99 protein-coding genes and 2 pseudogenes (1 of these 101 running past the window's edge) are annotated in these 115,343 nt (G+C 57.7%); 39 read left to right on the top strand and 62 right to left on the bottom strand.

Annotated features, from left to right (window positions below):
• From CKW16_RS19760 to CKW16_RS19720, 8 genes are all read right to left on the bottom strand, one after another.
• Positions 1-23: the 5' portion of a hypothetical protein gene (locus CKW16_RS19760; protein ID WP_095129941.1), read on the bottom strand. The gene continues 718 nt to the left of window position 1, outside the view; the window shows 23 of its 741 coding nt (coding positions 1-23); its start codon is at positions 21-23; its stop codon lies off the left edge, out of view.
• Between the two features lie 34 nt (positions 24-57).
• Positions 58-738: a C39 family peptidase gene (locus CKW16_RS19755; RefSeq protein ID WP_095129939.1), complete on the bottom strand. Its 681-nt coding sequence runs from the start codon at positions 736-738 to the stop codon at positions 58-60.
• Positions 739-800: 62 nt separating this feature from the next.
• Entirely contained in the window at positions 801-2,126 is a 1,326-nt protein-coding gene (locus CKW16_RS19750) for a heme utilization protein (RefSeq protein WP_095129937.1), read from the bottom strand.
• A gap of 51 nt (positions 2,127-2,177) precedes the next feature.
• A complete protein-coding gene (locus tag CKW16_RS32340) occupies positions 2,178-2,750 on the bottom strand; it encodes an adhesin (RefSeq protein WP_095129935.1) in 573 nt (190 codons plus the stop codon).
• A 1-nt stretch (position 2,751) separates the two neighbouring features.
• On the bottom strand, positions 2,752-3,189 hold the full coding sequence (locus CKW16_RS19740; protein ID WP_095129933.1) for a hypothetical protein: 438 nt from the start codon (positions 3,187-3,189) through the stop codon (positions 2,752-2,754).
• A 333-nt stretch (positions 3,190-3,522) separates the two neighbouring features.
• Positions 3,523-4,047 (bottom strand): AAA family ATPase, encoded by a 525-nt coding sequence (locus CKW16_RS19735; RefSeq protein ID WP_095129931.1) that lies wholly within the window; start codon positions 4,045-4,047, stop codon positions 3,523-3,525.
• Positions 4,044-4,607 carry a nicotinamide riboside transporter PnuC gene (gene pnuC, locus CKW16_RS19730; protein WP_095129929.1) on the bottom strand — a complete coding sequence of 188 codons (564 nt, stop codon included), beginning with the start codon at positions 4,605-4,607 and terminating at the stop codon, positions 4,044-4,046. The genes CKW16_RS19735 and pnuC overlap by 4 nt, the downstream gene beginning before the upstream one ends.
• 239 nt (positions 4,608-4,846) lie before the next feature.
• Positions 4,847-6,481, bottom strand: a complete 1,635-nt coding sequence (locus tag CKW16_RS19720) for a methyl-accepting chemotaxis protein (RefSeq protein WP_095129927.1) — start codon at positions 6,479-6,481, stop codon at positions 4,847-4,849.
• Positions 6,482-6,621: 140 nt separating this feature from the next.
• Here CKW16_RS19720 and CKW16_RS32335 point away from each other — a divergent pair, with 140 nt between their 5' ends.
• Genes CKW16_RS32335 through CKW16_RS19710 form a run of 3 tightly spaced genes read left to right on the top strand, consistent with a single transcriptional unit; the run spans position 6,622 to position 8,032 of the window.
• Positions 6,622-6,777 (top strand): hypothetical protein, encoded by a 156-nt coding sequence (locus tag CKW16_RS32335; RefSeq protein ID WP_176471576.1) that lies wholly within the window; start codon positions 6,622-6,624, stop codon positions 6,775-6,777.
• Complete coding sequence (locus tag CKW16_RS19715) at positions 6,777-7,607, top strand: undecaprenyl-diphosphate phosphatase (protein ID WP_095129925.1); 831 nt, start codon at positions 6,777-6,779, stop codon at positions 7,605-7,607. The genes CKW16_RS32335 and CKW16_RS19715 overlap by 1 nt, the downstream gene beginning before the upstream one ends.
• Positions 7,604-8,032 carry a DUF1294 domain-containing protein gene (locus CKW16_RS19710; RefSeq protein ID WP_095129923.1) on the top strand — a complete coding sequence of 143 codons (429 nt, stop codon included), beginning with the start codon at positions 7,604-7,606 and terminating at the stop codon, positions 8,030-8,032. The genes CKW16_RS19715 and CKW16_RS19710 overlap by 4 nt, the downstream gene beginning before the upstream one ends.
• On the opposite strand, the gene CKW16_RS19705 is transcribed toward CKW16_RS19710, so the two are convergent.
• On the bottom strand, positions 8,029-8,388 hold the full coding sequence (locus CKW16_RS19705; protein WP_008149946.1) for an MmcQ/YjbR family DNA-binding protein: 360 nt from the start codon (positions 8,386-8,388) through the stop codon (positions 8,029-8,031). The genes CKW16_RS19710 and CKW16_RS19705 overlap by 4 nt on opposite strands.
• Complete coding sequence (locus CKW16_RS19700) at positions 8,385-9,293, bottom strand: LysR substrate-binding domain-containing protein (protein ID WP_095129921.1); 909 nt, start codon at positions 9,291-9,293, stop codon at positions 8,385-8,387. Before CKW16_RS19700 ends, CKW16_RS19705 begins: the two co-directional genes overlap by 4 nt.
• A 129-nt stretch (positions 9,294-9,422) precedes the next feature.
• Here CKW16_RS19700 and CKW16_RS19695 point away from each other — a divergent pair, with 129 nt between their 5' ends.
• Together CKW16_RS19695 and CKW16_RS19690 are read left to right on the top strand one after the other, a co-directional pair.
• On the top strand, positions 9,423-10,034 hold the full coding sequence (locus tag CKW16_RS19695; protein WP_095129919.1) for an FMN-dependent NADH-azoreductase: 612 nt from the start codon (positions 9,423-9,425) through the stop codon (positions 10,032-10,034).
• Between the two features lie 179 nt (positions 10,035-10,213).
• On the top strand, positions 10,214-11,251 hold the full coding sequence (locus tag CKW16_RS19690) for a dienelactone hydrolase (RefSeq protein ID WP_095129917.1): 1,038 nt from the start codon (positions 10,214-10,216) through the stop codon (positions 11,249-11,251).
• A 111-nt stretch (positions 11,252-11,362) separates the two neighbouring features.
• Here CKW16_RS19690 and CKW16_RS19685 read toward each other — a convergent pair whose 3' ends face one another.
• Together CKW16_RS19685 and CKW16_RS19680 are read right to left on the bottom strand one after the other, a co-directional pair.
• A complete protein-coding gene (locus tag CKW16_RS19685) occupies positions 11,363-12,550 on the bottom strand; it encodes an MFS transporter (RefSeq protein ID WP_095129915.1) in 1,188 nt (395 codons plus the stop codon).
• 261 nt (positions 12,551-12,811) lie between these two features.
• A complete protein-coding gene (locus tag CKW16_RS19680) occupies positions 12,812-14,401 on the bottom strand; it encodes an ABC-F family ATPase (protein ID WP_008149954.1) in 1,590 nt (529 codons plus the stop codon).
• Between the two features lie 496 nt (positions 14,402-14,897).
• On the opposite strand from CKW16_RS19680, the gene lpxO reads away from it, so the two are divergent.
• On the top strand, positions 14,898-15,797 hold the full coding sequence (lpxO, locus tag CKW16_RS19675) for a lipid A hydroxylase LpxO (RefSeq protein ID WP_095130063.1): 900 nt from the start codon (positions 14,898-14,900) through the stop codon (positions 15,795-15,797).
• A 119-nt stretch (positions 15,798-15,916) separates the two neighbouring features.
• On the opposite strand, the gene CKW16_RS19670 is transcribed toward lpxO, so the two are convergent.
• Positions 15,917-16,777 (bottom strand): Ku protein, encoded by an 861-nt coding sequence (locus CKW16_RS19670; protein ID WP_095130061.1) that lies wholly within the window; start codon positions 16,775-16,777, stop codon positions 15,917-15,919.
• A 203-nt stretch (positions 16,778-16,980) separates the two neighbouring features.
• Between CKW16_RS19670 and CKW16_RS19665 the strand changes: the two genes are divergently transcribed.
• Together CKW16_RS19665 and CKW16_RS19660 are read left to right on the top strand one after the other, a co-directional pair.
• On the top strand, positions 16,981-17,337 hold the full coding sequence (locus tag CKW16_RS19665) for a hypothetical protein (RefSeq protein ID WP_095129913.1): 357 nt from the start codon (positions 16,981-16,983) through the stop codon (positions 17,335-17,337).
• 51 nt (positions 17,338-17,388) lie between these two features.
• Positions 17,389-18,540: a PQQ-dependent sugar dehydrogenase gene (locus CKW16_RS19660; RefSeq protein ID WP_095129911.1), complete on the top strand. Its 1,152-nt coding sequence runs from the start codon at positions 17,389-17,391 to the stop codon at positions 18,538-18,540.
• Between the two features lie 156 nt (positions 18,541-18,696).
• On the opposite strand, the gene rimI is transcribed toward CKW16_RS19660, so the two are convergent.
• Positions 18,697-19,794, bottom strand: coding sequence for a ribosomal protein S18-alanine N-acetyltransferase (rimI, locus tag CKW16_RS19655; protein ID WP_095129909.1), 1,098 nt, complete (start codon positions 19,792-19,794; stop codon positions 18,697-18,699).
• Between the two features lie 92 nt (positions 19,795-19,886).
• On the opposite strand from rimI, the gene CKW16_RS19650 reads away from it, so the two are divergent.
• Both CKW16_RS19650 and CKW16_RS19645 read left to right on the top strand, forming a co-directional pair.
• Complete coding sequence (locus CKW16_RS19650; protein ID WP_095129907.1) at positions 19,887-21,461, top strand: RimK family protein; 1,575 nt, start codon at positions 19,887-19,889, stop codon at positions 21,459-21,461.
• A 7-nt stretch (positions 21,462-21,468) separates the two neighbouring features.
• Positions 21,469-22,392 carry a magnesium transporter CorA family protein gene (locus CKW16_RS19645; protein ID WP_095129905.1) on the top strand — a complete coding sequence of 308 codons (924 nt, stop codon included), beginning with the start codon at positions 21,469-21,471 and terminating at the stop codon, positions 22,390-22,392.
• Here CKW16_RS19645 and CKW16_RS19640 read toward each other — a convergent pair.
• Positions 22,373-22,705, bottom strand: coding sequence for a DUF2834 domain-containing protein (locus CKW16_RS19640; protein ID WP_095129903.1), 333 nt, complete (start codon positions 22,703-22,705; stop codon positions 22,373-22,375). The two genes, CKW16_RS19645 and CKW16_RS19640, sit on opposite strands and share 20 nt — an antisense overlap.
• Before the next feature lie 248 nt (positions 22,706-22,953).
• Here CKW16_RS19640 and ilvA point away from each other — a divergent pair.
• Positions 22,954-23,949 (top strand): annotated as a pseudogene (gene ilvA, locus CKW16_RS19635) (threonine ammonia-lyase, biosynthetic); the annotation flags it as partial.
• Positions 23,950-23,973: 24 nt separating this feature from the next.
• Here ilvA and CKW16_RS19630 read toward each other — a convergent pair.
• Both CKW16_RS19630 and eco read right to left on the bottom strand, forming a co-directional pair.
• The gene (locus CKW16_RS19630; RefSeq protein ID WP_074876451.1) at positions 23,974-24,279 is read right to left on the bottom strand and encodes an NIPSNAP family protein; all 306 of its coding nucleotides are present in this window, start codon (positions 24,277-24,279) and stop codon (positions 23,974-23,976) included.
• Between the two features lie 29 nt (positions 24,280-24,308).
• Positions 24,309-24,791, bottom strand: a complete 483-nt coding sequence (gene eco, locus CKW16_RS19625; protein WP_095129899.1) for a serine protease inhibitor ecotin — start codon at positions 24,789-24,791, stop codon at positions 24,309-24,311.
• Positions 24,792-25,097: 306 nt separating this feature from the next.
• On the opposite strand from eco, the gene CKW16_RS19620 reads away from it, so the two are divergent.
• Positions 25,098-25,367, top strand: a complete 270-nt coding sequence (locus CKW16_RS19620; RefSeq protein ID WP_095129897.1) for a DUF1652 domain-containing protein — start codon at positions 25,098-25,100, stop codon at positions 25,365-25,367.
• Here CKW16_RS19620 and CKW16_RS19615 read toward each other — a convergent pair.
• Together CKW16_RS19615 and CKW16_RS19610 are read right to left on the bottom strand one after the other, a co-directional pair.
• On the bottom strand, positions 25,364-25,759 hold the full coding sequence (locus tag CKW16_RS19615; protein WP_095129895.1) for a hypothetical protein: 396 nt from the start codon (positions 25,757-25,759) through the stop codon (positions 25,364-25,366). The genes CKW16_RS19620 and CKW16_RS19615 overlap by 4 nt on opposite strands.
• A 91-nt stretch (positions 25,760-25,850) precedes the next feature.
• Positions 25,851-26,120, bottom strand: coding sequence for a DUF2790 domain-containing protein (locus CKW16_RS19610; protein WP_046047138.1), 270 nt, complete (start codon positions 26,118-26,120; stop codon positions 25,851-25,853).
• 508 nt (positions 26,121-26,628) lie between these two features.
• On the opposite strand from CKW16_RS19610, the gene CKW16_RS19605 reads away from it, so the two are divergent.
• The gene (locus CKW16_RS19605) at positions 26,629-26,925 is read left to right on the top strand and encodes a hypothetical protein (RefSeq protein ID WP_095129893.1); all 297 of its coding nucleotides are present in this window, start codon (positions 26,629-26,631) and stop codon (positions 26,923-26,925) included.
• A 118-nt stretch (positions 26,926-27,043) separates the two neighbouring features.
• Here the strand turns inward: CKW16_RS19605 and CKW16_RS19600 are convergent, their stop codons facing one another.
• The 5 genes from CKW16_RS19600 to CKW16_RS19580 are packed head-to-tail and all read right to left on the bottom strand — an operon-like array spanning position 27,044 to position 35,202.
• Positions 27,044-28,015, bottom strand: a complete 972-nt coding sequence (locus CKW16_RS19600; RefSeq protein ID WP_095130059.1) for a sel1 repeat family protein — start codon at positions 28,013-28,015, stop codon at positions 27,044-27,046.
• Between the two features lie 5 nt (positions 28,016-28,020).
• Positions 28,021-29,001 carry a tetratricopeptide repeat protein gene (locus CKW16_RS19595; protein WP_095129891.1) on the bottom strand — a complete coding sequence of 327 codons (981 nt, stop codon included), beginning with the start codon at positions 28,999-29,001 and terminating at the stop codon, positions 28,021-28,023.
• A 16-nt stretch (positions 29,002-29,017) separates the two neighbouring features.
• The gene (locus CKW16_RS19590; protein WP_095129889.1) at positions 29,018-32,257 is read right to left on the bottom strand and encodes a hypothetical protein; all 3,240 of its coding nucleotides are present in this window, start codon (positions 32,255-32,257) and stop codon (positions 29,018-29,020) included.
• A 36-nt stretch (positions 32,258-32,293) separates the two neighbouring features.
• Positions 32,294-33,157: a DUF4123 domain-containing protein gene (locus CKW16_RS19585; RefSeq protein WP_095129888.1), complete on the bottom strand. Its 864-nt coding sequence runs from the start codon at positions 33,155-33,157 to the stop codon at positions 32,294-32,296.
• Positions 33,148-35,202, bottom strand: a complete 2,055-nt coding sequence (locus tag CKW16_RS19580) for a type VI secretion system tip protein VgrG (RefSeq protein ID WP_095129886.1) — start codon at positions 35,200-35,202, stop codon at positions 33,148-33,150. The genes CKW16_RS19585 and CKW16_RS19580 overlap by 10 nt, the downstream gene beginning before the upstream one ends.
• A gap of 240 nt (positions 35,203-35,442) precedes the next feature.
• On the opposite strand from CKW16_RS19580, the pseudogene CKW16_RS19575 reads away from it, so the two are divergent.
• Positions 35,443-35,577: pseudogene (locus tag CKW16_RS19575) on the top strand (OprD family outer membrane porin); the annotation flags it as partial.
• Between the two features lie 117 nt (positions 35,578-35,694).
• Here CKW16_RS19575 and CKW16_RS19570 read toward each other — a convergent pair.
• The 11 genes from CKW16_RS19570 to CKW16_RS19520 all read right to left on the bottom strand — a co-directional run bounded on the left by CKW16_RS19570 (position 35,695) and on the right by CKW16_RS19520 (position 48,665).
• The gene (locus CKW16_RS19570; protein ID WP_095129884.1) at positions 35,695-36,633 is read right to left on the bottom strand and encodes a carbohydrate kinase; all 939 of its coding nucleotides are present in this window, start codon (positions 36,631-36,633) and stop codon (positions 35,695-35,697) included.
• 13 nt (positions 36,634-36,646) lie between these two features.
• Positions 36,647-38,143, bottom strand: coding sequence for a xylulokinase (xylB, locus tag CKW16_RS19565; protein ID WP_095129882.1), 1,497 nt, complete (start codon positions 38,141-38,143; stop codon positions 36,647-36,649).
• 126 nt (positions 38,144-38,269) lie between these two features.
• Positions 38,270-39,745 (bottom strand): mannitol dehydrogenase family protein, encoded by a 1,476-nt coding sequence (locus CKW16_RS19560; protein ID WP_095129880.1) that lies wholly within the window; start codon positions 39,743-39,745, stop codon positions 38,270-38,272.
• Positions 39,746-39,761: 16 nt separating this feature from the next.
• Positions 39,762-40,865 (bottom strand): ABC transporter ATP-binding protein, encoded by a 1,104-nt coding sequence (locus CKW16_RS19555; RefSeq protein WP_095129878.1) that lies wholly within the window; start codon positions 40,863-40,865, stop codon positions 39,762-39,764.
• A 33-nt stretch (positions 40,866-40,898) separates the two neighbouring features.
• Positions 40,899-41,729, bottom strand: a complete 831-nt coding sequence (locus tag CKW16_RS19550) for a carbohydrate ABC transporter permease (protein WP_046047128.1) — start codon at positions 41,727-41,729, stop codon at positions 40,899-40,901.
• Positions 41,730-41,739: 10 nt separating this feature from the next.
• The gene (locus tag CKW16_RS19545; RefSeq protein ID WP_046047221.1) at positions 41,740-42,666 is read right to left on the bottom strand and encodes a carbohydrate ABC transporter permease; all 927 of its coding nucleotides are present in this window, start codon (positions 42,664-42,666) and stop codon (positions 41,740-41,742) included.
• Between the two features lie 146 nt (positions 42,667-42,812).
• Positions 42,813-44,123, bottom strand: coding sequence for a sugar ABC transporter substrate-binding protein (locus CKW16_RS19540; RefSeq protein WP_095129876.1), 1,311 nt, complete (start codon positions 44,121-44,123; stop codon positions 42,813-42,815).
• A 227-nt stretch (positions 44,124-44,350) separates the two neighbouring features.
• Positions 44,351-45,256 carry an AraC family transcriptional regulator gene (locus tag CKW16_RS19535; RefSeq protein WP_095129874.1) on the bottom strand — a complete coding sequence of 302 codons (906 nt, stop codon included), beginning with the start codon at positions 45,254-45,256 and terminating at the stop codon, positions 44,351-44,353.
• Positions 45,257-45,335: 79 nt separating this feature from the next.
• On the bottom strand, positions 45,336-46,217 hold the full coding sequence (locus tag CKW16_RS19530) for a phospholipase (RefSeq protein ID WP_095129872.1): 882 nt from the start codon (positions 46,215-46,217) through the stop codon (positions 45,336-45,338).
• A 146-nt stretch (positions 46,218-46,363) separates the two neighbouring features.
• Entirely contained in the window at positions 46,364-47,221 is an 858-nt protein-coding gene (locus CKW16_RS19525) for a phospholipase (RefSeq protein WP_095129870.1), read from the bottom strand.
• A gap of 148 nt (positions 47,222-47,369) precedes the next feature.
• Entirely contained in the window at positions 47,370-48,665 is a 1,296-nt protein-coding gene (locus tag CKW16_RS19520) for a glycosyltransferase (protein WP_095129868.1), read from the bottom strand.
• A 281-nt stretch (positions 48,666-48,946) separates the two neighbouring features.
• Between CKW16_RS19520 and CKW16_RS19515 the strand changes: the two genes are divergently transcribed.
• The gene (locus CKW16_RS19515; protein WP_256580523.1) at positions 48,947-51,331 is read left to right on the top strand and encodes a hypothetical protein; all 2,385 of its coding nucleotides are present in this window, start codon (positions 48,947-48,949) and stop codon (positions 51,329-51,331) included.
• Between the two features lie 136 nt (positions 51,332-51,467).
• Here the strand turns inward: CKW16_RS19515 and CKW16_RS19510 are convergent, their stop codons facing one another.
• On the bottom strand, positions 51,468-52,973 hold the full coding sequence (locus CKW16_RS19510; RefSeq protein WP_095129864.1) for a PhoPQ-activated protein PqaA family protein: 1,506 nt from the start codon (positions 52,971-52,973) through the stop codon (positions 51,468-51,470).
• A gap of 165 nt (positions 52,974-53,138) precedes the next feature.
• Positions 53,139-53,498, bottom strand: coding sequence for a response regulator (locus CKW16_RS19505; RefSeq protein ID WP_095129862.1), 360 nt, complete (start codon positions 53,496-53,498; stop codon positions 53,139-53,141).
• A gap of 262 nt (positions 53,499-53,760) precedes the next feature.
• Here CKW16_RS19505 and CKW16_RS19500 point away from each other — a divergent pair, with 262 nt between their 5' ends.
• From CKW16_RS19500 to CKW16_RS19480, 5 genes are all read left to right on the top strand, one after another.
• Positions 53,761-57,252, top strand: coding sequence for a response regulator (locus CKW16_RS19500; RefSeq protein WP_095130057.1), 3,492 nt, complete (start codon positions 53,761-53,763; stop codon positions 57,250-57,252).
• A complete protein-coding gene (locus CKW16_RS19495; RefSeq protein WP_095129860.1) occupies positions 57,252-58,085 on the top strand; it encodes a protein-glutamate O-methyltransferase CheR in 834 nt (277 codons plus the stop codon). The genes CKW16_RS19500 and CKW16_RS19495 overlap by 1 nt, the downstream gene beginning before the upstream one ends.
• Positions 58,082-58,675, top strand: coding sequence for a chemotaxis protein CheB (locus tag CKW16_RS19490; RefSeq protein WP_095129858.1), 594 nt, complete (start codon positions 58,082-58,084; stop codon positions 58,673-58,675). The genes CKW16_RS19495 and CKW16_RS19490 overlap by 4 nt, the downstream gene beginning before the upstream one ends.
• Entirely contained in the window at positions 58,669-59,850 is a 1,182-nt protein-coding gene (locus CKW16_RS19485) for a hybrid sensor histidine kinase/response regulator (RefSeq protein ID WP_095129856.1), read from the top strand. Before CKW16_RS19490 ends, CKW16_RS19485 begins: the two co-directional genes overlap by 7 nt.
• Before the next feature lie 77 nt (positions 59,851-59,927).
• On the top strand, positions 59,928-60,305 hold the full coding sequence (locus tag CKW16_RS19480) for a response regulator (protein WP_008146959.1): 378 nt from the start codon (positions 59,928-59,930) through the stop codon (positions 60,303-60,305).
• Positions 60,306-61,136: 831 nt separating this feature from the next.
• Here CKW16_RS19480 and CKW16_RS19470 read toward each other — a convergent pair.
• The 4 genes from CKW16_RS19470 to CKW16_RS19455 form a co-directional block, all read right to left on the bottom strand.
• Entirely contained in the window at positions 61,137-62,789 is a 1,653-nt protein-coding gene (locus CKW16_RS19470; protein WP_371918042.1) for an ATP-binding protein, read from the bottom strand.
• Between the two features lie 14 nt (positions 62,790-62,803).
• Positions 62,804-64,306 (bottom strand): ATPase domain-containing protein, encoded by a 1,503-nt coding sequence (locus CKW16_RS19465; protein ID WP_095129852.1) that lies wholly within the window; start codon positions 64,304-64,306, stop codon positions 62,804-62,806.
• A gap of 116 nt (positions 64,307-64,422) precedes the next feature.
• Positions 64,423-65,478 (bottom strand): tetratricopeptide repeat protein, encoded by a 1,056-nt coding sequence (locus CKW16_RS19460; protein ID WP_095129850.1) that lies wholly within the window; start codon positions 65,476-65,478, stop codon positions 64,423-64,425.
• 461 nt (positions 65,479-65,939) lie between these two features.
• Entirely contained in the window at positions 65,940-66,494 is a 555-nt protein-coding gene (locus CKW16_RS19455) for a TetR/AcrR family transcriptional regulator (protein WP_095129848.1), read from the bottom strand.
• Between the two features lie 126 nt (positions 66,495-66,620).
• Here CKW16_RS19455 and CKW16_RS19450 point away from each other — a divergent pair, with 126 nt between their 5' ends.
• Together CKW16_RS19450 and CKW16_RS19445 are read left to right on the top strand one after the other, a co-directional pair.
• Positions 66,621-67,241 carry a DJ-1/PfpI family protein gene (locus CKW16_RS19450; protein ID WP_095130055.1) on the top strand — a complete coding sequence of 207 codons (621 nt, stop codon included), beginning with the start codon at positions 66,621-66,623 and terminating at the stop codon, positions 67,239-67,241.
• 415 nt (positions 67,242-67,656) lie between these two features.
• A complete protein-coding gene (locus CKW16_RS19445; protein ID WP_095129846.1) occupies positions 67,657-68,187 on the top strand; it encodes a DUF2867 domain-containing protein in 531 nt (176 codons plus the stop codon).
• A 139-nt stretch (positions 68,188-68,326) separates the two neighbouring features.
• Here the strand turns inward: CKW16_RS19445 and tnpB are convergent, their stop codons facing one another.
• The gene (gene tnpB, locus CKW16_RS19440) at positions 68,327-68,578 is read right to left on the bottom strand and encodes an IS66 family insertion sequence element accessory protein TnpB (RefSeq protein ID WP_256580522.1); all 252 of its coding nucleotides are present in this window, start codon (positions 68,576-68,578) and stop codon (positions 68,327-68,329) included.
• A complete protein-coding gene (locus tag CKW16_RS32900; RefSeq protein ID WP_141232756.1) occupies positions 68,475-68,816 on the bottom strand; it encodes a transposase in 342 nt (113 codons plus the stop codon). The genes tnpB and CKW16_RS32900 overlap by 104 nt, the downstream gene beginning before the upstream one ends.
• 168 nt (positions 68,817-68,984) lie before the next feature.
• Here CKW16_RS32900 and CKW16_RS19430 point away from each other — a divergent pair, with 168 nt between their 5' ends.
• Genes CKW16_RS19430 through CKW16_RS19420 form a run of 3 tightly spaced genes read left to right on the top strand, consistent with a single transcriptional unit; the run spans position 68,985 to position 72,292 of the window.
• Positions 68,985-71,132 carry an FUSC family protein gene (locus CKW16_RS19430; protein ID WP_095129842.1) on the top strand — a complete coding sequence of 716 codons (2,148 nt, stop codon included), beginning with the start codon at positions 68,985-68,987 and terminating at the stop codon, positions 71,130-71,132.
• Positions 71,122-71,322 (top strand): DUF1656 domain-containing protein, encoded by a 201-nt coding sequence (locus CKW16_RS19425; RefSeq protein ID WP_046048365.1) that lies wholly within the window; start codon positions 71,122-71,124, stop codon positions 71,320-71,322. Before CKW16_RS19430 ends, CKW16_RS19425 begins: the two co-directional genes overlap by 11 nt.
• A gap of 4 nt (positions 71,323-71,326) precedes the next feature.
• Positions 71,327-72,292, top strand: coding sequence for an HlyD family secretion protein (locus CKW16_RS19420; protein ID WP_095129840.1), 966 nt, complete (start codon positions 71,327-71,329; stop codon positions 72,290-72,292).
• A 214-nt stretch (positions 72,293-72,506) separates the two neighbouring features.
• Here CKW16_RS19420 and CKW16_RS19415 read toward each other — a convergent pair whose 3' ends face one another.
• The 16 genes from CKW16_RS19415 to CKW16_RS31965 all read right to left on the bottom strand — a co-directional run bounded on the left by CKW16_RS19415 (position 72,507) and on the right by CKW16_RS31965 (position 94,522).
• The gene (locus CKW16_RS19415) at positions 72,507-73,928 is read right to left on the bottom strand and encodes an efflux transporter outer membrane subunit (protein ID WP_095129838.1); all 1,422 of its coding nucleotides are present in this window, start codon (positions 73,926-73,928) and stop codon (positions 72,507-72,509) included.
• Positions 73,925-77,107, bottom strand: a complete 3,183-nt coding sequence (locus tag CKW16_RS19410) for an efflux RND transporter permease subunit (protein ID WP_095129836.1) — start codon at positions 77,105-77,107, stop codon at positions 73,925-73,927. Before CKW16_RS19410 ends, CKW16_RS19415 begins: the two co-directional genes overlap by 4 nt.
• A gap of 12 nt (positions 77,108-77,119) precedes the next feature.
• Positions 77,120-78,373: a multidrug efflux RND transporter periplasmic adaptor subunit MexE gene (gene mexE / locus CKW16_RS19405; RefSeq protein ID WP_095129834.1), complete on the bottom strand. Its 1,254-nt coding sequence runs from the start codon at positions 78,371-78,373 to the stop codon at positions 77,120-77,122.
• A gap of 434 nt (positions 78,374-78,807) precedes the next feature.
• A complete protein-coding gene (locus CKW16_RS19400; RefSeq protein ID WP_095129832.1) occupies positions 78,808-79,563 on the bottom strand; it encodes an ABC transporter ATP-binding protein in 756 nt (251 codons plus the stop codon).
• Positions 79,557-80,618 carry an iron ABC transporter permease gene (locus tag CKW16_RS19395; RefSeq protein WP_095129830.1) on the bottom strand — a complete coding sequence of 354 codons (1,062 nt, stop codon included), beginning with the start codon at positions 80,616-80,618 and terminating at the stop codon, positions 79,557-79,559. The genes CKW16_RS19400 and CKW16_RS19395 overlap by 7 nt, the downstream gene beginning before the upstream one ends.
• A complete protein-coding gene (locus CKW16_RS19390; protein ID WP_095130053.1) occupies positions 80,615-81,796 on the bottom strand; it encodes an ABC transporter substrate-binding protein in 1,182 nt (393 codons plus the stop codon). Before CKW16_RS19390 ends, CKW16_RS19395 begins: the two co-directional genes overlap by 4 nt.
• 62 nt (positions 81,797-81,858) lie before the next feature.
• The gene (locus CKW16_RS19385; RefSeq protein ID WP_095129828.1) at positions 81,859-84,273 is read right to left on the bottom strand and encodes a TonB-dependent receptor; all 2,415 of its coding nucleotides are present in this window, start codon (positions 84,271-84,273) and stop codon (positions 81,859-81,861) included.
• 99 nt (positions 84,274-84,372) lie between these two features.
• Positions 84,373-85,350 (bottom strand): FecR domain-containing protein, encoded by a 978-nt coding sequence (locus CKW16_RS19380; protein WP_095129826.1) that lies wholly within the window; start codon positions 85,348-85,350, stop codon positions 84,373-84,375.
• Positions 85,351-85,866, bottom strand: a complete 516-nt coding sequence (locus CKW16_RS19375) for a sigma-70 family RNA polymerase sigma factor (RefSeq protein ID WP_095129824.1) — start codon at positions 85,864-85,866, stop codon at positions 85,351-85,353.
• 85 nt (positions 85,867-85,951) lie between these two features.
• The gene (locus CKW16_RS19370; protein ID WP_095129822.1) at positions 85,952-87,136 is read right to left on the bottom strand and encodes an aminotransferase class V-fold PLP-dependent enzyme; all 1,185 of its coding nucleotides are present in this window, start codon (positions 87,134-87,136) and stop codon (positions 85,952-85,954) included.
• A 15-nt stretch (positions 87,137-87,151) separates the two neighbouring features.
• On the bottom strand, positions 87,152-88,396 hold the full coding sequence (locus CKW16_RS19365) for an MFS transporter (RefSeq protein WP_095129820.1): 1,245 nt from the start codon (positions 88,394-88,396) through the stop codon (positions 87,152-87,154).
• Between the two features lie 13 nt (positions 88,397-88,409).
• Positions 88,410-90,260 (bottom strand): IucA/IucC family siderophore biosynthesis protein, encoded by a 1,851-nt coding sequence (locus CKW16_RS19360; RefSeq protein WP_095129818.1) that lies wholly within the window; start codon positions 90,258-90,260, stop codon positions 88,410-88,412.
• A 36-nt stretch (positions 90,261-90,296) separates the two neighbouring features.
• Positions 90,297-91,457 (bottom strand): NAD/NADP-dependent octopine/nopaline dehydrogenase family protein, encoded by a 1,161-nt coding sequence (locus CKW16_RS19355; RefSeq protein ID WP_095129817.1) that lies wholly within the window; start codon positions 91,455-91,457, stop codon positions 90,297-90,299.
• A 28-nt stretch (positions 91,458-91,485) separates the two neighbouring features.
• On the bottom strand, positions 91,486-92,529 hold the full coding sequence (locus CKW16_RS19350) for a PLP-dependent cysteine synthase family protein (protein ID WP_095129815.1): 1,044 nt from the start codon (positions 92,527-92,529) through the stop codon (positions 91,486-91,488).
• Positions 92,530-92,543: 14 nt separating this feature from the next.
• Positions 92,544-93,938: a Y4yA family PLP-dependent enzyme gene (locus CKW16_RS19345; protein WP_095129813.1), complete on the bottom strand. Its 1,395-nt coding sequence runs from the start codon at positions 93,936-93,938 to the stop codon at positions 92,544-92,546.
• A gap of 272 nt (positions 93,939-94,210) precedes the next feature.
• Positions 94,211-94,522: a hypothetical protein gene (locus CKW16_RS31965; protein WP_141232755.1), complete on the bottom strand. Its 312-nt coding sequence runs from the start codon at positions 94,520-94,522 to the stop codon at positions 94,211-94,213.
• A gap of 27 nt (positions 94,523-94,549) precedes the next feature.
• Between CKW16_RS31965 and CKW16_RS19340 the strand changes: the two genes are divergently transcribed.
• The 4 genes from CKW16_RS19340 to CKW16_RS19325 all read left to right on the top strand — a co-directional run bounded on the left by CKW16_RS19340 (position 94,550) and on the right by CKW16_RS19325 (position 98,667).
• Entirely contained in the window at positions 94,550-95,440 is an 891-nt protein-coding gene (locus CKW16_RS19340) for a CoA ester lyase (protein ID WP_095129811.1), read from the top strand.
• 26 nt (positions 95,441-95,466) lie between these two features.
• The gene (locus CKW16_RS19335) at positions 95,467-95,868 is read left to right on the top strand and encodes a ParB N-terminal domain-containing protein (protein ID WP_095129809.1); all 402 of its coding nucleotides are present in this window, start codon (positions 95,467-95,469) and stop codon (positions 95,866-95,868) included.
• Between the two features lie 110 nt (positions 95,869-95,978).
• Positions 95,979-98,219: a TonB-dependent siderophore receptor gene (locus CKW16_RS19330; protein ID WP_095129807.1), complete on the top strand. Its 2,241-nt coding sequence runs from the start codon at positions 95,979-95,981 to the stop codon at positions 98,217-98,219.
• Between the two features lie 70 nt (positions 98,220-98,289).
• Entirely contained in the window at positions 98,290-98,667 is a 378-nt protein-coding gene (locus tag CKW16_RS19325) for a fe2+ zn2+ uptake regulation protein (protein ID WP_095129805.1), read from the top strand.
• 183 nt (positions 98,668-98,850) lie between these two features.
• Here the strand turns inward: CKW16_RS19325 and CKW16_RS19320 are convergent, their stop codons facing one another.
• Positions 98,851-99,765 (bottom strand): LysR family transcriptional regulator, encoded by a 915-nt coding sequence (locus tag CKW16_RS19320; RefSeq protein ID WP_095129803.1) that lies wholly within the window; start codon positions 99,763-99,765, stop codon positions 98,851-98,853.
• 268 nt (positions 99,766-100,033) lie between these two features.
• Between CKW16_RS19320 and CKW16_RS19315 the strand changes: the two genes are divergently transcribed.
• From CKW16_RS19315 to pgm, 4 genes are all read left to right on the top strand, one after another.
• Positions 100,034-101,056, top strand: coding sequence for a zinc-dependent alcohol dehydrogenase family protein (locus tag CKW16_RS19315; RefSeq protein ID WP_056743735.1), 1,023 nt, complete (start codon positions 100,034-100,036; stop codon positions 101,054-101,056).
• A gap of 578 nt (positions 101,057-101,634) precedes the next feature.
• Complete coding sequence (locus CKW16_RS19310; RefSeq protein ID WP_095129801.1) at positions 101,635-103,125, top strand: hypothetical protein; 1,491 nt, start codon at positions 101,635-101,637, stop codon at positions 103,123-103,125.
• 67 nt (positions 103,126-103,192) lie between these two features.
• Positions 103,193-104,593, top strand: a complete 1,401-nt coding sequence (locus CKW16_RS19305) for a PLP-dependent aminotransferase family protein (RefSeq protein ID WP_095129799.1) — start codon at positions 103,193-103,195, stop codon at positions 104,591-104,593.
• 110 nt (positions 104,594-104,703) lie between these two features.
• The gene (gene pgm / locus CKW16_RS19300) at positions 104,704-106,350 is read left to right on the top strand and encodes a phosphoglucomutase (alpha-D-glucose-1,6-bisphosphate-dependent) (RefSeq protein ID WP_095129797.1); all 1,647 of its coding nucleotides are present in this window, start codon (positions 104,704-104,706) and stop codon (positions 106,348-106,350) included.
• A gap of 183 nt (positions 106,351-106,533) precedes the next feature.
• Here pgm and CKW16_RS19295 read toward each other — a convergent pair whose 3' ends face one another.
• Positions 106,534-107,229, bottom strand: coding sequence for a pirin family protein (locus CKW16_RS19295; RefSeq protein WP_095130051.1), 696 nt, complete (start codon positions 107,227-107,229; stop codon positions 106,534-106,536).
• 279 nt (positions 107,230-107,508) lie between these two features.
• On the opposite strand from CKW16_RS19295, the gene CKW16_RS19290 reads away from it, so the two are divergent.
• Positions 107,509-109,983, top strand: coding sequence for a UvrD-helicase domain-containing protein (locus CKW16_RS19290; protein WP_095129795.1), 2,475 nt, complete (start codon positions 107,509-107,511; stop codon positions 109,981-109,983).
• 66 nt (positions 109,984-110,049) lie between these two features.
• Here CKW16_RS19290 and CKW16_RS19285 read toward each other — a convergent pair whose 3' ends face one another.
• Positions 110,050-110,322, bottom strand: a complete 273-nt coding sequence (locus tag CKW16_RS19285) for a DUF1652 domain-containing protein (protein ID WP_008156356.1) — start codon at positions 110,320-110,322, stop codon at positions 110,050-110,052.
• Between the two features lie 263 nt (positions 110,323-110,585).
• Between CKW16_RS19285 and CKW16_RS19280 the strand changes: the two genes are divergently transcribed.
• The 5 genes from CKW16_RS19280 (at position 110,586) to CKW16_RS19260 (ending at position 115,143) form a co-directional block, all read left to right on the top strand.
• The gene (locus tag CKW16_RS19280) at positions 110,586-111,401 is read left to right on the top strand and encodes an AraC family transcriptional regulator (protein ID WP_095129793.1); all 816 of its coding nucleotides are present in this window, start codon (positions 110,586-110,588) and stop codon (positions 111,399-111,401) included.
• Positions 111,402-111,451: 50 nt separating this feature from the next.
• A complete protein-coding gene (locus tag CKW16_RS19275; protein ID WP_095129791.1) occupies positions 111,452-112,855 on the top strand; it encodes an FAD-binding oxidoreductase in 1,404 nt (467 codons plus the stop codon).
• A gap of 43 nt (positions 112,856-112,898) precedes the next feature.
• Entirely contained in the window at positions 112,899-113,240 is a 342-nt protein-coding gene (locus CKW16_RS19270) for a cupin domain-containing protein (RefSeq protein ID WP_095129789.1), read from the top strand.
• A gap of 47 nt (positions 113,241-113,287) precedes the next feature.
• Positions 113,288-114,373, top strand: a complete 1,086-nt coding sequence (locus tag CKW16_RS19265) for a polyamine ABC transporter substrate-binding protein (RefSeq protein WP_095129787.1) — start codon at positions 113,288-113,290, stop codon at positions 114,371-114,373.
• Between the two features lie 311 nt (positions 114,374-114,684).
• On the top strand, positions 114,685-115,143 hold the full coding sequence (locus CKW16_RS19260) for a transposase (protein ID WP_095129785.1): 459 nt from the start codon (positions 114,685-114,687) through the stop codon (positions 115,141-115,143).
• Positions 115,144-115,343: the final 200 nt, after the last annotated feature.

The following is a 115,343-nucleotide window of genomic DNA, read 5'->3' as shown; positions in this document are numbered from 1 at the left end:
GCCAGCCAGATTGGAGTCTTCATTGGAATGCTCCCGGAGCCTCGTGCTCCCTTGTTATTAGAAGAAGTCGCTTTGGATGAATCCGAAATCCATCAACTCTGTGTCTTGCACCGGGTTGAAGGTGTTGATGCGGTTTTTGGCGGTCAGTGGCAGGGGTGGGTCGAGCAACGCATTGGTTTTGTCGTAGCCCTGGCCGATGACGGCAAAGATGATGCCGTTCCAGCCTTTTACAAAGTCTTCGACTTTGTAACGTTTATGACCGAGTACCGGATCTCCGATATATACCCAGCCCTTATGAACTCTTTGCATGACCACAAAATGTTTGTAGCCACGGATATCCATGAGTACCACCACCGGAATTCTGATTTCGCTCAAGGTTTCCGTCGCGACCCGATAGCCACGGGCCCGCATGCCGATACTCTCCACGTAACGCTTCATGTCGAGCATGGAGAAGCCCTGGACGCGGACAAGATCCTGGTCGGAGTGTGCCAGCATGCCTTCGATGATTTGTTCTTCGTCCACGTCCAGCCAATAGGCCTGGCGCAATATCGTCGCCAGCGCAGCGGCGCCGCAACTGAAGTCGGTTTTCTGTTGGACCAGGTCGGCAAACTTGCGCTCACGCACGCTTTGGATCGGCTTGAACACCACCGCGCCGCCCGGCAGGACGGAAAGCGGTATTTGTGCAGCCTCGCTCACACTGGCCACGCAAAGCAAAAATGCCAAGGCGATAATGCGCATAGTGGGACGCCTTCTGGTTTTGTTGAAAAAGGCCCCCGGAAGGGGGCCTCAAGAGACAACAATTAGAACGACTGGTTGGCAATGGACAGCGAGTTGCTTTGTTGGTTACCCACACCGGCAGCCACGTTGACGCCCAAGTTGCCACTGCCACCATTCACCGAACCGCTCAGGGTTGCAGTGTTGGTCACAGGGTTAGCCCAGCCAGTTGGAGTCAGCACTTGATAGGAGTAGGTGTTGCTCAAATCAAATGAACTGCTCTCACTGTAGCTTTTCGCTTTTGCGTACTCAGATTCGGACGACTTGCTGCCCGATTTTTCGTACGAGGAGGCGGACGATTTTTCCCACGATTTATCGAAGGATTTTTCGAACGAGGAGTCGGTGGAATGTGATTTCGATTTATCGATCGATACATCGAGCGATGCGTCAAGCGATGCGTCAAGCGATGCTTCGACACTCACACTGCGGCTGTGCTCGCGACGACCGTGATCCCAAGTAACAGTCTTGGACGCATCAAAATCAGCGGTCACATCAGCGTTCACATCAACGTTCAAATCAAAACTGCTGCTAGAGCTCCTGTCCGTGCTCCTGGAGCCGCTCACATCTACGCTTTTGGAACCGCTGGCCTCAGAGCTCCTGGATCCGGCCGCTTCCCAGCTCGAAGAAGCGCTTTGACTGCCGCTAGCCTCGAATGACTTCTCTTTAGAGAAACTACCGCTGGCCGTTTTGGTAAACGTCAGCGTATCCACGGTGTACGTCCGATCAGCGTTGTTATTCACTATCAGGCCAGGACCGCTTTGATTGGCAGAGGCGCTGGCTGATGCGTTACCCAGCGGGGAGTTGGAGTTGGCAATTGCCATGGTGTTTTTCTGTTGGTTGAGGTCGCCGCCAGCAATATTGATCCCCATATTGCCGCTGCTACCATCGGCCGATCCGCTCATCACGGCAGAGTTTTGGGTGCCGTAGTTGTAGACCTTGTTGTTGTTGCTGTATTGCGTGACTCGAGCGCTGGCGTCGGCATTGCCGAACACGAAGCTGTTATCGAGGCTGGAGGTGGAACCAGCGTTTGCGATGGCGGCCGCGTTGTCTTGTTGGTTGCCGGCGCCTGCTGCCACGTTGACGCCGACGTTGCCGCTCGCGCCTGAGGCAGAGCTGCTCATCTCGGCGGAGTTCTCAGTCCCTTCGTTGAGGATGCGGTTGCCGGTACTGCTCTGCCTGTCGTGCGCAGTGGCGGTCGCGTCGGTATAGATCCTTGTTGGAGGAGGATTGTGGTGACCGTTGTGATGACCATTATGGTGACCACGCCGATCGTTCTGTCCAGCTTGTGCAGCAACAGCCAAGACCGCAGCGATTGCAAAAACCAGAGGTTTTATTGCCATCGAAGGTTTCATGGTGGTTCTCCGTACTTATTTTAGGTTAAGTGTTGTACCTACCTGTTTGGGTCAATCCATGACCCGTACGCTCAGGGTGTTGGCCGTTCGGTTTCCCACCCCGGCGCTCTGATTCAACTGGATCACCCCACGGCTACCGGTGAAGGCCTGATCGCTGGTAGCGACCTGGCGATAGCCTGGTGCAGAGTCAGTTGGATCGGAGTTGTTGATCAGCGCCACGTTCTGTTGCCTGAGGACGCTGTCGTCGATACTTTGCGGCTGTGTGCCAATGCTTATCCGCAGGGCATTGGCTTGCTGGTTGCTGGCGCCCGCGCTCTGGTTGACGCCCAGTACGCCGTTGCCGTGGCTGAAGGAATCGCCTTGAATGCTGGATCGAGCATCGATCCTGGGGTCGACCACCGTGTGCAGCCGTTGGCGAATCTGTGTGGTCGCGCTGGCTCCATGACCAACGGCGATGGCCCGGGCGTTAGCCTGTTGCTGTAGATCGCCGGCAGCCTGGTTGACGGCGAGATTGCCCTGGTACTGCGTGCCCGAACCGTCGATGTCGGCGTTGTTGATGACGGGAGGTTGGGCAAAGGTCGATGCACTGCAAAACATGGCGATAATCAGCAGCGTACGATTCATCTTAACGGTCTCCCGTTATGACTCTCAGAGCACCCAGGCCTTGCTGGACGCTTGAATTGACCATGTTGGCAATACCGTTGCCGGCATTTCCCGAACGTCCAGCAGGGAGGTTGGAAAGCTGGGTCTGGTTGCTGACATTGCCGCCCAGGTTGTTGGTGTTTTGAGTGACCAGGCGGGAGATGCCTGCACCACTGGCGACACCGGCAAAGTCGCCGTCGCTCAACTCTTTCGTTTGACTGATGATTTGTTTGGACGGGTTGGCATTGGCGGTCGTGGGGCTGGGGTCGGGCATCACCGGCGCACGCGTTGCCATGCGCGGTTGGACATCACGTTTGATAATGATGATGCCGTTGTCAGCTTGTACAGGCAGGCAGACACTTGAGCCCAGTGCGCATCCGATCAGCAGGAGGCTATAGATGTTGTTTTCAAGTTTCCACACGACGGCAATTCCTTCTGTAAGTGGAACGCTGGCCCTTATCAGCGTTGCGAGGTAGAGAGCAGAAGGTGTGCCGGTTTTTGTTTATCTTTTAAAAACAGTTGGTTGGCTTTAATTGTCGAGATGGTCAAAAAATTTTGTAACGCCATTGAGACAGAGCCACGCAAAAACGCCGTCCAAGCTGGCGGTATTGCTCGCTAAGAGCGCTGAAGGCGGGTTGTATCAGTGGTTTAACATTTTCTTGCTGAGGTGCCAGAGCCGCTTTAGCTCGCGGGTTTGCGCAGGGGATGGTGTTTCAGGAACGGACATTGGCGGCAGGGCGGGGTATTCCGCTGGTCAGGCCTTGAGCAAGCGCGTCACAGCCTCGAATGCCGCGTCCTTGCGTTGTTGCCAATCACCTTGCAGCACTTGGCAAGGCTGGTGGTGCAGGTCAAGCCATTGGCGGCTGGCCTGGAAAAACGCCTGGCGTTCTGCCAGTTGCGGTTGGCAACGCTGCCCGTCGTCATGCCAGGCCACGGTTTCAGGGCTCAGCAATAAATGCAGGTCGTAGTGCCGTGCCAGCAATGCTTGCTCGATCCACGTCGGGCAATCGCCAAACAAAGTTCGACTCCAAAGGATATTGCTTAATAGGTGTGTATCGAGAATCAACAGGGATGGTTGTCTGGCGCGTGCTTCATCTTCCCATCTCAGCTGGCCATGTGCTATGCATGCAATGTCATCGTAGCAGGTTTCCCGGGCTTCGCTTTCGATGAAGCGCCGAACGTACTCACCGACCAATATGCCGCCAAAATTGGCGTGAATCTCACTCGAAAGCCAGCTTTTGCCACTGGACTCAGGGCCTGTGAGTACCAGAACTTTCATGTGCGCAACGCCGGATCGGCCCGCCATTCCCGCCAGCCTTGCACGGCAATCAGGGCGAACAGCGCGTAGAGCCCGGCGGTCAGGTACAGGTCTTTGTAGATAAACAGCCCGACGAAGATCACATCCAGGGTGAACCACAGCGGCCAGCATTGAAGGCGTTTTTGCGCCATCCATAACTGCGCCACCAGGCTGAAGCCAGTCAGTGCCGCATCGAGCCAGGGTTGTGCGGCATCAGTCCAGTTCGCCATTGCAGCGCCCAGCAACAGACTGCCGACCGCGCCAACGAGCAGACTCAGAGCGACCGATTTACCGTCGAGCAGGCTGACCTGCCGACCATGACGCGCGTCCCCCGCATGCGTCCACTGCCACCAGCCATAGAGCTGCAATGCGGCGTAGATCACCTGCAGGAGCATGTCCGAGTAGAGCTTCACCTCAAAAAAGATCCAGCTATAAAGCAGCACCATGACCAGACCGATCGGCCAGCACCAAGGGTTCTGTTTGACCGTCAACCAGACGGCAATGACACCGAGGGTGGCGGCAAACAGTTCAAGCCCGGACATGGAGGTTCCTTGGAGGAAGTCGAAGAGGAGCGGATTGTAACGGCAGGCGCTGCCAAGTAGAACCGGCATGCGCCGCCCTGTGTAGCAGCTGCCGAGCCCGCGAGGCTGCGTTCGGCTGCGCAGCAGTCGTGAAATCAGACACAGCGGTGTGTCAGAAAAAACTCGCAGACAGGATTGACGACTGCTCCGCAGCCGAACGCAGCCTCGCGGGCTCGACAGCTGCTACACAGGGCTCGTCGTTACACCCGGAACTGCTTGAGCAGCCCGTTCAATTGCTCACTCAATTCCTTCAGATGAACGCTGGCCACGCTCGACTGTTCGGCCGCCAGCGCCGTGCTGTGGGACAAGCCGGCCGCCTGGGTGACGTTCTGGTTGATGTCCTCGACCACATGCGCCTGTTGCAAGGTTGCGCTGGCGATGGAAGCGTTCAACCCGTTGAGGTTGCGCAGCGCCTGGGCAATGGCATTCAGACTTGCGCCGGCCAGGCCGGCCTGCTCGATGGTCAACTGCGATGCACGGCTGCTGTCGCCGATGACTTTGACCGCCGCTTCGGAGTGGCTTTGCAGACGCTCGATCATCGACTGGATCTCGGCCGTGGACTTCTGGGTACGCTGGGCCAGCAGTCGCACTTCATCGGCCACCACCGCAAAACCGCGACCTTGCTCGCCGGCCCGGGCGGCTTCGATGGCCGCGTTGAGGGCCAGCAGGTTGGTTTGCTCGGCGATGGAGCGGATCACTTCGAGGACGCTGCCGATCTGCGTGCTTTCGGCGGCCAGGGTGCGAATCACTTCCACCGCCTGATCGATGGTCGACGACAGCTTGTCGATCTGTTGCAGGCTGCCATCGATGTTGACCTGGCCTTGCTGCGCCTGAGACTCGGCGTCGCGCATTTCGCTGGCGGCGTGCTCGGCGTTTTTCGCAACGTCGTGTACGCCATACGTCACTTCATTGATGGCTGTGGCCACCAGTTCCATTTGCTGGGACTGTTGCTGACTGCGTTGCTGGGCCTGGGCGGCGTCGTTGCCCAGTTCGCTGGAAGACTGGCCCAGGGCACTGGCGGACACTTGCAGTTCCCTGATCACCAGTCGCAGCTTGGCGGTGAAGGCGTTGAAGTGGCGTGCCAGTTGCGTGACTTCATCCTGGCCATGGGTGTCGAGGCTGTGGGTCAGGTCGCTCTCGCCGCTGGCGATGTTGGCCATGGCGTTCACGGTTTCCTGCAGTGGACGCACGATGCTGCGGGCAATCAGGATGACCAGCAGCGCCATGATCAGGGCAATCACCAGCCCCACGAACGAGGCTTTCCAGACCTGGCCATAGAACTCGGCCTGCATGTCATCGATATACACACCTGAACCGATTACCCATCCCCAGGGCTCGAAGAGTTTGATGTAGGAGGTTTTTTCTACCGGCGCGCTGGCGCCCGGCTTCGGCCAGCGATAGTCGACCGTGCCGGCACCCTTGGCCTTGGCGACGGCGACCATTTCGTTAAACAGGGCAAAACCGTCCGGGTCGCGGATCGCCGAGAGGTTCTGGCCATCGAGTTTCGGGTTGGCCGGGTGCATGATCATCACCGGCGTCAGGTCATTGATCCAGAAGTAGTCGTTCTGGTCATAGCGCAGGCCGCGAACGGCGCTCAGTGCCTGCTTCTGCGCCGCGTCGCGGGTGAGCGTGCCGGCGGTTTCGAGGTTGTGGTAATAGGTCAGAATGCCACTGGCGGTTTGCACCACATGCTGGGTTTTCTGGGCCTTGGCGTGGTACAGGTCATCGTGAATCTGCTTGAGCATCAAGACGCCCAACGTCATTAGCATCAGGACGGCCACGATCAAGATGAGCCACAACCGTCGGCTGATCGACATACTGCGCAAGCTGTTCATAACGCTGTCACTCCGATTTCTTTTTCTTGTAATAAATGATCGCCAGCATCCAACCACACTTTGCCAATCGGTTATATCCGACCCCAGTCCAATAACGCGGCAGCGTTAATCAGACTTGTCTGATAGGATTTCGGCCCCGCATGGAAAAACCTGAATCCAAGTTGATTTTTCACGGAATTTTTATGGTTTCGGCTGGATTCTATGCGCGCGGTGCAGCAGCGACGCTGACCGCAGTCAACGTTCTGAAAAAAATATTTACGGGGCATGCCGTGGCGCATCGCTTCTTGGGGGATTGATGGATCTTTGGACTGCCTTTTCGGCATTGATTCTTGGGGTTGTAGAAGGGCTGACGGAGTTTTTGCCGATTTCCAGTACCGGCCACCAGATTATCGTGGCTGACCTGCTGGACTTCGGTGGCGAGCGGGCCATGGCCTTCAACATCATTATTCAGTTGGGGGCGATTCTGGCGGTGGTGTGGGAGTTTCGCCGCAAGATATTCGATGTGGTTATCGGTTTGCCGACACAGCCGAGCGCTCGACGCTTTACCGCGAACCTGCTGATCGCCTTCCTGCCAGCCGTGGTATTGGGGGTGATGTTCGCTGATCTGATCCACGAGTATCTGTTCAACCCGATCACCGTGGCCACGGCGTTGGTCGTGGGCGGTATCGTCATGCTGTGGGCTGAGCAGCGTCAGCATGAAGTGCATGCCCACACCGTCGACGAAATCACCTGGAAAGACGCCCTGAAAGTTGGCTTTGCCCAGTGCCTGGCAATGATTCCCGGGACCTCGCGTTCCGGCTCGACGATCATTGGCGGTTTGCTGTTCGGCTTGTCGCGCAAGACCGCCACCGAGTTTTCTTTCTTCCTGGCGATGCCGACCATGGTCGGCGCGGCGGTGTACTCGGGCTACAAGTATCGCGACCTGTTCGTTCCGTCTGATTTTCCGGTGTTCGCGATCGGTTTCGTCACGGCGTTCATCTTCGCGATGATTGCCGTCAGAGCCTTGCTGGTGTTCATCGGCAGCCACAGCTATGCGGCGTTTGCCTGGTATCGCATCGCGTTCGGCCTGGTCATCCTGGCCACCTGGCAGTTCGGCTGGGTCGACTGGACCGCGGTCAAGCCATGAATGACGCCAGCGCGCGCAACAACCCCGGACGCAAACCCGCAGGAGAGGTCCGCAATCTTCAGCTGAAACTGTTGGTGTTTGCGGTCCTGTGCGCGCTGCCGATGTACGGCTCGATGTCGTTGTGGCTGCGTGGGGTTTCGGTGATTCCGTTGGTTGCGTACGGGGTCGTCAGCCTGCTGGCGTTCTTGCTGTACTGGAGCGACAAGCGCAAGGCTCGTGCCGACCATTGGCGCACACCCGAGAACGTGCTGCATGCGGTGGAACTCGCCGGCGGCTGGCCAGGTGCCTTACTGGCCCAACAGGTGTTTCGGCACAAGACGCGCAAAGTGTCGTTTCAGCTGTTGTTCTGGATCATCGTGCTGCTGCACCAAGTGTTCTGGATCGATCAACTGTTTCTGGGTGCAAATCTGCTGGCATTGATTTAAAGCAGCAGTCCGACCTGGGTGCGCTTGGGCAACTTGCTCACCACCAATTGATGGGAACGCTGCAACAAGCCTTGCAACTCTTCAGGGCCCAACGGGTAGGGCGTTTCCATGATGATCCACTGAGCCCGCGCCAGATACGGCGCCGGGCGGATTCCCGGGCGGTCGCAATGACCGAGAAACAAATCCTTGTCGACCTTGAAGGCCAGGGATTCGCCTCGCAGATTCTGCAAGGCGAACATCTTGTTCCCCGCAATCGAAAACACTCGTACGCCACCCCACTTGTAGTCTTCCCGCGCACCCGGCAGCGCGAGACAGAATTGCGCGACATCCTCTTCGCTCATACGTCCAGCCTTCATATCAGTCGGTCCCCACAGGCATTGAATGATTCGATCAAATGGTCGAGCCAGGCGCGTACGGCCGGCATCACCCCGCGTCGATGAGGGTAGACCGCTTGCAGCCAGCCGCCAGGCAGCGACCAATCGGGCAGCAATTGCACCAGCGAGCCGTTTTCCAGTTCCTGCTCGCAATACATCATCGGCAGCATGGTAAAACCCTGGCCGGCGAGGGTGCAGGCCTTGCGCACGATAAAGTCATCGATGCCCAATCGCGCTTCGAGGGTGAGATCGCAGCTTTTGCCCTGTTGGTCGAGCAGGCGGATATGCACCAGGCGGTCGGCTTCCAGGGCGCCGAGCACGGGCAGGTTTTTCAGGTCTTCGGGGTGGTTGATTTCACGTCCGTGCAAGAACGCGGGGCTGGCGACCATCGCCATCTGCGCCTGGCGCAAACGTCGGGTGACCAACAGCGGATCCTCATCGCCCAAATCACGCACCCGCAGCGCCACATCGACGCCCTCGGTCACCAGGTCGACGCGGCGGTTGAGCAGCATGACTTCCAGTTGAACCTGAGGGTACTTTTCAAGAAATTTGCTGATCACCGTCGGCAACATCTCATGGGCCAGACCAACCGGGCAGGACACCCGCAAGCGCCCCCGAGGTTCGCTGGACATGCTGGCGACGGCTTCATCCGCCATCTCTGCTTCCAGCAGCATCGCCTGACAGTGCCGCAGGTAACGTTCACCCACGGCGGTCAACTTCAGTTGTCGGGTGGTGCGTTGCAGCAGGCGCGCGCCGAGGCGCTCTTCCAGCTCGGCGATACGCCGCGACAACCGCGACTTGGGAATTCCGAGCAAGCGCCCGGCCGCCGCGAAGCCACCGGCTTCAACCACCTTGGCGAAGTAGTAGAGATCATTGAGGTCTTGCATGGTGTGAACTCGATTGTTCTATCAGTGGGACGAACTATCGCATTGTTGCAGTCTAATCAGCTATTGGTTTCGCCTGTAGGATTCTCCCCATCAGATCGCCTTGTAGCGATCCTCACCTGGAGATCCCACATGAAACTGCTGCATATCGATTCGAGCATTCTTGGTGACAACTCGGCTTCCCGTCAGCTGAGCAGCGAAGTCGTTAAAGCCTGGCAAATCGCCGAGCCGGCTGCCGTGGTGACCTACCGCGACCTGGCCGCTGATGCCATCAGCCATTTTTCCGCCACGACCCTGGTTGCCGCCGGCACCACCGCTGAACTGCGCAACGCCGCCCAGCAACACGAAGCCGAGCTGAGCGCCACCACCCTGGCCGAATTCCTCGCCGCCGATGCCGTGGTGATTGCAGCTCCGATGTACAACTTCACCATCCCGACCCAACTCAAGGCCTGGATCGACCGCATCGCCGTTGCCGGTCAGACCTTCCGTTACACCGAAGCCGGCCCTGAAGGCCTGTGCGGTGGCAAGAAAGTCGTGATCGTATCGACTTCCGGCGGTCTGCATGCGGGTCAGGCGACTGGTGTTGCTCACGAAGACTACTTGAAGGTGCTGTTCGGCTTCATCGGTATCACTGACATCGAGTTCGTCCGTGCCCATGGCCTGTCCTACGGTGACGAAGTCCGCACCAAAGCCATGAGCGACGCTCACACGCAAATCAGCGAGCAGTTGTTCGCCGCTGCGTAAGGCTTCTGTAAAGAAAATCAAACAGCTCAAGCAACACCCAAAAAACTCTGTATTCTGATCACGCAAGTGCCAGATACGGAGTTTTTTGTTTCTAGCTGTTTCGGAATTTCATAAAATAGTGGCCCGTGTTATGCAGTCGAGGGTTAACGTCCCCGGTCAGTAGCCAGGTGGAGCCTCCCATGGTGCGTCTTTGTGCAACCTTACTGTTTTGCCTGCTCAGCAGCCTGAACTCAGTGCACGCCGCGCCTGCGCCGCATCCTCACTGGAGCGTCGGCTTCCATGAGATGAGCTTTCTCGACCCTCTGGACTTGCAGCCGATGCGCGCCATCGCCTTCTATCCCTCCAGCGACAAGGAACACTCCAGCATCCTCGAGGGCTACACGGTCGAAGCGGGGGAAGACACCCGAGTCGCCATCGGCCGTTTCCCGCTGCTGATGCTGTCCCACGGCAACACCGGAACCCCGCTGGCCTTAAACGATCTCGCCACGTCGCTGGCACGCAAAGGGTTTGTGGTGGTGGCGGTGATCCATCCCGGCGACAACTCCAAAGACCACAGCCGCCTCGGTACGTTGAGTAACCTTTACGGTCGGCCCATCCAGATTTCCGAAGCCATTACCGCGACGCTTGGCGATCGAATGCTCGCGCCCTTCGTCAATGCCGATCAGGTCGGTGTGATTGGTTATTCGGCTGGCGGGGAGACGGCGCTGATTCTGTCCGGCGCGACACCCGACCTGGACCGTCTGCGCCGCTATTGTCAGGAACGCCCGGACGACCGCGATGCCTGCAACACCCAAGGCGAATTGATTGCTGACCGCGATGACTTGCAACCGGTGGCTGACCCGCGGGTTCGCGCCTTGTTGCTCATGGCGCCGCTGAGCCTGAAGTTTGGCCGCCATACTCTGGCCGACGTGCATGTGCCAGTGCTGCTCTACAGCGGCGACGGCGACAAACTGGTGGCATTCGACAAGAATGCCGCCGCCCTCGCGCGTAAACTGCCGGTCGCACCGGACTTCAAGTTGCTGGCCGGGGCAGGGCACTTTGTGTTCCTGGCACCTTGCAACGAAGAGCAGATCCTCGCCATGCCGGCGCTGTGTACCGATGCCGATGGCGTAGACCGCAAAGACATCCATCGCACCATGGTGTCCGAAGCCGGGCGTTTCTTCTCTCACGCGCTTGGCAAACCGACCCGGGCCGGAATGCAGACAGCCGATCAATAAGATAGTCCTGTAGGAGCTGAGCTTGCTCGCGATGGCGGCCTGTCTGACGACTCAGTATTGAATTTGACGCCGCCATCGCGAGCAAGCTCAGCTCCTACAGGGATTGCAGTGTCAGGCCATCGCGCGGCGTTTCAGTAACAGGGTCAAACCGAGTCCTGCCACCGACAACAACGCCGCGCTGAAGAAAATCCACGTGTACCCCAGGTTCAACGCCACCGCGCCCATCAACGGCCCGGCAATCGCCAGCGCCAGATCGAAAAACACCGCGTAAGCACTCAGTCCCGCCCCTCGGCTGGAGTTGGGCACTTGCTTGATCGCTTCGACCCCCAGCGCCGGATACACCAGCGACAGACCGAACCCGGTCAGGCCTGCGCCGATCAGCGCATAACCGGTCGAAGGCGCCAGCCACAGCAACACCAGGCCCACCGTTTCAATGCTCATACAGGCAATGGCCGAGGTGAATCCGCCAAAACGGCTGATGCTAGAGATGAACAACAGCCGCGCCAGAATGAAACACACGCCGAACACCGTCAGGCAATAAGCCGCGCCGGCCCAGCCACGGCTGACGTAGTACAGGGTAATAAAAGTGGTCAGGGTGCCGTAACCGATGGAGGCGAGGCTCAGGCTCGCACCGAACGGCGCAATGCGCCCGAACACCGCCCAGAACGGCAGGCGCTCGCCGCGAATCACCGGCACCGAGGGTTTGTTACGGATCAGCAACAGTGCCGCCAGCGCCAGCACCGACAGCGCGATCCCAAGACTCGCGAACCCCAGCTCGCCGACCATCACCACCCCCAGCGGCGCACCAATGGCGATGGCGCCGTAGGAGGCGATGCCGTTCCAGGAGATCGATCGCGCAGTATGTTCAGCGCCCACCTGACCCATGCACCAACTGATGGTGCCGACCCCGATCAATCCCTGGGCAATCCCCAGCAACAAACGGCCGGCGATCAGGACCAACAGGCTCAGCAATGGAAGACTTTGCAGCAGCGTTGAAATCAACGTCAGCACGCCGCTCAACACAATCCCTAATAACCCGTAAACAATCGCCTTTTTGGTGCCGATGCTGTCCGACAGGCGTCCGGCCATCGGGCGGCTGAGCAGGGTGGCCAGGTACTGCGAGCCGATGGTCAGCCCCGCGATGATCGCACTGAAACCCAGCTGTTCGTGGACATAGCCGGGCAACACTGCAATCGGCAGGCCGATGCAGAGGAAGGCAATAAAGGTATAGAAGACGATAGAGACGATCTGCAGGGTGATCGCCATGGAGCTTTGTGGTGGCAGTTGCTGCACAGACATGAGGGCTCGTTCGCGGGCGGCGGTAGGAGAACTGCATCATGGCTTGCATGGAAAATAAAAGGAAGCAGGCTAACTATATTGGCTTTGAATTTTGCGGTGTTATTGAGGGCCTCTTCGCGAGCAAGCCCGCTCCCACAGTGGAACGCCTTTCACATGTGGGAGCGGGCTTGCTCGCGAAGGTCTCGGCACCAAAACATCCCATGTCCCTGAAATGCAAAAAGCCCCGTCACTTGGACAGGGCTTTTCAGTTTCAGCAGCTATTTAGAACACAACGCCCTGGCTACGCAGGTAGTCGTCATAGGTGCCGCTGAAATCGATCACGCCGCTAGGGCTGAGCTCGATAATGCGGGTGGCCAGGGACGATACGAACTCACGGTCGTGGCTGACGAAGATCAGCGTGCCCGGGTAGTTCTCCAGCGCCAGGTTCAGCGCCTCGATGGATTCCATGTCCAAGTGGTTGGTCGGTTCGTCCATGATCAGCACGTTCGGCTTTTGCAGGATCAGCTTGCCGAACAGCATGCGACCTTGCTCACCACCGGAGATGACCTTGACCGACTTGAGGATCTCGTCGTTGGAGAACAGCATACGGCCGAGGGTACCGCGAACGATTTGCTCGCCGCCCTGGGTCCATTGGCCCATCCAGTCGAACAGGTTGCAGTCGTCTTCGAAGTCGTGCGCGTGGTCCTGAGCGTAGTAGCCCAGTTCCGCGGCGTCGGTCCACTTCACGGTGCCGGCATCCGGGGTCAGTTCGTTGACCAGGGTGCGCAGCAGAGTGGTTTTACCGATACCGTTCGGGCCGATGATCGCCACGCGCTCGCCAGCTTCAACCTGGAAGCTGAAGTCCTTGAACAGTGTCTTGCCGTCGAAGCCTTTGGCCATGCGCTCGACGATGACCGCCTGACGGTGCAGCTTCTTGGTTTGTTCGAAACGGATGAACGGGCTCACACGGCTCGAAGGCTTGACTTCGGCCAGTTGGATCTTGTCGATCGCCTTGGCGCGGGAGGTGGCCTGCTTGGCTTTCGAGGCGTTGGCCGAGAAGCGGCTGACGAACGATTGCAGTTCCGAGATCTGCGCCTTCTTCTTGGCGTTGTCCGACAGCAGTTGCTCGCGGGACTGGGTCGCCACGGTCATGTACTCGTCGTAGTTGCCCGGGAACAGACGCAGTTCGCCGTAATCCAGGTCAGCCATGTGGGTGCACACGCTGTTCAGGAAGTGACGGTCGTGAGAGATGATGATCATCAGGCTGGAGCGCTGGGTCAGGATGTTTTCCAGCCAGCGGATGGTGTTGATGTCCAGGTGGTTGGTCGGTTCGTCGAGCAACAGCACTTCAGGATCGGAGAACAGCGCCTGAGCCAGCAATACGCGCAGTTTCCAGCCTGGGGAAACCTCGCTCATCGGGCCAAAGTGTTGCTCGATGCCGATACCCAGGCCCAGCAGCAGTTCGCCGGCGCGGGATTCGGCGGTGTAGCCGTCCATTTCGGCGAATTCGGTTTCCAGTTCCGCAACGGCCATGCCGTCTTCTTCGGTCATTTCCGGCAGCGAGTAGATGCGGTCGCGCTCGGCCTTGACCTTCCACAGCTCTTCGTGACCCATGATCACGGTATCGATCACGGTAAATTCTTCGTAAGCGAACTGGTCCTGGCGCAATTTACCCAGACGCACGTTCGGCTCGAGCATGACCTGGCCGCCGGACGGCTCGAGGTCGTCGCCGAGGATTTTCATGAAAGTCGACTTGCCGCAACCGTTGGCGCCGATCAGGCCGTAGCGGTTGCCCGCGGCGAATTTGACCGAAACGTTTTCGAATAGCGGCTTGGCGCCGAACTGCATCGTGATGTTAGCTGTAGAGATCAAAGGTTTTTCCTGCGAAGCATTCAGAGTAGCTAGGGTTGCGGCAGTACCGATTCAGTACCCGTTTCCGGTTTTCGAACCACAGGAAATGCATCCCGGTCAGAAGCGGAAGGTCCATCTGGCAATAAGTGGACAGCAGCATATGGAGCGCTTGGCCCGAGTCGAAGTGCGCTGACACGGGGTTCATTCCCGTCATCAACCAAGGGGGGCGCGTAATGTTTGGCGGCGATTGTACTGGTCTGGCTCTTTAAACGATAGGGCGTTAAGGCCGCACGGCCACTTTGGCAGCATCAGTGGACAGATTTTCACATCTGAAGGTTAACTATTGGTTACAAACTGTGGCTAAAATGCCATCTATCACTTGATGCCGACAGGCGGCATGGGCTCAAGGACGCGCCATTCGGGACCGCTATTTAGTATTCAGACGCTGCACAAGACCCTCGGGCCGATCGGCTGGCAAGGGACGCAGTTTGTTCACTTCTGACGTGTGACGATTTTTGTGAAATTGATCATTGCCGCTGTTTATGTTGTATCCATTGCGTACGTCCACTTGCGCGGACGCGTGCGCCACAAGCTGGGCCGCCAATTGAGCGACCACTCGACGTTTCTGGCGCCGATCAACTGCTTCCTTTATATGTTCTCGAAAATCCCCAACAAGCCTTATCTCAACCCGGCCGACTTTCCTGATTTGAGTCCGCTGCAGGACCATTGGGAAGAAATTCGTGCCGAGGGCCAGAATCTGCTCAGGGCCGGGGAGATCAAGCGCTCAATTCAATACGACGATGTCGGCTTCAACTCGTTCTTCAAGACGGGCTGGAAACGTTTCTACCTGAAGTGGTACGGCGACAGCCATCCTTCGGCGATGAAACTCTGCCCGCGCACCACCGAACTGGTGCAACGCATCGGCTCGATCAAGGCCGCGATGTTCGCCGAGCTGCCACCGGGTTCCAAACTGGTGCGTCACCGCGATCCGTATGCCGGTTCCTATCGCTATCACCTGGGCCTGGAAACACCGAACGATGCCGGTTGCTACATCAACGTCGATGGCGAGAACTACCACTGGCGCGACGGTGAAGCGGTCATGTTCGACGAAACCTTCATTCATTACGCCGAAAACACTACCGAGCACAACCGCATCATTCTGTTCTGCGACGTAGAGCGGCCGATGAAGTATCGCTGGGCGGCGGCGTTCAATGGCTGGTTCAGCCGTAACGTGATGTCGGCGGCGGGCGCGCCAAACGATGCGGGTGACAAGACCGGCGGTATCAACCGCTTGTTCGCCAAAATCTACAAGATTCGCCTGCACGGCAAAGCGCTCAAAAAGCGCAACCGCAAGCTCTATTACCTGGAGAAATGGGCGGTTTTTGGCGGATTGTTGGCGTTTTTTGTTTTGATCTAAAGATTGTGTCACGGCGTATGGCCCCTTCGCGAGCAAGCCCGCTCCCACATTAGATCGCGGTCAACTGTGGGAGCGGGCTTGCTCGCGAAGAGGCCAAAACATTCACCGCAAACTTTCAATCAGCCACGAGAAGTCTTCGTGGCTTTTTTGTGTGCGGCGGGTTTCGCGGCGGGCTTCGTTTTGCCCGTGCTCTTGCCGCCGAGGCTGCGTTTAAGCAGCTCGGTCAGATCGATAACGTCTGCGGTTTTGCGCTCCTCTTCACCCGTCGCTGTTTCCACATCCTCGATCTTGCCTTCGTTGGCCTTCTTCTCAACTAACGCCATGATCTTGTCTTCAAAACTGTCGCGATAATCCTCGGGTTTCCAGTCTGCGCTCATGTCCTGAACCAGTCGTTTGGCCATATCGAGTTCACCTTTGGCCAGTTCGGGCTTGGTGACTTCACTGCCCAACTCCAGCGTATCCAGACTTCGCACTTCGGCAGGCCAGCGCAGCATCACCAGCACCATCGCCGATTCCAGCGGCATCAGCGCGGCGAGGTGCTGACGCGTGTGCAGCACAACATGAGCCAGGGCGACTTTATTGGTTTTGCTTAACGTTTCGCGCAACAGCGCATAGACCTTTCCACCTCGTTTATCCGGCGCGAGGTAGTAGGGCGTATCGATGTTTTGCAGGGGAATCTGCTCGCTGTCGACAAAGGAAAAGATGTCGATGGTCTGAGTGGACAGCGGGTGCGCCGACTTGATTTCCTCTTCGCTGAGGACCACATACCGACCCTTTTCATACTGCACACCTTTAACGATGTGTTCCTTGGTCACTTCCTTGCCGGTGACCTTGTTGACACGCTTGTAGCCCACCGGCTCCATGCTGCGGCTGTCGAGCCAGTCGAAATCCACCCCGTGCGAGGACGTCGCCGAAACCAGCGCCACAGGGATATGCACCAGACCGAAACTGATCGCGCCTTTCCAGATTGCCCGTGCCATGGTCGTCTTCTCGCGTGTGATGTTCAGGTGACCTGCGGCCTGGCGCAAAAGTTTCAGTGGCTTGCGGCCCGGTCCTGTGGGGGATCAGGGGCGTGCTCAACTTCGTGTTACATCTTGTCCGGGAGGTTTTAGTTAACAAATTCGAACCCCGGGCGTAGCGTGATATCGAAGTTCCTATCCACGCTGATGTCGAGAGGCTTCCCATGAACAGATTTGTGCTCGGCTGCACCGCGTTGGCGTTGAGTGGCTGGCTGAGCAATCTGGCCCAGGCCGACACCGCGCCGCCACCTTCTTTACTGCTGTTGGCCCAGAGCCCGACAGGCAACGCCAGCAATCCTTACAACAGCCCGATTCGCCGGGCCAATCCCAACAGCATGCAAGGCACGCAACCCAGCGTGCCGGTCATCCGTGGCCCAAACACAGTGCCCGTGCCGAGGCCACCGACGCTTGATAATGGTGGCATCGGCAATCGCTATCCCCAAGGTCGGCCGCCTCCCGCTACCCCACCGAAATTCATTCCCAATCCACCTCATCGAGACGCAGACACCAACTACCGTTGAACGGCACGGCAGCGTTCTTGCCAGCCATTCGAACGACAAAAGGAATCGTGCATGTTGCGTAAAACCCTTCTGGCCACACTGTGTGCCAGCGCACTGATCACCGTCACGGCGCCCGTTTTCGCGGCGCCAACCCAGAATCTGAACAGCGAACAGGGCACCCTTGAGGTGACGACAATGACCAAGGGGCTCGAACATCCCTGGGCCTTGGCGTTTCTTCCCGATCGCCAAGGGATGCTGGTGACCGAACGGCCCGGTAACCTGCGGGTGGTCAGCGCCGACGGTAAACTTTCCGCTCCGCTCAGCGGCGTGCCACAGGTCTGGGCCAAGGGGCAGGGCGGCTTGCTGGATGTGGTGTTGTCGCCCGACTTCAAACTAGACCGCACGGTCTATCTGTCGTATGCCGAAGGGGGTGGTGAGGGCGGCAAGGCCGGGACGGCGGTAGGTCGCGGTCGTCTGTCTGACGACCTGACGGCGATCAAGGATTTCAAAGTGATCTTTCGCCAGGAACCCAAGCTTTCGGTCGGTAACCACTTTGGGTCGCGCCTGGTGTTCGATCGTGACGGCTATCTGTTCATCACCCTTGGCGAGAACAACGACCGGCCAACTGCTCAGGACCTGGACAAGCTGCAAGGCAAGGTCGTGCGGATCTACCCGGACGGCAAGGTGCCGGATGACAACCCCTTTGTCGGTCAGGCCGGCGTTCGCCCGGAAATCTGGTCCTACGGCCAGCGCAATCCACAAGGCGCGGCGCTCAATCCCTGGACCGGCACCCTCTGGGAAAACGAACACGGTCCCCAGGGGGGCGATGAAATCAACATCATCGAGCGCGGCAAGAACTACGGCTGGCCGATGGCAACCCATGGCATCAACTATTCCGGCCAGCCAATTCCGGAAGCCCAGGGCAAGACCGCCGAAGGCACCATCGCCCCACGCCATGTCTGGGAAAAGTCCCCCGGCCTCAGCGGCATGGCGTTCTACGACGCTGACCGCTTCAAGGCCTGGCAGCACAACGTGTTTATCGGCGCGTTAGTGAGCCAGGAGTTGATCCGCTTGCAGTTCGATGGCGACAAGATCGTTCACGAAGAGCGATTGCTGGGGGAACTCAACAAGCGCATTCGCGATGTGCGGCAAGGGCCGGATGGGTATTTGTATGTGCTGACCGATGAGGACGATGGAGCCCTGTACAAGATCGGACTGAAGTAACCGGCACCTGTGTAGCAGCTGCCGAAGGCTGCGTCCGGCTGCGTAGCAGTCGTAAAATCATCCACCGCGGCAGCTCAGTTAGACCGAGGTGCCTGGATTTACGACTGCTACGCAGCCGGACGCAGGCTTCGCCAGCTGCTACAGGGGTTGTGAAACTCATGATCGGGCGTACAGGGCCACTGCTGCGCGCAACTTGCCTCGCCCAAAGCTGCACATTTTTTCGAACTCTCCATGGCTGACCGGCAAATGCTGGCAGTCCATGGGTTGGCGATGCTGGCTGTGATCGACATCCGGGTCATGCAGGTAGACGAACTCTTCATCGCAATCGGTGACGATCACCCAATGCGGCGATTTGGAACGGGTCAGTCGGTAACTGCTGATGAGCACCAGCGGTTGTCCGCCACCGTTCAGTAAACCTGGAAGATCCAGCGGCCTGCCGATCACCTGTTCGACGTCAGTGGTGTGCAACTGCGCCGTAAACTCCTCGTGCACCAGACGCATTACCTCTTTTTTATGTGCATCGCGTACGCCATCGAGAAACAGTGCCCCGGCCATACTCAGTTGCAGACGCACTCCAAAACCCCGTCGCCATGCCGCCAGCGCCAGGCCTTGAGGGCTACAGCCACCATGGCCCGAGGTCATGAACACGGTGGTCGCTTCGCGCCAGATTTGCAGTTCTTCGCGACGCTCCAGCACGCGATCCGCTTGCAGCGCGCCCATGGCCATCAGCAGACAGGCCGGGCCGCAGGTGAAATCGGTGGTCTGCGGATACCAGGGCACCTTGATGTTGCGCGAGTCGCGGTGCTGGAGGATGCGCTTCTCCAGTCGCAGCGCATCGGCATGGTCCTGGTAATAGTCGTGAATCAGGGCAAAGCGTCGATAACCATTGCGCTCATACAGGGCAATCGCCGTCGGGTTGTCGATGCGTACTTCCAGCCGCAGGTAGGCGCAGTCGTACTCAAGGGCGCAGGCCTCAATCCGTTCGAGCAACTGCCTGCCCAGTCCGCTGCCGCGTGCTTCGGTGGCGATCGCAATCGAGTAAAGGCGCGCCAGCGAAGTACCCCGGTGAAACAGCACCACGGCGTAACCGACGAGGTGCTCGCCACGCTGGGCCACCAGCAGTTGCCCGTGGGCCCGCGTGATCATCCATTGAAAACTGCGACGGTTAAGCCGATCCGTGGTGAAACAGTGTTGTTCGAGTTCCAGCAGTGCCGGTAAGTCTTCAACCAGCGCCAAGCGAAAAACCAGATTCATATGACCACCGTAAAAGTTGCGTAACGAAACGGGACTTTCTAAAAAGTTCGTGCTTAATAGGAAAGGTCTTGTTCTCCAACGGATCAATCACTATGTCAGCGGTACAGGGTCATTGGCGCGAAGTATCCGAGCAAACTTTGCCGGCAGCAACTTATTTAAATGACGGTATTAGAACGTCCAGTCAATTGATTATCATCGTCGAGCGCAAGGAGGACTGGGCCTCCTACTTCCCCAGTGAAGACATCGTCAGCGCGCAGGAATACCTTGAAAAACCCCGCGCCAACGAGCAGGGCAAGCGGGTGCAAGTGATCAATCTGTGCCGCAGCTACAAGTACCTGGGGCACGGTTACTACTGCTCGCTGCTGGCCGAAGCCCGTGGGCACAAGGTGATTCCGCCGGTGCGAACCATCAGCGAACTGACTCGAAAGTCCTTGTACGGCCTGGCCCTGGATGATTTGGATAAAACCCTGGAAAAAGCCCTCAGTCATCATCTTTACAGCGATACCGAAGGCTTTACCCTGACACTGTATTTTGGCAAGACTCATATCGAGCCGTTGCAGGATCTGGCGCGACAGTTGTTTGAAGTCTTCCCGTGTCCGATATTGTTAGTTGAGTTTCGTCGAACTAACGGCTGGCACATTGAAGGGATAAAGTCCGGCGCCTTACATAAGTTGCGCGAAGACCAGGAAGACCAGTTCGCCCACTCACTCGATAGTTTCAGTCGCAAGATCTGGCGCGTGCCGCGTTCCCGGCGTTTGGCCCGTTATGACCTGGCCATCCTGCACGATCCCCAGGAAGCGTTGCCGCCGTCGAATGCCAAGGCGCTGGACAACTTCGTCAGGGCTGGCAAGACGTTGGGCATCGACGTCGAGCTGATCGAGCGCAAGGACTACGCGCGTATCGCCGAATACGACGGACTGCTGATCCGCGAGACGACAAGCGTCGATAACCACACCTACCGTTTTGCCAAGAAAGCCGAGAGCGAAGGGCTGGTGGTGATGGACGACCCGGCGTCGATTCTGCGTTGCACCAACAAGGTGTACCTGACCGACCTGCTCAAGAGCCATCAACTGGGCATGCCCGCCACCGAGATTCTCTATAAGGAGCGACCGGAAGACTTCGAACGAGTGGGCGAGCGCCTCGGTTTCCCGTTGGTGCTGAAAATCCCCGACGGCTGTTTCTCTCGGGGCGTGATCAAGGTCGAAAGCCAGCAAGCCTTGCTCGAAGCCACGGCCGAACTGTTCGAGCATTCGGTGCTGTTGCTGGCTCAGGAATTCTTCTACACCGAATACGACTGGCGCATCGGCGTGCTCAACCGCAAACCCATCTTTGCCTGCCAGTACTTCATGTCCAAGGGCCATTGGCAGATCTACAACCACAAGGCCAAGGGCCAGGACATCAACGGCGAATGCCGCACCCTCGCGGTTCACGAAGCACCGCGGGCGGTGGTGGAGCTGGCGGTGAAGACCGCGAACCTGATCGGCGATGGCCTCTACGGTGTCGACCTCAAGCAGTCCGGCGACAAAGTGGTGGTGATCGAGGTCAACGACAATCCCAACATGGACGCCGGCATAGAAGACGCTTACTTGCAGGACGGTCTGTATTCACTGGTGCTGGAAGAGTTCGTCCGTCGCCTGGAACTCAAGCGTCGTGGCCAGGCTTGGTGAGCGGCGGATGATCAAGCGCTTTCAACTGATTCACGGCGCTCTGCAAGCGGTCGAACGGCTGGACGCCGACGTGATGTTGTTCAGCAACCCCGATGCGGCCGAACGGGATCTGCTGCACAGCCATTTCAAAGTTGATGAACACGCGCTGGCCTCGGCCCTGGACCCCGACGAGGTGTCACGCATCGAGTTTCACCCCGACAACCTGTTCCTGATCTGGAAACGCCCGGAAAACTATTCCGGTGCCGGCAGCCTGGCTTTTGAAGTGTCGTCGTGCGGTTTGCTGTTTTCCGAACATCGTTTGTTGGTGATCGCCACCGACGACTCGCCGCTCAGTGGCCTCGGCATGCGCCAGCCTCTGAACACGCCGCTGGATGTATTGCTCGACCTGCTGTTCAACAACATCCATCACTACTTGGGCCATCTCAAGGTGATCAAGCTGGTTGCCCGGGAGTTGCAGCAGAAATTCAACGCGTCGATGCAGAACCAGCACCTGATTCAGATGTTCAACCTCAGCGAAAGCCTGATCTATTACATCAACGCGATTCACAGCAACGGCGCAGTCCTGACCCGGTTGCGCAATCACGCGGCAAAGGAACATTTCAGCGCCGAAGCCATTGGCCTGATCGACGACCTGATCATCGAAAACAACCAGTGCTACAAACAGGCGGAAATCTACTCCACGGTGTTCTCCGGGCTGATCGACGCCCGGGGCAACCTGATGAACAACAGCATGAACAACCTGCTGCGTAAACTGACGTTGATCAATGTGGTGTTTCTGCCGCTGAACCTGATTGCAAGTATCGGCGGCATGTCCGAGTTCAGCATGATGACGGCGGGCGTGCCGTGGTGGGTTTCGTATCCGCTGTTTCTGACCGCAATGGCGTTAGGTGCGGGGGCGATGGTGCTTGGGCTCAGGCGGTTGGCAAAGTGACGGCTTTTCTCCGATCTTGTAGCCCACGCACGACGAGGTACAACAGTGGCCCGATGGAGACGAAAACAGCGGTGATCAAAAGGTAAGGAGCCACCGACCATCCCGACTGCCCCCGATTGCGCGCATCCGTGTACATCCATATGCCTGCGAGCGTCGCCAGCAGGTACAAATCAATCACTACCTGCGCCGTGTCGGGGCGCGACATCAGGCTGATGCCGAAGTCGATCAATGACTGTTCGGCCTGAAGCATCACCGAAACGGTGTAGCCGGCGAACGCAATAAGGGCAATAAGGGGCAGGGCGACAGACTTCATGGTTTCCTTCCTTGGGATGATGAGCAGAGTCGTCAGCCTACAGAGGCCGAGTAAAATTGGCCATTGACTTGCCATCAGCGTCCGGCTAATTTCCGGACATGACTTCCACTGTATTGCGCTGCCAGCCAAGCATTATTACCGCCATTCCTTATTTGGCGGGCTAGCTCACGACTGCAGCACCCAACCCGCCCTAGAGGCGGGTTTTTACTTTCTGCCTCCTGGGTTCCGATCAACGTCAGGAGACGACCATGAGCACGACCACCGCCCAGCAGACCTTGCTTGAGCACTACGTAAAAAAGATCCTCGCCGCGCCGGTGTATGAGCTCGCGGTGCGTACGCCGCTGCAACCGGCGCCAGCGTTGTCCGAGGTGCTCGGCAATCAGATCCTGCTCAAGCGCGAAGACCTGCAACCGACCTTCTCCTTCAAGATCCGCGGTGCCTACAACAAACTGGTGCAGCTGAGCGATGAGCAAAAGGCTCGCGGGGTAATCACCGCTTCGGCGGGCAATCATGCCCAGGGCGTGGCGCTGGCGGCGCGTGAATTGGGAATCGCTGCGACCATTGTGATGCCGTGCACAACGCCGGAGTTGAAGGTGCTCGGTGTGCGCAGTCGGGGCGCCGACGCCGTGTTGCACGGTGAGAGTTTTCCGTTTGCGCTGGACTATGCATTGAACCTGGCGCGGCAAACCGGTCGCACCTTTGTCTCGCCCTTCGACGACCCGGACGTGATCGCGGGGCAGGGCACCGTCGCCATGGAAATCCTGCGTCAGCATCAAGGTCCGCTGGACGCGGTCTTCGTCCCGGTGGGCGGTGGGGGCCTGATCGCCGGCATCGCGGCGTACGTCAAATACCTGCGACCTGAAGTCCGCATCATCGGCGTCGAGTCGGAGCATTCCGCCTGTTTACATGCGGCATTACAGGCCGGCGAGCGAGTTGTCCTGCCGAACGTAGGCACTTTCGCCGACGGTGTCGCCGTCGCCCAGATCGGTGCTTATGGTTTCGAGGTCTGCCGGTTTTGCGTCGATGAGGTGTTGACGGTCAGCAACGACGAACTCTGCGCCGCCATCAAGAATATCTACGACGATACCCGCTCGATCACCGAACCTTCCGGTGCCTTGGCCGTGGCCGGAATCAAAAAATACGTGGCGCAAACCGGTGCCCGTGGTCAGACACTGGTAGCGATCGACTCGGGCGCCAATATCAATTTCGACAGTTTGCGCCACGTGGCCGAGCGCGCCGCGTTGAGCGGCGCCCCGGCGTGAGCGGTGTCAGGCCAGAAGCGGGCGTAGGAAGGTCCGCTCATAACTGACGATAAACTTCTTCTCGACCAGCGAAGCTACGAGCGCGGCGCTTTCGGCGTCAGTCATCGCGATATGCCGGTAGCTTTCGTAGTCCGCCAGCGAAGGAAAGCTGAACAGGCAGTAGGCGATATTGCTCGCGCCCTCGGAAGGCAGGAAGTACCCGTGGTGCGTACCGCCCAAACGCTCGACGATGCCGAGCCAGGCCTTGGCGTAGGCTTCGAATTCGCTGAGTTGATACGGATCGATCACATATTTGACGTGGCAGGTAATCAAAATGGCGCTCCTGTAACGGGATAGAACGGTTATTCCTGGACGGCTTTCTCGACCTTGCTCGACGCCGACCAGATCCGGTAGCGGACTTCGACGTCTTTCGGTACGTAGAGCACGATCGGCAGTTTGCTGTTGTAGCGCAGCATGAAACCGTCACCGACCACCGGCACGAAGTCCTTTTTACTTTTGCCGTCCGGGCAGGCCATCAGCGTACTCATTGGGCCGATGACTTTTTCCAGTCGGTAGAACGGGTAGCCCCAGCCTTCGAGGTTTTTCTCCTCGAGAATGCCGCCCAAGCGTTGGCGATTACAGTCAACGGTCAGGGTTTTGCCAGCGAGGACTTCGACCTGGAAACTGTCTTCCTGAGTCTGTGGGGCAAGGTGAATGACCTGGCGGGTAAAACCGCTCTCGGCTTTGGGGAACGGCGCGATTTCTTCGAGTTTCGCGGCGTGAGCGATGGTCGACAGCCCGGCAACAATCAGCCCGACGGTAGTGATGCAGGTCAAAGAACCCATGGTGCCTCCTTGCGTGCGAGCGGGGTCAGCGGATACTGATTTGAATGGCCGCATTCTTACTGGCGTCGTCGGCCAATGCAAACGTGTCGCTGGATGTATGCAAATTGCAGGGGCACCACAACGCCTTTCTTGCAGATTGCATGAGGCCATGTAGCAGTCATTTGGCTAAATCTTTGATTTACCGATGAGCTGCAGGGCGAAATCCCAGGCATGTTTTATGCTGTAGCTGGTCTTAAGCTGACCGGGGATTTCATTGCGTCAGTATCGATCGTTGATTGGCAGTCTCACATTAAGGAGAGGGTCGCCATGTTTCTTTCTGCCTTGGAACTTCGCAATATCATTGAAAGCAGTTTTTTGCCGAAACGTTGTCAATGCACGCTGTCGCCGGACCTGTCGATGACCGTCAAGGTATATTCCGATCGTGAAACCGATCACCTCGATCTAATGAAAACAGGAATAAATGCCAAACAGCTAAATGGTTGCCGAGAAATCAACAACCTGATCGCTGGACTGCGCTCTGACATGCAGCACCAGACCATTGCCCAGACGCTGCATCCAGACAGAAAAGCGCTTTAACCCACGGTTTCGAGTTCCATCGACACGCGCCTGGTCTGGAGAAACGCCAGGCCCAGCGCCAGTTCGACCACCACCGCAAGCAAAATGCCCGGACCGGCATGGCCATTGAGCCATTCGCCGAAGCCCAGGGCTGCCAACCCCCAGCAGCCGACCATGAAGCCATTGCTCAGCGCATGTCGGGTGGTCGAAGGCGACTCGTTTCGAACCAGATAAAACATCACGCCCAATGCCGCAAACAGCATTGCACTGCGCCGCGCGACAACGCCCACCGCCAACGAGTATTCGAGACCCCAGATTGACAGCAACCAGTCGGGCAGCAAACCCCAGACCAGGGCCAGCAAAAAGCACAGAAGGGAAGTGAAGGTCGACAAGGCACGAAACGATAACTGCATGGCGAATCCTTGCGGCAGTGGGGGGAGGCGCAGAGCATAGCGCCAGAACCCCTCACAGGAATACCGCAAAGTGTTGAATCAGACCTTTCCGTCAGTTCTGATAACTGCAAGCGTCGGAAAGTTTACGGTAGGAGATTTCCGCAGGCTTGCCCGAGGTGCTATCGATGTACTTCATGTCGGCTGTGACCACTTTGCAGTCCAGCGTAGACGGTTCGGTCAAGGTAATGACCTTGCCCACGTGCAGCGGCATACCGTAGTGGTAAGGCACCGCTTGGGAGCTCGAAGTGTCATTGGCCTGGGCCAGGCCGGCAAACGCGGTGCAGGCGAGGGCAGTGGTGATCAGCAAGGTGCGCATGTTCATGAACGATCTCCGATGCAGGCTTAAAGTCAGCTCGACGTTTAGGCGTCGAACCTGCCGCACTGGGCGTCAGAGAACTCTGAGGGCGTGCGGTCCAGTAAAGTTTTGGACCGCGGGGTTAAGCGATGGTTAACCCGATTGAATGCCGCCTGTCGTGAGGAGGTTTCTGACAGAGGTTTCATGTAGGTAAAAAAACTGAGGGAGGTTCGGCCCGTTCCTACACGGTCGGACTCTTTGTCGTCTTTCGCCGGCAAGCTGCCAGCGTTTACTGTTTGACCTCGCTGCAAAATCAGCGAGCAGGTTTGGTCACCTGATGCCATCACGCATATGTGTGCCATCATTCGCGCTGCGGACATCTATGTCCTCGTAGTGCGTTGCAATGGCGGCTGTGTGCTGGACGCCTTCGGGCGAACCGATTTGATGGTGTCGGTTGACCAAGCCTGCACACAGTCCGCCTCCCATCGTTTGGTCACGGTACTGGCGGTTATTTACTAATCATCGAGTAATTACTATGCCAACGATAAATCCATTCCCCGATCGCTATCGCTCAATCAAAAGCAGCGTTACCGACACAAACCCAATGGTCATCGATACCGAGGCCAATCCCCAAGACATTCTCGAAGCGGCTTTACAGCGTGTCCGAGCCGCCAGCCAGTTACTTGAAACGCTCCATTGCCAATGCTTCAAGAACGGTGATGTTCAAGATATTCCGCACATTACTCACGCGCTTTATCTGCTGACGCAAGATGGGTGCGATTTGCTGCTGGTTGCGCAGCAGCAGATGATGGGGTGGAAGGCGCCGGTCTGACGCTATGCGGTAAGAAAGTGGAAGCAGTAAGACTTTAGGAAGAATCAATTCTTTCTATTTTGCTGCTTCCTACTTTTGCGGATTGGTAGCATGCTGGTCAGGCGACATCCAATTGGCCTTAGAGATTCAGCTTGTCAGGAAAGAATGACAGGGGGGCTTGAGTCGCCTTCCATTCTTTCGCAAACTCTTTAGCTTCTACTATCTGTTCAGATGTCATTTTTTCGGCAATTTTTTGGAGTTTACTTTCGGCCATCTCCCGCAAACCACCGCCGCCATCTAGCTCCCCCAGCAAATATATAAGTGCATATCCTTTAATAATGTCGAATGGGAAGCCATACAGGTCCGGTTCGTGGGCAAGGTCTGATCCATAACCATAGACAGTGGATGCATAGCCTGCTAAAGCCGCTTGTTCATTCCAATACCGATAACCTTCAATGTTTCCTTTCTCAAACAAAATCGCTCCATATTCCATCATCGATCTTGGATTGCCACCTTCGGCAGATGCTTTAAACCATTTCTCAACCTCTTCTCCTCGCTTCCAAGGTAAGAAAAAGCCTTTTTCTTGTTTATAGATTACGCCCATCCAATATTGAGACAGTGCATGGCCCGCTATAGCGGATTTTTCAAGCCATGATTCGTCCAAGGTCAATTCGTACATAATATACATGGCATCCGCGTCGCCCTGGATCGCTTTCGGCAATGCTATTTTTTCAGCTTGATTTAACCACTCGACTGGCATTTTTTGATTAGGAGGGCAGTTGTCTGAAAGTGTGCAAAGATCCTTCACTATGCGCCCAAGTTGAATCATTGCGTATAGATCACCTTGGGCAGCGGACGCCTCGTACCATTTCCGAGCTTCAGGATTAATATAGTGGTTTTTCCTCCTGAGCGATTCTCCCAGATAATACTGTGCTTCGTGATCGCCGGCTTCCGCAGCAATGGTCAGGAAGGGGGTGGCAGAAACAGCTTTGTATTGATTGTAGAAAGTTATGCCCTGTGTTTTTGCTGCTTGCTGTTCCGAGGAAAGTTCGGCGGATGCTGGATTTGCAAGCGCAATAATCAACAGTGCGGCAAATAGACTTTTCTTAATCAATGTTAACGGCTCAACTTTTCCGGAAAAAACGACAGAGGTGGATGAGTCGCTTTCCAGTTTTTTGCAAATTCGTTAGCTTCTGAAATTTGTTCTGGTGTCATTTTTTCGGCAATTTCCGGAAGGGTTTCATTTACGTAAACCTGTACATCTCCGCCACCGTCAAGTTCAGATAGTAGCGAGGTCAGTGCATAACCTTTAACCCTATCTAATGGGAAGTCAAAAAGCGATGGTGAATGGGCTGAATATGCGCCGTAACTGCTGACGCCTGACTTGTACCCTTTTTTAGCTGCTTCGACAATCCAATGGCGAGCGACTGTTAAATCACCTTGATCTTCATAAATAAACGCAGCGTATTCCATCATTGCAGGGGGGTATCCTCCTTCTGCAGATAGTTTCAGCCAATTTCCAATTGCCTCATGCCGCTTCCATGGCAAGAAGAAACCGTCTCCTTGCCTAGTTCCAATTGCCATCCAGTATTGAGCTAATGCATATCCAGAATTTGCAGATTTCTCAAGCCATTCCTCCTTAAGCGTTAGTTCATACATTAAGTACATCGCTTCGGGATCACCACTTTCAGCAACAGGTTTCGTCAAATCTAGCGCGCCTTTCAACCATTGCGCCGGTGTTTTTGTGCTTTCAGGGCAGTTGCCCATGTTGACACAGAGATTATCACCACTTCGTCCGAGCTGTATCATCGCATAAACGTTATTTTGGTTCGCCGATTCCTCGTACCACTTTTGCGCATCCTCGGTCATGTAGCGTTTTGTATTTCTAATTGATTCAGCTAAATAGTACTGGGATTCCGCATCCCCACCTTTTGCAGCTATCGTCAAATGCTGTATTGCAGGCGCCATCTTGTACTGATTGTAAAGAGCTATTCCTGTTTGCTTGGCTGCATTCAATTCAGCCGTAGGCTTTGCAAGCAATTGGCAAGAAAAAAGCAGGGAAAAAACTACAGTAACGAATGTGAATTTTTGGCGCATGTGTTGTCCTCAGTTTCTACTGGTCTGGAGCAATGTACTTGGCTTTGCCAGCGGGTATATATGTTCGGCCATAAAATTGGCTGCGCTGGCAGTAATTGTCACTATTTGCGCCTAACAATTTTACATGTTGAGCATATCGAGTACGCATTTTGTCGTTTTCTGGATCGGCAAGTCTTAGGACTGCGTCTGACATAAAGTTATCAAGCGCCAGTCGATTTTCACAATAAAATTGCCGTTCATTCGCTGGCTTTAATCCAAAGCGATTCATGCACATGCAGATCTCCTCGAACTGGCTCTGGGCTTTATCGACGGTATTCTGTTTTTTTGCGTTATCTAATATCCACTTAAGAACACGCTCAATAGCTTTTTGTTGAATCAGGTGCGCTTGGCTTTTGTCGTATTTGCGTTCTGCTTTCGCTGTATCGCCCGATGAATTGGTACTGATAATGCTGAACTCGTCTGCAGGACTAATTAAAGTCATTAATAGCGGACCCAAAGCACCCGGAATCGCGTTAACGCACCACTCCTCCAATTCTGCTTGGTTCCCATAATAAATAATAGTATCTGCAATCGGCCCTCCCTTGCCGGTAGCGGTCAAACTCTCATAAAGGGCCATGACTGCATCCACTCCCATGATATAGACCATAGGCATATCAAAGCCGCAAATGGCCAAGGCATTTAGCTTGGACATGTAATCGTTTGTATTTTTATCGATGGAAAAGAAAGGATTTTGATTGTTTTTATAAAGCTCGCGGCGGAACAAGTTGATCAACTCTGTCACTGCGTCGTAACCCACTTCGAACTTGAAAGCCCCACCCACCCCGGGGCCGGCTACCAACGAAGCCTTCAGTACTAAAATCAACCGGCCGTCATGCAACGAAATACTCGCTTCGCCCTTTGCCCCCAAACCTGCGGCCACATTTAGTTCGGCGGTCAAACGAGCGAGGCTGAACCACTCGTTGGTCTTCATCGAGTCTTTGGACCCCGATGTGGGTGCCCGTTGTAGCATGGCGACTTCGGAGGGCGGGGCCCAGTTCAAGGCGCCGGTCACCATGATTCCCGATTGCAAACCGGCGAATAAATTGAAGGCGGCTTTGCCTCCATTCTGCACTTGCAGGTTTGTATTGACTCCCTTGATTTGATCGCTGGTTTCGGTGTGGACGAAATCGCGTTTGTCTCCGGTCCGTACCACGGGTTCTGGCGGAGCCAAATGGAATCCCGCGTTGCCAATGTCCAGCGCTATCTCGGAGGAAAGCAGCAGCGAGGCGCCGGCATAGCCCCAGGCCTTGGCGCCGAGATACAACGAAAACCGGCCCAAATTGAGTGTTTGCTGGACGCTATTGCCGTCTAGATAGGTAAACGTGATTTCTTTGGCTTTGCTGCGTTCAGGCAGATCGACTTTAAACAGCTCGACTTCACCACGGGCGAGGTCGACGCCGAATGACGCTTTGGCCGAGGCTTTAAATCCTTCCGCCAGGCTAAAAGCGGGGCCTTCGACTTTTGTTGATCCGTGAATGATCTCAGTGGATGACGACGTCAGGCAGCGAACCAGTTGCGCTTGGGGGCTGATATCAAAAATGCGAAAGGTCTTGCGCACGTTGTCTTTGAACAACACCTGTTGCAGGCGTACTCCCCATTCCTTGCGGCTGCCGGCACTATCAAGGGCAGTGACTTTGTAATTCTTGGTTTGCAGAAAGGTGTAAAACTTTTCGATCTCGAACCAGCCTTCGGGGGAAAACCAGTCGCTTTCCTGGTCCTTGATCCGCAGAGCGCCTTCCTGTACGAGCCATTGGCCGAACAAATTCAATTCACTGTCGGTGGCGGCTTTGCCAGTGCTGTTGCCTGGGCGCTTGGTCAAGTCTTTGACTTTGGCGCCGACCTTTTTCCAGTCGTTCTTGACGGTGGCTTGAAGTCTTGGAAGCGAATACATGCTCAGGTAAGTCAACGGTTTCTTGAGGTCATCCAGCATGCTCATTTCATGAAGCGGAAAACCATCCTTGACCAGCCGGTCCATCGGCTTGGCCTGGAACTGCTCGGGCTCCCACAACAGATGCCGACGAACAGGTGCGGTTTCCATGTTTTTCTCGGCTTGCAGTCGTAACTTTTCCTTATCTGCCTGCAGACGGTCCCATTCGGCGCGCTCGAGGGAAACAAGGTTGGCCGGCGCTTTGGCCTGCCGGCCGCTTGCTTCGATCCAGCCTTTATATTTTTTGCTAAGGCGTTCGTTGACCTCTGTCTGCTTTTTCTCAAGCGCCAAGTATTGCTTGAACAGGTCGACGCCACCTTCGACCGAAGCACCGCTCGCGGGAATCAGGGCGAATTCGGGTAAGGCGATTCCGTATTGAGCGACACTGGTAATGGACTCAAGGTAAGCAACATAGATCGCTTTTCTTTTTAAACGCTGTGCTTCCTGATCGCGCACGTACGTACAAAGAGGGAGTTGGTTATTCACCCCGCAAGTCGCGACCTCGTCTAGTCGCTTTTTGTCTTGAGCCAGCAGCGGCGCGAGTTCAGCCGATCCTAATGTGGCCAGGTCTTTTTCTTTGAGTAAGGTTTCTCGAGCTTTTAGGTATTTCTGAACGCCCTCGCGCGCTGCAATGGATTCAGGGGAGTACAGACTTCCACTTTCGTAGGCGTAACCCTTTTCTTTAGCGGCGACGATGGCGGTGCGCTTCAACTTTTGCCATTCAGCATGAACGCCGTGCACCCGCGTTGCGTCTTGTTGCGCTGCCATCCACTCGGACTTTTTGATGTCATCTTGTTCAAGTCGGGTTAGAGGCGTCGAGGGAGCCGGAGCCGGTGGCGTTGCAGCCTTTCTCTGTTGCTGCGCCTCCAGCAACGTGGCATCCAGGTCACTGATGCTTGGGTATTGCGTTTCAATCTCGAGCATTCGCGCTTGCTCTTCGCCCGCGAGAAAGTTGCCCAATTTGGGTTCGAGGAAGTATTCAAGCAACCCTGTGCTGTAGAGGCCTTTTTTGCGTTCCTCGGCAGACTTGCTTGAACTTACTTTTTGGTCCAGGTCATTGGCCGCTTCTTTAAGCGCCGAAGTTGTGCGTTCCGGCAGTAGCCAGAACGATTCATTTTCGGTGTCGTAAATCGCGCTGCCGTAGGTTGTTGAACACGGCGTTTTTACTTTGTCATGAGAGCCGGGCGTTTCATCAGGTGCATTGGGCTGCTCACCGAGATCCCGTGGCGGCTTCGCACAGGTTTCTTCGGCTGTTGGTGCAGTAGGTACAGCGCTGGTGTTGGATTCCATAAATGCTTCCATTCATTCGTTACGCGGACGGGTTCATCAGGCGGCGCTGGTAGCGAGTTGCTTCAGCTGTTCAACCTTGATGAACGACTCTTCCCTGGATTGCAGGATGGCCATGGCCTGGGGCTGTGTTTCGAGCAGCGGGCCATTGGCGATGTGGGCCAATTTGAGCAAATGCCGGCCTTCGTAGATGTTGTGATTGACCAGCACATCAAGGTTTTCCGCGACATTGGGCAGCTCTTCGTCAGTCGGCTCGCCAAATGCGGCGTATTGCTCATCGACCCAGTAGACCCAACCCAATCGTTCTTGAACCTTTGGTGCATCGTCCGGGATGTTGAACGCTGAGACGTCGCCCAGCCATTCGAGTTCCGAGGTTGGGGCCCAGGCCAACCAATTACCGTTGCCGGCACCGAAATGAGACGGGGCAGGGGTGTAGACGTGATGCCACGGACCGAAGAGCTGGTGCGAGGTTTCGCTGGCGGTGTAGGCCAGTGCGGCCCACAGGCTTGGCTTGTGATAGCTCAGCAGGCTTTGGCCGCCGGAGCCGTCGTTGGCGCGTAACAGCCAGCGCGCATGGGCCAAAGCCTTGACCGGGTCGTCAGTGGTCAGGGCGATGCCGGAAAAGTTTTCTTCACAAAGCTTTGCAGCTTCGGCGGCCAAGAGGCTGCCCCATGGAGCGTTGAGCCACAAGGGGCCGTCAGCGGCGATCTCGGCGAAATCGGTGCCAATGAACAAACCTTGGGAGTTCATCGGTTCGCCGACACGGTAGAGGCGGCTCATGGCCTCAGGCTGGCGGGTGCGGTCGATGATGAAGCACAGCGTCTGGTTCGACGGTTCTCTTGGCAGTTGCTCGAACGAATGGCGGGGTTCGGCGAGGAGGGCGTTCAACGCTTTTACATGCATGTGCAATCCTTACGGCTACAGGCGCCGTTGCTTTGTTTGCCGCACAACGGAGTGATTCCGGACTCGTTCAAGCGTTTTGGCAGTGGTATCGGGACTTTGCCGGCCTTATCTGCATCCGCGACCTTCATCGGCCCCGGCAACAACGGCGCAGCAGGCGTCCCCGAACCTGGCCCACCGCCGGAGTTGACCTTCACCTGCGCACCACTAATGGTCACGCCCCCCGCGTCAATCTTCACAAAGCTCCCGCCAGCCTTGGCCGTCAGCTCCATGCCGCCCTCAACCACAACCTTTTCCCCAGCTTTGTAGTGAATCTCCTGACCCGCCTCAACAAACTGCGCCGTCCCCACCTTCACATGCTGAGTAACGGCAACCGTCAGGTGATCATTAGCCCGGGTTTCAGTCTTACGGTCGAGGTGGGTAATCCGATGCTCTTCAACCTTGAACTCGCTTAAAACATTCGCCTCAACGGTGTCATGCCGCTCATTGCCGATGCGAATCTTCTGATCATGCTCAATGTTTTCATCCCAATCCCGCTGGGCGTGCAGATAAATCTGTTCCGCACCTTTCTTGTCTTCAATCCGAAACTCGTTGTAACCCTTGCCGCCCGGTGAACTCAGGGTCTTGAACGTGCTGCGGGTCTTGTTCGCCGGCAGGTCGTACGGGACGACGTTTTCCTTGTGGTACAGGCAGCCGGTGATCAGTGGTTGGTCGGGGTCGCCTTCCATAAACGACACCAGCACTTCCATGCCGATGCGCGGGATGGCGATGCCGCCGTAGGCGCTTCCGGCCCAGCCGGTGGCGACGCGCAGCCAGCAGCTGGTCTTGTCGTCGGCCTGGCCTTCGCGGTCCCAGTGGAACTGGACTTTGACGCGGCCGTACTCGTCGCAGTGGATTTCTTCACCCGCAGGGCCGGTGACGATGGCGGTCTGGCTGCCCAGGACTTTGGGTTTCGGGTGTTCGAGGGCAGGGCGGAAGTGCGCGTCCCACGGGGTGGCGAGGAAGCGGTTGCGGTAGCCCTGGTGGAAATCGTCTTTGTTCTGGGTGACGTCGCTGGTGACGTTTGCGCCGAGCACTTGCGGCTGTTTGCCTTCGTGCTGCACTTCCAGCAGCAGCCAGAGGTCGTTCCACTCGGCGCGCGGGTGTTCGCTCAGGGCCATGAAGTGGCCGCTGACCAGGGTTGGCTCGTCGCCTTTGCCTTCGGCAAGTTTGTAGTCGCTGCGATGGCGTTCCAGGGCGCGGGTTGCCAGTTGCTTGCCGCGTTCGCGGTCGGTGAAGCGGCCGGGGTAGTCGTAGTCTTCCAGGTCCGGGGCGAATTCGCTTTTGGCGGCGCCTTCGGGAAGGATGCGCGGTTTCTCAAAGTCGTAGTCGCGGCGGCTGACGCGGGTGGTGCGGGTTTCCAGGCGCAGGTTGAAGCGCTTGATCACCGGTTTCTCGGCGGCCATGCCGGAGTCTTGCTGATAGGCCACGGGCGCGAGTTTGCGGAACACCGTTTGGTCATCGCCGAACACCAGTTTGTGGCCGCTGGCACTGTGCTGGAAGTGGAAGTGAATGCCTTCTTCTTCGCACAGGCGCTGGATGAAATGCAGGTCGGATTCGTCGTACTGCACGCAGTAATCGCGTTCCGGGTAGATCGCGCCGAGCTGGAAGCTGTAGGCGTCGGCCAGGATGCCGCGCGCTTCGAGGACCTGCGCGATGATCTTCGGCACACTTAAATGCTGGAAAATCTGCTGGTCATGGTTGTGCCGCAGGTAGGCGAGTTGCGGCACCAGGCTGATGCTGTAACGGGTCAGGCTTTTGCCGGAGTCGCCTTGCTCGATGCGGTACACCAGGCCGTGGATGATGCCTTTGCCGGTGGCGCCGAAGGTCAGGCAGCCGGGCTTGTGCAGCAACTCTTCGAGTTTCAGGTCGGGGCGCGCGCTGACCAGTTCGATGTCGAAACAGAACGGCTGATTGAGGGTTTCGCGACCGACGAAGCTGAGTACCTGAAGGTCAACGGAAACGCCTTCCAGCGTGAGGGAAATATGGGTTGCGTTCGCGTCCAGCATGCCTTTAATTCCGTCCTTTGAATAAGCTGGGGCGGATGGTGCAGGATTAAAGCGCCTCGTTCAAGGAAACGAACAGTCATTTACCGACTAAAGTCGTCTGTAGCCCGTAACAGCCTTCTGCCATCATCGCCGCTCACTTCTGTGTGTCCACTTCATCCTGGCAAGTTACTTGTCCGGGGCGAAGGCTATTTTTTTGGCTTATTGCGCCTTGCGCAAACACCGGTTAGCGAGCTCAAGTAAGTGGTGCAGAGCGGGACGTTCAAAGATGTCAGCCTGCGGTTGCGCAATGCGACGTACCGGACGAACTACGAGAAGTTTGCCCGGGATGTCGATGAGACCCGGTTGATTGTGAGTTACAACTTTTCGGTGCTCTAAATGATCGTTCCCACGCTCCGCGTGGGAATGCAGCCCGGGACGCTCCGCGTCCCTTTCGCGAATTGGAACGCGGAGCGTCCCTTGAGGCATTCCCACGCGGAGCGTGGGAACGATCAGTCAGGTGAGTTGCTGGCGATATGGCAAGTCCGGCCCGGTCTTGCTGCACGTCAGCGCCGCCGCTTGCACTGCAAATTTGAGCATGGCGTCGATCTGCTCAAGACTCAGCGATTGCACGCCTTCAACCGAATCCAGTTGCTGCTCGGTCAGCCAGGTAATCAACGCCGCCTGGAACGTATCGCCAGCGCCCACGGTGTCGGCGATTTTCACTGAACTCGCCGGCACCGACCATGAACCATGGGCACGGCTGAACACCGTCGCCCCCTCGCCACCACGGGTCAGAAACACCAACTGACAGCGATGCTGCAGCCAGCCTTCAATCACCCGTTGCGGATCCTGCTCGGGGTACAACAGGCTCAAATCCTCATCGCTGACTTTGATCAGGTCGGCCAGCTCAACCAAGGTTGCAACCCGCGAACGCCACAGGTCGATATTTGGCTCAGGATTGAGCCGCACGTTGGGGTCAAGGCTGATCAAGCGTTTACCGTTTTCACGCTGCACCAATGCCAACAGTGTGTCGGCAATCGGTTGCACCACCAGCGAGAACGAGCCGATGTGCAAGCCGCGCACCTCAGGTCCCAGTTCCGGTAGATGCTCCAGTTTCAGCTGCCGATCAGCGCAGCCTTCACCCCGGAAGCTGTAATGCGGTGAACCATTGGCACCGACGGCCACCATCGCCAGGGTCGTAGGCGCAGCGAAATCCACCAGGTAATCCGGGCGCACGCCTTCATCCTGCAACACCTGCTGCAAGCGCCGGCCGAGGTAGTCGGTGGACAGGCCGGCAAACAGTGCCGCATCCACGCCCAAACGACGCAAACCCACCGCGACGTTGAACGGCGAGCCGCCGGCAATCGCCTTGAAATTCACTTTTGAAGCCAGGCCGCTGGCATCGTCTTCACTGAAGAAATCGAACAGCGCTTCGCCACACACCAGGTACATAGTTATTCACTCTTCAAAGGGTTGCGACATGCTGTTGATAGCGTTCGTAGGCCTGCTGACAGGCCGCCACATTGACTGCGATCGGCAAGGTTTCGCTGGCTGGATCGAGCTTCACGCAACGCTCGCAAAGGTCCGCCAGACTGTCCTCGTGGCCGTTTTCCCAGGACTTGCACCACGCCGCCTGAATCGCGGCGCCGAGGGCCGCGGCTTCGCTTTGTTCGGTGCAGATGACCGGGGTGTTCATGATGTCAGCGACGATCTGGCGCCACACCGGGCTTTTCGAGCCGCCGCCGATCAGGCAGATGCTGCGGCTTTGTAAGCCATTCTGACGCAGCAGGTCCAGTCCATAACGCAAACCGAAGGTCGTGCCTTCGACCACCGCGCGGCACAGGTTGGCCTGAGTCAGGTTGGTCATCGTCAACCCCAACAGACTGCCGGTGGCATGGGGCAGGGCGGGGACGCGCTCGCCGTTGAGGAACGGCAGCATGCACACACCTTCGGCACCGATTGGCGCTTGCTCAACGAGGGCATTGAACTGCTCGATATCCAGCTCGAACAGCTCGCGAATCACCCCGGTCGCGTTGGTCAGGTTCATGGTGCAGATCAGCGGCAGCCAGCCACCACTGGAGGAGCAGAACGTTGCGACTGAAGCGTCCGGACTGACCTTCGGTTGATCCGCATAGGCGTACACCGTCCCCGATGAACCGAGACTCATGGTGATAGCGCCGGGCTTGATGTTGCCGGTGCCGATGGCGCCCATCATGTTGTCGCCACCGCCGCTGGAGACCAGCGCCTGCGGGTTGATGCCCAGGTGTTCGGCGATGCTCGGCAGGATCGTGCCGACGGCTTGATGAGCGTCGATCAGCTCCGGCAGCGCGGCTTGCAGTCGCCCGGTGGCATCGATGTCACGCAGCAGCTGCAAATCCCACTGGCGGCTGCGCACGTTGAAATAGCCCGTGCCCGAGGCGTCGCCGTACTCGCTGCAACTGCGGCCGGTGAGCCAATAGTTGAGGTAGTCATGGGGCAGCAGGATGCGCGCGATGCGAGCAAAAATCTGCGGGTGTTGTTCTTTGGTCCAGAGCAGTTTTGAGACGGTGTAGCCGGGTGCGATCACAACGCCGAGGCGTTCCAGAGAGCCTTTTTCGCCACCCAGATGGGCAAGCAGACGGTCGTTTTCCGGGGTGGATTCGGTGTCACACCAGAGTTTGGCCGGACGCAGCACCTGGCCCTGATCGTCGAGCAGAACCAGCCCGTGTTGCTGGCCGGAAACGCCGATGCCGAGGATGTCCTGGCCGTCGACCTTGGCCGCGAGCAATGCACGGCGGGTGGCAAGCGCGAAGGCTTCCAGCCATTGGGAGGTGTCTTGCTCGCGGCGGCCATTGGCGCCACTGATCAAGGTGTGTGCGGCGGCACCCTGGCCCAGCACTTGACCGCTGACGGCGTCGAGGATGATGGCTTTGGTGCCTTGGGTGCCGCAGTCGATGCCGAGGAATAGTTGTTGGTTTGCCATGGATACACCCTGCCGAAGATCGTTCCCACGCTCTGCGTGGGAATGCATCAATGGACGCTCTGCGTCCGCTCCTGGATGGGACGCGGAGCGTCCCGGGCTGCATTCCCACGCAGAGCGTGGGAACGATCAGTTGGCGAGTACTCGTTCGAGGGTTGTTGTCACGCCGACATCGCGCAAGCTGTTACAGCACCACTCAAACGCCGCCACGAATTCCGGCGAATGCGGAATCGCTGTACCAAAAATCTCCTCAACCTCCAGCAAGCGCTGCGTGATCAACGCATCATCCGCCACCAACGCCTGACAAAACGCCGCCCGCGGATCAGGAATGCTGTAGGTTTCGCCATTTTCGTCCACGCCCTTCAAATACAACGCCCAAGCGGCCACTACCAGTGCCGCACGCGTCGTCTCTCGTCCATCAGCAATCAATCGATTGATCGTCGGCACGGTGAACTTCGGAAACTTCGACGAACCGTCCGAACACACGCGCTCCAACTGATCGGCAATCGCCTGGTTGGAGAAGCGCGCCTCCAGGGTGTTTTTGTACTCGGTCAGGTCAATCCCCGGCACGGCTGACAGTTGCGGGGTCACGTCCAGGTCCATGTAGGCACGCATGTAGCGCACGAACAGCGGGTCGTTCATGGTTTCGTGAACGAAGCGGTAACCCTTCAAAAACCCCAGATAAGTGAGCGCCAGGTGACTGCCGTTGAGCAGTTTGATTTTCATCTCTTCATAAGGCGTGACGTCGTCGGTGAACTGCACGCCGACCTTTTCCCAAGCCGGACGACCGTTGACGAACTTGTCCTCCAGCACCCATTGCACAAACGGTTCGCAGACCACCGGCCAGGCATCGTCGATAGCGTGTTTATCGTGCAGTTGCAGCTTGTGTTCGGTGCTGGTCATCGGCGTGATGCGGTCGACCATCGCGTTGGGGAAACTCACGTGGGTGGCGATCCAGTCCCGCAGATCGGCATCGCGCAGGGCGGCGAAAGCCAGTAACGCCTTACGAGTGACCGCGCCGTTGTGCGGCAGGTTATCGCAGGACATCAAGGTGAACGCGGGCGTGCCGGCTGCACGGCGTTTGGCCAACGCGGCGCAGAGAAAACCGAACACGGTTTTCGGGGCGTTCGGGTGTGCCAGATCGTGCTGGATCTGCGGCAGTTGGGCCATGAACTCGCCGTTGCTGTCGTCGATGCAGTAGCCGCCTTCGGTAATGGTCAGCGAAACGATACGGATCTCGGGGCTGGCGAGTTTGTCGATCAACGCTTGCGCGCCGTCTTCAGCCAGCAGCATGTCGCGAATCGCGCCGATGACCCGAACTTCAGTGTCGTCGGTATCCCCAAGCTCGAACAGGGTGAAGAGGTAATCCTGCTCTTTGAGATCATCCCGGGCACGACGGTCTTCGGCGCGCAGGCCGACGCCGCAAATCGCCCAGTCCAGGCCTTCGCCGGTATTCATCAACGCATCGGTGTAATACGCCTGATGGGCGCGGTGGAAACCGCCGACGCCGATGTGCGCGATGCCTTGACGCGTGTCGCTCAGGGCGTAGGCGGGCAGGGCCACCTCGGGGGCGAGGCGGTTGAGGTTCTGTTTATTCAGTTTCATCACATGCACTCTAAAATCAGGCCGCAGCGCGCAACGGGCGGGTCAGCGCTACACCGTCGGCATCGAATAAGTGGCAGTGCTCGGCGTCCAGATGCAGGCTTAGCGACTCGCCATAACGGCTGGCCAGGTCGCCGCGAACGCGCATGGTCAAGGCTTCGCCGGACGAGGTCACCACGTGGCAGAAGGTGTCGCTGCCCAGGCGTTCACTGACGTCGGCCGTGACCTGCAAGGTGCAGTCGCCGGTTTGCGCGAGGTTGAGGTGTTCAGGGCGAATGCCCAACGTCACCGCGCCGCCGACACTCAGGTTGGCACCGCTCAGCGGCAACGTGATGCGGGTGCCGGCGTTCAGCAGCACTTCGCAGCTCTGGCTTTCGACGCGGGTGACTTTGCCCTTGAGGAAACCCATTTTCGGCGTGCCAAGGAATCCGGCGACAAACAGGTTGGCCGGCTGGTGATACAGATCCAGGGGCGAGCCGACTTGTTCGACTTTGCCGCCATTGAGTACGACAACCTTGTCGGCCATGGTCATGGCTTCGACCTGGTCGTGGGTTACGTAGATCATCGTGGCTTGCAGTTCTTTGTGCAGGCGCAACAGTTCCAGGCGCATCTGCACGCGCAGGGCGGCGTCGAGGTTGGACAGTGGCTCGTCGAACAGGAAGATTTTCGGATTGCGCACGATGGCGCGGCCGATGGCCACGCGCTGACGCTGTCCGCCGGACAACTGTTTCGGCTTGCGTTCGAGCATCGGCCCGAGTTCGAGGATGCGTGCCGCTTCGCCGACTTTCTTCTCGACTTCGGCTTTCGGGACGCCGGCCAGGTCGAGGGCAAACGACATGTTTTTGCGCACGCTCATGTGCGGGTACAGGGCGTAGGTCTGGAACACCATCGCCAGGTCACGCTTGGCCGGGCTGACTTCGGTGATGTCGCGGCCATCGAGCTCGATGGTGCCGCCACTGACTTCTTCCAGGCCGGCAATCAGGCGCAGCAACGTGGATTTGCCGCAGCCCGACGGGCCGACGAACACCACGAACTCGCGGTCGTTCACTTCCAGGTCGATGCCTTTGATGATGGAAAAGCCTTCGAAGCCTTTTTGCAGATTCTTGATTTTCAGGTTGGCCATGATGGCGCTCCTTTTGTGCTTATTCTTTGAGGGCTATTTCACGGCGCCGAACGACAGGCCGCGGACCAATTGTTTCTGGCTGATCCAGCCGAAGATCAGGATCGGCGCACAGGCCAGCGTCGACACCGCCGACAACTTGGCCCAGAACAGACCTTCGGGACTTGAGTAGGAGGCGATCAATGCGGTCAACGGCGCGGCTTTCGACGAAGTCAGGTTCAAGGACCAGAACGCCTCGTTCCAGCACAGGATCAGCGACAACAGCACCGTGGAAGCCAGACCGCCCTTGGCGATCGGCAACAGCACCCGGACCATTTCCTGCCACAGCGTGGCACCGTCGAGGCGCGCGGCTTCGAGGATGTCCTTGGGGATGTCTTTGAAGTAGGTGTAAATCATCCAGACCACGATCGGCAGGTTGATCAGCGTGTAGATCACGATCAGCGCGATGCGCGTATCGAGCAGGCCGAAACTCTTGGCCAGCAAGTAGATCGGCATCAGCACGCCCACCGGTGGCAGCATCTTGGTGGAGAGCATCCACAGCAGCGTGCCTTTGGTGCGTTGGGTTTCGTAGAACGCCATCGAGTACGCCGCCGGCACCGCGATCAGCAGGCACAGTGCTGTAGCGCTGAACGAAATCACCACCGAGTTCCAGGCGAAGCTGAAGTAGTCGCTGCGCTCGTTGATGTGCAGGTAGTTCTCCAGCGTCGGCGTGAAGATGAACTGCGGCGGCGTGGCGAACGCATCGATTTCGGTTTTGAAACTGGTCATCACCATCCAGAAGATCGGGAAGAAGATCAGGATCGCGATGGCCCAGGCCAGGGTGCCGAGCAACAGGCTTTGCAGACGGCGGGATTGTTGAAGGGTCATGGCGCAGGCCTCAGGCTTTGTCTGTCAGGTTTTTGCCGATCATGCGCACCAGCACGATGGCTGCGATGTTGGCGATCACCACCGCGATCAAACCGCCGGCGGACGCCATGCCGACGTCGAACTGCACCAGCGCCTGGTTGTAGATCAGGTAGGCGAGGTTGGTCGAGGCGTAGCCGGGGCCGCCGTTGGTGGTGGTGAATATTTCGGCGAACACCGAGAGCAGGAAGATGGTTTCGATCATCACCACTACGGCAATCGGCCGTGCCAGGTGCGGCAGGGTCAGGTGCCAGAAAATCGCGATCGGCCCGGCACCGTCGAGGCGCGCGGCTTCCTTCTGCTCCTGGTCGAGGGACTGCATGGCGGTCATCAGGATCAGGATCGCAAACGGCAGCCATTGCCAGGACACGATGATGATGATCGACAGCAGCGGGTAATGCGCCAGCCAGTCCACCGGCTGCGCCCCGAACAGCTTCCAGACGTAGGCGAGAATCCCCGACACCGGGTGGAAAATCAGGTTCTTCCAGATCAGCGCACCGACGGTGGGCATGATGAAAAACGGCGAGATCAGCATCACCCGCACGATGCCGCGACCGAGAAACTCACTGGCCTCCAGCAGCGCACTGATCAACACGCCGAACACCACGCTGATCAGCAGCACGCTGCCGACCAGCAACAAGGTATTGGTGGCGCCGGGCAGGAAACCCGAGTCGCTGAGGAAGTAGCTGAAGTTCTCCAGCCCGACGAACTCGTTCTCACCGGGATAGAGCAGGTTGTAGCGGATCAGCGAAAAGTAAACGGTCATACCCAGCGGCACGATCATCCACAGCAGCAACAACGCCACCGAGGGGCTGACCAGGAACCAGCCGGGGTTGGATAACCGGCTTTTACGCACCGGTTGGGGAATGTCCATGTGAGCTTTGGCAGTTGAAATATTCATGGCGATAGAACCGATTGAGAACAAAAGCAGATGTAACGCGAAACCTGTAGGAGCAAAGCTTGCTCGCGATAGCCACGACGCGGCTCGTCTGATGAACCTCGTTATCGTTCATCGCGAGCAAGCTTTGCTCCTACAGGGATTGGGGGTTACTTGGGGTAACCGGCGCGCTTCATTTCACGTTCGGTGGTTGACTGGGCAGCGGTCAGGGCCTGGTCAACCGTGGTCTGGCCGATCAGTGCCGCCGAGAACAGTTTGCCGACCTGGGTGCCCACCGCCTGGAATTCAGGAATGGTCACCAACTGGATGCCGATATACGGCACGGGCTTGAGGGTCGGCTTGCTCGGGTCCGCGGCTTTCAGCGATTCAAGGGTCACCTTGGCGAACGGCGCAGCCTTCATGTACTCATCGCTGTACGTTGAAGCGCGAGTACCTGGCGGTACGTTGGCAATGCCGTCTTTCTCGGCAACCAATGCGCCGTACTCCTTGGAGGTGGCCCAGGCGCTGAAGGTTTTCGCGGCGTCCTTGGCCTTGGAACTGGTCGGAATCGCCAGCGCCCAGGAATACAACCAGGCCGAGCCTTTGTCGGTGGTCTCGTGCGGTGCGTAGGTGAAGCCGACGTGGTCGCTGACCTTGCTTTGGGTCTTATCGGTGACGAAGGAGCCGGCGACGCTGGCATCGACCCAGATCGCGCACTTGCCGCTGTTGAACAGCGCCAGGTTTTCGTTGAAACCGTTGCTCGACGCACCTGGCGGACCAGATTTCTTCATGGTGTCGACGTAGAAGTTCAGCGCGTTTTTCCACTCGGGGCCGGTGAATTCCGGTTTCCACTGCTCATCGAACCAGCGTGCACCATAGGCATTGGCGACGGTGGTGATCAGCGCCATGTTCTCGCCCCAGCCGGCCTTGCCGCGCAGGCAGATGCCGTACTGTTCTTTATCCTTATTGGTGAGTTTGCTGGCGAATTCGCTGATCTGGGTCCAGGTCGGGTGCTCGGGCATGGTCAGCCCGGCTTCCTTGAACAAATCGGTGCGGTAATAGGTGATGGAGCTTTCGGCGTAGAAGGGCAGCGCGTAAAGCGAACCCTTGACCGACAGACCTTCACGCACCGATGGGAACACGTCGTCGAGGGCGTAACTGGCCGGCAAGTCCTTCATCGGCTCCAGCCAACCTTTGGCACCCCAGAGTGCGGCTTCGTACATGCCAATGGTCAGTACATCGAACTGTCCGCCCTGAGTGGCGATGTCGGTGGTCAGGCGTTGGCGCAGGACATTTTCTTCCAGTACCACCCAATTGAGCTTGATGTCCGGATGCTCGGCCTCGAAGGTTTTCGAGAGTTTTTGCATGCGGATCATGTCGCTGTTGTTGACGGTGGCGATGGTCAGGGTCTGGGCGCCGAGGCTGACGCTGCTGAGGGTCATGCAGGTGAGGGCAAGCAGAGCTTTTACAGAAGGTTGCATCGTGCACTCCTTTTCTGCACCCGGCGGGTACAGAAGGACAGTTATTGTTTTTGTGTCTTCCGACGGCAGGAAGAATGTGCACTGATTACAGCCTTCAATTGATGACGTGACAAATCATCCATCGCACTTGGATCGATACTATTTTGCACTGGTGTTTGGAGGGAGAGGTGCAGGGAACGGCTTTTTAACGGTTAGACCCTATGGATTCCGTACAGGTTTTCGGGCGTTTAACCCAGGTTCTGCTCAGTCAACCGTTGCACGGCCAACCGCCGGTAATGGGACGGCGTCATGCCCTTGAGTTGCTGAAAACGCCGATTGAAGTTGGAAATATTGTTGAAGCCCGATTCGAAACAGACATCGGTTACCGGTTTGTCACCGTCGGCCAGCAGCTCACAGGATTTGCTGATGCGCAGTCGATTGACGAATTCGATGAAGCAGCGGCCGGTGGCTTGCTTGAACACTCGACTGAAATAAGTAGGCTTCATGCCCAAGTGCTCGGCGACTTCCTCCAGCGGCAGTTCACGGGCGTAATGCGCGAAGATGTAATCCACCGCCCGGTTGGTGCGATCGATATTGTGCTCGTCGGCCAATTGCGGTGTCGTGGCCCCGGACAGCAGCTGATAGTCGTCAGAGGTCGCCAGCAACTCCAGCAGAATGAAAAAGTGCCCGAGGCGTGTCACGCCTTGGGTATCGGCGATGCGCTGCATCAAAGACATGGCCTGGCGAATGGTGCGCTTGCAGCGAAACTCGATGCCGTACTGGGCGCGCTCCAATAGCGGCGCCAGCGTTTTGAGCTCGGTAAACACCAAGTGGCCGCTGTCGAATAACTCATCCGTGAAGTTGACCAGCATGTCGCGCTTGGGCACCACTTCGTCTTCGGCTACCTGGCTGATCCAGTTGTGGGGCAGGTTGGGGCCGGTGAGGAATAGCGATTCTGGATAGAAGTTGCCGATGTAGTCACCGATGAACACTTTGCCGGAGCTGGCGACGATCAGGTGCAGTTCGTATTCCTTGTGAAAATGCCAACGCACCAACGGGCAAGGAAAACCGTGCTGGCGGTAGATGATGGACAACCCGTTGTGGTCGTCCATCAGTTCGTAGGAGGGGTCTGTCACGCGGGCTGTTCGAGTCATGTCAGGGCGCTTTTCTTGTTATCGCTATCCGATCATGCCTCTTTTGGCGCCTGCTGTACCAGCCTGCCACGACTTTGGCTTAGGCCGACCTGTGCAACCTGTCTCCGTAAACCGCTTTCATGCTGGTGGCGCTCCAGCAGTAGCGGACAATATCCGCCTCGTCAAAGAAATCGGTGCTGATGATGCTGCACCGGGTGACCCAGTCGCGGGTGGTGTGGAACCAGTCGTTGATTTGGCTTTTGATGTGCTGCGGGCCACCCAACAGCGAATAGCACGTCGCCGGCAAAGACCAGAGAAACGTGTCGTAAGGCGCCCCCACAAGGATGGTCTGAATATGCGATTGCAGATCGCTGGTGTCGGTGAATACCTTGCCGTTCCATTTGTGAGGTATATACGGCCAGAAATACTCACTGTCGAGTCCGGGCTTCGCCTGTGCGGCCATGACAATGCGGCGCTGCGAACTGGCGCGCTTGAGCTGTTCCACGGTACTGCGCGCATCCGAAGGACGGATCAAGCGCGAGCCCAGGCGGCGCATCAGAAAATCATTGAATTGTCGGTAGTCGAAAGGCTTCGCTGCATCCCCTAACTGGTGGAAGTCGAGGACGATGAATTCGTCCGGGTTTCGGTCGAGGAATGACGTGACCGCGTCGATCAGTTCATCAAGAATGCGGTGGGACTGATAGCCGTTGTGATGGAAGTAAAACACCGGTACTACCGGGCCGGCGGTACAGCCAAGCCGGATATCGAACGCCCGTGCGCCGTTGGCCAGTTGCCAGGCAAATGAGTCGTTCTGGCACGTCGTCCAGTTGCCGACCACCACCTCATAGTTGGGCGCTTTTTTGTCCATGCCGGCGTTGTGCGTGCCGGGCCAGATAATATCAGTCAGCTTCAACTGGTCGATATCCAGTACGTTGCTCATCCATTTCTGTTTGTCGAGTGTGGTTGCTGTATTGCGGGTCATGACAGTTCCTTGTCGTTGATTCGCCCCATCCGTGGGGAGAAGAAGTTCATGTGTCGGATGTCATGACCCAGCATAGAAGTGCGAGGCAGTATTGCCAGCGCCGGAAACACTTACACAAGAATAGCTATTTGATGGCGCGAAAATTGTTAATTTCGCTTGCTCGCTTTCGTCAGGTTTACAGTTCGGCAATAAGAGACAATGTTGGACTCTTCAATAAAATCGACATTGATGATGTTGCACTTTGACGCCCAGTCGCTTTTCTTCGGATCGAACCAGGAATTAAGCTCGTCATGAATATCCACGGGGCCGCCGAGAGCGCTGTAACTGGTGGCGGAAAGCGACCACGGTGCCCATGTGCCCGGCGGGTATTTCAGCACGTTAATAATGTGCTTTTCCAAGTCCGCGGCATTGGTGATGCCGCTGCCAGACCATTTGTGCTCGATCTGCTCGTGAAATACTTTTTGATCAATAGCACTGTGCCATGGGGTCGCGACCAGTATCCTTTGCAGTGGACTGATTTGCTTGAGTCTATTAAGGCTCAGGCCCTGGTTTTGGGCAGGAATCATCCGATGGCCGATAAACCTCAACATCATGTCGTTGAAGTATTTGAAGTCAAATGGATGCTCGCCGTTCTTGAGTTGGTGAAAATCCAGAATGACAAACTCATCAGGGTTTTCCATCAGGAATCTATTTAGATCGGTTACCAGGTTCACCAACGTGCGGTTAGAACGGTGACTGTTATGTAAAAATATGAATTTTCCTAACCCTGGGGCAGTGGCGTCATAAATCAAACGGGCATCAAGAGCTCGGGACCCATGACACAGTTGGCTGTAGAACGATTCATGCTGACAGGCCACCCAGTGGGCGGGAGGACCGAAAAACGGCCAGGACGCTTTCCAGTCGCAGCCAGCATTATGAGTGCCAGGCAGAGTCAGTTCGCAAAGCGATAAAGTGTCAATGGCCGGCGTCGCGGCCATCCAGTTATTATTGGCGTAGTTGCTCATTTAATGCATCCTTGCATTAATGTATAAGGAAAGTTAATGGCGCCGAACTTAACGGGTAAGGTGTAAGTTCGGTTGATTATTTATAAGGAGGGTATTAGGCTTGGTCAATAACAGTGATAATGCAAAATGTTTGTTGTTGGTGTGAGCTCTATAACGGATTTCGATTCTTCGCTTCAATCCATTGCGCCATGTATTGTGTACTTTTATGGTGGTGATGACGCAACATACTTCCCGTAAAGTTATCGCTTCTAAGTTGTGCCAGGTGTTGTTGGCAATACAACAACTTTTCGATCAGTGCCGGACCATGTTCCGATTGTCGATAACGATCGGCCAGCAATGCCTTCCCTTGGGATTGGGCGTCCGTCCACAGAGCCTCGTCCTTGTACAGCTGAACCGCGCAATTGGCGAACGCCTGTGCCGTGCGGGTCACAGCACCCGGCCAGAGATGTTCGCCATGCATCGCTTCTGCGCCGATTGGCGTTGTGATCGTGGGCGTGCCACACAACATGGCGTCGACAATTTTGCCTTTGATGCCGGCACCGAAGCGTAGGGGGGCCAGACAAATCCGTGCGCCAGACATGACTTTTAATGCATCTTCCGCCCAGTTCATTACATGAAAGCCCTGGCCGGGGTTGTGCAACGCAGTCGCTTTGGGCGGTGTGTAAGCACCGTAAATGTGCAATTGAGCCTTTGGCAGCTGTTCGCGGATCAGCGGCCAGATAGTGGTTTTCATCCAGAGCACGGCATCCCAGTTGGGCGCATGACGGAAGTTGCCGATGCTGAGAAAGTGCGCGCGGTCTTCAAAAGAAACCGGTGGCACGCTCGGTAGATCGACCATCAGCGGGCACCAGTGCAGCAAGTGGCGCGGCAGTTTGAATTGCTCGACCAGCAACTCGATCTCCACTTCGGAAACCATCAGATTCAAGTCGCAACGATAAATCGCTGCGATTTCCCGTTTAGCCAGATCGGTCTCGGCCATGAGTTCGAACTCTTCACGCAACGCCGGGGCGAACAAATCGTTGAAGTCATTGACGTCGTCACTGGCCTTCAATCGCTCTTTGAGGCGTTGATGGCGGGCATCTCGCAGGCTTTGCAGGTCGGAGGTCTCAAGCACGCGCAAGGCATCGGGGCAGTGCTTCTCAACTCGCCAGCCGAACTGTTCTTCCATCATGAAACGATCGAACAGAACGATATCCGGGGCCAGTTCGCTGATGAACGTGTCGAAACTGCTGTTGTTCAATTCGATCGGGATTTCGCGAATGCCCAAGACCGTCAGGTCTGCCCGGTGTTCACCGGTGCCGGCCGGGCTACTGAAAGTAATGTCCCAGCCTTGCTGCAAGAAGGTCTCGAGAATTTGCATCATGTGCCCGCCGGCCGCCGAAGAGCGGGGCTCGGGCCAGACGTAGCCAATGACCAGGACTTTGGTTGCGCGGGGCTGAGTCATGAGAGACGTTCCTTGATACGAACAGAAGGTTGAAGGTAAGCAAGATGAGATTAAACCACAGTCGACTGCACTATTTTTCATCCCGTTAGCATTGTGACGTGTTCTGAACTAAGCCAATTAGTTAAAGGGCAGGTGTCCACGCATTGTCGCGCTCGCGACTTATTTCGGTTTGCCTTAAGTAATTTGTATGTTCTGGTAATGGTTGTTAACAACTAAGGCGTTCTAAATTTGCGTCGAGTTCTATACGGTGCACTCTCTATTTTTATGAGGAGAAAGAGTGATTGGCTCTTGGCCTCAATGATGAGTATGGAGTTGTATTGATGATGAGTTCTATAAGTGTCAGTGAAGAATTTGAAGGAGAATATTCGTTGCTGTGGTTGCTGGATCCGCTGGACGAGTTTGCGGGAATCGAGCCCGCGCCACGTTTGGCCAGAACGAAGGCAGTTCAGGGGCCGGTGCCCGACGAAGAAGTGTTCGAGGATGTAAATATAAAAGAGTTGAGCAGTGAAATACTCGACGGATGTGTAAATGCTACCGATCCCGCAAGTTTCGATCCTGCCTACTTTATTCAGCGTCGCATTGAAGAGACGGTGTTTGAGTTTGTATCGGACCCAAAGCTTCTTTCGTGGATTACGCACGATGCGAAAATTCGGGTTGTATATGTTGAACCTGGACCGGTTAAGCGTAGCGACTCGCAGAGCGCTGAAAAAACCCCTGTGGACTGGAAGGAAAAAACATTTACGCTGGCGGAAATCTGCACGGATTACCATCATCGCGTCCTGAAGGATATAGGTTACAAGGAAGTAAAATGGCCGTCGTATTATCCTGCCGAGCTCGTTAAAACGTTTACCGATGCGGACTATCAAGCCGACTTTCGGCAGCACGTCGCTGATAATCTGCAACATCCGGCAGCACACGCCTTTGGAAGCCTGGTTAAAAAAACCGCACTCAACAAGCTAGTGGTTAACTACATCCAGAGTGATAAGAACTCCATGGAGAATCGGATTATTGCCTTTGAGTACCTCAAAGGCATCATTCCGCCACGGACTCTGAACTTGCACAGCGATCCGGATCTGGCGGTTGATAATGCGGTTTTCATTGGTCGCAGTAATCTTGATCGAGGGATATTGTTCTTTCTTGGAACGCAGGACTACGCAATAGAATTTCCCGCAGGACATGACGAGCGAGGCCATTTTTTAGAAAAAAACTCGCAACTGCAGAAATTGTTGTTAATGCGTGTCCCATTGAGTGCACAACAGAAGCCTTATGTTCAGGATTTCAAGTACCGAGGGAAGGAGTTTCCTCTTTTCGCAACGCGCCCCAATTATCGGGAAGTTGTATTCCAGTCGAGTACAGACATCGGCAAAGACCTCTTCGATCGACAGATCAAACGGGCTTTGTCGGATATCGATACATTGGTCTCGACACACTCGGAACGCATGACCGATATAGCCCTGGAGGCGGCTGGCTATCTGCTGCAATGCGTGGCGTTCGCCGTTTCGCTACCCTACGGTGGAGCCGGTGCATTGGCGTCCGCGCCGATCAGGATGTTGATTCCTTTCCTTCTGGGTCTGGGGGCTTCTGCAACCGATCTGATTCGAGCCGAGCTGTCGGACGACCCAGCAGAGGCTGACCGTTTGAGAATCAGTGCAGCGATCGGTGTTTTGGCGGAACTGGCTGGGCCGATTGCCGAAAAACTCCTCGGTAAAGCCCTGTCTATCGCCGCGAAGAAAAGAATCAGCCAAAGAGTGCTCGAGGCGCTCAAGCGCTCAAATAGACCTTCATTGGTACGCAGGCCCGCAGGCAGTATCAGCCATCAACTGGCAAGCACTACCGGCAAAGAAATACCCGGGGCAGGTCAGGGACTGGTTGTCGCCGGTTACCTGTCGGAGTTGATGGGTGGCCCTAATGTGGCTCAAAAACTCGCGACAGACTCACATGTGATCAGGCTTTCGGGGCCGGAAAAAGGTTACGTTTATCAGGGGTTCGTGTTCCGTGGCGACACGCGAGACCCATCGGTTGTCTTCGAAAAGGGCTTCACGCAACGGACCCCGATCAAGGACATCAATCAGGTCAATGGCTTCAAGGGCGGTTATGGAGGTGCCCATGACGCTCTGGACCTTGACGGTGCCGGTATATCGACTTCAGCGTTCTACAAGAAAGACGGTGCGGGCGCATTTGTGTATGGCGGTCAAAAAGGCGGGTTTACCTATTTTATTGATGCTCGCCAGTTAGAGGGGTTTCATTTGTATGCCAATACCGAACTGGCATTTCGTCCCAACTCCGGGTTGAAACAGCTACCCCCACTGGAGATCAACTACGCAGTCGATCTGCCACCCGCGTATATTCTCGGCGCCTATGACCCTACAGGGAGATTCATTCCCAATCCAAAAGCCATCGAACGGGCAATTAAAGCGAGCGGTGTCAGTCCGCTGGACGGGTTTGGGCGAGATACAGGGAAGAAAGTCGGTCGAGGGGTAGGCGTTGGTTCCGAGTTGGCCGGTGTGGACTTTGGCAATGAGGGCGTGGCTGATATCGAAACATCGCCCCCTGCGACAGACACAACTACGCCCCCCCCACGACCGACGACCGCAAAGGTCGACGCCAATGACATCAGCGCATTCAGGGCGCGGCAGGAGGCCAAGCGAAAACGTCAGAATTCCTGAGTCGGTTCACCGCTCAGGTCAGGCGTTCGCGAGAATGCCTTTGACCTTGTCGCGCAAAGAAAATGGATGACCGAGAACAGTCAAGGAAACACGACAACCCCACAGAGCAAAAGGGTTGAGATTGTCGTGTCTCGATTTACTGACCCGGGGTGCCGGGTAGCGTTCTGCAAAACGCCTCATCGGCGGGTGGCGCCTGATTCGGATACGTATCCGGAAGCACCTTGACCATCGTCGTTTCGACAACGCCGTCCGCGTACTCAGCTTCGAAGAACTCGGCGCTCCAACCCACCTTGGGAGCGCGGAGAGTCGTCTGGACGTCCATTGAGGCCGGCAATTGTGCTGCGGTGTAGCGCACGCCGCAGTTGTACCTGAAGTCCCGGGCCTTCGGGTTGTGGGCTGTCCACTGAGTCGTCCTGATCGGCATTTCGGACAAGGTCAGGTGCAACTTGGTCGATGTGGCGTCCAGGCGTTGTTCCTGTGACTTTAACCTCGGTGCGGTGTTGCCGGTCTGCCGCCGCTTGATATAAGGAATCAGGTTCGCTTCAACAAACGCCCGCACATCGTGGGCGGAATTGGGAATGACCCGAAGTGTATTGTCACCCGGCAGGTCCGGAAAATACTGGCGTGAAGCATCCGGGATGAAGAAGTCATCGCCACTGGCGTTGACGATGTATTTCGGGATCTTCAAGCGGTCGGTGTAGCCGGACAGATTCCGATAGGTCATCGGATCTTCGACCTGCATCAGCTTCTTGAACGGCTCGCTCTTGCGTTGGGCGATCACGCCTTGCAAGTAGTAGTCGATGTACGCCAGTGGCCAGTTACCGCCGTAGGCCAGAAACGTCTGGTCGAACACTTTGTCCGTATTCAAGACGTCGATGACAAACGGCACGATGCTATCGACGCGTGAGTCCGCAAGGGCGGACAGCCATACCGCCCAACCGCGTTTCGATGCGCCGGTGGCAAGAAAACTTACCACCTGGCCTGGCGGCGTTTCCTTTTGCGCCAGGTCCATGGCCTTGACCAGCGCTTCCATCATCGGCACATGCAACGACATAAAGGGCTGTTTTTCCGGGACCTGCATGAATAGTTTCCAGCTGTGGGCAACGCTGCCATCTTCTGTCCGAGGCACGTCGTCATCGCTGTAGGTCAAATACTGGTTAGGGACATTGCTGACAGCCACTACGATCAAACCGGTTTGCCGGGCAATGTTGAGCAGTGTTTGCTGCGAAAAGTTGTTGGGTGCTCCCGGAGATTCACCGGGCAAAGGGTTGTTGACGCCGTCGTTGGCGACCAGCACGGCACGCGTACCCTTGACGTTGTCGGGAATGTACAGGTCGACCCCATGGGTCCAGTCTGCCGGGGCGACTTGACCGCCCTGGCCCCAGGACTGTGACGTCAGTTCGAAGCGCCGGATGTTGACGCCGGGCTGTTGCTCTTGTCCCTTACTGATGTAGCGCAGCGGTTGCGTCGCTTCGGCTTTGCGATAGCAGCTCAATACTTCGCTGAACGCCTGTCCGCTCTGTTCAAAGCAGTGCTGGGGATTGTCGGAAGAGGCTGACCGGCAACCATATCCGGCGATGAGCATCAGTAATAATCCGCTGATTTTCAAGTAACGTGCGTAGCGTTCGGTTCGACTCGGCATGGACTCGGTTCCTTATGAGTGGGATCACCGGTCCAATCAAACGCCAGGCGGGCGGCCTTTTCTACTGTCAAACTTGACAGGTCAGAGCCCAAAAACGCCGAAAAATGCAACCTTACGTCGGTTTATGCAGAAAAGTGGTGGGGCCAAGATGCCCAGTCAACTGTCTCAGGCCAGCATGCCTTTGACCTTGTCGCGCAACTGATCAATCGAAAACGGCTTGCCGATAACTGACATGCCTGTGGGCACATCAATGCTTTCGGCATAGCCGCTGGCAAACAGAATCGGCAATTCAGGACGAAGCATCCGCGCCTGGGTAGCCAGTTCACGGCCGTCCATCACCGGCAAACCAACGTCTGTCATCATCAAATCGATGTACTGATCTTCATCGTTGAGAAACTCCAGCGCCTTTTCACTGCCATCGGCCTCGAGCACCTTGAACTCGAGTTCCTCCAGCACATCGACAATCAGCATGCGCACGATGGCGTCGTCTTCGACTACAAGGATGATGGACGCGTTGACGGGCATGGTGGGGGGTCTCAGAGGTTGAATTCGCGGTTGTCGGTCGATCGAAATCGCCGGGCTCTTGCTTGAGTAAGTGACGGAACCCGACAAGTTCCCGCGCGGTAGAAAAAAGAATAGCCGCACAAGTGCTGGCAAGGATAACCGCTCCTTTGCGCTGGAGCAGTGGAATGTAGGATTTTGCTCGAAAAGGTGTCAGATAATTGGATCAATGTGCCACTTTTGGGGCAAACTCCTTGGTTTTCAACAGTTCGACAAGGTCTCCCCCATGACATCCGCGTCTTCGGTTGATGAGCAACGATTCCGTAAACTCCTGAGCCGCAACGTCAGCCTGCCGTTGGGTGTCGGCGTGCTCAGTGCAGTGTTCTTTGTTTCGCTGATCACTTACCTGCTGTCGGTGACCCAGTGGGTCGAGCACACCGACCGGGTGATCAATAACGCCAATGAATCGATCAAGCTGACCGTCGATCTGGAAACCGGTATGCGCGGCTTCCTGCTCACTGGCGACGAGCACTTCCTTGAACCCTACGAAACGGCAAAGCCGCGAATCGCTGTCGCCCTCAATACCTTGCTCGAACTGACCGCGGACAACCCGGTGCAGACCGACCGTCTGCACCGGCTCCAGGCCTTGCAGAATGAGTGGGCCACTTACGCGCAGGCATTAATTGACTTGCAGCGATCCAGCGGCGATTACCGCAGCACGGTCAAGGCCGGGCGCGGCAAGCGGCTGACCGATGAGATCCGCAAGCAATTCGAAGACGTGATCGACATGGAGCAACAGTTGCGCACCACGCGCAACGAGGAAGTGCGCCGCACCACGATCTGGAGCATCAGCCTTTATCTGTTGTTCATCGCCGGGATCAGCGCCTTGCTGGCCTACATTGGCCGTCGGGACTTGCTCAACCTTTCACAAAGTTACAGCGCCAACCTCGCCGGGCAGCAGGCCAGTGCCCAGCGTCTGGAACAGCAGGCCTGGCTGCGCAATGGCCAGACTGAACTGGCCGAACAAGTGCTGGGGCAACTGTCGCTTAACCTGCTGGGCCGCAACATTCTGCAGTTCTGCGCGCAGTACCTGGGCACCGCCGTAGCAGCCATTTATGTCCGCGAAGAACATGGGGGTCTCAAGCGCATTGCCTCTTACGGTTTCTCCCGCGAGCAGGAAGCGCGCGAACAGCAGATTTACAGCGATGAAGGCATTGTCGGCCAGGTAGCGCACCAGGCTCGCTTGATCCGTCTCGATGACGTACCGAGCGGTTATTTCAAGGTCAGCTCCGGCCTGGGCGAAGGTCTGCCGCATAGCGTGCTGGTGGTGCCGACCAGTGACGACGATCGGGTCAACGGTGTGATCGAACTGGGCTTCCTGCGCCCGCTGACTGATCGCGATGTCGAATTGCTTGAGCTGATTGCCGGCAACATCGGCACGTCCATCGAGGCCGCGCGCTATCGCCAGCGCTTGCAGGAAGTGCTGGCCGAAACCCAGCAGCTCAATGAAGAGCTGCAAGTCCAGCAAGAAGAGCTCAAGACCGCCAACGAAGAGCTGGAGGAGCAGTCGCGGATTCTCAAGGAATCTCAGGCTCATCTGGAGACCCAGCAGGTCGAGCTTGAACAAACCAATGAGCAACTCGCCGAGCAGGCGCAGATCCTCGCCGACCAGCGCGACGCCATGGACCTGAAAAACAGCGAGCTCAATCAGGCCCAGACCCAACTCGAAGAACGCGCCGAAGAGTTGCAGCGCTCGAGCAAGTACAAGTCTGAATTCCTCGCCAACATGTCCCACGAATTGCGCACGCCGCTGAACAGCTCGTTGATCCTGGCCAAGTTGCTGGCGGAAAACCCCCAGGAAAACCTCAGCGCCGAGCAGGTCAAGTTTGCCGAGTCGATTTACTCCGCCGGCAATGATTTGCTCAACTTGATCAACGACATTCTCGACATTTCCAAGGTCGAGGCCGGCAAGCTTGAGATGCGACCGGAGAACACCAGTGTCGCCCGTCTGGTGGATGGCTTGCGCGGGATGTTCCAGCCCTTGGCGACCGACAAGAAACTGGATTTCCAGGTCGAGGTGCAAGCCGGTGCGCCGATGATGATCTACACCGACCGCCAACGTCTGGAGCAGGTCATCAAGAACCTGCTGTCCAACGCGGTGAAATTCACCGAAAAAGGCACGGTCAGCCTGACGGTCGCCAGCCAGCCCAGTGACGGAATCGCCTTTATCATTCGCGATTCGGGGATTGGCATTGCCGCGGATCAGCAGGACAGCATTTTCGAAGCCTTCCGCCAGGCCGATGGCACCACCAATCGCCGTTACGGCGGCACCGGCCTGGGCTTGTCGATTTCCCGCGATCTGGCCGCCTTGCTCGGCGGTTCCATCAGTGTCACCAGTGAGCCGGGGCAGGGCAGTGTGTTCACGCTGGTTTTGCCGCAGCAATACGTCGAACCGGGCGAGAATCCTGTCGAGCCGATGAGAGCCGCGCCGGTTGCCATTACGCCGAGAGTGACGCCTGCCGCGCTGGTACCGCTGATCGCCGAAGTTGAAATTCCGCGTTTCGACGACGATCGCACCAAGGCGCCATTCGCCACTCGTTGCATTCTGGTGGTGGAAGACGAGCCGAACTTTGCCAATATCCTTTATGACCTGGCCCATGAGCTGGGGTATCAGTGCCTGGTGGCGCACGGCGCGGACGAGGGTTACGACCTGGCCAGGGAATTCATCCCGGACGCCATTCTGCTGGACATGCGTCTGCCGGATCATTCCGGGTTGACTGTGTTGCAACGCCTGAAGGAGCACGCTGAAACCCGGCACATTCCGGTGCATGTGATTTCGGTGGAAGACCGGGTCGAAGCCGCGATGCACATGGGCGCCATCGGTTATGCGGTCAAACCGACTACCCGCGAAGAACTCAAGGACGTGTTTGCCCGCCTTGAGGCCAAGCTGACTCAGAAGGTCAAACGCGTCCTGCTGGTCGAAGACGATGATCTGCAGCGCGACAGCATTGCCCGGCTGATCGGCGACGATGACATCGAGATCACTGCCGTTGGCCTGGCACAAGATGCCCTGGACCTGCTGCGCACGACGATTTTCGATTGCATGATCATCGACCTGAAGCTGCCGGACATGCTCGGCAACGACCTGCTCAAGCGTATGTCCACGGAAGATATCTGCTCGTTTCCGCCGGTGATCGTCTACACCGGGCGCAACCTGACCCGGGACGAAGAGGCCGATCTGCGCAAGTATTCGCGCTCGATCATCATCAAGGGCGCCCGCTCGCCCGAGCGTTTGCTGGATGAGGTCACACTCTTTCTGCACAAAGTCGAATCCAGGTTGTCCCATGAACGCCAGAGGATGCTCAAGACCGCGCGCAGCCGCGACAAGGTTTTCGAGGGTCGCAAGGTGCTGCTGGTGGACGACGATGTACGCAACATCTTCGCCCTCACCAGTGCTCTGGAGCAAAAGGGTGCAGTCGTGGTCATTGGCCGTAACGGCCGTGAAGCGATTGAAAGACTGAATGAAGTCGAGGACATCGATCTGGTGTTGATGGACGTGATGATGCCGGAGATGGACGGTTACGAAGCCACCATCGAGATCCGCAAGGACCCGCGCTGGCGCAAGCTACCAATCATTGCGGTGACGGCCAAGGCCATGAAGGACGATCAGGAGCGCTGCTTGCAAGCGGGCTCCAATGATTACCTGGCCAAACCCATTGACCTGGATCGCCTGTTCTCACTGATTCGCGTGTGGTTACCAAAAATGGAACGCATTTAGTGGAACGCAATTTTTCAGTGGAGCGAAATAGCGAAATCGAAATTCGCTTGTTGATCGAGGCGATCTACCTCAAATACAGCTATGACTTTCGCGACTACTCCGGCGCTTCGATCAAGCGCCGGGTCACTCACGCGTTGAGCCAGTTCGAGTGCACGACCATTTCAGCGTTGCAGGAAAAGGTCTTGCACGACCCGGCGGCGTTCATGCAGTTGCTGCAACTGCTGACGATCCCGGTCAGTGAAATGTTCCGCGACCCTTCGCATTTCCTCGCGATCCGTCAGGAAGTGGTGCCGCTGCTCAAGACTTACCCCTCGATCAAGATCTGGATCGCCGGTTGCAGCACGGGGGAAGAGGTCTATTCGATGGCCATTCTGCTGCGCGAAGAAGGCTTGCTCGATCGCACCATCATCTACGCCACCGACATCAACCCGCGCTCGCTGGACAAGGCCAAGCAAGGGATTTTCTCCATGGAAAATGTCCGCGCCTACACTCATAACTACCAGCAGGCAGGTGGCCAGCGTTCGTTCGCCGACTACTACACGGCGGCTTACGGTTACGCGATTTTCGACAAGACGCTGTGTGAGAACGTGACCTTCGCCGATCACAGCCTGGCGACTGACAGTGTCTTTTCAGAAACTCAATTAATTTCGTGTCGTAATGTTTTGATTTACTTCAACAAAAAGCTTCAGGATCGTGCGTTCGGTTTGTTCCATGAGTCCCTTTGCCATCGAGGATTTTTGGTGCTCGGTAGTAAGGAAACCCTGGATTTTTCGGCTTACGGCAACCAGTTCGAACCGTTGGTCAAACAAGAACGGATTTACCGCAAATCATGAACAGTGCAGCGGATTTGCCTTCTATAGAAGCTATCGTAATCGGCGCCTCGGCCGGCGGTGTGGAGGCGTTGCTGAGTATCCTCAGCCCATTGCGAGAAGGCTTCAAGCTGCCGATCATCGTGGTGTTGCACCTGCCGGACGAACGTCGCAGTCAACTGGCCGAGGTGTTCGCACGGCGAGTCTCCATGCCTGTACTGGAAGCCCGCGACAAGACGCTGGTCGAAGCGGGAACGTTGTATTTCGCGGCGCCGGGTTATCACTTGTCTGTGGAGCAGGACCGCAGTTTTTCCTTGAGCCTGGAAGCCCGCGTGCATTATTCGCGACCGGCCATCGACTACCTGTTTGAGTCGGCCGCCGATGCCTACGGTTCAGCCCTGGCCGCTGTGTTGTTGACCGGCGGCAACAGCGATGGCGCCCGCGGTCTGGCCCAGGTCAAGCGTCGTGGCGGCATGACCATCGTCCAGGACCCGGATGAAGCCCAGGTCGCGACCATGCCTCAGGCGGCGCTTGATATACACCAGCCGGACCACATTCTCCCTATACGCGGCATCGGCCGTCTGCTTGTCGAGCTGGAACGAATCGCATGCTAAGTACTATCCAGGCCAAATTGCTGATCGTCGACGATCTGCCGGAGAACTTGTTGGCGCTTGAAGCGCTGATCAAGCGCGAAGACCGTATCGTCTACAAAGCCTTGTCCGCCGACGAAGCCTTGTCGCTGTTGCTGCAACACGAATTCGCCATGGCCATTCTCGATGTGCAGATGCCCGGCATGAACGGCTTCGAGCTGGCCGAGCTGATGCGCGGCACGGAAAAGACCAAGAACATCCCGATCGTGTTCGTCAGTGCGGGCGGTCGCGAGCTGAACTACGCCTTCAAAGGTTACGAAAGCGGTGCGGTGGATTTCCTTTACAAGCCGCTGGATATCCACGCGGTCAAGAGCAAGGTCAACGTGTTCGTAGAACTGTATCGCCAAAGCAAGGCGATGAAACATCAGGTCGAAGAGCTGGAGCAGAGTCGCCGTGAGCAGGAAGCGTTGCTCAAGCAGTTACAGAGTACCCAGCTGGAACTGGAGCAAGCAGTGCGCATGCGTGATGACTTCATGTCCATCGTCGCCCATGAAGTCCGCACGCCGCTCAATGGCCTGATCCTCGAAACCCAGTTGCGCAAGATGCACCTGGCCCGGGATAACGCCGCGGCGTTCACTCTGGACAAGATGCACGCGATGGTCGATCGCGACGAGCGGCAGATCAAAAGCCTGATCCGACTGATCGAAGACATGCTCGATGTATCGCGCATTCGCACCGGCAAGTTGTCGATCCGACCGACGCGCTTCGACCTGTCGGCGCTGGTTCGCAGCTTGTTGCAGAACTTTGCCCCGCAGGTCGATGCTGCCGAGTCCACGGTCACCCTGGAGGCCGAGCAACCGGTGGTGGGCAGCTGGGACGAATTTCGCATTGAACAGGTGATTTCCAACCTGCTGACCAATGCTTTGCGCTACGGCGCAAAGAGTCCGATCACCGTTAAGGTGTACAGTGAGAGCGGTCAGGCTCGGGTGGAAGTGCGCGATCTCGGGATCGGCATCGGCGAAGAAAACCAGAAGCGTATTTTCCAGCAGTTCGAACGCGTCACGGCCAAACACGCTGTCGCGGGGTTGGGCCTGGGGTTGTTTATTTCCGAGCAGATTGTGGCCGCCCATGGCGGTTCCATTACCGTCGAAAGCCGGATTGGCGAGGGCGCATTGTTTCGCGTTTGTCTGCCGCTGTAGGAAAACAGCCAGATAAACGCAACCTCTGATCGACCCCACGGTCGTATCAGCAGCTATTGACCGAACAAAGGCTTCCCATGAGTGAAGATGCACAAGACGTCGTATTGATCGTCGAAGATGACCCCTCCATTTTGATGGTGCTGTCGGCCTATCTGTCGGGTGAGGGCTACCGGGTGTTGCAGGCCGAAAACGGCGAGCAAGCCTTCGAAATTCTGTCGAGCAAACCGCACCTGGACATGATGATCACCGACTTCCGCCTGCCGGGCGGAATCTCTGGCGTCCAGATCGCTGAACCTGCCGTGAAGCTGCGACCGGAACTCAAGGTGATCTTTATCAGCGGTTATCCGCAGGAGATCCGCGAGACGGACAGCCCGATCACCCGCAAGGCGCCGATCCTGGCCAAGCCGTTCGATCTGGATGTGCTGCAAGAGCTTATGCAGGAAATGCTGTCGTAAGGTGCTTTGCTCCTACAGGGAATGCTGTTCACTTAAGGTTGGGGTACATATCCGTTTCTGCGGTAACGGCGGCTGTCGGTTTCGCTTTTACAGCGAGTCACTTGGAAAAGCCCCAAGTAACCAAGGGCTCTTGCCCCGCCATTCGGTGCCTCGCTTTGGCTCGGCATGCCCTCACTCCGGCATTGCTCCGGGGGGCCGCCGCCATCGGCCATCCATGGCCGGGGGCGGCTACCGCGGCATCCTTGCCGCGGTGCCCCCTGCGCAACGCCTGCGTTCGGCCTCTGGGAAAGGGGCAGTAGATCAAAATCAAAAGCCACAGCCACAGCAAGATCAAAAGATCGCAGCCTCGTTTCACTCGACAGCTCCTACCGGGGAGAGGGGATGCACGCACGCTCCTTACCACTCAACAGGCCGAGCGTTAGCTCGCCTGCAGCTTTTGATCTCGATGCACCGCCCCCTCGAGAGGCCGAGTGGAGGTTCTGCGCAGTGGGCAACCCGGCATGGATGCCGGGTTAGCCGCCCCCGGCCATGGATGGCCGATGGCGGCGGGCCCACGGAGCAGGACCGGAGCGAGGGCATGCCGAGCCTAGGCGAGGCACCGAACGAAAGGGGCAAGAGCGCTTTGGTTACTTTCCGCCGGGCCGCGCAGGCTTTTCGAAAGTGACTCGCTGTAAAAGCGAAACCGCCAGCAGCCGTAACCGCAGAAACGGATATACACACAAAAAACAAAACACCGCTCGGCCCTTGATCCACCGCCCCCTAGCTACGCATGTGTGTACCTGGAAATCCCGACCTTAAGTGAACAGCATTACGCTCCTGCAGGGGGGCGCGTCAGATCCGGATCATCTCCCGCACCTTCGCCGTCAGCAGGTCGAAGGTGAACGGCTTGGTGATCATCTGCATGCCGGGATCGAGGAAACCACCGCGCACTGCCGCATGCTCGGCATACCCGGTGATGAACAATACCTTGAGGTCCGGCCGGTACTGCCGGCCAATTTCCGCCAGTTGCCGGCCATTCATGCCGGGTAATCCAACGTCGCTGATCAACAGATCGATACGCTGCCCGGAATCGAGAATCGGCACCGCGCTGTCGGCATCGCCAGCCTCGACGAAGGCATAGCCCAGATCGCTCAACACCGTACTGACCAACACCCGCACCGCCGGATCGTCCTCGACGATCAGCACCGTTTCGCCATTCCGTGCGAACGGAGCGTGCTGGACGTCCACCGGGCTGTCTTGAGGCACGTCACCGCCGAATCGCGGGAGAAACAGACTCACCGTGGTGCCTTTGCCCACTTCACTGTGAATGGCGACGTGGCCGCGTGATTGTTTGCTGAAGCCATAGATCATCGACAATCCAAGGCCTGTGCCCTGACCGATGGGTTTGGTGGTAAAAAACGGATCAAAGGCCCGGTTGATGGTGCTTTGCGGCATGCCACACCCGGTATCTGTGACGCTTAGCACCACGTAATCACCCGGTTGAAGGTTGCTCTGGGCTTCGGTGAAGCCAATGTCCAGATGCTGATTGCTGGTTTTTACCACCAGTTTGCCGCCATCGGGCATCGCATCCCGAGCATTGATCACCAGATTGAGCAGGGCGCTTTCCAGTTGATTGGGATCGGCTTCGGCCACCCAGAGTTGCTCGTTCAGCTGCATGTCCAGCTGAATGGTTTCGTTGATGCTGCGCTGAAGCAACTCGCCCATCGAAACCACCAGGGTGTTCATCTCCACGGGTTTGGAGTCCAGCGACTGACGCCGGGAGAACGCCAGCAGACGGTGGGTCAGGCCTGCCGCGCGGTTGGCTGAGGTCACGCCCAGGTCAATAAGACTGTCCAGATCGTCGGTGCGCCCACGGGCCAGACGGCGACGCAGCAGCTCCAGGCTGCCGATGATGCCGGTCAGCATGTTGTTGAAGTCGTGGGCAATGCCGCCGGTAAGCTGGCCGACCGCTTCCATCTTCTGCGATTGGCGCAGGGCTTCTTCATTGTGTCGCAGCTGGGCGGTGCGTTCCTCGACCTGCTGTTCGAGGGTTTCGAGGGTGTTTTGCAACCGCAGTTCGCTTTGACTCAGATCGATCAGCCGGTCCCTGGCTTCGTACTGTCGTCGACGTCCGCGCAACGCGGTGGTCACCAGGCTGATCAACGTAACCGGGTGGAAAGGGCGCTCAAGAAAGGTCACGTTCCCCAGCTGTGGGCCGTAGCGCGACGCCGGGTTTTGTTCCGGGCCACCATGGTAGGTCATCAATACTATTGGAAGGTCCGACCAGGCCGGTTGTTGCTCGATCAGGCCGAGCAGCGGTTCAAGGTCACCGCCCAACAAGGCTTCGGAAGATATCAGCAACAAACCTGCCCCTTGCTCCAGTTCACTGCACAACGCCACCAGGTCCCGAGTAATCACCCCGTCATAACCCGCTTCGTTGAGCATCATCAGCGCAATCTGGCTGTCGCGACCCAGCGGCGCGAGAATGATCGCGCGCTCGGACATCGCTTCCTGGGCAATCACGGGCTTCCTTCCTCAAGCAAGGGTTTGCTGGCACCCAGATAAGTGGGAACGCCACGCAATACCCCCTGAAATGCATCCAGCGGTTCACCAATGGTCATGCCCTGAGCGCTGATGCGGTATTCACGAATGGTCGATTCATGGCTGCCCGTACGTTTCTTGATGATCGAAATCGCCCGGCGCACCTTGCCCAGTGCCTCGAAGTAACGCAGCAGGATGACCGTGTCGGCCAGATAGGTGATGTCCACGGGGGCTTGCATGTCACCGACCAGTCCATGCTGGGCGACGGTCATGAAGGTCGCGGCGCCCTGGCGATTGAGGTACAGCAGCAACTCGTGCATGTGCAGTACCAAAGCGTTTTCCTCGGGCATCGCCGCTTGATAGCCATTGATGCTGTCGATCACCACGGTCTTGATATTGCCCTCATCGACGCAGCGACGAACCCGATAGGAAAACTCTCCGGGGGACAACTCGGCTGCGTCCACTTGCTCGATCAGCAGGTTGCCGGTGTCTTGCAGCGCCTGGAGGTCGATGCCGATGTTCTTCATGCGCTCGAACAGCAACCCGAGCTCTTCATCGAAAATAAACAGGGCGGCTTTTTCGCCACGGGTCACGGCGGCAGCGGCGAAGATCATCGAAATCAGCGATTTGCCGGTACCGGCCGGGCCGAGGATCAACGTACTGGACCCGGTCTCGATCCCGCCACCGAGCAAGGCATCCATTTCCTTGATGCCGCTGGAAAGTTGCTGACGGATATAGCGACCGCGATGCTCGGCGGCCACCAGACGCGGAAAAACATGCACGCCATCGCCCATGATGGTGAAGTCGTGAAAGCCACCACGGTACTTCTGGCCACGGTACTTCACCACACGGATCCGTCGACGCTCGGCGCCATAGTTGGGTGTCAGTTCCTCAAGGCGAATCACGCCGTGGGCCACACTGTGCACGGTTTTGTCGAGGGATTCGGTGGTCAGGTCGTCCAGCAACACCACCGTGGCGTCATAGCGCACGAAGTAATGTTTGATCGCGAGGATCTGGCGTCGGTAGCGCAATGAACTTTGGGCCAGCAGACGGATTTCGGAAAGACTGTCGAGCACCACGCGGGTCGGTTTGACCCGTTCGACTACTTCGAAAATCTGCTTGGTGGCTTCGCCCAGCTCAAGGTCCGAGGAATACAACAAGCTCTGCTGATGCTCGGCATTGAGCAGGCTTTCCGGGGGCGTCAGCTCGAAGATGTGGATGTTCTCATCCAGCTCCCAGCCGTGGGACAACGCACCCTGTCGCAGCTCCCGCTCGGTTTCCGACAACGTGATGTACAACGAGCGCTCGCCGGCTCGGGCGCCGGCCAACAGGAAATGCAAAGCGACGGTGGTTTTGCCGGTACCGGGTTCACCCTCCAGTAAAAACACATGCCCGCGGGACAAACCACCGGCCAGGATGTCATCCAGACCTTCGATGCCGGTGGCGGCTTTTGCACTGATCAACTCGTTTGATGTAGACAAAAAATGCCCTCTCATGACTAGGGGAAGCGAGGCAGCAGGCCGTAAGTGCCTGAATGGACTGCCTGTTCTCTTGACCCTTGGCCGAGACGACGAGTTCAACGAAATTTTTGCTGTTGTTAAAGCCCTTGCTGCAAGGCGGGGTCGTCGGGATTGAGTTGTTCAAGTTGCGCCAACAGAATTTGCACGTTCTGTAGCTGGCCGCTTTCTTTCCAGTAGTTGATCAACAATACCCGGGCTTTTCGGTCGGCCGGGTGGCGCTGGACGATCTCCTGCAACTGTTTCTGCGCCGCTTCCAGCTCCTGTTCATCGTGAAGCGTGGTGGCCAGGTCGTAGCGGTAATCCTTGTTGTCCGGCTCCAGTTCCACGGCTTTGGAAAGGCCGAGCAGGGCGAACTCACTTTGCCCGTGATGCAACAGCCAGAGTCCCAGGGCATGTTGCAGGTAGGCCGAGTCGGGCTGAGCCTTTAGCTGCTTGGCCAACAGTTGCCGGGCAGCATCGTTTTGGCCCAGGCGATCCAGCACGTCGATTTGCATCACCAGCGCGGGCAGGTTGCCGGGCGCAAGACGCAAGGTGTTCTGCAGTGCCTGCTGCGCCTCTTTCAATTCGGCATTGTGCAGATGCAGTCGAGCCAGTTGATATTGGTTGTCGGCGCTTTCCGGTTGACTCTTCAGGTCCTGTTCCCAGGCATCGATGGCTTGCTCCAGCGGCCCGAAGTACAAACCGAGGTCGTCCGGCGATAGCCCCAGCAAAGCATTCACGGCGGCATAGCGGACGCGCTGTTCGCCGTCATCGAGTAACGGGCCCAGCAGCAGGCTGCGCTGACCGCTGGGCACCAGACCGCTGATGCTTTTGATCGCCGCGATGCGCACGTCCGGCGACTCATGCTGCAAGTCCGCATCCGCCAGTTTCAGGGCCACGGAGCTCGGGTAGTTGGGCAGTTCGGCATGCAACCAGACGCGGCGCTTGACCGATATATCAGGGCGGCCCAATTGCTGGTAGAGGACCCGCGCTGCGCCCGGTTGGCCTGCGCGCGCCTGATTCAGCGCCTCGCTGTAGCCACGCTTGATCGCCTCCGGCACGGCGGGGGTTGTGCTGCGCAGGGAAAACCAGGCAACGCCGATGGCAAACAGGACGCAGAGGCTGATGAGCAAGTAGCGGCGGGACTGGGGCATGCAGGAATCCGGGAGCTGGCAAGCTGTTGCAAAGGTGCCAGCTTCGGTCAGGCAAGGCTTTGAGTCAAACCCAGACTCAGTTGAATACGTGAGTCAGTCGATTCGAGGCAGACTGGCCTATCAATGATTTTGCCTACAGGTTGCGTCGTAAGCGTACGGGGAATACGCCTTGTGCAGGGTATGCGTGTGGTGAAGACCGTACTCAAGTTAGTGCCGTAGGCCAGTGGCATGGACGTTAGCCCTAGGAGACCAATGGCGTGCAATAGAGCTGGAGATTGGTAGATCGCGTTAGCTAGGCGGCTTGCCTTGAAGGGAATGGCGTTCAAGCAGCCATTCGGTGAAGGAATTGAGTGCTGCCGAGAATTTAGCTGCCGTTGAGATTGGTAGCGACGTCCCTACCCAAACACATTTGCAGTGGCACGCGAACTCTATTTATTCAGTTACCCAATTTAGCTCATGACTTAGACCCGCCACGGTGGAAGAGCCCCTTCGAAAAGTGAAAAGGCTCGATGCAGGAAACTGTTGAAGCGAGCGGCATCACGCCGCAGCCCTGCCTGTTGACCACCAATCAGGCACAGATGGGCCACCTGACCAATCACTTCTGCTTCGCCTGGCATATGGACCAAGCGGCGGCATGTCCGTATCGCGAAGTCCAGTCGTCTTGTGTCAACACGCTGCTGAAACTCGCCTACCAACGGATCGTGCAGCGACCAGGCTCGGATGGAAACTTCCCGCCCAGGTTGTTTCTCAGCGGCAATACTCAAGTAGCGTTTCAAGGTTTCGCCCGCGCTACGACCCTGCGCCGCATAAGCGAGCATGCGCTCCGTGTAGTCTTCTTCCCAAGCGGCCAGCAAGGTGCGGACAAAGTCTTCGCGATTGCGGAAATGGTGATAGAACGATCCGCGGGTCACATTCAATCGGCGCGATAGACTCTCGGCCGAAACGCCAATATGCCCTATTTGGTCGAGGGCCTCAAAACCAGCCGCGATCCAATGGTTACGAGTTAGTTTTCTCACCAGTTACTTCGCTCCATATTTAGCGCCATACAGACTGTGTATGGTGCGCAACCGATTGATACGCTGCGAACACCAGCAAAGATGGCCGTTGCGTTTTGCACGCCAGCACTTTTCATGGAGCTCGCCTTGAAGAAAATCGTTCTGGTTGCTTTCGACCAATTCACTGATATCGACCTATTCCTGATGTGGGACATTTTAGGCCGCAACACTGAGGACTGGCACGTCCGAATATTGGGTTCTAGCTCTATCGTGCGATCGGCGCACGGCCTGCCTGTTTCGGTGCACGGTCCGCTTTCCGAGGCCAATAGTGCCGACGCGGTATTGTTCGTCAGCGGCAAGGAAGGGATACCCGCTGCACTTGCCGCCCCAGATTTCCTGCCGTCGTTTGAACTTGACTCCAGACGCCAGCGAATCGGCTCCATATGCGCCGGAGCTTTCATTCTCGAACGGCTTGGGCTGCTCAGCGGCCAAGCAACTACACATCCGGATGCACGATCGAGCTTGCAAGCTCTGGGACTTGAGCCCGTGGACCAGCCTCTTGTATGCCAGGGGAACGTTGCAACCGCTGGCAGATGCCTTTCGGCGCTCTATCTGGTGGGATGGTTGGTTGAATCCTGGTTCGATGTCGCCAAGCGCCGTGCGACGTTGCTCCCTGTTCTGCCAGCTGGGCAGCAAGAGCTCTATGATGCCTTGATCGGGCTCAGTATCCGACAAGGAGAAGTTGGCGCCTCAACGACATCCAGTTAATCCATGCTCGCTCAGCGAGGCTCTGGACCTCATCAAGGCGTGGACATTGGTTATCCGGACGGCATCGCCACGACCCATGCGAGCTCCGCTCCTGGTGCGCTACTGCGCCTGGAACCTGAAGTTGCCGTGAACCCCACACTTGAATACGTACCTGATAGCCTAAGTAGGCACGCCGCAATATGGAAAAAGAGCCGCTTGTACAGCGAGATTCCTCCACTATGCAGATACCTCGTGTGCTTGGGAATGAGCAGTGAGCGCGGTTGTCCCTGTCCGGCTTGAAAGTCGGTAACCGTCACTTCTAAGCTAGACAAGCACTGACAGGGCGACAAGGAGCGTTATACGACAAACCATCGCAACAAGAAACGCGACATGGCATGTCGTCTAATTAGTAGTTAGAACTCAGGAGAGATCCCCGATGCCCCAAGAATTTGAGCTCATTATGTCCGTGCCAGTCCCCTCGAGGTCCGGCGTCACCCACCTTTACAAGTCGATGAACCTGGCGGACGCTTTTGCGATTCGGCTCCCTGCGGGCACATCCAGCAATCCAGATTTGCTAGCTCGATTCATCTTTTCCCACCAGCCATCCTGGATCGGATGGCTCACGACAGTCCGAGACACTATCGTTGCCTGTTTCGGTCTCAAGACAGCCAAACACTTGGCCTCACTTGCTAATCGGGTTGGAATCTTCAAGGTCTACAGCACGAACCAGACTGAAATCGTGTTGGGAGAGGACGACAAGCACCTCGACTTCCGGATATCGATCCTATGTTCTGGAGAGGCAGAGCCAGAAGGCAGTCGCCAACTCGTTTTTTCAACCGTGGTCCAGTGCCACAACCGTCTAGGCCGGGCCTACATCTTCGTTATTGCCCCATTTCACCGCTTGGTTGTTAAGGCCAGCCTCCTCCGTGCCGCGCGCGTCGGTTGGCCTCTGGCTACCTGCCCCTAAGGCTGAGAGCGCAGTGTGCCCCCTGAGGTCTAACCCTTCCATCGAAAGGCTGTTCTGGCAAGCCTGGCCAAGTCTCTCATGTCAAACGTTAGGCCTCGAAGGTTCATTGTAAGCGTACGCCCAACTCACCTTGCGTAAGTCAGGCCGGCACCCACTCATGCACCAGAACTTTCATCCGATTGGCGCGGCGATTGGCAAAGAGATAAGCACAGAGCGGCTTCGCCGCACCGAACACAGCAATAAGCCGGGCTAACGCGGTCTCGGTATCGGCACGCATGTCCATCGGTTCAGTGGCAAGCCAGATGGCGTCGATGCGAATCATCGCAACAGGTCTCACAGAAAGGTGGCACAGGCGGCGCTTTCGGCCGGCCACGCGGGTGCTGGATTTCAACGCAGATGCTCGATGAAGGAGCCAGGGGATGCCCTCCGGCTAGCTGCAAAGGCAGCGGAATGAAAGCAGGTTGCAGCGCCGTGGCTTTGCTCGTTTGTACCCGAATCCATTTATGGACGAGGTTCGCGTTAAGGCTGTGCTTCTGCGCAACGCTGGCAATCGAAGCTCCGGGCTGGGCGCACTCTTGGACAACCTGGGCCTTGAAGGATTTGGAATAGGAACGGCGTTGTGGCTGCATGGAAAGACCCGCTTAAAAGGCTAGAAATGGTGTCCGCTTAAATTAGGTGGACACCATCGCCTTTGGCGTCGAGGTCAGAAAGGTGAGTTGGCCGGACGGTTACGTTGCGTCGACATTGAAACCCGTCGAGGCGCCTAGGCAGTGACTACGCTTGCTGGAGATGACTCTATGAGCGTTCCCATGCAACCGCTGCTTCAGTACTTCAAAGCAATACTCAACCCCGGGCCCGGAGTGGCGTTGTTCGCCCTGCGGACCATCGCGGCCGGGCTGCTGACGTTGTATCTGGCGTTCCTGTTCGACCTTGAGCAGCCCAAGTGGTCGATCATGGCGGTGGTCATCGTCAGCCAGCCATTGGGCGGCATGGCCCTGGCCCGGAGTTTCGGCCAGGTCATTGGCACCACACTCGGGGCGGTCGTGGCGGTGTTGATCATGGCGATCTTTCCCCAGGCGCCCCTGCCTTTCATCCTCACCCTGGCCTTGTGGCTGGCGCTGTGTACCGCCGGCGGCACCTTGTTGCGCTACACCAGTTCCCAGGCGTTTGTTTTGAGCGGGTACACGGCGGCGGTCGTGGCGCTGCTGGCGGTGCCCGATCAGGGCGGCACCTTCCTACTGGCCGTGACCCGTGTGACCGAGACGTTATTGGCGGTGGCTTGCGTGTGCGTGGTCAGCCTGCTCACCGCGCGACCGGAAACTGTGGCGCGGGACTACTTCGGCAGGATCGATCAAGTGATCAAGCTGCTCGCGACTCATGCGGCAGCCGTCATTCGAACCGAAGAAAGCGAGGCCGACTTCCGTCAGCGGCAGATGAAGCTGCTAGGCGAGATCAGCGCCCTTGAGGGGGTACGGCGGCATTTGTACTTTGATGCGCCACGTCTGCGCAGCGCCAATAGTCTGGTGCAGTTGCTTGGCAACCAACTGGTGTTACTGACTTCACGGCTGACGGCGTTGCGCAACCAGCGGGAACTGCTGATTGAGCGCTGGAAAGGCGCACTGCCCGTCGACTCACAGCGTTTACTTGCCGAGGAACTGGTCTTCCTCGATGAAGTGGCCCGGCAGGGGCGTTCATTATCGACTGAGGCTCGCCACCATTTCGCCGCGCTGCAACAACGCTTTGATGAACTGGCCTACAGGTCTGAACAACTGACCGAGACGATGCCAGCCACGCTGCGCTCACTGGCCTGGGCACTGCGCTGGGAGCAGGCACGGATGCTGGAGCAACTGGGGCAGATTCTGGAGCTGAGCGACGCGATCCAGGAAGGGCGTGAAGCCAGTTGCGTGTTTCGCGGCCAGGACAACCCCTTGCATCTGGATTTCACATTGGCAGCCATGAATGCGATCCGCGCATTTACCGCATTACTGGTGGCCGGTCTGATCTGGATTGAGACCGCTTGGGACGGGGCTCGTGGCGGGATGATCGTGGTGGGGATTCTCTGTTCGCTGATGGCGACGTTTCCACGACCGTTGCTGGCCAGCCAAAGCTTTGCCAGAGGGCTGGGTCTGGCCTTGGTGGTGTCGGCGCTGTATCTGTTCCTGCTGATACCGATGATCAGTGATTTCGAGTTACTCGCCTTGTTGCTCACCCCCTTGCTGTATGCCGTCGCGGTGGGGCTGTCCAGTCCGCCAACCACTGGCACAGGCATTGGTCTTGGACTGACGACCATTCTGTTGCTGGGCCCGCAAAACACGGAAATCGGCCAAAACAGCGCCATTCAGTGGTTCGAGTTTGCCGGTTCCTATATCTGCGCAGCCGCACTGGCGCTCAGTGTCTACGCCTTGATCTTCCCGTTCAGGCCCGTTTTGCGGATGCGCCGGCTGTTCAATGAGAACTGTGAGCAGGTCTACGCTTTGCTGAAGACGCAGGTCACCGATGAGCAGCAATTTGCGTTTGAAAGCCGCATGGTCGATCGCCTGACCATGATGTTGGGATTATTGCCGGCTACCAACGACAAGCAATCCAGCGAGCTGTTCGAAGTCAGCCTCGGGTGCATGGCGATGGGCGTGGCGCTGAACCAGCTCAGACAACAGGGGCGAAGCAACACGTTGCTCAGTACTGATCAACAAAACCGTTTGCTCGCTGCTGTTCGTGAGACCGGACGATTGATCGCCGGGCGGCCCGGGATTGGCCTTGAGCAACTGCTCGGAAGCCTGCGTGTCTTGGGCGATGAAATGGACGACTTGCATTTAGGCGTTCATGAACACCTGTGGTCGGTATTCCGGATGCGTGTGGCGTTGTTGATCGTGGTGTCGTTTCTGGAGCGACATCGCAAACACTTTCAACCCACAGAATCGGAAGGAGTGCCGGCCCTTGCCCATTGATTTTGAATTGGGTGGCGTCTACTTGCCGCCGATTGCCCAGGCGTTACTGCTTGCGCTACCGATTTATCTGGTGCTGGACTGGATCTTGCGCCGCATTGGCGTGTTGCGGTTCGTCTGGCATGAAGCCTTGTTCGAAGGCGCGTTGTACGCCTGCGTTTGCGCAACGCTGATTCTGGTCATGGGAGCTTGATGCTTTGAAGAAGATCCTTGCCCGACTTGCGACGGTGGCGGTGGTGTTGCTGGCTTTTGTTCTCGGCTGGTTTGCCTGGGAACATTACACCCGTGCCCCTTGGACCCGGGATGCACGGGTGCGTGCCGATGTGGTGACTTTGTCCGCCGATGTCTCGGGGCGCATCGTCGGCCTGGGCGTGCAGGACAACCAGCATGTGGAGAAAGGCCAGTTGCTGCTGGAGATCGACCCGGCGCGTTATGTCCTCGCGGTGGAGCATGCCAAGCGCTCGGTGGAAGTGGCGAAAGCTACCCTTGGTCAGTCCGAGGCAACGATTGTCGCCAGTGAGGCGCTCCTCCGCCAGCGTCAGAGTGAAGAACGCCGACGGCGCACGCTCAAGCAGCGGCTTGCGATTTCTGGCGAAGAATGGGAGAAATCCAGCACGGAAGTGGCGGTGGCGCAGGCCGAGTTGTTGCGCAACCAGGCCAATCTCGGTTTGGCCCAGGCCAACGTGCAATTGGCAATCGCCGCATTGACCCAGGCCGAACTGGACTTGCAGCGCACGCGGGTCGAAGCGCCCATCAGTGGTTACGTCACCAACCTGCTGACCCGTCAGGGTGACTATGCCGCGGCCGGTGGCGCGCTGGTGGCGCTGGTGGACAGCGACTCGTTTTATGTCAGTGGCTACTTTGAAGAAACCAAGCTGCCGCGAATCGAGGAGGGCGACCGAGTCAGGATCGAATTGATGAGCGGCGAAACTTTCGGCGGCACTGTGCAAAGCATTGCCTTCGCCATTTCCGACCGGGAGAACCTGCCCGGAGGTCGATTGCTGGCCAACATCAACCCCAGTTACACCTGGGTCAAACTGGCGCAGCGGGTGCCGGTGCGGATACAGATCGACCCCGATTACGCTGCCAAAAACCGATTGCGTGCCGGGACCACGGCCACCGTAACAGTCCTGGAAAACCGCGATACTCAAGAACACCGCTAACCCCTGTAGGAGCTGAGCTTGCTCCGGGCGGCGTTCCGACGATGGCGGCTTAACATTCAACATCGATGTCGACTGACACGCCGCCATCGCGAGCAAGCTCGGCTCCTACAAGGGCCAGGCATTTTCCTCGGGCAAAAAAAAGCCCCGCGACCGAATGAGGCGCGGGGCAAAGAAATTGGTTGGTTGCGGCCAACCAAAGGAGCTCGTTAAAACTTTACTTGCTGGCGACCGTCTCTGGTTGCCAGCCACCGCCGAGGGCTTTGTAAATCGCGACAATCCCGCGATACAGATCGACTTCGGCCTGGGCCTGAGTGTCCTCAGCCGCCAAACGCTCACGTTGGGCGTCGAGCAGGACAAGGAAGTCCGACGTGCCTTCGCTGTAGCGAATTTGGGCGAGGTCGGCCGCGGCGCGGCTGGATTCGCTCTGACGAATCAGCGAGATCAAGCGCTGTTGACGTTTGCCGTAGTCGCTAAAGGCGTTTTCCGATTCTTCCAACGCCAACAGGACTTGCTGCTCGTAGGTCGCCAGGGCGCCTTCGGCATCCGCATCGGCACCACGTAAACGGGCGCGCACGCTGCCAAGGTCAAACGCGGCCCAGGTAATGCTTGGGCCCAGTGCCCAGGCGTTGGCCGCCGAGGAACCGATTTGTGAACCGCGCCCGGCGGTGAAGCCGAGGAAGCCGCTGAGGCTGACCCGTGGGAACAAATCAGCCTTGGCCACGCCGATACGGGCGGTGGCGGAGGCCAGTTTGCGCTCGGCGCTGAGAATGTCCGGGCGACGTTGCAGCAGTTCACCCGGATCACCGATCGGCAGGGCCTTGGCGATCGCCGGCAAGTCTTTTGGACTCAGGTCGACGGTCAGCTTGTCCGGCCGCTCACCCAGCAGGGTGGCGATGCGGTTTTTCTGTCGAACCTGTTCAGCCTGCAATTGCGGCACGCTGGCTTCGACAGATGCCAGACGCGCATCGGCGCGGACCACATCGAGCTGATCGCCGACGCCGGCATCACGCAGGCTGACGGTGATCTTGCTCGATTCCTGCTGGTTGTTCAGGTTGGCCAGGGCGATCTTTTCCCGCAGCTGCGCACCGCGCAGTTGACCGTAGGCATCCACCAGTTCGGCAATCATCGAGACTTGCAGTTGGTACAGATCGGCTTCGAGCGCTTGCTGTTCGGCGTCGGCGGATTCCAGGTTGCGCTGGATACGCCCAAACAGGTCGATCTCCCACGCCATGTCCAGGCCCAGGTCGTAGCGTTCGCTATTGACCCGTTTGGTGGTCTGGCCCGGAATCTGACCCTTGCCCAGGTCACTGCTGGCGCGGCTGGTGATGGTCGGCATGGCGTCATTGCTGACGTCATCACGAATCGCCCGGGCCGCTTTCCAGCGGGCAAAGGCCACGCGCAAATCACGGTTACCTTGCAGCGATTGAGTCACCAACTGGTTGAGGGTCGGGTCTTCGAACTGCTGCCACCAGATGCCTTCGAAACGCGAGCGGTCGAAGTTCTTCTGACCAGCACTGCCATCGGTGGCGGTGGTGATGTTGGCAGGATCAGTGGATGGGGTCTTGTAATCCGGGCCGACGGCACAGGCACTCAGGGCCAGTACCAGAAGACTCGGCAGGAAGGCTTTCAGACTCATTGTTGCGCCTCCAGTTTCAGGGCCTTGGCCGCTTTGCGCTTTTCACCGCGCTCCACAAAGTTACGAATCAACACGTAGAACACTGGCGTCAGCAACAGACCGAAGAAGGTCACCCCGAGCATCCCGGAGAACACCGCCACACCCATGGCGTGACGCATTTCGGCACCGGCACCGCTGGAGAACACCAGAGGCACAACACCCATGATGAACGCGAAGGAAGTCATCAGGATCGGGCGCAGACGCAGACGGCAGGCTTCCAGTACCGCGGCGAGCGGGCTGAGGCCTTCGTCTTCCTGTTTATCCTTGGCGAACTCGACGATCAGAATCGCGTTCTTACAGGCAAGCCCCACCAGTACGATCAAGCCGATCTGGGTGAAGATGTTGTTGTCGCCTCCCGAAGCAATCACACCGGTGATGGCCGACAGTAGGGTCATCGGTACGATCAGGATCACCGCCAGTGGCAGGCTCCAGCTTTCGTATTGAGCCGCGAGTACCAGGAACGCCAGCAGTACGCAGAGCGGGAACACAAACAGCGCGGTGTTACCGGACAGAATCTGCTGGTAGGTCAGGTCGGTCCATTCGTAGGTCATGCCGTTCGGAAGTTCTTCCTTGAGCAGTTTCTCGATGGCTTTTTCGGCCTGGCCGGAGCTGTAGCCGGGAGCTGCTGCACCGTTGATTTCAGCGGTGATGAAGCCGTTGTAGTGCATGACGCGGTCCGGGCCCGAGGTGTCGCTGACCTTGATGAAGGTCGCCAGCGGGATCATCTCGCCTTTGTTGTTGCGCACTTTCAGCTGACCGATCTGGTCCGGTTCGAGACGGAACTGCTGTTCAGCCTGAACGTTGACCTGATAAGTACGACCAAAGCGGTTGAAGTCGTTGGCATACAGCGAACCCAGATAGATCTGCAGGGTGTCGAAGATGTCGCTGACAGCCACGCCGTGGGTCTTGGCTTTTTCCCGGTCGATAGCCGCATCGACCTGTGGCACGTTCACGGTGTAGCTGGTGAACAGGGCGGCCAGTTCCGGCACGCTGTGGCTTTTGTTGATGATGTTCATGGTTTCTTTGTACAGCTCGTCATAGCCCAGGTTGCCCCGGTCTTCGATCTGCAGGCGGAAACCACCGATGGTGCCGAGGCCTTGTACCGGCGGCGGCGGGAAGATCGCCATGTAGGCTTCCTGGATCCCGGCGAACTGGCCGTTCAACGCACCGGCAATTGCACCGGCGGACATGCTCGGGTCTTTACGCTCGTCGAACGGTTTCAAGGTGACGAACACGATGCCGGCGTTAGGGCTGTTGGTGAAACCGTTGATCGACAGGCCAGGGAAGGCCACCGCACTTTCCACACCCGGCTGTTTCAGGGCCAGGTCGGACATGCGTTTGATCACGTCTTCGGTACGGTCCAGGCTCGAGGCGTCCGGCAGTTGCGCGAAGGCCACCAGGTATTGCTTGTCCTGGCCAGGTACGAAACCGGTCGGAGTGCTGGAGAAACCGAAGAAGGTCAACACCATCAGGCCTGCGTACAACAGCAGGGCAATGCCGCTGCTGCGGATAACCCGGCCCACAGTGCCGACATAGCCGTGGCTGGCCTTGTCGAAGAAGCGGTTGAATGGACGGAACAGCCAGCCACCGAAGATCTTGTCGAGGACCTTGGAGAAACCGTCCTTCGGCGCGTCGTGGCTTTTGAGCAACACCGCAGCCAGGGCGGGCGACAGCGTCAGCGAGTTGAACGCCGAGATCACGGTCGAGATCGCGATGGTCAGGGCGAACTGTTTGTAGAACTGCCCGGTCAAGCCGGAGATGAACGCGGCCGGGATAAACACCGCACACAACACCAGTGCCGTCGCGATGATCGGGCCGGTCACTTCACGCATGGCACGCTTGGTGGCTTCTACGGGAGTTAATCCGAGCCCGATGTTTCGCTCGACGTTCTCCACCACCACGATGGCGTCGTCCACCACGATACCGATAGCCAGTACCAGGCCGAATAGCGACAGGGCGTTCAGCGAGAAGCCGAACAGGTGCATCACGGCAAACGTACCGATCAGCGAAACCGGCACCGCCACCAATGGAATGATCGAGGCGCGCCAGGTTTGCAGGAACAGGATCACCACCAGCACCACGAGGATCAGTGCTTCGAAGAGGGTGTGAACCACCGCCTCGATGGAGCCGCGCACGAAGATCGTCGGGTCATAGACGATGCTGAAGTCCATGCCTTCCGGGAAGTTCTTCTTCAGCTCGGCCATTTTCTCCCGAACGTCGTTGGAGATCTGGATCGCGTTGGAGCCAGGGCGCTGGAAGATCGGGATCGCCACCGCCGGTTGGTTGTTCAGCAAGGAACGCAGGGCGTATTGGCTGGAGCCGAGTTCGACGCGAGCGATGTCTTTCAGGCGCGTGATTTCACCGTTTTCGCCGGAGCGAATGATGATGTTCTCGAACTCTTCTTCAGAAACCAGACGGCCTTGGGTGTTGACCGACAGCTGGAACGCCGTGGCATTCGGCGCTGGTGGAGCACCCAGTGCACCGGCAGCCACTTGACGGTTCTGTTCACGAATCGCGGTCACGACGTCGGTGGCGGTCAGGTTACGCGAAGCGGTCTTGTTCGGATCGAGCCAGACCCGCAGCGAGTAATCACCCATGCCGAACAGCTGCACATCACCGACACCGCCCAGACGCGCCAGCTCATCCTTGATGTTGAGCAAGGCGTAGTTGGACAGGTAGAGCATGTCGTAGCGTTTGTCTGGCGAGGTCAAGTGCACAACCATGGTCAGGTCGGGCGAAGCCTTGTCCACGGTGATACCGATGCGCGTCACTTCCTCGGGAAGCTTCGGCTCGGTCCGGGTCACACGGTTCTGCACCTGCACCTGTGCGTTGTCCAGGTCAGTGCCCAGCGCAAAGGTGATGGTCAGGGTGATCTTGCCGTCAGCGGTGGACTGCGAGGACATGTACAGCATGTTCTCGACGCCGGTGATGGCTTGCTCCAGTGGAGCAGCCACGGTTTCACCGATGACTTTTGGGTTGGCACCCGGGAAGTTGGCGCGGACCACAACGGTCGGCGGAACCACTTCCGGGTATTCGCTGATCGGCAACTGGAACAGCGAGATGGCGCCGGCGATCAGGATCAGCAGCGAAAGTACCGCTGCAAAGATCGGCCGTGAAATGAAGAATTGGGAAAAATTCATCGTAGAGATCCCTTAACCGCGTGGTGTCGCAGCAGCCAGTTTCACAACCGAACCCGACGCGACCTTGGCAGGTGCGACTTGGGGCAGGTTGCTGGCTTCCAGCGCTTGTCGTTGTTGTGCGAGTGCCGCGAGGGTTTGTTCACTGGCCATCGGGATCACTTCTGGTGTGACCGGCGAGCCAGGGCGAACCCGTTGCAGACCCTTGACGATGACGGTGTCGTCCTTGTTCAGGCCGCTGCGCACGATGCGCAAACCTTCGATCTTCGGACCGAGCTCGACCGAGCGGTAAACCGTTTTGTTGTCGGCATCCATCACCAGCACGAACTTTTTACCCAGATCGGTACCGACCGCTTCGTCGTTGATCAGCACGGCGGAATAGGTGCCGCTACCGACCAGTTTCAGACGGGCATACAGGCCTGGGGTGTAGGCGCCGTCGCTGTTGTCGAACACGGCACGACCGCGGATGGTGCCGGTTTTCGGGTTGACCTGGTTGTCGACGAAGTTCATCACGCCCTGGTGTGGGTTGCCGTCTTCGTTGGAGAGGCCGAGGTAAACCGGCGTGGTAGCACCGCGTTTGCCCTGGCGAGCGAGCTGGGTGTATTTGAGGAACACACGCTCGTCGGCGTCGAAGTAGGCGTAGACCTTGTCGGTGGACACCACACTGGTCAGCGCGGTGGTATCGGCGGTCACCAGGTTGCCGGCGGTGATTTCCGCGCGGCTGACGCGACCACTGATCGGCGCGGTGACACGGGTGAAGCTCAGGTTCAGTTTGGCCAGATCCAGTTGCGCCTGGAGGGCTCCGACGGCGGCGCGGGCTTCTTGAGCAGCGCTGGTGCGCGAATCGGCCAGCTCGGCGGAGATCGCGTTGCTGGTGCGCAGACGTTCGCCGCGCTGGGACTCGTTTTCGCTGCGGGTGGCATTGGCGCGGGACTGGGCAACCAGGGCTTCGAGGCGGCGAACCTCGGCCTGGAATGGACGCGGGTCGATCTGGAACAACAGGTCGCCTTTCTTGACCAAAGCGCCTTCAGTGAAGGCCACTTCATCGATCTGGCCAGAGACCCGTGGACGAATTTCTACGGTTTCCGGCGCTTCGAGGCGGCCGGTGAATTCGTCCCACTCGTTAACCGGTTGTTCCAGCACCTTGGCCACGCTGACCTTGGCTGCGGGCATAGTGGCGGCCGTGTCCGGAGTCTTGCCGCAGGCGCTCATCACCAGTACGGCCAACAAGGCCAACGGGAAGCGTAAATGTTTGAGTGATTGTTCCATGGATGCATCCGCCAATGTATTGAGAATGGACGGATGATGCTCGGCGAGGTTGTATCGCACGAATCGAATGAAGCAAAGATAACTATCATTCGGAATGATATAAGCGCCAGCCAAGCTCTCTAGCGTGCACCTTTCATTAGGCGGCTATCAATTAGATTGATGACAATTCTGTGTTGCGGGGAGTGCAAAAATAAGGCGTTGGATCGAGTCGCTGCCATCGCGAGCAGCTTAGCTCCTACAGGGATGTGTGGCGTTGATGAAATTCCCTGTAGGAGCCGAGCTTGCTCGCGATGGGGCCAGAAGCCCTCACACATAATCAGGATCAGGCAAAACTATCGGGATCCCCGAAAAACATTTTGGCATAGCTCTAGATCAATGATTTTAGGCGGAAAACTATTATGGCTGCCCCCATACTTGCCCCCGATTGCAAGCCATCAAACAATATCGTCAATCACGATATGCCGTTGTCCACGACTGCACTGCTCAATCCGAGCCTCAACCTTGTAAACGCTGCGCAGCATCAATTCGGTAATCACCTCGTGACTCGGGCCGCTACCTTGCGTGGTGCCGTCGGCAATTACCAGAACCTGATCGGCGAAACGCAGTGCCTGATTCAGATCGTGGATGGCGATGAACACAATGACCTCGCGTTTTCGGGCCAGGCTGCGCATGAAGTTCAGTACCTGAACCTGCCGATGCATGTCGAGGGCGCTAGTCGGTTCGTCCATCAGCAGTATTTCCGGTTCGCGCACCAGGGTTTGCGCGATGGACACCAACTGTTGCTGACCGCCGCTGAGTTCACCGAGGTTGCGAAAGGACAATCCGGTGATGCCCAGCGCAGCGAGAATCTCGTCGACCAGTTTCAGTTCGTCATCATGAACGACCCACCCCGGTGTCAGCTGCTTGCGCGCCAGCAACACGGATTCATAAACCGTCAACCGCGCACTGGCATTCAGACCCTGCGGCATGTAACTGATGCCCGTCAGCCCTTTTTTCGACTCCTGCAAGATCACCTGTCCGGAGCCGTCGATCAGTCCGGCCATTCGTTTGAACAGCGTCGATTTGCCCGCCGCATTGGGCCCGACTACGGCGACCACCTGACCGCCGAAAAACGTCGCCGTCGAGACATCACGAATGATCTCGCGCTGGCCGTAGCGGGCACCGAGATTCTCCAGTTGCAGCTTCACCATGAGTTTTTCTTCCCGCCGAGAATCAGAGATATGAAGAACGGTACGCCGATCAGCGACGTGACCACGCCGATGGGGAATATCGCGCCGGGGATCAGGGTTTTGCTGACCACGGAGCTGGCCGACAGAATCAACGAGCCGGTCAGCAAGGAGGCTGGCAGGAAAAACCGCTGGTCCTCACCGATCAGCATACGGGCGATGTGCGGACCGACTAGCCCGATGAAACCGATTGTGCCGACAAACGCCACGGGAAACGAGGCGAGCAGGCTGACCATGATCAGCGTCTGAAAGCGCAGGCTGCGTACGTTGATGCCGAAACTGGCGGCCTTGTCGTCGCCCAGGCGCAGGGCGGTCAGGGCCCAGGCGCGTTTGGCGAATATCGGCAGGGTGATTAGGATCACCAGACAGATAATGCCGAGTTTCGGCCACGTAGCTTTGGTCAGGCTACCCATGGTCCAGAACACCACGGCGGCCACGGCTTGTTCGGTGGCGAAGAACTGCACCAGCGCCAACAGCGCATTGAAGGTGAACACCAGCGCTATACCGAGCAACACGATGGTTTCGGCGGTGACGCCGCGACGCATGCTCAGAAAGTGGATCAGCAGCGCCGACAGCATGGCCATGATGAACGCGTTCAGCGGCACCATGAATTGCGCCGCCAGCGGGAACAGCGCGACGCCGAATGCCAAACCCAACGCCGCGCCGAAGCTGGCGGCGGCGGAAATACCCAGGGTGAATGGGCTGGCCAACGGGTTGTTGAGGATCGTCTGCATCTGCGCGCCGGCCAGCGACAACGCCGCGCCAACGGCAACCGCCATTAACGCCACCGGCAAGCGGATATCCCACATCACCACGCGCACCTGCGGTGAAGCGCTGTCTGGCGAAAACAGTGCGCCGAGCACTTCGCTGAGGCTGTAGCTCGCCGGACCCAGGGCCAGATCGAGCAGCACGCTGCACATCAACAGAATTACCAGCCCGGAAAGAATCAGGCGTTTACGCAGCACCAGACGACGGTAGGTTTCGCGCTGCACAACCACGGCGTCGGTCAATGAGCTCATGGCTTGACCTCGGGTTGGCGCAGGCTGACAAAGTAGCCTGACTCATACGGCACCGGCAGGAAGCGCTCATGCAGTTCGCGGAATGACGCGTCCGGATCAAGATCGGCAAACAGCTCCGGATGGAACCATTTCGCCATTTGCTGAATGGCGACGAATTGGTAGGGACTGTTGTAGAACTGATGCCAGATGGCATGGAAGGCTTGATTGTCCTGGGACTTGATGCCGGCATAGGCCGGACGCTGGGTGTACCACGCGAGTTTTTTCCTGGCTTCTGTCATGTCCGCGCCCGGACCGACGCCGACCCAGTGGCCGCCGGGGGCAAAAGCTTCCCAGTTGGCGGTGGTGACCACTACGTGCGCAGGATTGGCAACGACGACTTGCTCGGGGTTCAACTGGCCGAACGTGGTCGGAATGATGCGGCGGGCAATGTTGTCGCCACCGGCCATATCGACGAACAGGCCAAAGTTCTCGTTGCCGAAACTCAGGCAGCAATCATCGGTGTAGCCGCCGATGCGCTCAATGAACACGCTGGGGCGGGGCGGGTGTTGTTTCTCGATGATGTCGGTGACGCGATGAATCTGCTGGTTGCGGAAATCGATAAAGGCTTCTGCGCGTTGTTCCTTGCCAAACAATTGGCCGAACAGGCGCATGGTCGGCTCGGTGTTCTGGATCGGATTGTTGCGAAAATCGACGTACACCACCGGGATGCCCAGGGCGTCGAGCTTTTCGATGTAGCGCGCATCTTCGGTGGCGTGCTGCGCCTCGATGTTGAGGATGATCACGTCCGGGCGCTGCGAGATGGCCTGCTCGATGTCGAAAGTGCCGTCCTCAAACCCGCCGAAGGTGGGGATCTTGGCGATGCCGGGGAATTTACGCAGGTAGGCGTTGTAGGTGTCCGGGTCCGACTGGATCAGATCCTTGCGCCAGCCGACGATGCGCTCGATCGGGTTTTGTGTGTCGAGGGCGGCGACCAGATACAACTGCCGGCCTTCACCGAGGATGACCCGTCTGACCGGCAAATGAACCTTGACCTTGCGCCCCAAGAGGTCGGTGACTTCGGTGCGCGCCGCGTCTGCTTCGGTGGCGTGGGCATTGCGCGGCATCAGCGAAAACAGGCTCAGCAGTCCTGCCAGTAACAGCGCAGCAAAAGCGAGGCTGCGTCGATCAAAAATCACCATGGTAAAAGCCTTTGCAAAAGTCAGTTCGGTCAACGGTTCACACCGTCATCCGGCTGAACGTTTCAGAAATCGACAGTCGCCGACAATAATAAGGTGCGCGGTGAACCTTGGGAAAACGCGCCATAAGAGGCGACGCCCGACCAGTATTCGTGGTCGAACACGTTCTGCACGGTGGCGCGGAACGTGGTCGGTCGTTCATCGATGCGGGTGGTGTAGCGTGCGCCGACATCGAAACGGGTCCAGTCATCCAGTTTTTGCGTGTTGGCCTGATTCACGTACTGGCTGCCGGTGTGGATAGCGCCACCGGTCAGCGTCAGGCCTTCGACCCACGAGGTGTCCCATTCGGCCCAGAGGTTGGCCTGAACTTCGGGTACGCCGACCGGTTTATTGCCACGGTTGGCGGCCACGCCGGTTTTGGTCAGTTCGGCATTGAGCAGGGTCACACCACCGAGCACACGAGTGCCCGGAGTGACTTCGCCGAATACATTCAGCTCCAGCCCGCGATTGCGTTGTTCGCCCTGGACCGAAAACACCCCGGAGGTCAGTTCGCCGCTGGGTTTGGTTATCTGAAACAGGCTGAGGGTGGAGGTGAAGGTGCCGTAGTCGGCCTTGACCCCGAGTTCATGCTGGCGGGAAACGTAAGGGGCGAAAATCTCGCCGGCATTGGAAGCGGTGGAGGGCGCGATGTCGCCTTTGCTCAGGCCTTCAATGTAGTTGTAGTAGAACGAAACGTGATCCCAGGGCTTGAGCACTGTGCCGAACAACGGTGTGGTTCGGCCGTCATCGTAGGACGTGGTGACGACGCCGGACGCATTGTAGTTGTCGGATTTGATGTTCTGTTTGCGCATGCCGAGGGTCATCTGTGCACGGTCATCCAGAATCGACAGCGTGTCAGCCAGCGCCACGCCGGTCAGTTCGCTCTCGGACACTTTTGGCGTGTCCGGCTTGGGGATGTAAGGCTTCGGGCGATCCACCGGGTGGTAAATATTGGAGAGGATCGGCGCGCCGGAAATGATCCCGCGAGACAACATGTCGCGGTAACGACTGACCTGCAAAGCCGTGCGATGACTGATCGGCCCGGTGTCGAAACGCAGGCGCGCACCGGCGTCGACGGTGTAACGCTCGACTTCGAACTTGTAGTAACCGGGGATCGCCGAGGTGTCGCCAGCGGCGTTGATAATGGTCGGAGTCTGGTCGGACATCCGCGCAACATCCGATTTGCCGCCGCCCGCGTGAGCGAACACGGTCAGGGTGTCGCTGAGGTCGTATTCGCCGCTGAGCAACGCCGATTTGTCACGGGTTGTCGACCAACCCCAATCCTGACTGACATTGGTTCGGCCGTTGGCGGCCGAGGGAATGTCCACGCCCGAAGCGATCAGAAACGGTCGTGAGGCAGCGTCGAAGCTTTCTTTCTGGTTGAGCCAATCAAAGGTGGTGCGCAGGCGTTCGCCCTGATAATCGAGGGAAATGGCGCCGATATCGACATGGCGCGATTGATCGTCGATCACCGTATCTCCCAGCTGTGTGCTGCCGTTGATGCGCACGCCGAAGCGGCGTTCTTCACCGAAACGCCGACTGACATCGAGGTGTCCACCGAGCTGCGAGTCCATGGCGTAACTGGCGGTAAAACGGGTCAGGTCTTCATCGAGGGAGCGCTTGGGCACCACGTTGATGACGCCGCCGACCGCGTTGTTCGGTGACATGCCATAGAGCAGGGCGCCGGGGCCTTTGACCAGTTCGATACGCTCGGCGTATTCGGTGAACACCCGGTAGTTGGGCGCCACGCCGTACACGCCGTCGAATGCCAGTTCCCCCAAATTACCTTCGCCAACGGGAAAGCCACGGATGAAGAACGAGTCGACAATCCCCCCGGTCTGGCCAGTGGAGCGTACCGATGAATCGCGCTCCAGCACGTCGCCGACGGTGACTGCCTGTTGATCCTGGATCAGTGCCGAAGTGTAGGTGCTGACGCTGAAAGGCGCGTCCATCACATCGGTATTGCCCAGAATGCCCAATCGTCCGCCGTTGGCCACCTGGCCGCCGGCATACACCTGCGGCAAAGAATCGGCGCGCTTTTCAGTGCCGATGACGGCCGTTTCATCCAGTGTCACCCGGCGCGGGACCAGTGTGTAGCTGCCGTCGCTGCGTAAAACCATGTCCAGGCCACTGCCTTCCAGCAAACGATTGACCGCCTCCTGGGTAGAGAAATTGCCGATCAGCGCAGGACTGGTCAGGCCTTCGGCCAACGATGGCTGGAACGACAGAGCAATGCCGGCGTCCACCGCGAAGCTCGACAGAGTGGCACCGAGTGGCCCGGCGGGGATGTTGTAGGCGCGGACCGCGACAGAGTCCAGTTGCACCGGCACGACGGCCAAGGCAAACGGGCAAACGGCACCGATCAGGACAAGGCTTAGCAACGCACTGCGAACAACTGGTTTGAACTGACGATCCGGGCGCAGGAGGCGTGCAGCAAGCATGGATGAATGAGCCTATGAACAGGACGGAAAAGTGCTTCTTCCCCTGTAGCCAGTCGAGATCAAAAAAAGTATCACCGGTTCGGCAAATATTTTTTTGACTCAGGCCGGGGAGAGCATGACCCAGTAGCCATTCAAATGGCCGCTGACGAGAATTGGGTAGGTTTGCGCCAGCATGTTCAACGTGCGCTGGCTGTCGCTGATGGGGTAGGCGCCGGAAATGCGCAGATCGGCAAGTGCCGGATCGAGACGCACGAAGCCACGGCGATAGCGCGTCAGTTCGGCGACGAAATCGGCCAGGCGCATTTTGTCCGCCATCAGCATGCCTTGGGTCCAGGCGCCGACGTAGCGGTCGGCGACGCTGAGCTGGCCAAACGTATGGGAAGAAAAGTCGGTGCGTTGACCGGCATTGACGATCAGCGGTGTGCTTTGGCGATTTTCCGCGAGTTCGACTTTCACCGCGCCTTCCAGCACGACAAGGTGAGTGCGAGGTTGCAGTTCTCGAACGGTAAACTGCGTCCCTAGTGCCTGCATGCGGCCCTGACGGGTGCTGACCAGAAAGGGGCGGGCCATCGGGGAAATGTCCGGTGCGGTTTGCACCAGTATTTCGCCTTCGCGCAGGTGGATGAGGCGTTGATTGGCGTCGAACAGCACGTCGATGGCGGTGTCGGTGTTCAAGGTGATTTTCGAGCCATCGGCCAGAGTCAGTTCGCGCTGCTGACCGACGGCCGTGTGATAGTCGGCGGACCACTGCTGCGATTCGGCCAGTTTCCAGCTGCCCCAACCGGCTGGCAGGATCGCCAGAATCATCGCCAGTTTGCCCAGCGCCGCGCGCCGTTCCGGACTGCTTGGGCGATCGAGTGCCGACATGGCCAGTGACGGCGGCAAGCCGCCGAGTTTGGTTTGCAACAACTGCGCGCGCGACCAGGCTCTGCTGCGTTCGGGCGTGCTGACTTTCCAGCACTCCCATTCGGCACGTTCGGTGTCACTGAGTTCGCTTTCACTCATGCGGATCAACCAGTCGGCCGCTTCTTCAAGGGCCTGGTGGTCGAGGTGCGGTTCATTGCGCCGTGCGAGCATTCATTCCACCAGCAACAGGCACTGCACGAAGGCTTGCTTCATGTAGCGTTTGACGGTGATCAGCGAAACGCCCAATTGCTCGGCGATGTCGTCGTATTTCAGGCCGCTGATCTGCGACAGCAGGAATGCGCGTTTGACTAGCGGTGGCAGGGCGTCGAGCATCGCGTCGATTTCGTGCAGGGTCTCCAGTACCATGAAACGCAGTTCCGGCGAAGGCACTTCCGGCGCAGGCACATGAGCGAGGGCATCGAGGTAGGCGCGTTCCAGTGCCTTACGCTGATACCAGTTGATCAGAATGCCTTTGGCCACGCAGCTCAGGTACGCGCGAGGTTGCTCGATGACGGTGACCTGGGACGCGAGGATGCGGGTGAAAGTGTCCTGCGCCAGATCCGCCGCATCCATGGCGTTACCCAGTTTTTTCCTCAGCGTCGCGTACAGCCAGCCGTGATGGCCGCTGTACAGGGCTTCGATCGCGCGCAGGTGATTGTCATTATTCGCGGGAAGGGTTTCGCTCATGGCTGCAGATTTTCATGCAATTGAGAAGTATTCCCAATGCTAGTTTACAAACCCGCTGCGACGCAAGCGCCGATTGTTGTCCTGTTCAGACTCGCGGCAGACGGCGCAACGCAGCAATCATCGTGTCGATTTCCGCCTCGGTGTTGTACGCATGCAGCGACGCGCGGCTGACCTCCAGCAAGTCCCTGTGCTGCATGTCGAGCAGGGTTGAGCGGAACGTCGAGGTGGTGACGTTGATGCGTTTTTCCTGACTGGCCAGCCACTGCTGAACCTGCGCGGCGCTGCTATTGCAATGAGTGAAGGTAACGATGCCGGATTTGACCGCCCCCAGGTCTCGCGGCGTCACGCCCGGGATATCTGCCAGTCGCTGGCGCAGATAATCCGCCAGATGTTGAATCCGCAGCCACATCGGTTCGATGCCTTGGGCCAGTGCGTATTCCACCGCTGCCCCGAGGCCCAGTTTGGCGGCGACATTACACTCCCAGTTTTCGAAACGCCGTGCATCGGGGCGGATTTTGAACGCGTCCGCGGTTTGCAAAGACGCTGCATGCAGGTCGAGAAACGCTGGCTCCAGGTTCTGGCACAGCGATCTTTCGACATACAAAAATCCCATCCCTCGCGGTCCGCGCAAGTATTTGCGGCTGGTAGCGGCGAGCATGTGGCAACCGATTTTCTGCACATCGATCGGCATCTGCCCAACCCCCTGGCAAGCATCGAGCAAAAACAGCACACCCGCCGCGCGGGCGAGGGCGCCGATCTGCTCGATGGGTTGCACCGGCCCGCCGTTGGTGGCGATCACGGGCAGGGAGATCAGTGCAACTCGATCATCGTCGAGCATATCCTTGAGCGCCAATAACGAGACCTGGCCGTGCTCATCGTTGGGAATGACGCGAATCTCGATGCCGCGTTGCTGCTTCAATTGCAGATAAGGAATGTAGTTTCCGGCGTACTCGGTAGTCGACGTCAGCACCACATCGCCGGGTTGCAGCGGCAATGAGTAGAACGCCATGTCCCAGGCGCGCGTCGCGTTTTCGATCACCGCGATTTCATCCGGTTGCGCGTTGATCAGGCGCGCGATGGCGCCATAGACATTGTCCACTTCGGCCGATTGCTGCCCGGCCGCCTCATACCCGCCAAGACTCGCTTCAAGCTGAATGTGGCGGGTCATGGTTTCGATCACCGGCGCGGGCATCAGCGCCGCGCCGGCATTGTTGAAGTGGATCAGTTGCGCGACGGCGGGTGTGTCGGCACGCAGTTGTTCAATGTTCAAAAGCTAACTCCTTGATCAATCCCCGGGCGGGGCAGGACTCGGTTGCATCACCGCAGGCCAGTAACGCAGCGCAACAATCGGGATCAGCGCCACGACGTAGGCCAGGCAAACGAACAGATAGGTGTACTGCAAACCGTAGACCTGACTGAGCAGACCACCGGCTGAGATCCCTGCAATCGAGGCAAATTGCGCGGTGCCCTGAGCGATTCCCAGCACATGGCCCTGCTGCGAGCTGTCGGCGGTTTTCGAGATCAGCGCCATCAACACCGGCGTGGTCGCACCCAGTAATACGCCCCAGAAAAAGTAGGCGATGACGAACACCACCGGATTACGGGTGGCGCCCGCCACGGCGGTGAGGGCGATGCAGCCGATGACGACGTAGGTCATGCGCTGCAAAGTGTCTTGCTGGCCACGGTGTTCGAAATAACGCGACCACGCAGTGGCCGAAAGAATGAAACCCAGCGCCAGCAAGCCGTAGCACAGGCCGACCACTGAATTGCTGACCTCGAACACCGAGCTGACATACAGCGAGAACGACGTCTGCGGCAGCATCCGCGCCAGCAACAGAATGCCCATCACACCGAGCAGCGACAGCAACGGCGAACCTTGCCAGAGGCTGCCGGAACGGCTGGCCGGCGCGGTCTTGTCCGCGACCACTGCTTTCTTCACCGGAGGCACATCCGGCAAGGTCACGGCGGCGATCACGGTGCACACCGCACACAACGCCGAGGCGATGATGTTGATCCAGAAGAACGTCGCGTAATCGAGGATCAAACCACCGACTACCGCACCCAGCAGTGAGCCGACGTTGGTCGAGATTTGCAGAATGGCGAATAGCCGCGCCCGTCGCGAAGGCACTTCAATGCTGACGCCATACGCCTGCGCCGGAGCGATGTATCCGGCGAACGCGCCTTGCAGGAAACGCAGGATCAGAATGACCCAGATGTCAGTGAAGAGGGCCAGCCCAAGCTGGGTCAAAGACAAACCGGCGAGGGCGCGGATCATCATCAACTTGTGGCCGTAGCGATCACCGATACGGCCCCAGAATGCACTGGTCAGAATAATGCCCAGCATCGGCCCGACGTACACGGCGATGCTGGCGAAGCTGAAAACCGACTCCGAAGTCGTCAGCCCACGCAGGTGGACAGGCCAGAACGGCCCGCTCATTTCCATCGCCCCCATCGACACCAACTGGATCGCAAATAGAAGATAAATCAGGATTCGTACTCTTGAACCCTGGATGACACCTGCATGGGACATGAGTCAGCCTCGGTTAAACGCTAGCGAGCGGGTTGGTCAGGGTGTGTTGCAAACGATAGTTGCTGTACTGCATCAAGTGCATGCGCAACAACGACCGGGTCGGCCATGGATCTTCGACGAACGCCTTGTGCTCGGTTTCCCACACTGCTGGCGAGACACGATCGCGCACGGCCTCGAAGGCAAGGTCGGTTTCCTCGCGCAAGACTTGCCACAGCCGCGTGTTGTTCAAGCCGTACTCCTTGGTCAGCCACAGGGCGATCTCGTGCAGATGCGTGAGGTACGCCGCGTCCAGCACAAACATGCGCACCGGCTCGATATCACCGGAGAACACCGTCGGCAGAATACCCGGCTGAACATGCGGTTGCAGGCTGTAGCCACGTTCTTCCAGCAATGGCGCGTAGGTGCGGCCATCACCGAAATCGCGGATCAGCAGACTACGTGCTTTGCCGTCGGGGGAGAACAGCACCATGGTGTTTTGCTGGTGGGCTTCGAGGCCGATGCCGTACATCAAATAGATCGCCACCACCGGGTGGGTGACCACTTTGGCGTACTCGCGGAACCAGCTCTCGACCTGTGCTGCATTGGCCCGCACGCCATCACGCTCGATCAGATCGGTGAACAACGGCCGACCGCTGCCGGGCAAACGAGTGAACAGCGAGGCCACGGTAATCGGCAGGCAATCGTCATTGCGTTCGAACGCTGGCGCACTGGCGCGATAGACCACGGACAAATGACGGCCCGGATGATCGTCCTGGGTGACCGCGTTTTTGTAACGCACACCGATTTCTTCCGGGAAGATTTCCAGGCGCTGATCGAAGCCGTTCTCGGCCTCCAGAATCTTGGTGATCACCGTGCTGATGCGCGGTCCCATGTGAATCGATTTGGCTTGCAGGCTGCGCAGCTCGCTGGTCATCCATACGGCGATTGGCAATTTGATCAGCGGCGCACATTCGTCCAGCACCGGCATCATCGTGCGGTAGGACATGGTCGGCAGGGTTGGGATGTCCGGGCCGTCGGTGATCAGGATGCCTTCTTCGATTTCCGCCGCGAAGGTCTTCAGCACATAGGCCTGCAAGTGCCAGGCGTGAATCGGCAGCGGCAGCCACTCGTTTTCGTCCAGGCCCTTGCTGTTGAGCGAGGCTTTCCATTGTTCCCATTGCGCCGGAAAGTTGCCAGCGAACCAGTCGTGGTAACTGGTCACGTGAGGCATGCTTTCACTTTTTGCGTTGTCGGCGCGCAACGCGGCGATGCGCAGCGGCACCTGCGCGTTGAACTCGGGCGACAGTTGCTCGACTTCCTCATCGGTCAGGCCCGGCCGGGCTTTCCACGTCGGGTAGTACGGATGGCCTTCCAGTGAACCCCACTGGTCGAGCAGGATCGCGGCGTCCTTGGTCTTGGCGTGCTGGCGCAGGTAGTCAGTGAAGCTGTTGAGCCCTTGATCCTTGGCGGCCTGTTGCAGTCGGGCATTCCATTGCTGGCGATGCTGACGGGCGTGAGCGTCGTTGGTCAGGCTGTTTTCCATGTCGGATTTGAGCCCGGCCACGCCTTCGTCAGTAGGTTCGAAGTCGAAGCTGTCGCGCAGCACATCCAGCATGTCCTGATGGCTGGTGATGACCTGGCGCACACCTTCGTCGGTCACCAGCACCACGTCACCGTCATTGACCACCGTGTCGGCCGGGCCTTTGGCAATGTCGGAAAAAGCCAGGTGGGCGCGGCCGCCCTTGAGCGGGTAAGTGGCCTGGTTGCCCTCGACGGAAAAGCTCAGGGTCGAACGGTCGAGGATGTTTTCCGCAAAAAGGCAGCGAACCAAGCGACGCATGGCGTTTTTGCGGGAGTAGGCGATCAGTGTCTTGAAGTCATTCATATCAGCGGTCTGCTCGTCGAAAATTGAGTAAAGAGATCAAGCGGCGGCGTTTGTCGTGTGTGGCCAGTGGCTCGGGAAGTAATCGAGCGCCGAGTCGCGCAGGCCTTGCATGTAGGCCACGCTCCACTGAAGGACTTCCTCGATATACGGCACCTTGAGGTCGAAACGTTTGGCCATTTCCACCAGCAGCACCAGGCCGTAGGCGACGTCTTCGTTGAAGGCGCGGCTCTCGCGCTCGATCACGTAACCGGCGCGGTTGCCGGCGGCTGGCACCATCGGCGCGAGGATGTCGTTGTAGGCCTGATTGGTGCGCAGGATCGACAGCATGCTGCTCTGGTCGCGGATCTGCTCGCCGTAGGCCTCGACGATTTCCTGTTTCAGGGATTTCACCGAGGACAGGTCGATGCCCAGTCGCTGGCTGATCACTGCGCACAAGTCCTGACTTTCCTGATCCATGCGTTCGAGGAAGTAAGCGCCCAGTTCCGGGCACTCGGTCCACCAACACATGCGTTGCGGGAAGATCTTGCGATGCCACTGGCCGTACGGGCCGATGAGGCCGTAGATCACCGAGCTGTGCATGATCGGGTTACCCGGCGTCAGGGTGATTTCCAGATAGTGGTCGAGCATCGTCACGCACGGGCCGTACAACCGCGTCAGGATTTCCTCCAGTTGCTGACTGGACGCCTGCGACTCGCGGGCATGGGTCGCCACATACAACTGGCTTTTACCGCCGCCCATTTTGATCGAGCGCCCCGGTGTCAGCTCGAACGCAGTATGTGGAACATCCTTCATGCCCCAGATCACTACATTCGGCCGATCGGGCAGGGTGGCTTCAGCCAGCCAGTCGAAACCACAAAATCCCGGAATCGCGCCGACGTAAACCGGTTTGCTCGCGCTCAGATGCGGCGCAATGGCCTTCAGCGTTTGCGGTCGGGCATGGGCGGGCACGGTGATGATGACGATGTCGGCATCTTCCACCGCCGCTTTTGCATCGCTGGTTACCCGATCCAGCCGGGCACTCAGGGTCGAACCATCGGGTAGCAAGGCCTGCATCGGCGTGTGACGGGCGTGCTGTTCGATGACCTCCGGATTATGGGTGTGCATCGAAACCTGAACGTTGGGCAGCTGCTTGAACAGGATGGCGTTGAGATGGCCGGTCCTGCCGCCACCACAGATGGCGACTTTCAACAGATTCATCGAGAGGCGTTCCTGTGTGATGGGTGAGTCATGCGACGCTCAGTTGCAGCGGCGCGGAAACGGATTCCAGCCATTGGGTCTTGCCCAGCCAGGCATCCAGTTGCGGTGCGATGCTCGGGTCGATCAGGTCGCGCTCTTGCAGCCATTTATCGTCGAACACGGTGTGCAGGTATTTCTCGCCGCCGTCGGCAATCGGCACAACTACGTTGCCGGTCAGTACGCCTTTGTGGATCAGATCCAGCGCCTTGAAAATCGCACCACCGGTCGAGCCGCCGACCAGCAGGGCGAAGTTGCGCGCGATGTAGCGGGCCGTTTCGAACGCCTGAGAGTCGGTGACCTGCACACCCAGATCGATGCAGCTGTAGTCGAGCACCAGGCCGACGGTGTCACCGGCCGGCGTACCGGTGCCGGATTGGTAGTAGGGATAGCCGGGGTGGCCGAAGACGATCGAACCGGCGGGTTCCACCGCGACGGTCACAGTGTCCGGGTTGTGCACTTTCAAGCCGCGAGCGATGCCGGTCATCGAACCGCCGGTGCCGACACAACCAACGTAAGCGCCGATAACGCCTTCAGCCTGAGCGATGGTTTCGCGGACGAAATCACTGTAGCCGCCGGCATTGGCTGCGTTGTCGGACTGGTTCATGAACACAGCCCCGGGGATCTCGGCCGCCAGTTCGGCTGCCATCCGCTGGCGCTCGACCACCGCGACTTCATCTTCGCGATACGTACCCTTGACGAAACGAATGTCGGCACCCAGAGCCTTCATCACCGCGATCTTGTCTTGCGCCGCGTGATGGTCGACCACAGCGATAAAGTGCAGGCCGAACTCGACCGCTGCCATGGCCAGGCCAATCCCGGTGTTGCCGGAGGACGACTCGACGACCACGCCGCCGGGTTTCAATCGACCGGACTTCAGCGCAGCCAATACCATGTTGCGCGCCATACGGTCTTTGATACTGCCGCCGGGATTGTTTTTTTCAATCTTCAACAACAAACGGGCGTTGGTGTCCGGAATATAAATGCCCAACATCGGTGTATTGCCAATAAGGTCAGATACTTTATTCAAGATCATTTCAATTGTTCCCTTTAGTAGTCAGGTGAAAACGCAAAGTTACCTTCCGTACAACAGGTCGCCGTCAACCGCCGGGGCAGGGGGTGGCGATGAAACTCGTTCTCCAGCAAGTCCATCTGATAACCGGCGGTATTGATGTAAATCAATAAGTCGCCGGCTTGAGGCGCAGTCGCAAAGTGGATCAGGCGATGAGTGATGACGTCATCGTCCAGGCAGCTATGGCCCGCGATATACGCTTGGGTCGGTGTGTCGGGCAGTTCTTTTGTGCTGATCAGTATTGGATCAATCAGGTATTCAGAAGCGAACCAGGTTTCGCAGGCGCTGAAACTGCTGCCCTCAACAAAAATGACGGTTTTGTTGTCGGCCAGTTTTTTTGTGCGTGTTACGCGGAATATTGAAATGGCCGCCTGGTCCACCAGACTTCGGCCGGGCTCCAGTGCCAGGGTTATATTCTGTCGGTTCAAATAGTTTGCAATGGAGAGGCCTTGTGAGTGTTCGGTCTCGAGTAATAACGTCAACCATTGCGGCGCTGTCAGGTCGCCGCCGTAAGGATAATAAGTAGCGGGAACTTTCAGGTTGTAATAATGGCTGGGGTTATTGTCGTTTTGCAGGAACCGAGCATAGTCCTCGGGCTCGACATAACGAATCGGCAGGCCACCGCCAATATCAATCATCTGCGGATTCAAGCCCATTTCCCTGGCCGCCTCGACGAACCCGGTGACCTCACGAAAGGCTTGTGCACGGGATTCAAATCCATAGCCGCCGAGATGGAAATGGAAACCCTCGAAGTGAAAAGACTCAGCGTATTTCGTCAACCGTTGAAGGCCTTCGAGCAAATCTTCCGAGCCCATTCCAAATCGACTCCCTGGACTGCTCTTAGGTCTGTAACGCAGTAAAACTCTGGCTTTGGCAAGGCTTGGCTGTGCGTCGATCACGCTTTTCAGGTGGTCAAACTCTTCCAGCGAGTCCACGCAAATCAATGAACCGGCGCTGATCAGTGCTTGATGAAACGCGGCAGTTTTGGCCGGTCCTGTGGCACAGATTTTTTCTGCTGGCGTGCCGGCTCGCAGCGCTGCATGCAACTCGTGGATGCTCGACACATCAACGCCGATCCCCGAATTTGCCGCTGCACTGAGCATGCTCTGGGACTTGTTGGCCTTGGCCCCGTAGAAGAGGGCATGAGGCACGTTGTACTGCTTCAACACCGCCAGCAAGGCATGTGTGTTTAATTCAAAGGCATGCGGCCAGACCAGATTCAATGGTGAACCGTGTTGTTTGACCAAGTCTTTAAGTGTGCCCGGAAAGTCATTGATGAACGTGGAAATAAGTGGGTCAGTCAGCGGCTTTAACATCTCCGGATGATGAACTTTATTTCGTTGTTCAATAGGTGGTGTATTTGTTGTAGGCATAGTTAACCCTTGGCGCCGTAAATGACGTCGCCATTGATGTTTCGATAACTAAGCGTTATCGACGTATGTAGTCTTTTTTACACGTCAGATACGAGGTTTTAAGTAATTTGGAGGCGGATGCCAGGCGAAATCCGGGTCTGGGTTCGAAGCGCTGATCGTAATAAATGGTTCACAAAACAATTGCATGAGAACCCCATTCCATAAGGTTGTACGGATGTGTTAATTGGCCACTAGTTGATGGCCGATCCCCCTTGAATACCCGTAACTGACATTCAAATGACATCACTGACAGGTACTTCCCGAGAGGCTGATGACTTGCTTTGAAGCGAGGATAGTTCCTCTTGGCGGCGTGAACAATATTGCGAACGGGAACGATTATCAAGTAAGGTTTTCAAATATTTTGAAATAAAGACCTGCTCAAGGCGAACGCATGAACGTGTATTTACACGCTCAAGGACTCGTTCGCCCCGAGATAAAAAGTCCCTTAATTCCTTGAACAATAAGGCGTTAAGGGCTGTTGCGAGAAACCCCGGAACAGCATGCAAATCTGCCGCTGAAGGGGCCTGAAAATCTTCAGAAGTCACGACTGGTTCACGCCAAGGAGCAACACCATGCAATCCGATCGACTCAGCAGCAAAATCCCACTCGCGATCAGCTACCTGTTCGTGCCGGGCAACCATCCCGAGCGGTTTTCCAAAGCCGTCGAAGCAGGGCCGGACGCGATCATCCTCGATCTCGAAGACGCCGTTCATCCGGACAGCAAAGCCGCCGCACGCGCCGCCATCTGGGCCTGGCAAGAGGCTACGCCGAGCGGCGCCAGCGAACGTTACATCCGCCTGAACAGCGTGAGCAGTTCGCTGTTCCGCCAGGACCTGACCTGGCTCAGCGACATGCGCTACCCCGAGCGTTGCAGCGGGATTTTCCTGCCCAAGGCCGAATGCCCCGAGGCGCTGACGCGGGTGGTCGAGTGCCTGCTGGAGTGGCAACCGGAACTGAAGATCGTTGCCATCATCGAGACTGCCAAAGGCCTGCAACAGGTCGAATCGATTGCCGCGATTCCGGGGCTGACGCGGCTGGCGTTCGGCTCGCTGGATTTCTCCCTGGACATCAACTGCAGCCAGATTCCCGAGGCGTTTCTGTTCGCCCGCAACCGTATCGTGCTGGCTTCGCGCGCGGCGGATTTGCCGTCGCCGATCGACGGCGTCACCCCGGCGATCAGCGATTTGGCGGTGGTCGCCAAGGACTCGCATTACGCGCGATCGCTAGGCTTCGGCGCCAAGCTGTGCATCCACCCATCGCAACTGGCCACAGTGCAGCGCGCCTTCCTGCCGGATTCGCGTCAACTGGCGTGGGCTGATCGGGTGATGAGAGCGGTTGCGACGGGCAGCCACGCGGTGCAAGTGGATGGCGAGATGGTCGACTTGCCGCTGATCGAACACGCCCAGCGTCTGCTCGATGTGGCCAGCCAATACGCGCCTATTGTCCGCGCAGATGCCTGCTGAATCCCCGGCGAATCAGGAGATCAACCATGGAACACGGTTATCAGATTGCGCTGCGGCCGCTTTGCGAAGTGCTGCAATCGGAGCAAGTCGACCCGGCCAATGTGACGATGCTGCGCGAGTCGATTATCCGGGCCGGGCATTGGCTGGAGCCGATCATCGTCGAGCGCTCGCAAGGCATCGTGATGGACGGCAATCACCGGTTCAGCGCGGCGTTGCAGTTGGGCTTGAAGCGAGTGCCGTGCATCCAGCTCGATTACACCGATCCTCGGGTGTGTGTGCGGCATTGGCAGACCGGGCAGGCATTCGAAGTGGCGCGAATTTTCACCACGATCGCTCGCGGCGAGATCTTTCCGTACAAGACCACCCGGCACGCTTTTGACCCCGCGTTGCCTGTGGTCGCGATACCGCTGGAACACTTGTATGCCTAGCCTTGGCTGCACAGAAGCAAAAAAACTTTACTGCGGGTGATACTTTTTCGCATATCGACTGGCAATAGGAGTGATTACCATTTTCCCTTGATGAAAAGGATCCTCACGTCATGCCTGTTGTCAGTCGTCCTTGCGGTGAGCGCGTGTTAACACTCGCCATTCGTACCGCCATGCTGAATTTTGTTTTGGTCGCAGGAAGCGCCAACGCCTGGGCCGCCAGCCCTGAGCAACAAGCCGTTGCTGCCGACAAGACCTCGAACATTTCGGCTGCGACGCCGACCGATGACGGCACGGATACGCTGACCCTCGGCACCACCAACATCAACGCCCGCTACAACGGCGCGACCTCATTGCCGGAAGCGTTCGCCGGTGGCCAGGTTGCGCGCGGAGCCCGCCTGGGCATGCTGGGCAACAAGGACGTGATGGACACCCCGTTCAGCGTGACCAGTTACACCGCCAAGACCTTGGCTGACCTGCAAACGGTGACCGTGGCCGATGCACTGGAACGTGATCCTTCGGTGCGCTCCACCGGTCAGACGGGCGGCATCGTCGACTCGTTTTTCATCCGTGGCTTTCCGGTCGGTGAAGGCAATCTGGGCGAACTGGCGTTCGATGGCGTGTATGGCGTGGCACCCAACTACCGCGTATTCACCGAGTACGCCGAACGTGTCGAAGTGCTCAAAGGGCCGGGTGCCCTGATGTACGGCATTTCGCCAAACAGTGGCGTTGGCGGTGTGATCAATATCGTTCCCAAACGCCCGCTGGACGAAGACCTGACCCGTTTTACCGCCAGTTACGCCTCGGACTCCCAGGTTGGCGGTCATCTGGATGTCAGCCGTCGTTTTGGCGAGGAAAATCAGTTCGGCTTGCGTTTCAACGGCAACCTGCGGGGTGGGGACACTGCCGTTGATGATCAGCAGCGAGACTTGGGTATCGGTGCCATTGCGCTTGATTATCGCGGCGAGCGCTTGCGCTTGAATCTTGATTTCATCAGCCAGAAAGAAAGCTTCGATGCTCCGTCGAGGCCATTCACTGTCGCACCTGGTATTGACGTCCCGTCCGCGCCCAATGGTCGCACCAACTTGTCGCAGGACTGGGGATGGTCAGATACGAAGGAGCAGTCGGCATTGCTGGGCGGCGAATATGACCTGAGTGATTCGGTCACCGTGTTTGCCCATGCCGGGGGCGGTAAGTCAGACGTCAAGCGGATGTCCGATCAGGTGCCGAGAATCCTCAATGAGGCAGGCGATACCAGCAACATTCCCGGTTACTACAAATTCAACGTCGATCGTTCGACGGCCGATGTCGGCATCCGCGGCGTGTTCGCTACAGGGCCGATCACTCACACGACCACGGTGATGGCGACCCAGTATCAGGATGAACTGTCCCGAGGGATCAACAACGGCACCCAAATCCGTTCGAACATTTACCACCCGATCGATGTGCCCAAGCAATTCATCAACTCGCCGAAGGTGCTGCGTATTTCCGAATCGGATCTGTCCGGCGTCGCGGTGACTGACACGTTGTCCATGCTTGATGACCGCTTTCAGTTGACCCTCGGTGTGCGTCGCCAGGACATCGAATCACGCAACTACAACGCCGCAGGTTCGGTCAGCTCGAAATACAACGACAGTGCCACGACTCCACTGGTCGGCGTGGTGGTCAAGCCTTGGGAAGATGTCTCGCTCTATTACAATTATGTTGAAGGCTTGAGTAAAGGAGACATCGCACCAGGCACGGCGGCCAACGCCGGTGAGACGTTTGCCCCGTACGAATCGAAGCAGCATGAACTTGGCGTCAAATATGAGCACGGTACGTTCATGGCCACGCTGGCGTTGTTCCAGATCGAGAAGCCGAGTGGTGAAATCGGCGCCGGCAACGTGTTCTCGGTGCAGGCCGAACAACGCAACCGCGGCATCGAGTTGAGCATGTTCGGCGAAGTCGCGCCGGGCACGCGCTTGATGGGGGGCGTGACTGTGCTTGACGGCGAGTTGACCGATTCGGCGACGGCGGCCAACCGCGGCAACAAACCGGTGGGTGTGCCGGACGTGCAAGCCAACCTCTGGGCCGAATGGGATACACCATGGCTTGAAGGCTTCACTCTGACCGGTGGTGCCATTTACACCGACAGCCAATACGTCAATCAGGCCAATACGCAGGAGCTGGGTTCCTGGACCCGCTTCGATGCCGGCGCGCGTTATGCCACCAAGATCGAAGGCCGGCCGACGACGTTCCGCGCCACCGTACAGAACGTGTTTGATCGTGAGTACTGGTCGGGCGTTGCTTCGTACGGCGCATTTTCCCCGGGTTATCCGCGGACCTTGCAGCTGTCGGCCACCGTCGACTTCTGATGAAGACGGGAAGGGTTGCTACGGCAGATGTAGCAACCCCATCTGAACATTTCGGAAAGGGAGTATTCGCATGTTGAACAACTCAGGCTCAGCGGCTGTAAGCGCACCTTCACCGTTTCGGACAGCGACCAATCAGCTGGCGTTCGTATGTGATCGCAGCTCGAATGAACACATCCGTGAATTGCTTCGTTTCTATGGACTGCGCGCCAGTCTGATCCGCTTCAAGGTCCTCAATGCGCTGGTCGCCGCCACTTTGGATGAGCGTGCCGTCGGTGTCCGTGGGGTTCATGCCTATCTGGTGTCGCTGTCTGCCGGGATGACATTTGTCAGCGTGCGCGAAGTGCTTAAACGCCTGTGCGACGAGGGAGTGATCCTGCTTCAGGCCGACAAGAGCTACCGTATCACCGACGAAGCCTGGGCGATGCTGAAGCAGCATCTGGATGGCTGAAAGGTGTTTTCGATTGGCTGTTTTCGTCGCGACCCTCGAATGATCCAGGTTTGAACAGTGACAAGTGTCGAGGCTTTTACGGGCTTCAACACTTGTCATGATTCACCCGCGACATGTGTCGTCATGCCTGAGCCTAATCGCCCGCTCAAGGTGCGAACCCATGAAAGTCATATGCCATCCCCTTTAAAGACTCTCAGGGTCGCCGAAGAACATCTGAATCCGCGACCTTAACCAACGCTCGCCCGGATCGTTATCCTGCGACCCACGCCAGGCCATGTGCAATTCAAAACTGCGCACCGGCAACGGCGGGTCTTCAGCCCGCACGCCGCCGGCCGCGGTCAACGCTTCAGCCGTGTAATCCGGCACGGTCGCGACAATATCGGTGCCGCTGATGAGGGTGCTTAGCCCGTTGAACTGCGGCACCGCGAGTACCACATGTCGTTTGCGTCCGAGCTTTTCCAGTTCTTCATCTATAAAGCCGCTCAGGTCGCCGGCGAACGACACCAGCGCATGAGGCCGTGCACAGAAATCATCCAGGCTCAACGGCCCCGGCACCGTGTCGGCCCGCAACAGCTTCGGCATGCTGCGGCGCAGTACTTTGCGCTTGGCGTTGGCCGGCAGGTCGGCGGTGTAGCTGACGCCAATGGAAATTTCGCCCGAGGCCAGCAGATTCGGCATCAGAATATAGTTGGCCCGACGCACCACCAGGACGATCCCCGGCGATTCCGCGCGCAGACGCTTGAGCAGCATCGGCAGAAGGGCGAATTCGACATCGTCCGACAGACCGATGCGAAACACCGCGGTGCTGGTGGCCGGGTCGAATTCCGCCGCGCGGCTGACCGCAGTGGAAATCGAATCCAGTGCAGGAGAGAGCAGGGCGAAGATTTCCACCGCCCGGGCGGACGGTTCCATGCTGCGGCCGGTGCGCACGAACAACGGATCATCGAACAGCCCGCGCAGGCGCGAAAGCGCCGCACTGATGGCCGGCTGGCCGAGGAACAATTTCTCCGCAGCGCGGGTCACACTGCGTTCGTGCATCAATGTTTCGAAAACGATCAACAGGTTCAGGTCGACACGACGCAGGTCATTACGATTCATCTGGAGTCCTGGCAGAGTCATCAAGCTTGACGAGAGCGGCCATATGAGAACAATGGCCGGCATGAATATTACGGGGAAAGGCTGCTACTCTGCACCGAGTAATTCAGTTTTCCTGAAAAGGCTGCTTCGGTTTTCACGGCATTTGATGATGTCACCGGCGCTGCGGAATCAATGACAGGCATGTCGACTATTAATAGCCACTGATAGTCTTGGGTAGAAAGCCCAGATAGAGTTCAGGGCATTAGAGGTTTCTTTGACGAGGTTTGCGATGTCCCGCACGATCCGTTTTCACAAGTTTGGTCCAGCCGAGGTGCTCAAATGCGAAGAGCATGCGGCCGCTCTCCCTGCGCCGGGCGAAGTGCAGGTGCGCGTCGAGGCGATTGGCATCAGCTGGTATGACATTCTCTGGCGCCAGAACCTGGCCTCGTCCCACGCTCGTCTGCCTTCAGGCCTTGGCCATGAAATGTCCGGTGTCGTGACGGCGGTCGGCGAGGGCGTCGATGATCTGGCAGTCGGCGACAAGGTCGCCAGCTTCCCGGCTGAAAGCCCCAACGATTATCCGGTCTACGGCGAACAGATCGTTCTGCCGCGCTCGGCACTTACCCGTTACCCGGACGTGCTCAGCCCGATCGAAGCCAGTGTGCATTACACGCCGCTGCTGATCGCTTACTTCGCTTATGTCGATCTGGCACGGGTCAAACCCGGGCAATTCGCCCTGGTGACCGACGCCAGTCACTGTGCCGGTCCGTCCTTCGTACAACTGGGCAAGGCGCTGGGTATCCGGGTCATTGCCGCGACCAAGACGGCGGAAGAGCGTGAGAATCTGCTGTCCCTGGGTGCCGAGAAAGTCATCGTCACCGAAGAGCAGGATCTGCTGATGCAGATCAACAAGATCACCGACAACCGTGGCGTGGACGTTGTGTTCGACGGTCTCGGCGGTCCACAGATGTCGTTGCTTGGCGATGTGCTTGCACCTCGCGGCAGCCTGGTGCTGTACGGCCTGCAAGGTGGCAACCAGACGCCGTTCCCGGCCTGCGCAGCGTTCCAGAAGAATATTCAGTTCTTTGTGCACTGCATCGGCAACTTCACCGGCAAGCCTGAACTGGGCATCATCCAGGACCAGGTCGCACTGCAACGCGCCTTGCGCGATATCAACCAGATGACCGCCGACCGCGTGCTGCTGCCGCTCAAGACTCGGGTCTTCCCGTTTGCCGAGTTTGTCGAAGCACACCGCTACATGGACGAATGCCCATGCCGCGAACGGGTCGCCCTCCAGGTTGAACCTGCATAAGCCCTTCAAATAAGCCCCCTCTGCAAGAGTCCGTGCCCCCACGGACTCTTCTGTTTTCAGCACCTGCCAAAATGAGACGTCCCATTGCCCCATCAATGGGTCAGTTCAGCAACTGAACTGGTTTTTGCTCTCAATCTGTATCTTCTAATCATCATATAAGCCTTGATAATTGAATGATTACTTTCATCTCAAGGAATGAGTCATGGCTGGGTATCAGGTTGATACTTTTCAATACACACTGTTAATACATATCCGACCAATAGTTCGTCGTTGCGCAGTTGCCAAAAAAACATGGGTGACTTCTTTCTCTATTTCTTGTGCTAATTGTCTGTGGGACGCTGTCGGACATTTCCTAGGATGTCGCTCGCAGTCGCAAGAGGCCGGCTCTACAGGGGTTGGCGGCCACCTGTCTCTGGCGGGAGCAGGGGAGACTTCTAGTTATTTCAAATAATTACTAAAAGCTTAAGTGCTAGCATTTGGCAATAGCGTCCAGTACTTCAATCGTGGCAAGCAACCCATTGCGCAATGCGTGTCGTTGTTGGCGCGATATCGAACTTACAAGCATCAGGTAAATAAAGATGACCAATATCCATGACCAAGCGATGAACTATGTCTATCAGCAAGTGCTGCAGCGATTGCTGAGTTTCTTCTCGCGCGCCGAACGCACGGCATTGCAGCTGATGATTCAGCGACTGGTGGTGGCCGCCGGGGGCATGGAGCGTATTGGCGATTACAGGGTCTTGGCGATTCAGTCCGGCTCCCGCGACAGTTGCTACACCCTGGCGCTGCTGCGCGCGGCACAACTGAGTATCGCCGGCCGGGCGCCAGCGACATTCCAGTTGCGAGTGGCATCCTTGCGCTTGAACGACGCAAGCCCTGCGGCCCTGGAAAACATCCATCGCAGCTACAGCGCCTTGTTCCTCTACGACGATCCTCGGGTCGAAGTGTTGATGGTTGATAACCGGGAAGTCCTGCCGTTCAACCACCTGACGCCGATTTCCGAAGGCGGCCGTGAGTCCAATCGGCTCAATCTTTTGATGGTGGGCCATCGTCGCGCCTGGAACGGGCCGCTTGATCTGTGGGACGACGGGTATCTGGCCACCGGCGAGTTCTATGGGCAAATAGCTCGTTGGGACAGCGGTGTCGATGCATTGATCAGCAGTGACTCGCCTCGTCAGCAGAAGCAGTTTCTCGACGGGTTGAAACGTGCTGCCGCCAAGGCCGGGCTCAAGACCTCGAACCACCACGAAACCGGCTACGAGGAGCTTTTCGCGCTGCTCGATGAACTGGGCTGCGACTGCTACCGCGCTTTTTATGCTGAGCATGACCAGGTTGCGTGGCGTCCGGCCGAACGATTTGAGGCCTGTCGTCGCACCACGTACATCGACATTCACGACATGCTGGTCAGCAACCTGGAAGAGCGTTGGCCGCTACTCACAGAGTTTCTCGGTTTTCAACCTGACGAACTGGCGGCTCAGCTCAGCGACAACGAGTACGTCAGCCTTTCTATCTCTGCACACATGCGGGGTTTGCAGTCGTGCTTCGTGCACGACCGCGGCTACGAGACGGGTGTCGCCGAATACCTGCAACGGGCCTTGGTGATGATGCGGCGCAAACAACTGGCGGAACGGTTGTGTGAGCAAGCGGTAGAGGCGTTCGGCAATCCGGCGACGTTGGCCGAGCAGCGCGTGCTGGCAGCGGCCGAGGCTCAAAAAAACCTTGGCCTGAGCGAGGCTCAACTGGTGTGCCTGCTCTTTTCACCTTTCGTCGAGAATGGCGCGGCGCTTGAGCGTTTTCTGCGACAGTGCCACCCCGGCATGCTCGTGGCGATGCCTGATTTGCACCGGGCAATGCAGGGCAATCCGGTGCCGGAGCAGGTTCTGCAATGGATGACCGACGTCAGCGGGTTGCCTGTCAGCCTGATCGGCAAGCTTTACCGCATGGGCCCGGTGTTTGCGGATGAGGGTAGGGCAGGCGCCCCGGAACTCGGCGGCGCGGGTGTGCAAGCCGAAGCATCCGACTATGACGACGACACGGCGGTGGCGGATGAATGGTCAGCGGGGCGCTGAAAGTGCGTGGTTTGACAGATTTCCTGACGATGCATGATGACGTTCACACGGCATTCGGCCCTCGCCCATGAAAGGGCCACGAGAAACTGACTTCGCGTATCAGGCGGTGTACCGATATCTGACTAACCTGATCAACGAACCGGTCAGTGACACGCGAGTCCGTCTGCCTTCGTTGCGACAGTTGGCGGAGCGTCTGAGCGTGTCGATCTCGACCATTCAGTACGCTTATTCGCTGCTGGAGAAGGAAGGGCGCGTTTATTCGGTGGCCAAGTCCGGATATTACGCGTTACCGGTGTCCTCCATCAGCACGCTCAGCAGTGGCAACGACCTGCTCGAAACCGTTTATGTCAACGCCAGACGTCCCGGAATGCTGGTCTTGAGCGCCGATGAACCGGCGTTGTTGCAACCCCTCGACAGTCCGTTGTTACTGCTGGAACGAGAACTGCTGCGCCAGTATCCGCGTCAGCCGCAACCGACATCGCAACCTTGCGGCGAGCTGGAGTTGCGTATTGCCCTGGCAGCGCGCTACACCTCCTCGCCGCTGCGCTGCTGGCATGCCGACGATGTCTATATTGGCGCCGACCTGCGTGGCGTTCTGGAAATACTGATCGCTGTGTTGAATCTCAAGGACGCCACGGTGTTGGTCGAGTCGCCGTGCGACTGGGCGATTCTGCGGTTACTCCAGGCTGCGCAGGTGCGAGTGATCGAGCTGGCGGTGCAATCCAGCGGTGGCCTGGACGTCGAATGGCTCAAGGAGCTGCTGGAGACCGAGCCGGTGCGGCTGGTGATGGTTTCATCCGGGCTGAACATGCCGCGGGGCAGCCTGGCACCCGACGACAACCGACAAGTCGTCGCGCAGTTGCTGGAACGACATGGCAGTTGGGTGTTGGAAAACGACTGCTACGGCGAACTCGGATTCGAACCGGACGGTCAGCGGTTTCGCGACTTGCTGGACCCCGATCGGCTGATCGTGTTTTCCACGTTCGAGAAAATCATCGGACCGGAGGCGCCATACGGCTATCTGCTGTCGCGGCATTTCAGTGCTGAACTGCAACGGTACTTTCTGCTGCGTTCGTTCCGCTTGTCACCGATTCGCCAGAAAGCCATCGCTCGCTTGTACGGCAATGGACGTGTCGATCAGCATCTTCAGGTATTACGGCGGATGCTCAAGGACCGCAAGGTGCAGATGACGCAGCTGTTGCAGGAGCGTCTGGGAGATGCCTTGCACTTCGTCGAGCCTCAGGGTGGAGCAACGATCTGGGTTCGTTCGCTGCGCCAGGTCGATGTACGTCGGGTGTTCCAGCGTCTGCTAAAGCACCAGGTGGTGATCGCACCGGGAGAGCTGTTCAGTCTGCAGGGCTTGCATACTCAACACTTGCGCCTGAGTCACACCTTCGGCGGTGATCACGACCTTGCCGCGGCACTGGGCTTGTTAGGGGACGCCTTGCGTCTGGAGTCGATCGATTGAACGGGGCACAAAACATCCTTGGTGCTCGTGGATCGATCCCATCGCGCTGCGGTCAAACTGCCAGTAAACTGCGCTCCTATTCCTGAACCACTCGACTTCAGAGGTTATGCATGACACTCAGTCCTTTTGCGGGCAAACCGGCACCGGTAGAACTGCTGGTCGACATCCCGCGACTGGTAACGGCCTATTACACCGGCCAGCCCGATGCCGCCATTTCGACCCAGCGCGTAGCTTTCGGCACGTCCGGGCACCGAGGCAGCTCGTTCGACTTGAGTTTCAACGAATGGCACGTTCTGGCGATCAGCCAGGCGATCTGCCTGTACCGCGAAGCCCAAGGCATTGACGGCCCGCTGTTCGTCGGCATCGACACCCACGCGCTGTCCACCCCGGCCGGCGCCAGTGCCCTTGAAGTGCTGGCCGCCAACGGCGTGACGGTAATGATCGCCGAAGGTGACGAATACACCCCGACACCGGCCATTTCCCATGCCATTCTTTGCTACAACCGCGGGCGTACGTCGGGCCTGGCGGACGGCATCGTCATTACGCCGTCGCACAATCCGCCGCAAAGCGGTGGCTACAAATACAACCCTACCAACGGTGGCCCGGCCGATACCCACATCACCAAGTGGATCGAAGCCAAGGCCAACGAACTGCTGAGCAACAAGCTCGCCGGAGTAAAACGCATCAGCTACGAGCAGGCGCTGAAGGCCAGCACGACCCATCGTCACGATTACCTCAATACCTATGTCGCCGACCTGATCAACGTGATCGACTTCGACGCCATCCGTGATGCCAAGCTGCGTCTGGGTGTCGATCCGCTGGGCGGAGCCGGGGTGCGCTACTGGTCTGCGATTGCCGAGCATTACCGTCTGGACCTGGAAGTGGTCAACAAACAGGTCGATCCGACCTTCCGCTTCATGACCGTCGACTGGGATGGTCAGATCCGCATGGACCCATCGTCCACTCACGCCATGCAGGGCCTTATCGGTCTGAAAGAGCGTTTCGACGTAGCATTCGCGTGCGACCCGGACCACGATCGTCATGGCATCGTGACCCCGTCCGGTGGTTTGCTCGCGCCGAACAACTACCTCGCTGTAACGATCGACTATCTGTTCCAGAACCGCCCGCAATGGCGCGCTGATGCAGCCGTGGGTAAAACCGTGGTCAGCAGCGGCTTGATCGATCGCGTGGCAAAACGTTTGGGTCGTCGCCTGTACGAAGTACCGGTCGGCTTCAAGTGGTTTGCTGACGGCCTGTTCGACGGCTCTCTGGGCTTCGGTGGAGAAGAAAGCGCCGGTGCTTCGTTCCTGCGCAAGGATGGCAGCGTCTGGTGCACCGACAAGGACGGCTTGATCCCGGCACTGCTGGCGGCAGAAATGACCGCCCGCACTGGCCGCGACCCAAGTCAGGCCTATCGCGCCTTGACCGATGAACTGGGCGAACCATTCTCGGTGCGCGTCGATGCCAAGGCCAATCCTGAGCAGAAGGCACTGCTGAGCAAATTGTCGCCGGACCAGGTCACCTCGACCCAACTGGCGGGCGAAGCGATCCAGAGCATCCTCAGTCATGCACCGGGTAACGACCAGGCGATCGGTGGTCTGAAAGTCATGACCGAGAACGGCTGGTTCGCGGCGCGTCCGTCGGGCACCGAAGACATCTACAAGATCTACGCTGAAAGCTTCGTCAGTGACGAACACCTCAAGCAATTGGTGGCAGAAGCGCAAACACTGGTGGATAGCGCTATTTCTTCGAAGTGAATAAGGGCCTCTTCGCGGGCAAGCCTCGCTCCTACAATATCGAGGTGACAGCGATGTCGCGATCGACATAACCCTTGTAGGAGCGAGGCTTGCCCGCGAAGGCGTCGGTACTATCACTGAGATTTCAGCCAAAAAAAGGGGCGGCCATGACGGTCGCCCCTTTTTTTGCCCTGCGTTTGACGATTAAGCCAGGTCCACCAGAACGATTTCACTGTCTTCGATGGCGGTCACCCGCAACACTTGCTCATCGGCAACTGCAATACCGTCTCGAGCTTGTGCACGCAAGCCATTGACTTCAATGACACCGGTAGCCGGTACCAGATAGGCGCGACGGCCATTGTCCAGGCGATACTCGGCGGATTCACCGGCCTTGAGGTTCGCGGCCACTAATCGCGCATCGGCTCGAATCCGCAGGCTTTGATCGTCGCCGGCCTTGCCGCTTGCCAGTGTCACGAAACCTTCGCGCTGACCTTTCGGAAAGGGTTTGGCGCCCCAGGACGGTGCCAAACCGGATTCGTTCGGGATGATCCAGATCTGGAAGATCCTGGTTTCGGTCGCTTCCAGGTTGTATTCACTGTGGGCGATCCCGGTGCCGGCGCTCATGACCTGAACGTCGCCCGCTTCGGTGCGACCCTTGTTGCCCAGGTTGTCTTCGTGAGTGATTGCGCCTTCACGGACATAAGTGATGATCTCCATGTCCCGGTGCGGGTGTTTCGGGAAACCGGTGCCAGAGGCAATCACGTCGTCGTTCCACACCCGCAGGTTGCCCCAGTTCATGCGTTTTGGGTCATGGTACTCGGCGAACGAAAAGTGGTGATGAGCATCCAACCAGCCATGGTTGGCGCCGCCCAGGGAGTTGAAGGGTCTGAGTTCAAGCATGATCGTCTCCTGAAAAGGTTCGTCATGGGGCAGAGCGCCTGAGCCACGAAACGCGAACCGGTGGTTGATGGCGAGCATCATCTATCAGGCACCAATCGATAAAAAGCGTAAAAAATGCCTCAATACAATCGAATAATTTGATATCAAATCACCTCGAAAGATTCTCACCCAACCTTCACTTCATCGCATAAGCCAATGACCTGTAAGCATTTCACTAGAACTGAACGGCAAATGCAGACACCATAGCCCCAACAGCCTCACACCCTGGAGTCAGCCCGCGTGCCGCAACACACCCCCGATCTTCCTCCTGAACTTCGTCCCCTGGCCGAGATGCCGCTGCTCAAGCGTCTGGCCGCCCGGTTCTTTGGTCACGGCCTGACGCGTCTGCGCGCACAACACCGTGCATCCTGGCTGCACGGCCAGGCAGACGGCTTTCGCAGTGGGCACAGTGCCGGGGTGGATTACGGCTATAAGGAAGGCAAACTTGAAGGGTTGGAAGAAGGCCGGCAGGTATTGTTGATCCGCGACTCGCGCTCCACCGAACACCGGCCGCCCAACGTTGACGACAATCTGTTCGACGATTGGCGTCTGCCGTTGAGCGCTGAGTTGAAGAAGCGCATGAAGACGGATGTCGCTCGACTGCTGCCACCGTACGCCCAGCCCAGCGCCGCGCAGTGGAAAATGATCTTCAGCGACACGCCCTCGACCTCGGTGATTGCCGGCGCGGGGGCGGGCAAATCGACCACGTTGGTGTTGCGTATTTTGCTGCTGACCCATTATCTGGGGTTCGAGCTGAGTTCGATGACGGTGGTGACCTTTACCCGTGAATCGCGCAAAGACTTCATCAACAAACTGATCGAGCTGTTTGCACTCTGGGGCCGGGCGCTCAGTTTCAAGGAGGCGCGTGATCTGGTACGCACCTTCCATTCGCGAATCCTGCCAATGGTTCGCAGCCTGCCGGGCTTCGAGCGGCTGCAAGCCTTCGAAAACCTCAGTCACCGTGCGCAAAGCGGCGATGAGGAGGTCGACAGCAATCCTTTCGACTTGCGCATCAACGACGCCCAGCGCCAGCAACTCAACGCTTGCTATCACAGCCTGCACACGCGCAATGAGCGCTTTCGCGAATTGATCAAGCCATTGTCCCGTCACGCGCTGCAACTCAAGGAGCTGGAGCGCGATCATCCTGACGTGCAAAAGCGCATGGCCGTGACCGAACTGGCCGCCAAACGTGACGAAGAGCTCTGCGACGCTATCGAAGATCTGTGGTTTCGCGCGGGTGCCTGGCCAATCAAAGGCATCGAGCCGAAGCGCCAGACGTTTGATATCAACGGCTCAACATTTCATTGTCATGGCTATATTCCTAGCCTGGACGCTTGGGTGGTGCTGGGGTTCGATCCCCGGGAAAACCCGCAGGTCAGCCGCCCCAATGCCAAATTGAGCGTGCGCGCGGAATGGGCGGTCAAGCGCACCCTGTTTCAAGCTTTCTGTCGTAAGCCATTGATATGGCTGGATAGTTACGAGTCATCAAAGCGTGTATTGGCGTCTCTTGGAGGCGATGCGAGTGCTGGGCCGGGCTTCGATTACAAGGTCAAGGGCGAACTCAGCTCTGCGCCGTTACTGGACTGTTTTGTCGCTGCGGCGGGGTTTATCGAGAACCTCAGCCTGGATGTACCCACTGCCGTGGGCCAGATGAGTTTCGCCAAGGACGACCCGGACCGGTTTTTCTTCGAGGCCTTGAGCCTGTACTGGCGAGCGCTGGAAGATCATCTGCTCGATCAGAAACCCCCGGTGATGACCTACAACCGGATGTTTGCCTTGTTCAGCGAACATTCACCGGAAAACCTGAAGCTGCTGAGTGATGAGCTGCTCAGGCCGATGTCGCACTTGATGATCGACGAATTTCAGGACGTATCACCGCAGATCGTTTCCTGGATTCGTGCGAGCCTCACGGAAATCCGCAGTCGCGGCCCGGCCATGCACGTGGGGCGCGGCGCACAACGTTCGTCCTTGCTCTGTGTCGGCGATGACTGGCAATCGATTTATGGCTGGCGGGGCAGTTCGCCGACGTATTTCATGGAATTCAACAAGGAATTCCCTTCGCCGAGCACGACCAAGGTGATGCTGAGCGACAACTACCGCAGCCATCAGCACATTATCGATGCGGCCGAACACATCGTTCGTGCGGCGCCGGCGATCGCAGGCAAGAAGGCCAAGGCCAGTGGCGAACCGAAGGCGTTGTTGCCGGTTAACGTTCTCGATCGCGACGATCAAGGCATGGCCAAGCGCCTGATGGAGCACTACAGAAAGGGCGATTCAATCTTGATGCTTTATCGAAAAAGCAGTGATAAGTCATTGATAGAAGAACATATTCAGTCTGTAGTTAATGTAGATTCTAGCTTGCCGTACGAAGCACGACGGCTCAAACAACTGACTTATCACAGCGCCAAGGGACTTCAGGCTGACGCCGTGTTCCTGCTGGGTGATTGTCAGCACCTGACCAGTTCTCCGTACAAGAACCAGGTCTATCGCATGGCCCGTCTGGGCAAGGCTGGCGACAGCGAAGCGTACGACAGCGCACAGAAAGACGAGATCCTGCGGCTGGCTTACGTCGGCATCACTCGGGCGGTGAGTCATTGTTATTGGTATGTCGATGGGCAAGACAACCAGGCGGCCAACCTGCCTAAAGCTTCCGATCGGATCGGCAAGGGCAAGGCGTTCTTTGCCGATCACCGACAGGGCAAGACATCGGCGTGAACCGTAAAGAATCTTCGCACACAAAAAAGCCCACTTAACGTGGGCTTGTTGTTGAAAGTTCAGCCTTCAGGCATAGCTCCTGAGGGCGGCTGGCGGAATGAAAGCCTCAAGCTCGTCTTCCACCGCTTCGATTATTCGTTCTACATCCGCAGCATTCATTACTGTCGCGCAAGGAATGCCGGCGATGGCGATCATGGTCTCGCCACTGGCACGGTCAAATAGACGGGCAATCATGCTGCCCGGCGCATCCATGCTCGCCTCGAAACCCATGGGATGAAAATGCCAGCGCATCAGCTGGCAGGCGTTTGGAAAGGTGACTTTACTGAACCCTTTATTCATATGCAGCCCGCCTCATTCATCGAGCGCTTCCTTTAGCTCATGTTAGGAGGGAAGAGCCTTCAATGGCTCAACCGGTGACTGCCTTTAAAAGTAGCAGCCAAATGTGAAAACAATGTGGATTTTTCAGGCCGTTTAGCGATTGGTTCAGTTTTTTTGATGCAGGTCATGGGAACGGTCGGTATTCGGCAGTTGGCAACCACTGGTTGGTCATTGAAGCCGAGACGGAATTTCGGCAAGCTCGGCATTTTCTCGCCGAGTCCTTTATGCACGCCGATGATGATGGCCCGCTGCAAACCCAGGCCACGGGCGACACGGTGATGCGTTATCACTTGCGCTGGAAACACCGGGACCTGGACGGGGTGATGGCGCTCTATCACCCAGAGATTCAGTACAGCGATTTTTTCCAGAACCGTGTGATGGGGCTGTCCGAATTACGTGAATACGTGCGCAGCAGCATGCCCCGCGATCCCGATGAAGCCCTGGAGCACTCGGACCGTATTCGTCTGGACGGCAACACGGCGTTCATTCAGTACCGCATCACCCTTCGCGGCGGTGAAGGCCTGGTGTCGTTCCGGGCCAGCGAGGCGATTACCGTGCGTGACGGACTGATCTGGCGGGTCAACGAATATGCCTCGCTGGTGCATGAACAGCCCTCCAGCAAGGTCACCAGCAGCCAACGTCCGGCGGTCAGTCGACTCGGGCTGTCTGCACGCCAGCTGAGCTTCATGGCTGAAGACTTGCTGCAGTATTTTCAGCGCCAACAACCTTACCTCGATCCCGAACTCGACCTGCAACGGGTGGCGAAGGAGTGCGGGTACAGCCGCAATCAGATTTCCTATCTGCTGAATCAGGTGCTTGGCCAGAGCTTCTATCGATACGTCAACCAGGCGCGGCTGCAGCATTTGCTCGCGGCACTGGATAACGCCACGCCGCCACTGCGTATCGACGAACTGGCGTTTGCCGCCGGGTTCAATTCGCTGTCGGCGTTCTATAGCTGCTTCCGCCAGCACACCGGTCAGTCGCCCAAGGCCTACGTAAAACAAATTTCTTTGCGTGCACGCGCGCAAGACAGCCTCTAAGTCCACGCACTAGGATCGACGCCATCGAAGTTTGAGTGGCGGAGTCTTGCATGTCGGCGTGGCGCACTATCAGTTTGTGGATGGATCAACTCGACGAGCCATTATTGGCGCGTCCGGCATTGGAACAGGATCTGGACGTCGACGTCGCCATCATTGGCGCGGGGTATACCGGGCTCTGGACCGCGTACTACCTCAAGCGCCTGGCGCCTGACCTGAATATCGCCATCGTTGAAGCGCAAACCGCCGGTTTTGGCGCCTCGGGGCGTAACGGTGGCTGGCTGATGGGCAATGTGCTGGGCGAAGACCGCCTGCTCGCCGACTTGCCACCCGAACAGCGCCGGGCTTCGTTCGATTTGCTGCACGGCATTCCGGATGAAGTCGGGATTGTCCTTGAACGTGAAGACATCGACTGTGATTACCGCAAAGGCGGGGCGCTGTATTGCGCTGCACGCTATCCGGAACAGGAAGCCAGCCTTCGGCATTTTCTCGACACGCTCTACAGCCAGGGTTTGACCGAAAGCGATTACCGCTGGCTCAGCCCCGAGCAGTTGGCGCAACAGATCAGAGTCGCCAAACCTTATGGCGGTATCTATGCACCGCACGTCGCGACCATTCACCCGGCAAAGTTGGTGCGAGGTCTGGCTCGGACGGTGGAGAAAATGGGCGTCAGGATCTACGAGAACAGCCCGGTCATCCAGTGGCAATCGGGTGGCCTGCGTACGGCGAAAGCCTCGGTTCGCAGCCGTTGGATCGTGCCGGCGGTCGAAGGTTACTCGGTCACCTTGCCACCCTTGGGGCGCTATCAGCTGCCGGTGCAAAGCTTGATCGTGGCCACCGAGCCGTTATCCGCTGCCACGTGGGATGAAATCGGCCTGAGTCGCGGCCAGGCCTTCAGCGAAAACAGTCGCCAGGTCACTTACGGCCAGCGCACGGCTGACAACCGGTTGGTGTTCGGCGCGCGGGGCGGTTATCAGTTCGCTGCCAAGTTACGCCATGACTTCGACTTGACCACCAGCGAAGTGGAGCTGCGACGTTATCTGTTTGGCGAACTCTTCCCGCAGCTCAAGAACGTGCGGATTACCCATGCCTGGGGCGGCAATCTGGGGATGTCCCGGCGTTTCAAGCCGCACGTGCTGTGCGATCAGGCCAGTGGCATCGCCTTGTCGGGTGGCTATGGCGGGGAGGGCGTCGGTGCCAGCAACCTGGGCGGCCGGACTCTGGCCGACCTGATTCTGCAGCGCGACACCGAGCTGGTTCGCCAGCCGTGGGTCATCCATGGCGGGCTCGACGCGCTCAGGGCCTGGGAGCCGGAGCCGTGCCGTTGGCTCGGCTACAACGCAATCATCCGCAGCTTCGTCCACGAAGACCAGACCCTGGCCAACCCGGCCTCCGCACCCTGGCGTCGCAAACTGGCCAGCGGCATTGCCGGCTTCATGGAAGGCTTCATGCATTAAACAGCGCGCTCTTCATCTATAGGCTCAATCGACAGGTACTCCCATGAGCATCACGCAATTCAAGAACACCGCAACCCTGAAGCTGGAAGAGTCGAATCCGGTCGCTGTGCCGCTGGGTATGCCCGTGGCGTTGGCCTCGACCACCAGCGTTGAACGCGACGATGGCGTCGAAACCGGCGTCTGGGAATGCACGCCCGGCCGCTGGCGGCGGCAGATCGTCGCCCAGGAGTTCTGTCACTTCATCCAGGGGCGCTGCACGTTTACTCCGGATGACGGTGAAACCCTGCACATAGAAGCCGGCGATGCACTGATGTTGCCAGCCAACAGCCTCGGCATCTGGGATATCCAGGAAACCGTGCGCAAGACCTACGTTTTGATTTTTTGATCCTCTGATTGCCTGCCAACAACAATAAACCCATCAGGAATCGACTCATGATCCGAAAGACACTGACTCTGGCTCCACTTGCGCTCTTCGCGACCCTCGGTCACGCGGCCGAAATCGTCAAGATCTACAACTGGTCGGAATACATCGCCCCGGACACGACTAAAAACTTCCAGAAAGAAACCGGCATCGCGTTCAGTTACGACGTCTTCGACAGCAATGAAACCCTCGACGGCAAATTGATGACCGGCAAATCCGGTTACGACGTGGTGTTTCCGTCCAACCACTTCATGGCTCGGCAGATTCAAGGCGTGGCGTTGAAGAAACTCGACAAGAGCCAACTGCCGAACTGGAAAAACCTCAACCCGGCGTTGCTCAAGGCGTTGCAAACCAACGATCCGGGCAACGAACACGGCTTCCCGTACCTCTGGGGCAGCACCGGCATCGGTTACAACATCGCCAAGGTCAAGGCGGTGTTGGGTGATGACGCGCCAGTGGACTCCTGGGACCTGATTTTCAAACCCGAGAACATGCAAAAGCTGCAGAAGTGCGGCGTGGCCATCCTCGACAACGGCCCCGAACTGTTGCCGGCGGCCCTGAACTACCTGGGCCTGCCGCATCACAGCAAGAACCCGGAAGACTACAAAAAGGCTGAAGCGCTGCTGATGAAAGTCCGCCCGTATGTCAGCTATTTCCACTCGTCCAAGTACACCAGCGACCTGGCCAACGGCGACATCTGCGTGGCTGTCGGCTTCTCCGGTGACATTCTGCAAGCCGAAAATCGCGCGAAAGAAGCCAAGAACGGCATCGACATCGGCTATTCGATTCCCAAGGAAGGCGCCGCGATCTGGTTCGACATGGTCGCCATGCCGGTAGACGCCCCGGACGAAAAGGCCGGCTATGCCTTCATGAACTATCTGCTGCGCCCGGACGTCATGGCCAGCATCAGCAACTACGTGCACTACGCCAATGGCAACGAACAGGCCGACAGCCTGATCGACCCGGCGATCAAGAATGACACCAAGGTCTACCCGAGCCCGGACATGATGGGGAAATTGTTTGCGCTGGAGGCGATGCCGCTGAACATCGACCGGGTCCGTACGCGGGTGTGGAACAAGATTCGTACCGGGAGCTGAGGGTAATGCCAATCAGTTAAGCAGTTTCAGCTGCGACGCACTTCCGTGTAGCAGCTGCCGAAGGCTGCGTTCGGCTGCGCAGCAGTCGTGAATCCAGCTATCGCGGTCCGCCTGACGCACCGCAGTTGCTGATTTTACGACTGCTGCGCAGCCGAACGCAGGCTTCGCCAGCTGCTACGGATCGCGTTTTGGCTTAACTGATCGGCATTAGGGAGTTGAGGCTTCGTATTTTGTAGTCATTGCGGCCAGTCGGGCTGGCTGGTAACGCTGTAGATTCCAGGTCTCCTTTCGATGGATCAGGAGGCAATGGAATGCCTGTTTGTACAAATGCGGGTCAGCTACGCGTTGGTCGCTTTTCTGAGTCAGGGCGCATTTATTTGCTAACGGTTGTCGTTGATCAGCGACAGCCGTTTTTTGCTGATTGGCAATTGGGTAGGTTGGTCGTACGAGAGTTGCGTCAAGCGCAGGAGGAGGGCTGGGGCGACTTTCTGACGTGGGTTGTGATGCCGGATCACATGCACTGTTTGGTGCAACTGCACGAGAGAACGTTGGCGGAGCTGATGTGCCGAATCAAATCCCGGAGTAGCTTGGCGGTCAATCAGGCGTTAGGGCGGCGAGGGCGGCTGTGGCAGAAGGGCTATCACGATCGTGCGGTTCGGCGGGAGGAGGATGTGAAGGCGCTTGCCCGGTATGTCGTGGCTAATCCGATCCGAGCGGGACTGGTGACGCGGGTTCATGACTACCCACTTTGGGATGCATGTTGGTTGTGATTGTTTGGCGGCTGCTTCGCAGCCGAACGCAGCCTTCGGCAGCTGCTACAGGTTTCGCATACACAGCAATCCTTGTAATTGAATGGACTCGCCCACGCCGAGGCGTCAATGCGCCACGGTGGCAGTCTAAACAGCCAACGACAGCGAGGGCGAGTCCATGAAAAAGCATACTTCGATTGATCAATCCTTGTCTTCTGCCG

The sequence above is a fragment of the Pseudomonas sp. Irchel s3h14 genome, from assembly GCF_900187425.1.
Lineage (GTDB): Bacteria > Pseudomonadota > Gammaproteobacteria > Pseudomonadales > Pseudomonadaceae > Aquipseudomonas.
This window is presented reverse-complemented; position numbering and strand designations above follow the sequence as displayed.

What these genes read in the sequence shown, in the direction of transcription:
- CKW16_RS19755 (WP_095129939.1), bottom strand. Translation starts at nt 738, where the DNA reads ATGCGCATTATCGCCTTGGCATTTTTGCTTTGCGTGGCCAGTGTGAGC.
- CKW16_RS19750 (WP_095129937.1), bottom strand. Translation starts at nt 2,126, where the DNA reads ATGAAACCTTCGATGGCAATAAAACCTCTGGTTTTTGCAATCGCTGCG.
- CKW16_RS32340 (WP_095129935.1), bottom strand. Translation starts at nt 2,750, where the DNA reads ATGAATCGTACGCTGCTGATTATCGCCATGTTTTGCAGTGCATCGACC.
- CKW16_RS19735 (WP_095129931.1), bottom strand. Translation starts at nt 4,047, where the DNA reads ATGAAAGTTCTGGTACTCACAGGCCCTGAGTCCAGTGGCAAAAGCTGG.
- pnuC (WP_095129929.1), bottom strand. Translation starts at nt 4,607, where the DNA reads ATGTCCGGGCTTGAACTGTTTGCCGCCACCCTCGGTGTCATTGCCGTC.
- CKW16_RS19720 (WP_095129927.1), bottom strand. Translation starts at nt 6,481, where the DNA reads ATGAACAGCTTGCGCAGTATGTCGATCAGCCGACGGTTGTGGCTCATC.
- CKW16_RS32335 (WP_176471576.1), top strand. Translation starts at nt 6,622, where the DNA reads ATGGAAAAACCTGAATCCAAGTTGATTTTTCACGGAATTTTTATGGTT.
- CKW16_RS19715 (WP_095129925.1), top strand. Translation starts at nt 6,777, where the DNA reads ATGGATCTTTGGACTGCCTTTTCGGCATTGATTCTTGGGGTTGTAGAA.
- CKW16_RS19710 (WP_095129923.1), top strand. Translation starts at nt 7,604, where the DNA reads ATGAATGACGCCAGCGCGCGCAACAACCCCGGACGCAAACCCGCAGGA.
- CKW16_RS19705 (WP_008149946.1), bottom strand. Translation starts at nt 8,388, where the DNA reads ATGAAGGCTGGACGTATGAGCGAAGAGGATGTCGCGCAATTCTGTCTC.
- CKW16_RS19700 (WP_095129921.1), bottom strand. Translation starts at nt 9,293, where the DNA reads ATGCAAGACCTCAATGATCTCTACTACTTCGCCAAGGTGGTTGAAGCC.
- CKW16_RS19695 (WP_095129919.1), top strand. Translation starts at nt 9,423, where the DNA reads ATGAAACTGCTGCATATCGATTCGAGCATTCTTGGTGACAACTCGGCT.
- CKW16_RS19690 (WP_095129917.1), top strand. Translation starts at nt 10,214, where the DNA reads ATGGTGCGTCTTTGTGCAACCTTACTGTTTTGCCTGCTCAGCAGCCTG.
- CKW16_RS19685 (WP_095129915.1), bottom strand. Translation starts at nt 12,550, where the DNA reads ATGTCTGTGCAGCAACTGCCACCACAAAGCTCCATGGCGATCACCCTG.
- CKW16_RS19670 (WP_095130061.1), bottom strand. Translation starts at nt 16,777, where the DNA reads ATGGCACGGGCAATCTGGAAAGGCGCGATCAGTTTCGGTCTGGTGCAT.
- CKW16_RS19665 (WP_095129913.1), top strand. Translation starts at nt 16,981, where the DNA reads ATGAACAGATTTGTGCTCGGCTGCACCGCGTTGGCGTTGAGTGGCTGG.
- CKW16_RS19660 (WP_095129911.1), top strand. Translation starts at nt 17,389, where the DNA reads ATGTTGCGTAAAACCCTTCTGGCCACACTGTGTGCCAGCGCACTGATC.
- rimI (WP_095129909.1), bottom strand. Translation starts at nt 19,794, where the DNA reads ATGAATCTGGTTTTTCGCTTGGCGCTGGTTGAAGACTTACCGGCACTG.
- CKW16_RS19650 (WP_095129907.1), top strand. Translation starts at nt 19,887, where the DNA reads ATGTCAGCGGTACAGGGTCATTGGCGCGAAGTATCCGAGCAAACTTTG.
- CKW16_RS19645 (WP_095129905.1), top strand. Translation starts at nt 21,469, where the DNA reads ATGATCAAGCGCTTTCAACTGATTCACGGCGCTCTGCAAGCGGTCGAA.
- CKW16_RS19640 (WP_095129903.1), bottom strand. Translation starts at nt 22,705, where the DNA reads ATGAAGTCTGTCGCCCTGCCCCTTATTGCCCTTATTGCGTTCGCCGGC.
- eco (WP_095129899.1), bottom strand. Translation starts at nt 24,791, where the DNA reads ATGGGTTCTTTGACCTGCATCACTACCGTCGGGCTGATTGTTGCCGGG.
- CKW16_RS19620 (WP_095129897.1), top strand. Translation starts at nt 25,098, where the DNA reads ATGTTTCTTTCTGCCTTGGAACTTCGCAATATCATTGAAAGCAGTTTT.
- CKW16_RS19615 (WP_095129895.1), bottom strand. Translation starts at nt 25,759, where the DNA reads ATGCAGTTATCGTTTCGTGCCTTGTCGACCTTCACTTCCCTTCTGTGC.
- CKW16_RS19610 (WP_046047138.1), bottom strand. Translation starts at nt 26,120, where the DNA reads ATGAACATGCGCACCTTGCTGATCACCACTGCCCTCGCCTGCACCGCG.
- CKW16_RS19605 (WP_095129893.1), top strand. Translation starts at nt 26,629, where the DNA reads ATGCCAACGATAAATCCATTCCCCGATCGCTATCGCTCAATCAAAAGC.
- CKW16_RS19595 (WP_095129891.1), bottom strand. Translation starts at nt 29,001, where the DNA reads ATGCGCCAAAAATTCACATTCGTTACTGTAGTTTTTTCCCTGCTTTTT.
- CKW16_RS19590 (WP_095129889.1), bottom strand. Translation starts at nt 32,257, where the DNA reads ATGGAATCCAACACCAGCGCTGTACCTACTGCACCAACAGCCGAAGAA.
- CKW16_RS19585 (WP_095129888.1), bottom strand. Translation starts at nt 33,157, where the DNA reads ATGCATGTAAAAGCGTTGAACGCCCTCCTCGCCGAACCCCGCCATTCG.
- CKW16_RS19580 (WP_095129886.1), bottom strand. Translation starts at nt 35,202, where the DNA reads ATGCTGGACGCGAACGCAACCCATATTTCCCTCACGCTGGAAGGCGTT.
- CKW16_RS19570 (WP_095129884.1), bottom strand. Translation starts at nt 36,633, where the DNA reads ATGTACCTGGTGTGTGGCGAAGCGCTGTTCGATTTCTTCAGTGAAGAC.
- xylB (WP_095129882.1), bottom strand. Translation starts at nt 38,143, where the DNA reads ATGGCAAACCAACAACTATTCCTCGGCATCGACTGCGGCACCCAAGGC.
- CKW16_RS19560 (WP_095129880.1), bottom strand. Translation starts at nt 39,745, where the DNA reads ATGAAACTGAATAAACAGAACCTCAACCGCCTCGCCCCCGAGGTGGCC.
- CKW16_RS19555 (WP_095129878.1), bottom strand. Translation starts at nt 40,865, where the DNA reads ATGGCCAACCTGAAAATCAAGAATCTGCAAAAAGGCTTCGAAGGCTTT.
- CKW16_RS19550 (WP_046047128.1), bottom strand. Translation starts at nt 41,729, where the DNA reads ATGACCCTTCAACAATCCCGCCGTCTGCAAAGCCTGTTGCTCGGCACC.
- CKW16_RS19545 (WP_046047221.1), bottom strand. Translation starts at nt 42,666, where the DNA reads ATGAATATTTCAACTGCCAAAGCTCACATGGACATTCCCCAACCGGTG.
- CKW16_RS19540 (WP_095129876.1), bottom strand. Translation starts at nt 44,123, where the DNA reads ATGCAACCTTCTGTAAAAGCTCTGCTTGCCCTCACCTGCATGACCCTC.
- CKW16_RS19535 (WP_095129874.1), bottom strand. Translation starts at nt 45,256, where the DNA reads ATGACTCGAACAGCCCGCGTGACAGACCCCTCCTACGAACTGATGGAC.
- CKW16_RS19530 (WP_095129872.1), bottom strand. Translation starts at nt 46,217, where the DNA reads ATGACCCGCAATACAGCAACCACACTCGACAAACAGAAATGGATGAGC.
- CKW16_RS19525 (WP_095129870.1), bottom strand. Translation starts at nt 47,221, where the DNA reads ATGAGCAACTACGCCAATAATAACTGGATGGCCGCGACGCCGGCCATT.
- CKW16_RS19520 (WP_095129868.1), bottom strand. Translation starts at nt 48,665, where the DNA reads ATGACTCAGCCCCGCGCAACCAAAGTCCTGGTCATTGGCTACGTCTGG.
- CKW16_RS19510 (WP_095129864.1), bottom strand. Translation starts at nt 52,973, where the DNA reads ATGCCGAGTCGAACCGAACGCTACGCACGTTACTTGAAAATCAGCGGA.
- CKW16_RS19505 (WP_095129862.1), bottom strand. Translation starts at nt 53,498, where the DNA reads ATGCCCGTCAACGCGTCCATCATCCTTGTAGTCGAAGACGACGCCATC.
- CKW16_RS19500 (WP_095130057.1), top strand. Translation starts at nt 53,761, where the DNA reads ATGACATCCGCGTCTTCGGTTGATGAGCAACGATTCCGTAAACTCCTG.
- CKW16_RS19490 (WP_095129858.1), top strand. Translation starts at nt 58,082, where the DNA reads ATGAACAGTGCAGCGGATTTGCCTTCTATAGAAGCTATCGTAATCGGC.
- CKW16_RS19485 (WP_095129856.1), top strand. Translation starts at nt 58,669, where the DNA reads ATGCTAAGTACTATCCAGGCCAAATTGCTGATCGTCGACGATCTGCCG.
- CKW16_RS19480 (WP_008146959.1), top strand. Translation starts at nt 59,928, where the DNA reads ATGAGTGAAGATGCACAAGACGTCGTATTGATCGTCGAAGATGACCCC.
- CKW16_RS19470 (WP_371918042.1), bottom strand. Translation starts at nt 62,789, where the DNA reads ATGTCCGAGCGCGCGATCATTCTCGCGCCGCTGGGTCGCGACAGCCAG.
- CKW16_RS19460 (WP_095129850.1), bottom strand. Translation starts at nt 65,478, where the DNA reads ATGCCCCAGTCCCGCCGCTACTTGCTCATCAGCCTCTGCGTCCTGTTT.
- CKW16_RS19445 (WP_095129846.1), top strand. Translation starts at nt 67,657, where the DNA reads ATGCCCCAAGAATTTGAGCTCATTATGTCCGTGCCAGTCCCCTCGAGG.
- CKW16_RS32900 (WP_141232756.1), bottom strand. Translation starts at nt 68,816, where the DNA reads ATGCAGCCACAACGCCGTTCCTATTCCAAATCCTTCAAGGCCCAGGTT.
- CKW16_RS19430 (WP_095129842.1), top strand. Translation starts at nt 68,985, where the DNA reads ATGAGCGTTCCCATGCAACCGCTGCTTCAGTACTTCAAAGCAATACTC.
- CKW16_RS19415 (WP_095129838.1), bottom strand. Translation starts at nt 73,928, where the DNA reads ATGAGTCTGAAAGCCTTCCTGCCGAGTCTTCTGGTACTGGCCCTGAGT.
- CKW16_RS19410 (WP_095129836.1), bottom strand. Translation starts at nt 77,107, where the DNA reads ATGAATTTTTCCCAATTCTTCATTTCACGGCCGATCTTTGCAGCGGTA.
- mexE (WP_095129834.1), bottom strand. Translation starts at nt 78,373, where the DNA reads ATGGAACAATCACTCAAACATTTACGCTTCCCGTTGGCCTTGTTGGCC.
- CKW16_RS19400 (WP_095129832.1), bottom strand. Translation starts at nt 79,563, where the DNA reads ATGGTGAAGCTGCAACTGGAGAATCTCGGTGCCCGCTACGGCCAGCGC.
- CKW16_RS19395 (WP_095129830.1), bottom strand. Translation starts at nt 80,618, where the DNA reads ATGAGCTCATTGACCGACGCCGTGGTTGTGCAGCGCGAAACCTACCGT.
- CKW16_RS19390 (WP_095130053.1), bottom strand. Translation starts at nt 81,796, where the DNA reads ATGGTGATTTTTGATCGACGCAGCCTCGCTTTTGCTGCGCTGTTACTG.
- CKW16_RS19385 (WP_095129828.1), bottom strand. Translation starts at nt 84,273, where the DNA reads ATGCTTGCTGCACGCCTCCTGCGCCCGGATCGTCAGTTCAAACCAGTT.
- CKW16_RS19380 (WP_095129826.1), bottom strand. Translation starts at nt 85,350, where the DNA reads ATGCTCGCACGGCGCAATGAACCGCACCTCGACCACCAGGCCCTTGAA.
- CKW16_RS19375 (WP_095129824.1), bottom strand. Translation starts at nt 85,866, where the DNA reads ATGAGCGAAACCCTTCCCGCGAATAATGACAATCACCTGCGCGCGATC.
- CKW16_RS19365 (WP_095129820.1), bottom strand. Translation starts at nt 88,396, where the DNA reads ATGTCCCATGCAGGTGTCATCCAGGGTTCAAGAGTACGAATCCTGATT.
- CKW16_RS19360 (WP_095129818.1), bottom strand. Translation starts at nt 90,260, where the DNA reads ATGAATGACTTCAAGACACTGATCGCCTACTCCCGCAAAAACGCCATG.
- CKW16_RS19355 (WP_095129817.1), bottom strand. Translation starts at nt 91,457, where the DNA reads ATGAATCTGTTGAAAGTCGCCATCTGTGGTGGCGGCAGGACCGGCCAT.
- CKW16_RS19350 (WP_095129815.1), bottom strand. Translation starts at nt 92,529, where the DNA reads ATGATCTTGAATAAAGTATCTGACCTTATTGGCAATACACCGATGTTG.
- CKW16_RS19345 (WP_095129813.1), bottom strand. Translation starts at nt 93,938, where the DNA reads ATGCCTACAACAAATACACCACCTATTGAACAACGAAATAAAGTTCAT.
- CKW16_RS19340 (WP_095129811.1), top strand. Translation starts at nt 94,550, where the DNA reads ATGCAATCCGATCGACTCAGCAGCAAAATCCCACTCGCGATCAGCTAC.
- CKW16_RS19335 (WP_095129809.1), top strand. Translation starts at nt 95,467, where the DNA reads ATGGAACACGGTTATCAGATTGCGCTGCGGCCGCTTTGCGAAGTGCTG.
- CKW16_RS19330 (WP_095129807.1), top strand. Translation starts at nt 95,979, where the DNA reads ATGCCTGTTGTCAGTCGTCCTTGCGGTGAGCGCGTGTTAACACTCGCC.
- CKW16_RS19325 (WP_095129805.1), top strand. Translation starts at nt 98,290, where the DNA reads ATGTTGAACAACTCAGGCTCAGCGGCTGTAAGCGCACCTTCACCGTTT.
- CKW16_RS19320 (WP_095129803.1), bottom strand. Translation starts at nt 99,765, where the DNA reads ATGAATCGTAATGACCTGCGTCGTGTCGACCTGAACCTGTTGATCGTT.
- CKW16_RS19315 (WP_056743735.1), top strand. Translation starts at nt 100,034, where the DNA reads ATGTCCCGCACGATCCGTTTTCACAAGTTTGGTCCAGCCGAGGTGCTC.
- CKW16_RS19310 (WP_095129801.1), top strand. Translation starts at nt 101,635, where the DNA reads ATGACCAATATCCATGACCAAGCGATGAACTATGTCTATCAGCAAGTG.
- CKW16_RS19305 (WP_095129799.1), top strand. Translation starts at nt 103,193, where the DNA reads ATGAAAGGGCCACGAGAAACTGACTTCGCGTATCAGGCGGTGTACCGA.
- pgm (WP_095129797.1), top strand. Translation starts at nt 104,704, where the DNA reads ATGACACTCAGTCCTTTTGCGGGCAAACCGGCACCGGTAGAACTGCTG.
- CKW16_RS19295 (WP_095130051.1), bottom strand. Translation starts at nt 107,229, where the DNA reads ATGCTTGAACTCAGACCCTTCAACTCCCTGGGCGGCGCCAACCATGGC.
- CKW16_RS19285 (WP_008156356.1), bottom strand. Translation starts at nt 110,322, where the DNA reads ATGAATAAAGGGTTCAGTAAAGTCACCTTTCCAAACGCCTGCCAGCTG.
- CKW16_RS19280 (WP_095129793.1), top strand. Translation starts at nt 110,586, where the DNA reads ATGCACGCCGATGATGATGGCCCGCTGCAAACCCAGGCCACGGGCGAC.
- CKW16_RS19275 (WP_095129791.1), top strand. Translation starts at nt 111,452, where the DNA reads ATGTCGGCGTGGCGCACTATCAGTTTGTGGATGGATCAACTCGACGAG.
- CKW16_RS19270 (WP_095129789.1), top strand. Translation starts at nt 112,899, where the DNA reads ATGAGCATCACGCAATTCAAGAACACCGCAACCCTGAAGCTGGAAGAG.
- CKW16_RS19265 (WP_095129787.1), top strand. Translation starts at nt 113,288, where the DNA reads ATGATCCGAAAGACACTGACTCTGGCTCCACTTGCGCTCTTCGCGACC.
- CKW16_RS19260 (WP_095129785.1), top strand. Translation starts at nt 114,685, where the DNA reads ATGCCTGTTTGTACAAATGCGGGTCAGCTACGCGTTGGTCGCTTTTCT.